Below are 115,343 nucleotides of genomic sequence, written 5' to 3' on the forward strand. Positions count from 1 at the left end.
GCTGCGGCACCTCGAACGACTCGGCGACGCGACCGATCCGCAATCCTCGGTGTCGCGGCAACTCGACTTCTGGCGGGGGACATTCGAAGGCGTCCCCGAACTCCTCGACCTTCCCGTCGACAGGCCCCGCCCCGCGCGACGCACCCACCATGGCCGTACAGTGCCGTTCGAGATTCCCGCTGCACTGGCCTCGGGTGCTGCCGCCCTGGCCCGCGCGCACGACGCGACCGTGTTCATGGTGATGCACGCGGCATTCGCGGTCCTGCTCGAACGCCTCACCGGGGCGACAACATCGGCAGTCGGCACTCCCGTGGCGGGTCGGGGCGCGGCCGAACTCGATGTCATGGTCGGGATGTTCGTCAACACGGTCGTGCTCCGCTCCGACATCGATGCGTCTGCGTCGTTCCACGAACTCCTCGACCGCACCCGCGCCCGAGACCTCGATGCCTTCGACCACGCGGACGTGCCGTTCGACCAGGTCGTGAAGGCCGTCGATCCCGCACGATCGACCTCGCACACCCCGCTGTTCCAGGCACTACTCGAGTTCCGAAATATCTCACCCACACGCGTCGAACTGCCCGGCCTCCTGATCGACACCGTCGACGCGGCTCCGCCGGTTGCCAAATGCGATCTCTACCTCGCAGTGGAGGAACCGCGGGATGGAGGTGCGATGACAGCCGAGTTCGGTTACGCCACCGACATTTTCGACGAGTCGACAGTGCAGCGATTCGCCGCGGCGTTTACGCGAGTCCTGGACGCGGTCGTCACCCGGCCCGGCCGGGAGATCGGCGCGATCGACATCCTGGACTCGGCCGAACGCGCGGAGCTCGTGCCGGTCTCGGGCGGGCCGATGGAGCCCGCGCTCACCCTCCCTCGGTTGCTGGAGCGTGGTGCGACGATCGGGGGCGACTCTGTCGGGGTGGTATGCGGCGACGACCACCTCACCTATCTCGACCTCGACTCGCGTTCGAATCGTCTGGCGCGCAGACTGATCGAACTCGGAGCCGGTCCCGAAACCGTAGTTGCCGTGGCGTTGACACGCTCGGTCGAGTCGGTGATGGCGCTGTGGGCGGTCGCGAAGACCGGTGCTGCCTACGTGGCGGTCGATCCGAAGTACCCGGCCGCGCGGATCGCGCACATGATCGAGGATTCCGACGTGGCCGTCGGAATCACCAGCGGGGGACTGCAGGCAGACCTGCCGCACCGGCGATGGCTGGTCCTCGACGACCCAGCCGAGGCCGCACACATCGCAACTCACCACGACCGCGCGGTGACCGACGCCGACCGCAGTTCACCGCTGCGCCCCGACCACGCGGCCTACATCGTGTACACGTCCGGATCGACCGGAACCCCCAAGGGAGTGGTGGTCACCCACAGCGGTCTGTCGAACTTCGTCGAGGAACAACGCACCAGGTTCGCGCTCGGGTCGCGGTCGCGGGTACTGCACTTCGCGTCACCGAGTTTCGATGCGGCGATCCTCGAGCAGTTGTGGGCCTTCGGGTCGGGTGGCCGTCTCGTGGTGGCGCCGCCCACCGTCTACGGCGGTACCGAGCTCACCGATCTACTTACCCGAGAACGGGTCACGCACGTCGCTTTGACACCGTCGGTGCTCGCGACCGTCACCCCCACCGGACTCGAGGATCTGGGCACGGTCGTCGTCGGGGGAGAAGTGTGCCCGCCCGAACTCGTGGCCCAGTGGGCACCGGGCCGCGACATGATCAACACCTACGGTCCGGCCGAGAACACGATCCAGACCAACGCGGGCTCACCCCTCGTCGTGGATGGTCTCGTCGAACTGGGTGGCCCGATCCGCGGAATCACCGAACTCGTCCTCGACCATCGGCTTCGCCCCGTCCCCACCGGCGTGGTGGGGGAGCTGTACGTGAGCGGCCCCGCCGTGGCGCGCGGTTACCGCAACCGACGCGCAGGAACGGCGTCCCGGTTCGTTGCCGATCCCTCCGGTAAACCGGGGGAGCGGATGTACCGCACAGGCGACCTCGTGCGGTGGCGCCGTTCGGCCGACGGCGCACTCACCCTCGACTATGTCGGCCGCAGTGACCTGCAAGTCAAGGTCCGCGGATTCCGGATCGAACCCGGTGAGATCGAATCGGTGCTGAACGATGCCCCCGGGGTGGCCCGGGCAGTGGTCTCCGTTCGCCGCGACCGACTCGATGGATATGTCGTCGCAGTTCCCGGCGGGCGTCTCGTCGCCGATGACGTTCGCGTCTACGCCCAAGCGCGCCTCGCCCCTCACATGGTGCCCGCGACGCTCACCGTGCTCGACACGCTCCCCGTCACTCCCAACGGCAAACTGGACCGGGCGGCACTGCCGACTCCCGACTCGAACGCGGGTCGCCGCGCGTATCGGGCGCCCCGCGATGCCACGGAGAACATCGTGGTCACCGCTTTCTCAGCCGGCCTCGGCACCCCGCGAGTCGGGATCGACGACGACTATTTCGCCCTCGGCGGCACTTCGCTCGGTGCGACGGCCGTGGTGGCGTCACTGTCGGAGTCGTTCGGCCGCCCCGTGCCGGTGCAGTGGCTCTTCACGCATCCCACCGCGGGTTCCCTGGCACGGCGCGTCGCCGACTCGCAGACGGATGACGACTCGTTCGACGCAGTGCTGCCGTTGCGTGCGAGCGGGGCGGGCGAGCCGCTGTTCTGTGTCCATCCTGCTGTGGGCACCGCCTGGTGCTTCGCGGGACTCGCACGACGCATCGACGACCGGCCCGTGTACGGGCTGCAGTCGCCGCTGCTGACCGATCCGCAGTGCGTCACCGACACGCTCGAGGATCTCGCGGCCGTCCACGTCGAGAGCATCCGATCGGTGCAACCGTACGGTCCGTACCACCTGCTCGGCTACTCGGCAGGCGGACAGATCGCCCACGAGATCGCGGCGCAGCTCACGGCAGGCGGAGATCTCGTTGCGACGCTCACGATGCTCGACACCCACCTTCCGGACGAGGCGTCCCCCGCGCCCACCGCCGAGATCGTCGACTCCGAAGTCGAGGCAGTGGTTCCCGCCGGGACTGTGGACGCGGCCCGGCGCGAGGCCCTGCGTCGTGGGTTCACGCACACGGTGGCCCTCGCAACCGCGCACCGGCCGGCAGTCCGGCTCGTCACCGACGTCGTGTTCTTCGAATCCGCCGACGCCCTTGCCGTTCGGATGCCCGACCCCGTCGCGGTCTGGCAACCGCACATCGACGGGGTCATCGAGACACACCACCTCGACGTCACACACCGGGACATGACCGGTACGCGGGCGCTCGATCAGATCACCCCGGTCCTGGTGGACCACCTCAGGAAAGGCCAGCGATGACCGACCAGACCAGAGTTCTCCGTGGCCGCCGATCCGGCATCGAGCCGGTGAGCGTGTTCGACGACGTTCGGGACGACGAACATCCCCGTACCGGGGAGTTACGTCGCTGGGCAGTCGATTTTCTGTGCAGTCCGCACGACGATCTGGGGCGGAGCGGGCCGGTCTGCCCGTTTGCCGCGCCGTCGATCGGCCGGGGGCTGTTCTACGCGGTCTTCGTCCCGGGTGCCGTCGACGCGCAGCGCATGCGGGATGTCGCCGACGACCTCGCCGAGCTCTTTCCGCACTTCTCGCCTGTCTCCGGACCGGACGCCGCGCTCAGGTCGGTCGTTGCGGTATTTCCCGACGTCACCGACTACGAGGTGATCGAGCTCGTGCAGAACGAGCGAAAGTCGGATTTCGTGCTGGCAGGGTTGATGCTCGGCCAGTTCTACCCGGGTTGCACGGTCTCCGGGCTGCGGAACAGCGCGTTCCGGGCACTCGACGCCCCACTGCCGATGCTCGCCGTCCGGCACATGGTGGGCTCGGACTTTCCGTTCCTGGCCTCGCAGCGTGAATGGATCCTCGCGTATCTGAAGAAGTTCGCCGCGAGCGTGCCGTCGATGGTGCGATCCGATATCGCCGATCGGGTCGTGACGTAGTCGATCTAACGTGGGGCGTATGGCCCGTTCCGAGGATGTGCCCGCCTACACGATCCGCCAGCTGGCGGCGTTCGTTGCCGTCGCCGATTGGGGGACCATCACCGCAGCTGCGGACGCGCTCCGCATGTCGCATTCGGCGGTGTCCGCCGCCGTCAACGATCTCGAACGAGCACTCGACGTCAAGTTGCTCGTACGTCAGCGAGCGCGCGGAGTGCGTCTCACTCCGACCGGGCACGCAGTTCTCGAGCGAGCCAAGATGGTGTTGCATTTCGCCGCGGAACTCGAGAACGACGCCCATTCCGAGGCGGGTTCCGTAGCGGGACCGGTCGCGGTCGGCTGCTATCCGTCACTCGGGCCTACGCTGCTGCCGTCGTTGATCACCGGATTCACCGAGGCTCACCCGAGAGCGCGTGTCGACTTCCGGGAAGACACACAGAACCGGCTGCGGGCGCAGCTCGACTCGCGTGACCTCGACGTGGCCTTCATGTACGACCTCGACCTCGAGCCCGGGCTGGAGTCCGTCGTCCTCGACTCCAGGGAGCCGATGTTGCTGCTGCCCGCCGACCACCCGGCGGCGCTGTCGGGATCTCCGGTGCGGCTGACGGATCTCGCTCACGAACCGATGGTGATGCTCGACGCGCCGCCGAGTTCGGGGCACGCGGTGAGTGTGTGCGCTGAGGCAGGTTTCTCGCCGGTGGTCGCCTACCGGACTCAGAACTACGAGACGTGCCGCGCCTTCGTGGGCCGGGGACTGGGGTGGTCGCTGTTGCTTCAGCGTCCCTCCTTGGACGTGACCTACGAGGGCCTTCCGATCGCGGTGCGGCCGTTCGCGGAGCCCAAGCCGGCGAGCGTCGACGTCGTCCTCACGTGGCGAAAAGATGCGCTGCCCAGTCGTGTGGCGCAAACTTTTGTTCACTTCGTGGTCACTGCCCGTCAGGGAGGCAACCGCCATGAACTGGGAAAATCTCTCTAATGACGGTTTTTCGGGGATAGATCCCCGACTTTATCCGCTTTTCAAATGAATGTGACCGCCCTCATGATGGCTGTACCGCGTCCGAACGCTCGTTAATCGGATCCGTTCCAGTTCACCTCGCCGAAGGGCACCCGTACTCATGACCGTTCTTGACTCGACGCCTCAGACGTCGGCAAAAGCGGCGCGCAAAGCCGCGCTCGGCAGCTTCGTCGGCACCGCCATCGAGTGGTACGACTTCTTCATCTACGGCACCGCAGCGGCGCTCGTGCTCGGACATCAGTTCTTCCCGGGTTCCTCGGACGTCGCAGGCACACTCGCAGCCTTCGCGACGCTCGCCGTCGGCTTCATCGCGCGCCCGATCGGCGGCGTGGTGATGGGACACTTCGGCGACAAGATCGGTCGCAAGTCGATGCTCGTCACGTCGCTACTCCTCATGGGCTTCGCGACAGTCGCCATCGGCCTGCTGCCGAACTACGACGCCATCGGGGTTGCCGCCCCCATCCTTCTCGTGACCCTGCGGTTCATCCAGGGGCTCGGGGTGGGCGGCGAGTGGGGTGGCGCCGTCCTCGTCGCGACAGAGAACGCGCCCGCAGGCAAGCGTGGACTGTACGGTGCGGCACCTCAGCTGGGGGTGCCCGCGGGTGTGCTGATCGCGAACCTCGTCTACCTGCCGCTCACCATGTTCCTGAGCGAAGACGCCTTCAACTCGTGGGGCTGGCGCGTGCCGTTCCTCATGTCGGCCGTCCTCGTCATCGTCGCCATGTGGATCCGTCTCGGGCTCGAGGAGAGCGCAGAGTTCAAAGCGACCAAAGAAGCGCCCGCCGAAGTCGACGAGAAGATGCCGATCCTCGAGGTGCTCACCAAGCACTGGAAGACGGTGCTGCTGGCCGGTGGCACATTCATCGCCACGAACGGCATCGCGTACGCCTACATGGTCTATGTCCTCAAGTACGGAGAAACCGAACTCGGATACAGCAAGACCGCGATGCTGGCACTGCTCATCGCCTCGTGCCCGTTCTGGATGGCAGGCATGGCCTACAGCGCCTGGCGTTCCGACCTCGTCGGCCGCCGCACGATCTACATCAAGGCATCGGCCGCGCTCGTCGTCGCAGCAGCCCTGTTCTTCCCGCTGATGGACACCGCGATCCTGCCGGTGATGTTGCTGTCCATGATCGCACTGGGTTTCACCCTCGGCTGCTGCGCCGGACCCCAGTCAGCGCTGTTCGCGGAACTGTTCCCCGCCAAGATCCGCTACAGCGGTGCGTCCCTCGGCTACCAGGTCGGTGCCATCCTCGGCGGCGGTCTCGCCCCCATGATCGCAACCTCGCTGTTCGCAGCGACCGGTACCTCGATCTCCATCACCGGCTACTTCGTGCTGATCGCCCTGGTCAGCCTCATGAGCATCCTGCTCCTGCGTGTGCCTTCAGCAGGCACGAGCACCGAGCAGTCACAGTCCCCCTCGCAGGAAGGTGTCTGAACCGTGTCGACCTACTACCAGCCTCCCAAGTACCCCGCGTCGACGTTCGAGTCGATGACTCCGTCCGACGAGACGCTCCCCGTCGTCGTCGTGGGTGCCGGACCGGTCGGCATGGCCACCGCTCTGGGGCTCGCGCAGCGCGGCATCCCGGTCACCGTCATCGAGGCCGCCGACCAGGTGTCGTTCGGTAGCCGCGCGATCTGCATCTCCCGTCACAGCCTCGAAGCCGCTGCGCGTCTCGGCTTCGGTGCCGAACTCGACAAGATCGTGCTCCCGTGGGCCGGCGGCCGTAGCTTCTACCGCGACCAGCAGGTCCTGCACTTCCAGATGCCGCAGCGCGACTTCGACGTGCGTCCGCCCATGATCAACGTCTCCCAGTCGGAGTTCGAACAGATCATGGTCGACACCATCGAGCAGAATCCGCTCATCACCCTGTACTGGCAGGCATCGATTGCGGGCATTCTTCGCGGTGATGACGAAGTCACCCTCGAAGTCGACACCGCCGACGGCAAGCGCCACCTGCGCGCCCAGTACGTCGTCGCGGCCGACGGCGGTCGCAGCCGCATGCGTGAACTCGCAGGCCTGCGCCTGCAGGGCACCAGCTACGAAGGCCGCTACGTCATCGCCGACATCCACTGGGAGTCGGCTCTGCCCGCCGAGCGCATGGTGTGGTTCGACCCGCCGAGCAACCCGGGTTCGACGATCATCATGCACAAGCAACCCGGCGACATCTGGCGCATCGACTACCAGCTCGACCCGTCCGAGGACGCCGAGATCGAGACCCAGGAAGACGCCATCCGGGCTCGCATCGCCAAGCACCTCGACTGGCTGCAGAACGACCTGCCGTGGACCCTCGAGTGGAAGGGCTTCTACAGTGCCCGCGCGCTCGCCCTCGACGAGTTCGCCCACGACCGGATCCTGTTCGCCGGGGACGCAGCGCATCTCGTTCCGATCTTCGGTGTGCGTGGCCTGAACTCCGGCATGGAGGACGCCGAGACCCTCGCATGGCAGCTCGCGGCCGTGATCCACGGCAATGCCGACGCCGCTTTGCTTCAGGCGTACTCGTCCGAGCGCCACAACGCGTGGGAGCAGAATGTTGCCAACGCAGGCAAGTCCACCCTCATCATGAGCCCGGGCAGCCACGGATACCGCACCACGCGCGACGCAGTCCTCGCGCTTGCAGTCGGTCGCCCCGAGTTCGGTCACCTGATCAATCCGCGTCAGTCCAGTGCCACCCACGCGCGACTGTCGCCGCTGACGTGGTCGGTGGCTCCGGGGACCGAAGGTGTGCTGCCGGGTGATCCGGTCGAAGACCGCCGAGTGCGCATCGGCGGGGCCGACACCTCACTCAACGTCGCTCGCGGCACCGGTTTCGCGGTGCTCGGCTTCGGGCTCGACGAGGCGGGCAGCGCCGCGCTCGCCGCGGCCACGGCCGAGCTCGCAACAGCGCTGTCGCCCGAGAGCGTCCGCGCACTCGCAGTCGGCAGTGCCGAGGTGGACGGTGTGACCGTACTCGACGCCGCCGACCTCGCCGACGCGCTCGGCGCGAAGGCCGGCGACACTTTCGTGATCCGTCCCGACGGTCTTCTGCTGTGCCGCGTGCCTGTTGCAGGGCTGTCGGGTATCGCAGACGCGTTGCGCTCCGGTGCCGCTCCATCCGGCGACGCGTTGCCTGCCCGTCCGGCCGAGCAGGTCACCGAAGACGAGCAGCGTCGTGAGAACGTGTGGCTGGGGCTGTCGACTGCGCTCGACCAGGTCGACGAGAGCGATCGTGAAGGTTTCCTCACGCGTCTCGCCCTGATGCTCGGTTCGCAGGTCGACCACCGGCAGTTCGAGGAGGCCATTGCGGCTGCCTCGGACACCTCCCCGGTGCGGGTCGAGGAGCTTGTTCAGCAGGCCTGACGCCCGCTGCGATATGGCCGAACGTCACCTTCGTTCAGTTGGATTGGATGAAGGTGACGTTCGGCCGTTCCGGGCTCTTACCGGTCCGCTCGCCGAGCACGCTCGACGAGTCGTTCGAGCCGGACGTCGGGGTGCTGACGAGGACATGTCGAGCACTTCACTCCGTGCGGGCCGTTGTACAGCAGACAACACGACACCCTGTGCACGAAGGTGTGCGGTGAGGACGAGGCATCCGCCACGACGGTCTGAAACCGTGGGTCCGGCAATCGAGGCCCCGGGAGCTGATCCGAGATCCTCTGCACCATGGCGCGCGCGGCGTCCATCGCGTCGTTCGCACGTCCCGTGGCCGAGCCTGCCCACAGGAACCGGGTCGCGAGGGAGTCGACTGCAACAGCCCAGAGTCGCCGCTCGCCTTTACCGCAGCGGCTCGCCATGAATTCGATTCCGGCGCCCAATGACTCGATCAGGGCGGCTTCCGGAGAAGTGGTGAGGACGCGAGTCGACCGCGCGCCCACCAGTCGTCCGTACATCTTCCGATTCGGTGAGAACGTGTCGTCCGATGTCGAGATCCCGCCTACCGCGACGAAGTCGGCGTCGCGGCCGGTCAGGGCCCGGCGGTGCAGGACCACATCCTGCATCGCCGGACTCAGGGCCGTGCCGGTCACGAACAGACTCGCGATCGTCGGGAGAACCAGTGAATTGCTGATCGCACGCCACAGCACCGTCCCCACGATCAACGGATCGTCGACCTGCCAGCGGTCGGCACGCAACTGCATCTCGTCCCCGATCCATTCCGGGTCGAGGACCGCCGACGCAGGGATCTCCTGAGACCCGGCATCCAGCATCAGGGGAGAATGCGCGCTCGCCGGGAGTGCGCTGATCAGCTCGGCCAGTACCGAGTCCGCGTTCACGTGTGGACCTTTCATCGTTCGCCGCCGGTCACTTCAACGCGCTGAGGTCCATGCGCGGCTCGATTCCACTCCGAGGCAGTAGGTTTGCCTCTTCCAATGCGATCCGCAGTTGCTCCGCGGTATCCATCATCAGTGCACCGCTGCGACCCATGTCGGTCGGCAGATTCAGAATGCGTCCCTGTGTCACCGCGTCCAACGAACGGGTTGCGGGATTCTCGGTGAGCAGAGCCAGTTTCGCTTCGAAAGCTCCGCTACCGTCGCCGGTGTCAGTGAGAACGATGAAGTCCGGGTCCGCGGCAGTCACGGACTCCCAGGACACCTTCGGACTCTTCTCGTCGACGTGGTCGAACGCATTACGAGCACCCGTCACGTCGATGATCGAGGTGAAGAGGTGCGGATTACCGGCGCTCGACACCCCTTCGTTCGATACCGAGGTGACGTACATGACGGTCGGAGCACCGTCCGCTCGTGGCGCCGACTCCATCTCCTCGCGGCGCTGCTGCAACTCGTCGATCTTCACGGCGGCGATATCGTCGTGGCCGACGATGCTCCCGATGTTCGACAGATCGGCGTACGCCTCGTCCCACGGCGACAGCGCGTCGAGCGAACCGGGCAGGCAGGTCGGGGTGACGGTGTACGCGGGAATGCCGAAATCGTCGTTCAGGCGTTCGGGCGTGATGTTCTTCTCCACGCTGAAACCCCATCCGTGGCCGGCCATCACCACGTCCGGTTTCTGGGCCTGGATGGTTTCGAGGTTGAAGGATTCTTCCGAGACGACCGGCAAGGCGTCGATACGCGCTGTGCCGTACATACCGCGAAGTTGGTCGAGCCGTGTGTTACGGATACCGCTGATCGCGGTGATCCGGTCGTCGGCCTCGAGGGCAAGCAGATTCAGGAGGATCTGACTGTCGTTGGCGTAGATCGCCTGTGCCGGCGAGGGGAAGGTGATCTGCTCTCCGCAGTTCTCGACGGTGACGTGACCGTCCGACGCAACCTCCTGCTGTTCGTCTGCGCTGCTGCAGCCGGCCAGCGTCATGGCTGCGGTGAGGAGGCCGACGGCCAGCGAGACCGGAGTCCTCGAACGAGGCAGGGTCTTCGAACGGGATGGGACGTACTCAGGCATGGTTCTCCGTGTGTGATCGGATCCGGGGCGAGTCGGTACCGAGCACCAGGTGCTGCCGTCCGGTCGCAGGATCGGTGAGTTGTGTTGCAGGAACGCCGAAGGCACGAGTGATCGTTGCTGGGGACAAGGCCTCGGATGCGTCGCCGTAGGTCGCGAGAGCGCCGTCGTGGAGGACGGCGACCCGATCGAAGTACGCCGCCGCGAGCGCGAGGTCGTGCATTGCGGCCACCACCGTGCAGCCGAGGCCGCGCAGTGTGTCGAGGAGGTGTATCTGATGGCGGATATCGAGATGGTTGGTCGGTTCGTCCAGGATCAGCAGGGACGATTCCTGAGCCAATCCACGAGCCAGCATGGCGCGGCGCCGTTCACCGCCCGAGAGTTGATCGCACCGGCGATCGACTGCGTGTGCCAATTCGACGGTGGTCAGTGCGCGCAGTGTGACCTCCCGATCGGATTCTTCTCCCAGGGACCAGGGTGGCCGATGGGGGATGCGGCCCATGGCGACCATCTCACCGAGCAAGAGGTCCTGAGGGGGTGTTTCCTCCTGACCGACATAGGCAATCGCTCGTGCCCGAGCACGTGGCGGAAGCGAATAGAGATCTCGGCCGTCGAGGGTGACGGTTCCCTCCGCGGGGGCGCGCAGGCCTGCGAGGGTTCGAAGCAATGTCGATTTACCGCTCCCGTTGATTCCCACCAGCGCCACCATGGAGCCGGCGGGGAAGTCGAGATCGATGCCGGACAGAATGTCCGATCCGGCGATCCGGCAGCGAACATTGCGCATCCGAATATGCATCAGTCACCGTCCGAAAAACTGTAGTGGCGGCGCCCCAGCAGGAAGAGGAACACCGGTGCCCCCACGAGACCGGTCATCACACCCAGGGGGAGTTCCTCCGGACTGAGCAGGACCCGAGCAGCGATGTCGATCCAGAGCAGGAACAGTGCGCCACCGAGTGCGGCCACAGGAAGCACCACCCGATGGCGTGCGCCCACCACGATCCTGGCGAGGTGCGGCATGATCAGGCCGACGAATCCGATTCCTCCGGACACCGAGACCAGCACGCCGACAAGAATCGACGACAAAGCGAAGAGTCCCAGTCGGAGCCCCCGCACCGGCACACCGAGTGCTCTGGCCACGTCCGGTCCGCTTGCCAGCGCGTCGAGCCATGAATGGAGTGCGAACAGGATCGCGGCAGACGCAACCACGACGAGCAGGGCAGGGAGAATCTGCACCCACATCGCACCCGCCACGCTTCCGAGGGTCCAGTGCAGGACCGACCGAACGGCATCGCGGTCATCACTGAGGAAGACCAGGAAGCTGGAGACGGACGAGAACGCCGAGGCCATGACCACGCCGGTGAGAATGAGACGGAGTGGGGTCAGGCCCCCCTGTGCAATGGAGATGCCGAAGACCGCGGCTCCGGCGACCATGGCGCCGATCAGGGCGCCCAACGACAATGCCCACACACCGATAGTGGTCAGGACACCGAACATGATGACGAGAGTGGCCCCGACGCCGGCACCGGCGGAGATACCCAGAAGATAGGGATCGGCCAGCGGATTTCGCACCAGGGTCTGCATTGCGGCCCCGGCCATGGCCAGGCCTGCACCGACGATGAGCGCCATCAGGATGCGGGGAGCACGAAGTTCCCAGATGATCGTGTCGTACACCGGGTCGGGGCCGACCCCACCGGTGAAATGTGCTCGCACCACGTCCCATGTGGCGGACAGCGGCACCGGCTCGGACCCGAAGGTCAGCGACATGAATCCGCTGAGGACGACCGCGAGGGCGAGGACGACCAGGAGCGGGATCGCCGGAATTCGTGTGTGCTGCGGTGGCGTGGTGCGCTGAGGTGACTTCGCGACCTCGAGCAACTCAGCACCCCGACGGTGCGGACTCCGTGACCTGTCGTGGGGTCGGTAGGTCGCTTCGTGCGGAGGCGTGAACACGAATGGGGAGGGCGGTGCCATCGGTCTGGGCGCGCATCGATCGTTCTCTCGTATCAGGGGCCCAATCGCGAGGCCCACGTGTGTGATTCGGTGAGCCAGCAGGTCTTCGGACTCAGGGTCGTTCCGACAGGGCGCCTTCCCGGACCGATTCCGGTCCAGTGGCACGTGCCCTGTCGGTCGCCTTCACCGCTGCGCGACAGTTCCGGAGTTGCACCGGATTCCCTTGCATTTCTGATGCACGTACTGCATCAGGGCTGCTTCTGACTCGTGGAGAACGTAACACAGGCGTAACAATGGCCGTGGGTCCGGACCCGCTGTGCGAGATCCGGGGTCCACGGCGTCGATCTACCGGTGACGACCGTCAGCGGAGTGCGTCGAGCGCCTCCGCGATCGGTGTGTCGCCGTTGTTGAACTCGATCATGCGACCGGCGGTCTCGGGACGCTCGAGCACTGCAGCGATCACGGCGGCGACATCGGCGCGCGAGACCTGCCCCTTGTCTCTCGCACCCTGACCCTCGATCTCGATCCGTCCGGTCGGGGGATCCAGGGTGAGGGCGCTCGGCCCGAGAATGGTCCACTCGAGATCGGTGCCGCGCAGGTGTGTATCGGCGGCGGCCTTCGCCTCTGCGTACGGATGGAAACTGTTGTCCTCGGGCACACCGTGGTCGGGTCTCGCCCCGAAGTACGACACCATCACGTACCGCCGCACGCCTGCCTCCTGCGCGGCTGTCATCGATGCGATCGCGGCATCACGGTCCACGGCGTACGTGCGGGCGGGGTTGCCGCCGCCCGCACCCGCCGACCACACCACCGCATCGTGGCCCTGCAGCAGGTCGGACAGCGCCGCGATGTCGAGTTGCTCGACGTCGGCCACCACCGGCGTGCCTCCTGCGGCGCGTACGTCGTCGGCGTGGTCGGGGTTGCGAATGAACGCACTGGTCTCGTGGCCGGAGTCGGCGAGTAACCGCTCGAGGTGCAGCGCGACCTTGCCGTGTCCGCCGAAGAGTGCGATGCGTGCCATGTCGAGTGCTCCTTGTGTCCGGGGATCGGGTGCGTCTCCCAGCATGCCTTCCTTCCGATATCCGCGCGCGAAGAAGGCACGCACACTCGGTCGACGCCTGGGGCCTGCCTCTTCTGTTCGCGCGCGGAGTTGCCGGAGTGGCCGGACACGGCAGGCGATCGCTACCTGGACGGCGTGTGCGCAGACAGTGACCCGGCGGCACTCGACTTCGGCATACGCGGATTGTGTTCGGAGGATGCAGGCTGTTCGGGCGTGGAGCCGAGCAGTACCGACATCATCACCGCATGGATCCGTGGCGCCTGTTGCCGCACGGCGTTGGGACCGAGGAACACACCCAGATCGGGAACGAGGTTGAGCGCTGCGTACAGAAGGAAGCGTGATTCGACGCTCGAGAGTTCGGGGCGTACCTCGTTGAGGAGGGTGGCCCATTGTTCGACGTCGAGTCGCTGGCGCATACGTAGATCTGCCCGCGGTCCGGGAGGCACATTGATCAGCTCCGCAAAGTACACGGACATCAACTCCCGCTGCGAGATGCAGAGCTCGATATACACCGTGGCAAGTGCTTCGAGGCCGTCTCGTGGGCTCGAGGTCCGCTGAAGTGCCGACTCGATCGAGGTCTCGAGCCGGTCGATCGCACGGTAGAAAGCGGCTGCGAGGATATCGGCCTTCGATGGGAAGTATCGGTAGACGCCCGACGCGGGCAGGCCTACGGTCGAGGCGATCTCCTCCACTCCGATTTCCGCGTACCCCTCCCGATGGAAGAGTTCGATCGCCGATTGCAGAAGATCCTCGCGCATGTTGTTCACCGACGACGGGTGGCGCGCAGCGGTGGGTATCGACGAAATGGGTTCTTCCGAAGAGAGATCCGACCGGGACAGTGCCACACATGCATCGACGAGGATGTGCTCGATGCGGCGCGGAGCCAGGGTGAGGCTGTGCGCAGTGATACTGCCGATTGCGCTGAGCATCGCGGCAACGAGCACGAACGTGTCCGTGCTGGAAATATCCGGGCGGATGAGGCTCACACATTCCCCGATCCTGCGGTTGACCTCCCATGCGCGCCGACGGATGGGAGAGCGATCCTCCGGTCGTAGGTACCGGCGTTCCCAGCGGTAGATACCTGCGGTGCGCCGGTTGGCGATCGTGGTGCCGATGATGGCGCAGAGATGCGCGCGGAGCTCGTCCGTAGCCGATTCGGCGTGGCCCGTCGGTGAGCTCTCGAGAGCGGACTCCAGGGCGTCCAGGAGTATGAGAGCAGAGTTGAGGAAGAGTGCGTACTTCCCCGGAAAGTGGCGGTACAGAGCGGATTTGGTGATTCCGACCTCGTCGGCGATGTCTTCGACACTCACGCCGTGGTAGCCACGTTCGCTGAAGGCGATCGCGGCCGCAGTGGCGATCTGGTCTCGCCGGTTCTTCGGCCGCGATCTGCGCTCGGCCTGAGGGGAGGGAGTCTTGCCGACCACGCGCACCTACTTCTGTTGCTCGGGCTGCCCTGGCTGCGATGCGGCGGGCATCTCTCTTCGGGCGAGCATACGCTGCTTGCAGCGGCGAACCATCATGCACATGTGAACCGTTGTTTGCTGTCATATGTGTGCAGAAACGCGAGAAGGGCAGCATAATCCTAGTTCAGGGCGGGGTTGTGGTTCTCGTGTCCGATGGATAACTCTTCGGAATGACCGTTCACAAAACTCTATCGTTTCGAATGCGGCGGTGATACCGTCCCCGGCGAGCACCCTGCGTCGAGGTGCTTTCCGCGATCCGGATCCGTTGTCCCTACTGATTGCTGGAGGCCCGTCCGGTGTTCGACACTGCACGCAGGGTTCTGTCCTACGAGATGTCCGTGGCCGAATTCATCGGTCTGGTCGTTCTGATCGCCATTCCGTACGGATTGGTCGGGGTGATCTGGACTCTCACCCACACCTCGCACCTTGCGGACATGGAAGGTGTCGATCTGGTGATCTCGTTCCTGGGCTCGATCGTGTGCTGGCCTGTTCTGACGTTCTCCGACGTATGCATGACGTGAACGGCGAACTCGCCGCACGCTGAAGGGTATGGCGGCTCGTGTTCTGTACGACTGTTCTCCTGTGGCATCCGATCGCCTCTCGCGATCGTTGTGGCATGTGCGAGTGATGGGCGGCGGGCAATAGTAGAATAGACTGGCACCAAGCATGTTTCGTCGGCCCGTCCCCACGGGGCATGCCGAGACGCAGGGCGTGGAAGGCGCGCTCTATAACCTAGAATGAGTGTTCACTTGAGCCTTGTCGGTCGGAGACTTGTGTGCCACACTTCACTGCAAATCGAAGACTGTTTCCGGTGGTGTTGCCGATGTGCTCGGTTACCGGATGGGGGTGATCCGCGTGTGCGGAGAACGGTTGTGGGGTGCGAAATGAAGGGATTCAGTAGATGACCTACGAGCTGCCGGCATCGCGCGGTCCGGTTCGCGACGTCGCGACCGAGGGTGGTTTCCTGATCGGGTTCGCCGTGCAGTCGCTGGTAGTCCTGATGGTTGCCATCATCCGACGACGACTGTCGCTGCACGAAACCGTCACGCAGACCCTGTTCATCGGACGGGTGTGCACCGGACCGTCTCTGCTGCTGATGATTCCGGTCGGCGTATTCATCGCCGTGTCGGTCGGCGAACTCGCCGGACGGATCGGGGCCGGTGGTTACTCGGGCGCGGTCGTCGCTTTCATCATCGTCGGCCAGGCATCGGCGCTCGTGTGTGCACTCATGCTTGCGGGTGTCGCCGGATCGGCGATCTGCACAGATCTCGGGTCACGCAAGATCCGCGAAGAGATCGACGCGATGGAAGTAATGGGACTCGACGTCCTCGAACGTCTTGTGGCGCCGCGACTCGTCGGTGCCGTCGTAGTGTCTCTCGCGCTGTGTTCGATGGTCACTCTCGGTGGTGTCGCCGCATGCTGGCTGTATCACATCTATGTGCAGCACCTACCCGCCGGAACATTCATGGCGACATTCTCGGAATACGGACGACCAGCTGATTTCGTTATGGCACTGGTGAAATCAGCGGTCTTCGGTTTGCTCTCCGCCCTCGTGGCGACGTTCAAGGGACTGCACACGAAAGGCGGCCCGCGCGGCGTCGCTGACGCGGTGAACGAGGCGGTCGTGATCGCGTTCGCACTCGTGTTCATCGTCAACACCGCGCTGTCTGCCCTGTACACGGTCATCGTTCCAGCTGTCGGTGAGTTCGCATGACACTTGCAACACGTGAACCGATCGCGGGTGCGACACGGGCGGTGGGGCGTGTCGGCGACAACCTCGCGACACTCGGAATGCATGTCTCGTTCTACTTCCGTACCATCGCTTCGATTCCATATGCTCTCAGCAAGTTTCGGAAGCATGTTTTTGCTCAGATCAGTGAGGTGAGCTTCGGAACCCAGTCGTTGCTGTCGGGCGGCGGAACGATCGGCATCGTCTTCGCCATGTCGCTCGCCGCGGCGATGATGCTGGGGGTGGAGACCCAACGCGGTCTCGAGCTCGTCGGGATGACCACGATGTCCGGGATGCTCTCGGCCGTCGCGAACACTCGCGAGCTCGCCCCCGTAGTCGTCGCGATCGCACTGTCGGCGAAGGTCGGTGTCGGTTTCACCGCACAGATCGGCGCCATGCGCATCTCCGACGAGATCGACGCGCTGGATTCCATGGCCATCCGGTCGATTCCGTTCCTCGCCGCGACCCGCGTGCTTGCCGCGATGGTGTGCGTCATCCCGATCTACATGATCGGCCTTCTCGCCAGTTACCTGTCCACCCGCCTCGTCGTGGTGTATTTCAACGGGGCCTCGGCAGGGACCTACGACTACTTCTTCCACCTGGTTCTCACGCCGCAGGATCTCCTGTACTCGGGTATCAAGGCGATGGTGTTCGCTGTGGTCGTCAGCCTCGTGCACTGCGCCTACGGGTACTACGCGTCCGGAGGGCCCGCAGGTGTGGGCGCAGCGGCAGGCCGTGCGCTGCGCACCGCGATCCTGTCGATCGGCGTGCTCGACGTGCTGCTCACGTTCGCGCTGTGGGGTCTGGTTCCCGAAGTTCCCGGAATGGGGGTGTGACATGGATCGGCCCACCTCACGTCAGAGAACGAGATACATTGCCTACGGCGCGCTGAGTCTCTGCCTTGCGATGGGTGTCGCGGCAGGCATGGTGCTCCGCGGCACAGGAACCTTCGAGAGCACCGACGACGTCTTCGTCGAGGTCCCCGCCGCTGCCGGGCTCGTCAACGGGGGAGCGCCCGTGCGGTATCACGGCGTCGAAGTCGGACGGATCGCCTCCGTGGAGGCCGGCTCGACCGAGTCCCAGGTGCGCCTGGCCATCGACTCGGCTGCTGCGAAGCTCGTGCCGTCGGCGGTTCTCGCCCGCGTCGTGCCCCGCACCTTCTTCGGCGACATCTACGTCGAACTCGTCGACCCGGAAGGCGACGCGACCATCACCGCAGGCGGCACGCTCGGGGAGGTCGATACCATCGTCGTCGACTCCGGACCGGAAGCCGTCGCAATGTACGACGTGTTCACGAAGATGGCCGGTGTCCTCGACGACATGCGTCCGGATCAGCTCTCGGTCGCACTGAGTGCGTTGAGCAGCGCGCTCGACGGACACGGTGAAACCATCGGGCGCACGATCGACAGATTTTCCGCCGTCAGCGACACGATGGCTCCTGCTGCCGCCGACTTCCTCGATGCGACACCACAGTTCGTCGAGGTCATGCGGTCGTTGTCGGTCGCCACCCCGGACATCGTCGGAATGGTCGCATCGGCTGCCGAGGTGTCCGGCGCCATCGTCGAGAGCCGCGATCGGCTGGCCGACACCTTCGATGCCGCGACCCTGCTCGCAGCGTCGGTCGACGGATTCACCGGCGAGCGCCGTGATTCGATGATCACGGTCACCAACTCGGTCGGCACGATCCTCGCCACGACGGCAGCCAACCCGAGCGGCCTGTACAGCACGCTGGAGAACGCCGAATTGTTCGGCAACGCCGGAGCGCGGGTTTTCTCGACCGGACGATTCAACATCACCGCCGTACCGTCGTTCGCCGACCCACTGCCGTACACGTCGGCGGATTGCCCGAGTTACGGGTCCATGACCGGACGCGAATGCAACAGTCCCGGCAACAGCACCTACAGTGCGCCCACGCGGATCGTCGGCACTGAATCGACGAAGATCGTCGGCGGCCCAGGCGAAGCCGAGGCATTGAAGCTTCTCGAGGATGCATTGGGTACTGCCGGAGTGGCCCTGCCCGACCCCCTCGGCGAGGTCGCCGAAGCCCTGAATCCCGCGACCTCGTTCATTCTCGGACCGCTCGTCCGTGGCAACGAGGTGCAGATCCCGTGAAACTCACTCGTTCCCAAGTGCTGTCGCTCGCAGGCTACTGTGTGGTCGGTGCGGTCTGCGGAACACTGGTGTTCAACACGCTGGCCGAGCCGGTCCGCGGATCTTCCGATCACTACATTCTCGAGTTCACCGACGTGGAAGGCCTAGGCGTCGGCAATCCTGTCACGCTGTCCGGCGTGCGGGTCGGCCGGGTCGATGCGATCGACGTCGCCGACGCCGACGGCGGCGGTGCGATGGCACGCGTGACCGTCGAGATCGAAGGCGATCAGATACTCACCAGCGGCGTTCGCGCGACAGTGCGCTACGGCGACATGCTCGGCGCCCGGTACGTGGCCATCACGATGCCCGAACCGTACGTCGACGCACCCGCAGTGTCCGACGTGCTCGCCCCTGGCGCGGTGGTTCCGGTTTCGCAGACCACGCCACCGGTCGACCTGACCGCGTTGATGAACGGGTTCCGGCCGCTGTTCGACTCCCTGCCGCCCGACGAGGTCAACGTCCTCGCACGCAACCTCACCGACACGTTCAACGGACGCAGCGACGCCGTCGCGCAGTTCCTCGACCGGGTGGCGGTCCTCACCGGAAGTCTCGGAGATCGCGAAGACATCCTCGGTGAGGTCGTCGTGAACATGACACGGCTGCTCGGAACGCTCGACAACCGCTCCGGTGAGCTGAGCTCGCTCGTCGACGGACTGTCCGTGCTCGGTGATTCCGTCGTCGGTGACGGCGCCCGGCTCGCCGAGTTCCTCGACAGCGGCAGCGCCACAGTCGACGAGCTCGCCGACATCATGGTGCAGTCCGATGGTGCGTTCACCCGATCCCTCGCGAGCCTCGGTGCTGTCACCGACACCTGGATCGCGAACACACCCGAGTTCGAGCGCATGCTGACGAACCTCCCGAACTTCGCGCACCAGATCAACCGCACCGGGCAGTACGGCAGCTTCGTGAGCCTCTACCTGTGCAACTTCACTCTGAAAGCAGGCGACGCAGAAGTGAACATCTTCGGTCCGACCCATTCGCCGGTGTGCCGATGATCCCTCTGACACGACTCATCGACCTCGTCGTCCGCGGTACCCGATCGCTCGGCGGTCACAACGGACGGATCATGCAGAGCATCGCCTTGGTGTTCGTCGTCGTCGTGCTCGGCGCCGGTATCGGCATCGTCGCGATCGGCGTCGCGCACATCGACGACCTCGTGAACGTCCTCGTGGCGAACTCCGAGGAGACGGCCGCGGGGGAGGTGCGCTGAAGCGATGTTCCTCGTCAAACTCATCGACATTTTCGTCGGCGCGCTCGAATTCCTCTTCGGATTCGGTCGAAGGCAGAACACCACGCACATGCCGCTCGTACTCGGCACGATCGGCATCGTCGTGCTCATCGTCGGCCTCACCGCGGCGATCAGCATCCCTCGCTTCTGGTATCAGGCCCGAACCGAGCCTTTCACAGCGGAATTCGCGAACGCAGCAGGGCTTGCTGCCGGTGATCCCGTCTATGTCGCAGGCGTCCCCGCCGGGCGGGTCGAGAACATCGTCCTCACCGGTCGTCACGTCGACGTCGAGTTCAGGCTCGACGACAACCGCACGGTCGGCAACACATCGACTGCGTCGGTCCGGCTCGAAACCGTGCTCGGCAAGCGGTACCTCGATGTCCGGCCCAGCGGTGTCGACGACGGCGGCAACACGATCCCGATCGATCGAACCACCGTCCCCTACTCGCTCGACGAAGTCGGAGCGGGTGCGCAGCGAGTCTCCCAAGAACTCGACCTCGACGCGATGGAACAGATGATGACCACGTTGTCGCAGGTCATGCCGTCCGACAGCGGCGAGATCGAACGAACCCTCACGGGCATCAGTGCCGCGTCGTCAGCGTTCGGACGGCACAGCGGCCAGTTCGATCAACTGCTCGAGATGTCACGTCGGCTATCGGAGATGGCAGTCGCTCAACAGGATTCGGTAGTCGAAACCGCAGTGGACGCACGCACACTCGTGCAGACCATGGCGGTCCGTAAGGAGGCGCTCACCGGGCTCGCGAACAACCTGCGTGCTGTCATCACGACGCTGTCGCAGACGTTCACGGAGAACCGGGAAGAAGCCGATCGTCTCGTCGCCAACCTGACGGCCGTCACCGCCACCTTGCAGCGCAACTCCGAGAACATCGCCTCTCTCATGACACAGTTGCCACCGGCGTTGCGCACCGTCACAGATGCCACCGGCAACGGCACGTGGGCCGACGTCACCACCCCCGCAGCGGTCCTGCCCGACAATCTTCTGTGCGCGATCGGAGTGATGCAGGAATGCCGGTGATACAGGAAATGCCGGGGAGCGAGCAGCCCGGCACGACAAGGCCGTCGGGTAGAAAGAAGATCATCTCGCTCGTGGTGGTTGCGCTTCTGCTGATCGCTGCACCCATCTGGTACATCTTCGGCCGTACCGACCGGGTCACCACGGTGCACGCCGATTTCGAGTACGTCAACGGCATCTACGCCGGCAGCAAGGTTGCAGTGCTCGGTGTCGCCGTCGGAACCGTCACCGGCATCGAACCGCAGGGTACGTCGGTGCGGGTGACGATGACCGTCCCCGAAGAGGTGACACTGCCTGCCGACGTCTCCGCATACGTGATGAGCCCCGCGATCATCAGTGAGCGCTATATCGAACTCGGGCCTGCGTTCTCCGATGGACCGGAACTGCCCGACGGATCGACCATCCCGGTCGAGCGCACCCATTCGCCCATCGACATCGATGGGATGCTCGGCAGTCTCTCGACCCTCGTCGACTTCATGGGACCGGACGGCGGCGACGTCGGCTCGGTGCTCGCGAGCAGCGCCGAGACGTGGGGCGGCCAGGGGGAGGCGTTCAACAATGCCATCCGCGACCTCAGCGCAGCCACCGGAGTCATCGGCGGAACCTCCGAGGGCTTCTCGGTACTCGTCGACAACCTCTCGACGCTCATCGAGGCGATGGATGCGCGTCAGGTATCGCTCGATTCCATGGTCGACGACATGTCCGCTCTCTCCACCGTATGGCAGGATGCGGATCTCGACATCACCGTGCCGCTCGAACAACTGCAGACCGTGTTCGCCGAACTCGACAGTTTCGTGATACAGCACCAGGAGAGCTTCGGAGCGATCTCGACGAACCTCGAAGGACTCGGCTACGCCCTGACCGACAACAAAGCAGGACTCGCGGAGTTCATGGACCTCGTCCCGCTGATGATGCAGAACCTGGAGAACACCGTCGGCCCCGACGGGCGCAGCCGCATCCGGTTGAACGTGTCGACGAACCTGACATCCTTCGAGACCGCCGGTCCGCTGTGTGCGCAACACCCGCTGCCGCTGTGCACGGGCGCCGGGTTCACCAACCCCATCTCATTTCCCATCAGCGCGTCCGATCCGCTCGGGATCGTTACGGCCATCACCGGAGGGAACCCGTGACCCCGACGTCTCTCGTCCCCTCCAAGCAGCGCATGAGTCTCGTCGCGCTCGCTGTGGCTGTCGCAAGCACGGCTGTTGTGTCCGGCTGCGGCTACGGCATCCAGGATCTCCCGGTCGGGCGGTCCGCCGGTGCCGGCGCATTCGACGTGGACGTGCACCTGTCGAGCGCCGACGGCATCGTCCTCGGCGCGGACGTCCGATACGGCCAGCAGATCGTCGGCCGGGTGGCAGCCCTGAACACTGCGACAACCGGCGCGACCCTTCAGGTCTCGCTGCAACGCGAACTCGAGGTACCGAGCAATGTTCTGGTCTCGGTGGAGATTCCGTCGGCTCTCGGCAGCCCGTACCTGAGGCTCGTCACACCTGCTGATGCCGCGACGGACCGATTGTCCGACGGCGATGTGATCACCGTCGACAACACCGATCTGGGTCCGCGTGTGGAGACGATGCTCGCGTCGCTCGGCAATGTTGTCAGCGGCAGCGGAATGGACCAACTTGCGACGGTCGTCGACGAACTGAACATCGCATTCACGGGGCGATCCGATCAGGTGCAGTCGCTCGCCGACACCGCCACCGACCTCATGACCCGCGCGATCGACAAACAGACAGCGTTCGACGAGGCGATGGTCCTGGCCGCCGACGTCACCCGGACCATGGCGGACGAGGAGCAGACGATGGACACCTACCTCGCGAATACCGCGGGCGCGGTGGAGGTGCTCGTCTCACAACGCGATTCGATCTCCGCGCTCCTCGAATCGACGACGCGTCTGGCCGGCAACATGCAGGCACTGACCGATGCCGTACCGCAGGGCACCGCCGGATTCCTGACCGACGCAGAGACGGTTGCGTCCACCCTTGCCGCGTTCAACGACCGGATGGGCGGCACTCTCACCGCCATGAACGCGTTCATGGACACGTTCGGTAAGTCGGTGCGCGGTGACTACCTCGTGTTCGACGGAGCTCTCGAGATCCCGGAGAGTATCGATACGGTTCTGACCGGCGGGACCTTCACCGGTACGCCGCCCGGCCCGTCACCGACGTCGTTGCAGGATCTCCTCGGAGGAGGACACCGATGAAGAAGATCGTCCTCGTCCAGCTCGTCCTGTTCGCGTTGGCTGCGGTCATCGTCGTCCCGTACGGCGTCTACTACATCGTCGGCCCCCGCGGTATCGGCGATCCGATGACCCTGTCCGCCGACGTGGACGATGCGCTCGGTGTGTCGGAAGGCACCGTCGTTACTTACCGCGGTGTACAGGTGGGTGCAGTGTCGGCAGTGAACGTCGAACCGCAGAGCGGGGGTGCCAGGCTCGAGTTCGAACTCGAATCCGGCACCGAGATCCCGGTCGACTCGATCGCGAAGATCACCCAAGGGACGCTCGCAGGCATGCTCAACGTCGATATCTTCCCGCGCGTCGACCGTGGCCCGTATCTCGTGGACGGTGACTCGATCGAGATGCCTGCGGAGGAGCAGCCCGTGCAGATCGCTGAAACCCTCGCGAGCACGGCGTCGCTACTCGATACCTTCGAGCCAGGCACCGTTTCGACGATCGGAACCGAGCTCGGTGCGGCCTTCCAAGGGCTCGGCCCGGATCTGGCACGGCTGATCACTGACGCCGACGATCTGTCGGGTCGGCTCGAAAGCCAGGCTGCCGACCTGACCGAACTGCTCAGTCGCACAGCTGGTCTGACGACCGCCATGGCGGGAAATTCGGATCGATTCGTCGACGGTGTAGCGGCGGCCCGCACAATCGCCGACACCTTGTACAACAACGAGGATCGGATCACCGAAATGATGACGACCACTCCGGATGCCATGCGGCGAGCCGACGGTGTGCTTGCCGCCAACGAGATGTCCTTCGCGGCAGTGCTTTCGAACCTCGTCGACGTGGCACCGGTCATCTCCGAAAGATCAGCGGCGTTACAGACCGGCCTCGTCTCGATTCCCGCAGGACTGGCCGCACTCGAATCCATCGTGCACGGCGATCGAGCGGACTTCGCGCTCATCGCAACTCAGGGTCCGGTGTGTGCCTATGACACCCCTCGCCGACACCTCGGCGACGAATCGCCGGTGACCCCCGACCTCACGCACTACTGCCCGCCGGGTCAGGACCACGGCCAGCGCGGCGCGCAGAACGCGCCGCGACCGAATGATCTCGGCGTGGCGAACCGGACATCTCCCGGCACGCTCATCGGTCCTCCGGTCGTCGCCGATCCGATTCTCATTCCGGCAGGAGAAGAGCTGGCGACCTTCTGGCGGATGCTGCTTCAGGGGATTGGCAGTGGAGGGAACTGACCAGTAGGAACGCCGCCCGGCGCTACCGTACGACAGAACGACCAGGAGGGTCACATGCCCGCGCATTACCTCGACGACACCGTGGAATCCGAACCCGTGCTCACCTCGGCTCGTACCCGAATCAAGATCACCAGCGGTCCGAATCGATGGAGCCGCAAGAAGCACGTCCTGTCCGACGCCATCGACTTCTGGTCATTCGCCGGTGCAGCCGCAAACGTCATCATGCAGCTGGGCTGGCCCGAAGTCGCTTACGGCGTGATGGAGAGCAAAGTGCCGAGCGGCGCCCTCGTGCATCATCCGTGGAAGCGTGCGCGCACCACGACGCAATATCTGGCGGTCGCCATCCTCGGAACCGATGAGGAGCGCATGGCGTTCCGGGAAGCCGTCAACGGAGCCCACCGACAGGTGCGTTCCGACGAGAACAGCCCCGTGAAATACAACGCGTTCAACCGCGAACTCCAGATGTGGGTCGCGGCCTGCCTCTACGTCGGCATCGAAGACAGCTACCAGCTGCTGCACGGAACCTTGGACGAGATCCAGATCGAGGACTTCTATGCGACCGCGTCGAAGCTCGGCACCACACTGCAGGTCACCGAAGAGATGTGGCCGACGACTCGGGCCGACTTCGAGGTGTACTGGAATCGAGGGTGTGAACGCGTGGTTTTCGACGAAGCCTCCAAGAAGTTCATCGATGACCTCGTCGGCCTGAAGATGATCAACCTGCCGATGCGGTTGATGTTCAGGAATCTGTTGAAGTTCCTGACGATCGGAACTCTGCCGCCGTACTTCCGCGACCAGCTCGGCTACGAATGGAGCGAGGCGGACCGTCGTCGATTCGAGCACCTGTTTGTATTCGTCTCGTTCGTCAACCGCTTCATTCCGAAGTTCATCCGGCACGGTGGCAGCCACGCGCTGATGATGGATCTGCGTCGCCGCCTGAAAACCGGCAGGAACATCATCTAGCGCACGATCACCGAAAGTCGAAGTGGTCACAGGGATGAGCGATATCGACAGGAGCGGGTTACTGCACCGCTATCTCGCCGACAAGCGGTTCCTGCTCGCGTTGCCGCGAGCAGTGGGACTGCAGATGCTGCACCCGGCACTCGCGGCGGGCATGGAGCATTCACGCACTCCGCGACGGTTGTGGTTGCACAAGCGACACACAGTTCCGATCTTCATCCGGATGGCCTACGACGACACCGATATGTCGCTGATCATCAAGCGTGGACACGAGCGCATCAAAGGTGTCGACGGTCTGGGTCATCGATATCACAGTCTGAATCCGGACTTGTTCCAGTTCCAGCACGCGACGTACGTCGAGACGCTCGTGACGATGATCGACACGTTCGTGCGGCCGTTGACGGACGAGGACCGAGAGAACGTGTACCGGGATTGTTGCGGGTGGTTCCGCCGATATGGGATCAGTGACACGGGTCTGCCTGGTACGTGGGCCGAGTTCACCGGATGGTTCGACGACACCTGCAGTGCGCAGCTGCGCCGTACCGACGCCGGTGACTTCTTCCATGATCAAGTGGTGCGCCCGAGCGATTGGGTGCAACGACGGGTGCCGACGTGTGTGGTGCGCGCGTTGATGCACCCCATTGCGCAGGAGATGTGGGGTGTGGAGGTCCGTGCGTCCGATCGACGGGCGCTAGTACGTTATGTACTGCGCCGCAAGGCGATTGCTATGTTTTCATCCCCGCCGGATCCGCTGCGGGTCTGACGGGGACGACCCGGGCGGTCAGCGTGCGCGGTCGGAGCTGTAGCCCCACAGCCAATCGGTGTACTTGTAGCTCGACGTGTCGCGGATGCGGAACAGCTCGTTGCGTGCTTCACGGCCCGCGCCGTCGAGATGCCAGAGATCGCCCCACATACGGCCGACGGTGAGGATGCGGTTGCACCGCGGAGCGCGTTCGGCGTTGACGTCGCGCAGAATCTGGGGCCAGTTCTTCGTGTCGCCGCGAAGATCCTCGGCGGCGTAGTCGGCCAGGCACCGGGCGTCCTCGAGGGCCATGACGGCTCCGGAAGCGAGGTACTGCAGCGGCGGGTGGGCGGCGTCGCCGAGCAGGAGCATGCGGCCGTCGACCCAGTTGTCGACCGGGTCGCGGTCGAACATCGGCCACCAGCGGTCGGTCCACAGGTACTTCAGGGCTTCCTGCACCGATTCGTGGCAATGGTCGTAGGCGTGTGCCAACTCTTCCGGGCTGCCCCACTTCTCCTCACCGCGCAGGAACGCGGGGGACTGGAAGACAGCCACCTGGTTGAGCATCTCGCCGCCTCGCAGTGGGTACTGGATGAAGTGGCAGCGCGGACCGATGTAGCCGACGACGTCCTCGATCTCCTCCTCGAGCGGAACCGCGTTCATCGGAAAGGTGCCGCGGAACGCGACGTAGCCGGATCCGACGGGCTTGTCGTCGTGCAGTTTCGGTCGCAGGCGTGAGTGCAGTCCGTCCATGCCGAGCGCGACGTCGCCGACGTGCTCGGAGCCGTCCTCGAGGATGACGCGCACGGTGTCGCCTTCGGTGATGACGTCTTGCACGGCCGAACTGACGCGAAGATCGGCGCCGGCCTTGCGGGCCGCCTCGACGAGCACCGAATGCAGGTCGGAGCGGTGAACAACGAAGTACACGCCACCGTAGTGCTGCTGGTAGTCGTGCCCGAGGTTGACCTTGGTGAGGATCTCGGAGGTGACGGCGTCACGGAAGACCAGGTTCTTGGGCAGTACACCCTTGGAGATCACTTCGTCGTAGACGCCGAGTGATTGGAGGATGCGGCTGCCATGCGGACCGATCTGAAGGCCTGCGCCGACCTCGCCGAATTCTGGTGCGCGCTCGAACAGCGTGACCTGAGCGCCCTTCTGGGCGAGTGCCAGGGCATTGGCGACACCGCCGATGCCGCCGCCGGCGATGAGTACCCGTGCATCCTTCAGATCTGACATGAGGCGAGGCTCCTTAGGTGTTCGAGAGTAGGTCGGGTCAGTGGGCCATGATCGGACCGCGAGGCGCGTCATGACTGGTGGGGAACTTCCTCCAGATGACCGCCAGCAGGAGCGACGAGATCAGTGCGCTGATACCGAACAGGACGAAGTTCGAGTGGGCGCCGAGTCCGGCAGCCAGTAGCCAGCCGCCTACCTGCGGCGCCGCGACCGCGCCGATTCGCCCGACACCGAGCGCCCAGCCGAGAGCGGTGCCGCGGAGATGGTCCGGGTAGTACGACGCCACTGCAGCGATGATGAGTGCCTGGGTGCCGTGTGTGCCGACGCCGGCAAGAACGAAGATCAGGTAGACCACGGCGACAGGCGGGTCGAGCAACAGGGCAAGCAAGGACACGCCGGCGATGGCCGCGGCGATGACGCTGGTCGGCACCGATCCGTATCGCACGCCACCCCAGGCGGTGATGAACGAGCCGGCGACCGCACCCAGATTCAAGGCGAGTGCGAAGGTCAGGGCGCTGCCGAGGTCGGTGCCCTCGCCCTGCATGAGCTTCGGCAGCCAGGTGCCGAGTCCGTACCAGGCGAGGAGGGTGACGATCGTGACGGCAGCGAACATGATGCTGATGAGGCGGAACTGTGGGCCGAGTAGCGCCTTGAATCCGCTGGCTCCGGCCTTCGTGTCGACCTTCATCGTGGTGCTCGGGAGGGTCTTGAGGGCAAGCGGCACAAGCACGACGAGCGGGATGAGAGCGAACAGGAACATCGGTCGCCAACCCCAGTTCGGGATGACGGGAATGCCGACGAGGGCGGCGATACTGCCTCCGATGGGTACGCCCGACATCATCATGGTCGCGACGGCTGCACGCCACTTGTTCGGGACGAGTTCGGCTGCAAGCGCATTGGATGTCGGGACGAGTCCGCCGAGGCCGATTCCTGCGATCAGGCGGAAGATGCCGAAGACGGCAGGACCGGGCGCGACCGCGCACAGTGCGGTGAAGACCGACAGCACGACGACGCATCCGATGACCGCTTGCTTGCGTCCGATCGCGTCGGACAGCCGTCCGGCGAGGACCGCGCCGATCATCATGCCGACGAACGCGAGGCTCCCGAGGGTGCCCGCAGTCGAGGAGCTGATGCCCCACTCGTCCTGCAGGCTCGAAATGACGTTGCCGTAGACGATGAGGTCGTATCCGTCGAAGACGACGAACAGCCAGCACACGATCACGGCGATGACGTTGCCGCGGGGGAGGACTATGCGGCCGTCGCCGGTCGAGGAGACGACGTCGTTGGGCTGGTGCATTTTTCCACCTTGGGAGTGCGTTGCGCCGCCATGCAATAGAGTTCTGCTATGCAGAAAAAGCCGGGCAGGATCGAGCGGCCTACATATGCCTTGGAGTCGGTCGACAATGCGCTTCGCCTACTCCAGATGCTGCGTGATGTGGGTGCTCTGCGATTGAAGGAAGCCGCTGAGGAACTCGGGACGGCACCGTCGACCGCGCATCGACTACTCGCCATGCTGGTATACCGCGGGTTCGCAGTGCAGGACGAGAAGCGGGTCTACCACCCCGGACCGGCGATGGGCGTGGGGCCGGCGCGGCAGGGCTGGACCCGCGAACTCACCGAACTGTCCCGGCCGCACATGGAGGCGCTGGCGTCGCTGGCGGGGGAGACGATCAACCTCGTCATCAGGATCGGGTCGCAGGCGCGGTTCCTGTGGACCGCGGAGACCGAATCGATCCTGCGGGTGGGTGATCGGCAAGGCCAGGTCCTTCCGGCCGAGCTCACAGCGGGTGGACGCATACTCCTGGCCGAGCAGCCACGCGCGGTTCTGGAGCAGTTGTACCTGCGGCCGGCCGACGAGCCCCGGATCGATCAGGGACCTTCGCCGGACGCCACCGATCGGAGGATGGCGGTCGGGGAGTTCGAGGTATTCGTCCACGAGCTCGAGGCTGCGCGGAAAGTGGGGTTCGCGGTGAACGTTGAACACACAGAGGAAGGGGTCGCTGCACTCGGTGTGGCGATCCGCAACGGCAGGGGTAACGCGATTGCGGCGCTCACTGCCGCAGTGCCCGTCACCCGCTACCGGGCGCATCTGCGCGGGCAGCTGGTCAACCAGATGCACGCTGCCGTCCGCGGCGTCCAGGTGGACGTCGCGAGTATCGAACCGACCGACGCAGGGAGTTCTGCACAGAAGAAATCAGTTCCGTTCGACGAGTGACCGGACATACGTTGGACGGCAAGCCGGGCATGTGCTGCACGTTTGACGAGGAGACCGATGACCGCCACCGAACCCATGGACCCCGAACTCACAAAGCTCTACGACGACTTCGCCACCGAGAACCTGAACCCTCTGTGGACGCAGCTCGGCGACCTCATGCCGATGGTGCCGACGTCCAAGGCGGTGCCGTTCGTGTGGAAGTGGTCGACGCTGTACCCGCTCGCGCAGCGCGCAGGTGATCTCGTGCCGGTCGGTCGTGGTGGCGAGCGCCGCGCAATCGCGCTGGCCAACCCCGGCCTCGGTGGCGTCCCGTACGTCACCCCTACCCTGTGGGCGGCGATCCAGTACCTCGGCCCGAAGGAGACGGCTCCCGAACACCGGCACTCCCAGAACGCCTTCCGCTTCGTAGTGGAGGGCGAGGGCGTGTGGACCGTCGTCAACGGCGATCCGGTCGCGATGCGCCGCGGCGACTTCCTGCTCACACCGGGCTGGAACTTCCACGGCCACCACAACGAGACCGACCAGCCGATGGCATGGATCGACGGTTTGGACATCCCGTTCGTTCATTACACGGATACCGGGTTCTTCGAATTCGGTTCGGACGGGGTGACCGACGAGGGCACCCCGGATATTTCCCGGTCCGAGCGCCTCTGGGTGCATCCGGGGCTGCGTCCCCTCGTGGGCCTGGACAAGAAGACCAGCTCACCGATCGCGTGCTACCGATGGGTCCATACCGACCGCGCGCTGAACGAGCAGCTCGCGCTCGAGGATGAGGGCTACGCCGCGACGCCGGAGCCGGGACACGCAGCGATTCGCTATACCAACCCCACCACCGGCGGCGACGTCATGCCGACGATCCGAGCCGAGTTCCATCGTCTCCGGGCCGGAGCACACACCCGTCAGCGTCGCGATGTCGGCTCGGTCGTGTTCCAGGTCTTCGAAGGACAGGGCCGTTTCCATCTCGGCGATACCGACCACGACGTTGCCAAGGGCGACATGATCGTGGTGCCGTCCTGGACGGAATGGTCTCTCGAGACCGACGACGGCGTCGACCTGTTCGCGTTCTCGGACGCACCTATCGTGGAACGACTTCATTTCAACCGAACCATCATCTCCGAAGGAGCCTGAAAACTCATGCGACTCGCCACTCTCCGCCTGGATGGCACGACCGCAGCAGTGAGGGTCGACAGCGACTCCGCCGCAACCGTGATCGACGGCTACGCCGATCTGTCCGCGCTGCTCGACAACGCTGACTGGAAGTCCGTCGCCGAGCAGGCTTCGGGCAAGGTCGTCGATCTCGCGAACGCCGACTACGCCCCCGTGGTGCCGAAGCCCGGCAAGATCGTGTGTGTCGGCTTGAACTACGCGACGCACATCAAGGAGATGGGCCGCGATCTGCCCGAGTTCCCGACTCTGTTCTCGAAGTTCAAGGAAGCCCTCACCGGCCCGTACGACGACGTGATCGTGCCCGATTATGCGGGTGCGCAGCTCGACTGGGAAGCGGAGCTGGCCGTCGTCATCGGCAAGCAGGCCTACCAGGTCGGTGAGGGCGACGCTGCCGGGTACATCGCCGGCTACTCGGTGATCAACGACTACACGATGCGCGACTACCAGTACCGCACGCTGCAGTGGGACCAGGGCAAGACGTTCGAGAAGACCAGCGGCTTCGGCCCGTTCCTCGACACCGACTATCAGCTCGGAACCAAGATCGAGACCAAGCTCGAGGGCGAGGTAATGCAGTCGTCGAACACCCACGACCTGGTGTTCACCCCAGCCAAACTCGTCGACTACATTTCGCACATCGTCACGCTGCAGCCCGGAGATGTCATCATCACGGGCACCACCGGCGGCGTCGGCCACGCCCGCAAGCCCGCGCGCTACGTGCAGAACGGCGAAACCGTCGAGGTCACGATCGAAGGCCTCGGCACCGTCAAGAACAAGACGATCATCAAGTAGGAGAACCCGGACGTGGGATTCAACGATCTCGAACTCTCCGAGCGGCTGTTGATCGCCCGACGAGGTACGTCGTACCTGTCGCAGCGGCTCGCGGATCTGACCGACGACGAACTCGACGGCCCCACCCTGCTCGAAGGGTGGACACGCCGGCACCTCGTGGCGCACATCGGCTACAACGCCGCAGCTCTGTGCCGGCTCATGGATTGGGCTGCAACAGGCATCGAGACGCCGATGTACTCGTCGACGGAACAGCGGGGGCAGGAGATCGACGAAGGGGCCACGCTGAGTCCCGCAGCACTTCGTAACTTGTTCTCGCACACGGTCGCACGGCTGGACGAGAAGTGGCGTCACCTACCGGATTCTGCGTGGCAGGCGCAGGTGCGCACCGCGCAAGGGCGGCTCGTGCCTGCGGAGGAAACCGCGTGGATGCGCACCCGCGAGGTATGGATCCACGCCGTCGACCTCGACAACGGTGGTCGTTTCGGTGACTTCCCCCCGATCGTCCTCGAGTCTCTGCTCGACGACATCGTCGGGATGTGGCGCAAGAAGGATCTCGGCACGGGTATCGCGATCGAGGTCGTGGGCAGCACCCCTGTCGTGGTGAAGGAGGGAGCCGAGATCACGCACGAGGTGCAGGGTTCCCTTCCGTCCGTGGTGCGCTGGGCTGCCGGCCGCGGTGCGATAGGAGTTACAGGGGGCGAATTGACGCCTCCCCGCTGGCTGTGACGACGCAGAACGACGACGAGAGGCCCTCCATCGAAGGGCCTCTCGTCGTGTTCGGATGCTAGCGCGGATCCCGCTCGCAGCCGATGCCGTCGTTGTCACGGTCCAGGCGCGGTGCGTAACCCGGATCATCGCGGTAGACGGGAGCCGCCCCGGCGTTCCACGCCTCGGTGCAGTTCTTGAATCCGCCACTCGGAGCCGAACGCGGTGCGGGCGCCGGTGCCGACTGCTGCGGTGCCGGCTGCGGGGGAGCGGGCGGGGTTTGTGGCTCCGGGGGAGCAGGAGGAGCCAGCGGTGCCGGAGGTGCGAACGGGTTCCATGATCCGCTGGGGATCAGGTCGGCTACGCCGGTGGGGAGTAGATCGACCAGGGTGAACGCATTCGCGGTCGCTGGAGCAGCGACCGTCAGCGCCAGGCAGCTCAGTGCTGCGGCAGTAAGACGCCGGATCTTCATTGGTTGTGCCTTTCGAAATCACTCGGGGCCATCCATGGATGTGGCCTCGAATGGGTATCGTCCCGTCCGCAAGAAACGTTGCGAACGGGACGATCGGCACAAAATGGATCTTCTAGTTGAATGCCAGTTCGACGTCGGATGGCGACGGTTTCCCCTGAGTGGGGTCGATCGCCGCGTGCTCTTCCGCTGAACGGAACGGAGCGACCACCTTCGGGTCGATGCGCATCACGGTGTATCCGGCAACAGCACCGGCACCGAACCCGGGTGCGAAGATGCGCACCGGCTTGTCGATGACGCCGTCGCGGACGGCGTCGTGGATCGCGAGCGGGATGCTCGCCGACGACGCGTTACCGACCTGCTCGATGTTGAAGTACAGACGATCCGCCGACAATCCCGCGTTCGCAGCAAGCTCGATGATCATCGTCTTGTTCGCCTGGTGCGGCACGATCAGGTCGATATTGTCGAGGAGCGACCCCTTCTCACCGGCCGGTGCGGGCAGTTCGTTGATCTCGTCGAGCATCTGCGCCAGGTAGCGGCCGGCGAGCGACTTGACCTCGGGACCGTAGACGGTGATGAAGTTGTCGAAGTCCGGGTTGGGCCAGATGATCGAATTGACTTCGCTCGTCGGTCCACTCGCATAGCTGTTGAAGTACTCGATATCGCCCTCGGCGCCTTCGTCGGCGGGCGACACGACGATCGCCGCGGCACCGTCACCGAAGATCATGCGCGACGGGCGCACGTTGCCGATCTTGTCGGAGAACTTCTCGACGCACACCACCAGTACGGGCCGCTTGACCTGCTGCAGGATGCGGGTTGCCTCGGCAAGACCGTAAGGCATGCCCGCGCAGGCCGCGATGAGATCGAACGACGCGTGGGTCTGTGCGATGCCGAGCTCGCCCGAGATCCACGTCGCGAGCGACGGAATCAACCGTCCGCTCGTGCAGGTGCACACGATCACCGCGCCGATATCCTCCGGACCTACGCTCGCGTGCTCGACGGCTTGCTTGGCTGCCGACAGAGCGAGGTCTTCGAACGTGCCGGAGGTATAGCGGCGCTGCTCGATTCCGGTCTTCTGTGCGATGGAACCGGCCGTCATCGGCGACCAGTTGTAGGCGGTGTTGCGGATCAGGTCGTCGTTCGTGCAGACGATGTCTCCGTGCGCGACCGCGAGGGAGTCGATGCGAGGACGGATGGTGAACTCCGCGTTCACGTCCACTGCCGGATAGGGCTTCGACGGGGCGATGGGAGCGGGGCTCGTGTAGCTCACGCCCTTGCGGGTCTTGCCGGATGTCGCTCGGGTGATGAAGCGCTGGACTTCACGATCACGGGGCGTGAAGACCACAACGTAGTCGTCGTCTCTCAGATCCTTGACCTTCACGACCTCGAGTTCGTTGCGGTTGTATGGGTGCTGGTTGTGCAGCACCATCGACCACCGGCCGAGGGCCTCGAGTTCGGCGACATCTTCGCTGCTGTCGAGGATCTCGTCGTACGTGTAGATCGGGTAGTTCGGATCGTGGTTGCCGATCCGGAGCGTCATGTTGTCCGGGTCGGCGAGAAGCTGTTCGACCGTCGGCTTGACGGTGGGCAGTGATCCGGCAATGTGCCGCCGCGAGCCGAAGACGTTGAACAGGCGAGCGAAGATCAGGTCCTCGGCCGATTCGTTCCACGCAGCTGGCAGTTCGCGGTAGGCGGACTGGACGGCAGCCATACGCTCTGCGGCATCGGGCCACGGTGTGAGCGTGGGCATGTAGATGCCGTCGCGGTTGCGCGGGACATCGGACCAGCGCGTCGGTTTCTTGTCGAACATGGTGAGCGCGAACCGATTCGCCCAGAATCCGCTCAGTGCCATGTCTCGCATGAGTTCGAACTTGGTTTTGTAGACGCCTTGAGCGCTGCGCGAGAGGATTTCGGAGACCGAGGGGGCCTTCGTGTCGAAATCACGACGGATCACCGAGTCGAGGTGTTCGATACTGGTGAATGCCGAGAAGTCGAGATCGGGAAAGAAATTGGATGGGAAGACGATCTTGCCATGCCGGTTGAGCTCGAAAGACTGCATCTGAAATGAGACCGTTCAGTGGTATGTGGGCTGGATGTGGAGCGAGCGGTCACATGTCGAGTCCGCCGTTGACACCCCACACCTGACCGGTGATGTAGGAGGAGTCATCGGCGGCGAGGAAATGGACGACGCGGGCGACCTCGTGGGGATTCGCGAGACGCTTCACCGGGATGCTGTCGGTGATACGACCGAGGACCTTCTCCGGGATGGATTCGACCATTTCGGTGGCGACGAAGCCCGGGGTGACAGTGTTGACGGTGACGCCGATGCTGTCGGGGGTCAGTAGGCCCGCTTTGCCCAGGTGGAAGGTGGCTTCCTTGGCGAGTGTCTTGGTGAGGCCGAAGAGGCCGGCCTTGGAGGCTGCATAGTTGGCCTGGCCGATGTTGCCCGTTTCACCGATGACCGAAGAGACGTTGACGATACGGCCGGTGCCGCGCTCGAGCATGTGGCGAAGCGCGGCCTGGGCCAGGTAGAACGCACCGGAGAGGTTGACGGAGATGACCTTGTCCCAGTCCTCGTCTTCCATCTTGAGCACCGTGCGATCGATCGTGATGCCGGCATTGTTGATCAGGATGTCGAGACGGCCGTGCTCGGCAATGACCTCGTCGATCGTCCGACGGCAATCGTCGGCGCTGGCGACATCGCCCTTGTGCACGGAGTGCGTCACGTCGTCGCGAGCATTGGTCTTCATCTCCGCGAGGAACTGGTCGGCCTGCGAGGTGTTGCGTCCGTATCCCGCTGCGACTGTCGCTCCCTGAGCGGCGAGGCTACGGCTGATAGCGGCACCGATGCCCCGGGTTCCACCGGTGACGAACGCGACGCGTCCGCGGAGCTTGTTGCCCTGGACGAGTTTCGTGGTGGGTTCGGCGGTGCTGGTCATTGTCGTCTCCTCTGACTGGCGGCGGTCGCGTCAGGCACGGCGACGTGCCCTTCGGGGCTGCGTATGCCCGATGGTCTTGTGGTGGTGCGCGATTGCGAGATTCCCCTGCTTCGCGTTGCGTTTCGAGCGCCCCTGCTCGTTAACTCCCTGCGCATTCAATGATGCAGCACTTCCCGGGGATTGTCATGTGGAATGTATCGCTGCCGTTCGGTGCGCCTGATCGTCATATGTACCGGAATCAATTGGGGTGCAACGTATTATGCTTGAAAGCTGGTACTTACTCCGGAGTACGAACAGACTGTTTGTCCGTAGCCCTTCCGTTCGGTGCTGATGCGAGCGGATTCGGAAAATACTGTGGCGCACAGTCTTACTCCGTAGTCAGGTCCGATCGGGAATAAATCGAGACGATCTTGATCGTGTTGGCCTCTGTGGTGAAATGCATTGGCATAAAACGAAATAGAGGTCCAATCAGTGTGGTGCGCCAGAATGGCATGCAGTGCACAATTTGATTGCACTCAGTGTCAGGGAACCGATTTCAGCACTCGTGATGAAAGGGCCTCGAATAGGGCGGAGCTCCACTGTCGCCCCGGTGTGATGTTGGGCACAGGCAGGTTTACGGTGTGGCGAAGAACTATATCTTGCTGCCGTCCCGGGTAGGCCGACTGAGATGATGTCCGCGTGACGCAGACTCAGATGATTCGTACAGGCCGAACAGAACTCGAAGTGCTGGTGAACGGCGCGGGTCCGGCAGTGGTCTTGTTGCCTTCCCTCGGCCGGGACTCCTATGAATTCGATCCGATCGCGCAAGACCTGTCGGACGCAGGGTATTGCGCCGTGCGTCCTCAGCCTCGGGGCGTCGGCGCGAGTGGCGGACCTCTGGACGACTTGGATCTGCACGACCTCGCCCGTGATGTGGCGGATGTGCTCACGATGCTCGACACGGGGCCCGCGGTCCTTGCCGGGCACGCGTTCGGCCACTACGTAGCACGGGTGCTGGCAGTGGATCGCCCTGAACTGGTCAGAGGAGTCGCCGTGCTGGCTGCAGGCGCACGCCGGTTCCCCGCGTCGCTGACCGAGCGAGTGGCGAAGTGTTCCGACTCGGCGTTGCCCGACGCCGAACGCCTCGTCCACCTGGGTGAGGTGTTCTTCGCGGAGGGACACGACCCGTCGGTGTGGCTCGATGGCTGGTGGCCCGACGCGATCGTTGCCCAGCGTGCCGCCATGGCGGCGACCGAGAAGGAAACGTGGTGGCCGATAGCCTCGTCCCCGTTGCTGGACGTGCAGGCGGAAGGCGATGTGTTCCGCCCGGCCGGGACCCGTTCGGAGCTGATCGACGAGTTCGGTGCAGACCTGGTTGCAACCGTCCTCATCCCCGGCAGCGGTCACGCGCTGATCCCCGAGGTCCCGCACGAAGTCGCACGCGCTCTCATCGAATGGATCCGCACCCTCGACTGAGATGAAGAAATCGTCATCTTCGCCTCATGGACGTCTCATCGTGGGTCTCCAGAGTAAGGGTGCACCGAACGGAACACCCCTTGCGAAGGAGAAGACCATGGCCCTGAGCCGCACCTGGTGGGCAGCCGCAGCACTGACGACCGCGGCCGCAGCCGGAACAGCCGGTTTCGTGCTTTCGAACTCGAACGAGGCCGCGCCTTCCGCATCGACCTCGACCTACACGATCTCGACCGTCGCCGATCCCTCCTCGACCGGACCGGCCCCGTCGACGACATCGAGCACCGCGATCGCGACTGTGCACGGAACAACAGGCTCCGCAGACCTGGCGAGCGCTCTACCGCCCGGAATCCCGTTCATCGATACCAGCACCTGTCACGCGTGGTTCGACGATTGGGACGACACGGTCCCCGATTACGTCGAGGACTTCTACGACGAGTGGGACGACCGGTGCGACGACCTCGCCGACGACGATCACGACGACCGGGATGACGATCACGACGACCGGGACGACGACTGGGACGACTAGGAACTACGACGAAGCCCCGCACCTGAAATCCGGTGCGGGGCTTCGAACGTTCTACGGGTGGTTACGCGAGGGTCCGCGCAATACCCCGCTCCAGCGCCGCGATGATCTGCGGACGCAACTCGGCGGCAGGCACGATCGCATCCACCGAGCCGACACGCTGGGCGCGCTGGATATTGTGGATCGCTTCGAACTCTGCGGCGACCTCACCGAGCTTCTCGGAGCGGACGGATGTCCGCAGCGACGCGAGTTCGACTCCGAGGCGTGCCTTCTCGCCGTCCTCTGCCGCCGCCATCTGGGCTTCGAGCTCGACGATGCGCGAGTCGTTCGCCGTGCGCTTGTTCACGTCGCGGGTGAACACCACGGCCGCGGCGGGAGCACCACCGAGTACCGAAGCGAACGAGCCCTCGACCGCGAGCACTTCCATGTTCTCGTTGAGTGCTCCGGAGAACACGACGAACGCGCCGCCGTGGTAGCGGGAGACGACGACGAACACGATGGGGCCGTCGAAGTTGACGATCGCCCGTCCGATCTCGGCGCCGTTCTCGAGCTGCACATTGCGCAGCGACTCCGGCGAGCCGTCGAAGCCCGACAGATTCGCGAGCACCACGAGCGGACGGTTACCGCTCGCTGCGTTGATCGCGCGCGCAGTCTTCTTCGACGACTTCGGGAACAGTGTGCCCGAGGTCCACTGGTCCGGACCATCCGTCGGGAACCAGCCCTTACGGGCGATTGCCCGTGACTCGATGCCGATGACGGAGACCGCATGGCCGCCGAGGTGGGCATCGAACACGACCGAGGTGTCGGCGTCCGCCATATCGGCCCAGCGCTCGAGTACGGCGTGGTCCTGGTCGACGACGGCACGCATCACCGTGCGGATGTCGAACGGCTTCTTCCGATCCGGGTTGGTCTCCGACGAGAAGATGTCGCCGACGGTGGTGAAGTCGCTCGACGGGTGGACGTGCGGGTATACGCGCACGTCGCGGTCGACCGGATCGGTCGACTCCGCCTTACGGGGAAACCGCTCGCCCGGCGCGATGTACGCGTGAGCGTAGTGCCCGAAGAGCACCTCGATCGCGGCGGAAAGGTTCGGGGCCCAGTACTGCGCCTGGCCGTTGGGGCCCATGACGCGGTCGTAGCCACCGATACCGAAGTTGTCCTCGGCAGACACGCCACCGGAGTAGTCCAGCGACTGCTTACCGGTGAGCACCATCGCACTGTCGGGTGTCATCACGAGGATGCCCTTGGTGTGCATGAGCATGGTCGCCTCGGCGTTCCAGTACGGCTGCGCACCGACGTTGATGCCCGTGACCACAACGTTGATCTCGCCGCCGTCCTGCGTGAACGTGATGATGCGGCGCAGTGCCCGCGAGACCCAGTCCATATTCTCGGTACCGGAGTCCATGGAAATCGTCGCACCGGACGACAGCGCGAACCACTCGACGGGGGCACCGAGCTTCTCGGCGAGGTCGACGGCGGCGACCACGCGTGAGCATTCTGCCTCCGCGACGGTACCGAGCGCCTTGGTCGGGTCGCCGAACATCGCGACACGAGTCATACCCTCCGGGTACAGCTCGGTTGCGGTGGTCACGACACCGACGATCAGTCCTGCCTTGTTGCGACCGTACGGGCGATCCACCGCAACGAACCGGCCGGACTCGTCGAAGTCGTACTCGACGAAGCTGCCGCCCTTACCGGTGAGCAGCGGAATCAGTTCGTACGGGTACACGGTGTTGCGGGCGCGGGAGCGTTGCACCTTCTGGGTGTACTCGTCGAGGGGCTTGAGCGGCTCCTTCGGCGGATCGGTGAGGCCCACGACCACACCGGCACCCGAGCGGTACGAGAATCGCAGCGCCACCTCACGCGCGGGCTGCTCCGGGTTCTCGCGCAGCCAACCGATGACGGTGATCTCCTCGAGTCCGGCACCGACGGTGAGCGGGGCGGCGTTCTGCGCGGTCCGGCGCAGTTCGTCGAATGTCAGGTCCACGACGGGCCAGACGAACAGCACGACACGATTGGCGTCGAGACGACGACCACCGCGGGCGGCCTGCGCGCGCCGCATGCCGTCGAGCGAACTCGCGAGTGCCCGCTCGAATGCGGGCAGGCCCGCGATCGCGCCGGACTCGTCGCGCTGCGGTGTCAGATCCCGCACCTCGGCAAGGGCGATGAACCGCTCGTCGGACGGGTTGTCCTGCGAAACAATGTGATACAGGTACGTATCCGGGTTCGCGGGGAGTCTCTTGCCGTCGAAGTTCTTCAGGCGCCACAGGTCGAGGCGCTGACCGGTGAGCGGATGGATGTCGCGGATGTTGGTCTCCTCCGCGTAACCCGTCTCGTAGGGCCTGAACGTGAAGACGTGCTCCTCGGCATTGTCGGTGTGGCACACCGTGACCGTCACACGACGCGCGGTCGCGACGACCGGCCTTGCGGCCAGCACGGCGTGCAGTGCCTGTGCCTGCGCATCGGCATCGCTTGGAGCGTCGTGCCATGCCAGGTAGAGATCGATGACGAGGTTCTCGGTGCTCGGCAGTGGCTTCGCGGCCGCCTCGACGGAATCGAGCAGCGCGGCGAGATCGGAATGCTCGGCCTCGGCCGAGATCAGGTACAGCCGGGTACCGCGCAGGTCGAAGTTGCCGGTGACGAACTGGCGTCCGTCGCGAACATTCGACTCCACGTCTTCGAGGGTGCGGATCTTGTACGCGCGCCGCGTGATCACCTCGAGCAGCGGGCCGGGAACCGACTCGGGGCGCGAAATCTGTTGCGCGAGCAGATCGATGAGGGGCTCCGGCGTTGCCACCAGTGCCTCGATCCGCTCCGCGTAGTCGGCAGAGTTCTCGTGCTCGGAGAGATACGCGAGCGAACCGCGCACCCCGTCGTACACCTGCTCGCGAGCCTTGCGGATCACAGGCTCTTCGAAGAAGCGGTAGCGCAAGTTGCGGGCGGTGTCACCGATGACGGGGAAGCGGACCTGAGTGGCAACGATGAGACGGTCGAGAACTTCGTTGAGTTCGCTCGACACACCGGACTCACCGGTGCCGTGCTCGAGCCAGCGGTCGAGGAGCGCCGATACCACAGGGATCTGCGCTTCGATGCGTTCTTGCGCGCAGAACAGCCGGTAGACGGCCTCTTCGAGTTCGGGGGTGCGCTCGAGTTCGGTGACGTCGTAGTGACGCAGTGCCCGCGAAAGACGTCCGCGGAAGCTTTCCGGCAACCCGCCGACCTCGACATCGAGCGACTGCAGGTACCCGTGGAAGAACTCGCGAGGACTGTGGACCTTGTCGTCGCTGTTCTCCTCGTCCTGCGTCGGACGGTTGCGCGACAGTTCGCAGACGTCGGCGAAGGTGGTGAGCAGTGCGAGTTCGGCACGCACCAGGTCGCACGACGCGGCCTTCGCAGTGAGCTGCTCATACTCGCCGAGCAGTGTTGCGGTGCGCTCGGCCGATACGTCGTAGCCGGTGATCAGAGCTTCGAGTCGATCGAGGCGAGCGTGGGCGTCGGCCACGGCGTCGTCGGTCAACGCGGGCGCGGCGGTGGGGAACTCCACCCGCTCGGCCACCGCGGTCGTGGCCTCCTCGGCAATCTGATCGACGCGCAGCAGCGGAGCGCCGGCATCGACCTGGCCGTTGACGACCGCGAGGATCTCGCGGACCTTACCCGCAAACGGTGCACGGACCGCGGTCTCCATCTTCATGGATTCGAGGACAACGAGGGTCTGACCGGCCTCGACCTCGTCGCCCACGGCAACGGGCACAGCGACCACGACGGCCGGAGCGGGCGTGCGCACGACACCGGCTTCGTCCTGACTGATCTGGTGGCTGATGCCGTCGACCTCGACGAGGAAGTGTGCGGGCCCCGCGATCGAGACGACGTTGTGGCGCTTTCCGTCGAGTGTGAGGCGTGTTTCGTACTCGCCGAGTCGCTCGATGTCGACCTCGAGTTCGGAGTCGCCAGCACCGATCCGGTACCGGTGCGGACCGATCTGCCCGACGAGCAGCTCGTAGCCTTGTCCCTGGTAGCTCAGTTCGATCTTGCGGGTTCCGGTCTGGCCGGCGCGGGGGCGGCCACCGCGTGCCGAAGCGAGGAAGCCGGCGCGGGCGCGGGCCTCGTCGGCGTCGTACACGTCGACTGCGGTCGCGAGAAGCGCGATGTCGGCGACCTTCGTCGGCCCGGTGGCGGTGCCTGCGCCGGTGCGGTCGAGCCAGCCGGTATCGGCACTGGCCTCGATGACCTCTTCGCGGCCCAGCAGGTCGAGGAGGAACGATTTGGTGGTGGTCCCGCCGTCGAGGACGACGGTGGTCTCGCGGAGCGCCGTACGGAGACGGGCGAGGGCTTCGTCGCGGTCGCGGCCCCACGCGATGATCTTGGCGACCATCGAGTCGTAGTCGGGCGGGATCACGTCGCCCTGGGCGATTCCGGTGTCGACTCGCAGACCTGAACCGAGCGGGAACTTGAGCAGTTGCACGGTGCCGGGCGCGGGAGCGAAGCCGTTGTCGGCGTCCTCGGCGTTCAGGCGGGCCTCGACCGCGTGGCCGAACTCGGGCGGGCAGTCGCCGGGGAGCTTCTCGCCGGAGGCGACCAAGATCTGCAGCTTGACCAGGTCGATTCCGGTGGTCGCCTCGGTGATCGGGTGCTCGACCTGCAGACGGGTGTTGACCTCGAGGAAGGTGAAGATCTTCAGGTCGGGCTGGTACAGGTACTCGACTGTGCCGGCGCCGCTGTAGGCCGCGGCGCGGACCAGGTCGGCCGAGACCTTCCGCAGCTCGTCGGCCTGCTCCTTGGTGAGCAACGGGGAGGCGGACTCCTCGATGACTTTCTGGTTCTTGCGCTGGATCGAGCAGTCGCGCACGCCGGGCGCCCAGACGTTGCCGTGGTTGTCGGCGATGACTTGGACCTCGACGTGGCGGGCATCGGTGACGAGACGCTCGATGAACACGACCGGGTCACCGAACGAGCGCTCGGCTTCACCCTGGGTGCGCTCGAGAGCGAGTTCGAGTTCGTCCTCGGAGTAGACCTTGCGGATGCCGCGTCCGCCGCCACCGGAACGGGCCTTGATGATCAGCGGGTAGCCGATGGCCTGGGCGTGACGGCGCGCATCGGCGCGGTTCTCGACGGGGCCGCCCGACCACGGAGCGACGGGAACGCCGACCTTCTCTGCGAGCAGTTTTGCCTCGACCTTGTCGCCGAGCAGACGCATCGCGTCGGAAGACGGGCCGATGAAAGTGATGTTCAGCCGGGCGCACACGTCGGCGAAGGTGGGGTCCTCGGCGACGAAGCCCCAGCCGACCCACACTGCGTCGGCCTTCGCTTCGGTCAGCGCGCGCTCGAGCTCGACGTAGTCGAGGTAGGGCGTTGCGGCCGTCGTGGACGGCCGGAGGGTGACACCTTCGTCGGCTTGACGGACGAACATGGCGCGCCGCTCGGCCTCGGTGTGCAGCGCGATCGTTGTGATGTCGTAGTTGTGCTCGGAGTTCAGCTCCCGGACTGCCCGGATGAGGCGGACGGCCGCCTCACCCCGATTGACCACTGCGATCCGTTTGAACATACTCGTTGCCACCGTTCTCCATGGTTGTGCGCATACCGCGCTCGTCGAAGCTCAACCCCGTTCGAGGAAGCGGTGTCGACCGAATGCTCGTCCCGCGTCACGGGTTGATAACGCGGCTGGTGAACATGTATCGGTCGGCTCCTCGTGGTTGGCGTGGGCATGCGTGTCGGTCCCGGCCCCGTGGTCCCTGCCCCAGGGCGCCGTTGGGCGGTTCGGACGGATCGTGCGTGAAGCCCGCGGTTGTCGCTGTGACAACGCCCCCTGCTTCGGGTGATCCGTCCGGATAACAGCATGGAGGAAACATGAGGGTTTGTCACGTTTTGATGTTCGGTGACCGGGAGCGGTTGCCTGCGCTCACGGTACCGATGGGAGGCGTTGCGGGGCACGGGTTCCCGGGGTAGGCGAGGCGTCCCGGTGCCGTCCGAAAGGGGGTGTCGCGAGCTGTACCGTGGGGTAACACCGGCGGGTAACTTCGAAGCGGGTCGAAATGCCGGCCAGCGAGGATGGGAAATAGCCTTGTGGGACAACGTATTTCGGATACGTGGGGTGTCCGGCGCGGCTCCGGGGGAGGGAAAGTACCCGCCTTTCGGAGATTTCTCGTGTGACATCGATCACCGCAGATCATCGGGGTCATCTGTCGGCCGCCGCGGACACATGCGCTGCCCCTCCGAGTCCCGCGGAGACCCTGGGTCGAGTCTGGGGATACCGCTGTGCCGGACGGCGTCGGTGAATTCTGGAACAGTGGAGGTCGACGATCTCCGAGGAGGGGCACCATGACCGAGCCCGACCACTCGAACATTCCCGGGGAGTTCGAGTCCCAGCCTGAACGCCGCGAGCGCATCGCCGCCCAGGTTCGACGGTGGTGCGAACAGTGCCGCATCGAAGGCCATCACGACCCCTTGTCCGACGACGCCGCTGTCGCGATCGCATCCGGTTACCTCGATGAGTCCGCAAGGTCGGTCCTCGCCGTTCGTCGGAGTCTCGCGCGCCGGATTCCGGACATCGGTGGGTTCGGAGAGCTTCGCCTCCTCACCGAAGAGCGGGAGAGGGCCGCCGCTCGTGCTGCAGTGCAGCGTCCCGGTCTGTCCAGGATGGTGTTCGAGTATCGCGCGAGTGAGATCGACAAGCGTATCCGCGCCGCGCGGCAGTCCATCGTGCATTCGTCGGCTCACTACGCGCAGGGGGTGCGCGCCGTGCGTCGTGAACGTCGCGACGGTATTCATCTCGAGCTCGACCAGCGTGAGGCGTTGTTCCGGGCGTTGCAGCGCACGCCGGCCCCGATCCCGGCGACCGGGGTGGATCGGGCCCGCGACGCGGTGCTCACTGTCGCAAGCGACCGGGTGAGCCGGTGGTCCGAGCGCACGATCGCGGCGGATGCAGGGCGTCGCGCGGCCGAGGTGCTCGCCAGGCAGATGCCCGACGAGGCCGATCGCTTCGTCGACCGCTACGACACCCTTCTGTTTCTCGCGGGGGCACTGTACGACCGGATCGAGTCGTCGCCGGCGTGGCATTCGGAACACCTCGCCGTGCAGCGATCACAGCTGAACCTCACCGACGAGCTCACCCAGATCGCCACCGATGTAATCGCACTGCGGGGCCTGCTCACCGAATTGGACGACGCGATCAGTGCTGCGCCCGCAGCGCGGTCGGGCCTCGAGTCGCGGATCGCGGCGCTGGACACCGTCTGGGAACAGCTTCTCGACCGAGTTGCGGCGCTCGCTCGGATCGGGGATCTCCTCGGGTTCGCCGACGGTCGAATGGCCATGGTCGAAGTTGCGCAGCGAGCAGCAAGCCTCGACGACCGGATCGACGACCTCATCGGACGCTCCGGGGCACGCGAACTCTCGACCGACAATACGAACTTCGTCGGCGATCAATTCGGAGGTGCCGCAGAGTCGATCGGTGTGCTGCAATCCGCGCTCCTCGGCGACATTGCGGAGCTGACGGCAAAGGATTGACGCGAGGGCTTGTGAATGACCACAACGTCGAATTACGTGTCGTATATAGGTCGGATCCGCCTTCGATAATAGTGAGCTGCACCACTGATCAACTGCTTGTTTCGGTGTTAGCGTCCGTCGCGTTCCGATGGGGGGACAAAAGTGACGCGAGGGGCAAAAGTGACATTTCTCAGGGGTTGGAAATCGGTCGCACTCGGCGGTGTGGCAGCGGCGATGTTGGTCGGTTGCGGCTCCGGAGGCACCGTGACCGTGGTCGATGATCCGAAAATGGAGTCGGAGTTCGACTCGGTTCTCACCTCGGGACAGCAGCGGAGCCTCGGTGAGGTGGTGGAGGCGGGTGGGCTCGACAGCGACTCGTGGGACCGGATGTACTACTTCAGTGCGCCACTGCTGATGAGTGAGATCAATCGCGCGCTCGGCACCGAGGGCGTGGTGTGGGAAGAACTCCCCGGCGACGAAGCCAAGGGGATTATCGTGTTCACCTCGGGTGGTGAGGTCGTAAGCGCCGTGATCGACCACAAGCCGGCGGTATCGCTGTCGGGATATGCGACTGCAGACTCGATGGTGGGCCGCGACCAGGCGATTGCGGATTACGAGCGCGTCGCGGTGGAGTCGCAGGGGCACTGAGCGGACTCCGCGTCGCCTTTGTCCGCCTTCCGGTGTAGTTTGCTGCAGCGACGTGTAGCAATTCGTTCCGGAGGAGTGCGCTGGTGGCGCGGGTTATTGCGACAATCAACCTGAAGGGCGGCGTCGGCAAGACCACGACGACGGCCGCACTGGGTGAGTTCATGGCGGCCGAGTTCGGGCAGAAGGTTCTGCTCGTGGATCTCGATCCACAGACCAACCTCACGACGATGATGGTCGGGGAGGAGAGGTGGCGGGAACTCAACGAACTCGGCCGTACCCTTGCCGCGCTCTTCCGGCGTGCGGTGGAGCCGGAGGCCGACGCATTCGATCTCGAGAAGTCGCTTCAGAAAGATGTGTCGTCCGTGAAAGCGGTACGCGGCGTCGACCTGCTCTCGTCCTCACTGGACCTCATGGAGATCCAGGAAGGCCTGAGCTTTCAGCAATACGCCGATCCCCGATCCCATCGGCCCATCGAGGTCCTGCGCGACGCACTCGACCCGATCGCCGACGATTACGACTACATCCTCGTCGACTGCCCGCCCAACCTCGGGATGCTCACCCTCAACGGACTCCGCGTCGCTGACGGCTACATCGTCCCCACGATTCCGGACATCCTGTCCACGTACGGGATCCCGCAGTTGCAGAAGCGGGTGGCGAGATTCTCGGACCGTACCGGTCATTCGATCCGTGAGCTGGGCCTGGTCATCACCAAGTACCGCAGCGCATCGAGCCTGCATCGCACCATCATCGAGCAGCTTCAACGCGACGACACGATCGCCAGCGTCGTTCCCGCATGGATTCCCGAAGCGAACCAGATCGCCGCGTCCGCGGAGTTCGTTCCCTACGGCACCCTCAAGCGCAAATACGGTGGTGCAGGACAGTTCGATGCCCTACGCATGCTCACCGAGACGATACTGATGAATGCGCAGGTGTACTTGTGAGCCCACGTGGTCGCGAAGGCGACCGTGGTGCGCGTGACGACGTGTCCGACGCCCGGTTGCGGGTTCAGATCGGTGAGGCGAGCGCCGCGCTGCTGCGCCTCAACGGTGCCGCGCCGACCGCGGCGGAATCCCTCGTCGCCCTCGTTCGGGTGATCGCAGACGAAGCCGCACGTAACCAACGATTCGCCGACGCCATCGCAGGTGTGCTCAGGCCTGTCACCGCAGAAGTGGCCGCGGCTCCGGCGCGTAGGCAAGCCCCGGTCCGGAAAGCCTCGGCCGGACGAGCCAAGCGTGCGCCCGGTCTGTTCGACCCTTTCGAAGCGTTCCGTGATGGGGGAGAAGCGGGCCTGCGCGACCGGCTCGCTCCGCTCGATGCCGACCGGTTGAAGGACATCATCGCCGAGCACGCGATGGACTACGACAAGCTCGCGATGCGGTGGCGTACTCCGTCCAAGCTGCAAGAACGGATCGTCGACCGCGTCAAGGCGTTGTCGACCAAAGGTGATGCCTTTCGGTGACCGGTATGGGGGCTTTCCGACATCCGGTACGTAACCGTATGGTTGGTCCATGGAAGAGTCAGCCGACAGGGGCGTCCGGGCGTTCGTCGCCGATGTCGTTCAGCGAGGCGGAAGTGCCACACAGCTGAAGGGCTCTCGTGCGGTGCGGGTGAAGGGGGTGGACGGGCGCAGCTGCGTCGTCCGGGTGCGGTCGACCAGCAGGGGGCAGTGGATGGCACGCAGGCAGGACGGCACACCGGGGAGCGACCCCACGGGTTCGTCGTACTGGGTGTTCGTCGACCTCGCGACAGACTCTCCGCAGTTCTACATGGTCGAATCCGACGAGGTGGAATCCGGGATCGCGGCCGACGTCGAACTGTGGCTCGCCGAGCGTCCCGGCCGAGTTCCCACCGGCAGTCACCCCATCCCGATGAGCAGCGTCGCGCACGGGCACGACCGATGGGATCTGCTCAATCTCAACCGGGTTCGCGATTCTCAACATCGTAAAGAGGTGTTGCGGCCGCGAGCCAAGCCCGCGAAGACCACCAAGCCCGTGGCGGAACCCGAGTTCGTCGACCCCAGAACCGCGATCGTGTCGGACTTCGGCGGATATCGGATCCACGCGCGTTTCGACTCGGACAACAGCAACGTCGAGATCACCCGCGGCCCCATGGAAGGCCGCCGATTCGGGCACCCGACCACAGCTGCGAACGCAGTCACGAAGTTCGTCAGCGACGACGACGCCGAATATGACGGCTGGACCTTCTGGCGTCTCGACGATCAGTCGGGTGCGTCCCTCGGAAATTATCTGTCGCGCAGCGGGTAGCGCACTCAGTTCCTGTTCTGCGTGCCCCACTCGATGGCAGGGCAGGTGTCCATGACCATCGCGACACCGGCGTCGGTCGTCCGCGCGAAGGCGTCCTCGTCGATCACCCCGAGCTGGAACCACACCCCTTTCGCGCCGATCGAGACGGCCTGATCGGCGAATTCGCCCGCGGCGTCGGACCTGCGGAACACATCGACGACGTCGATGGGGAACGGTACGTCGGCGAGGGTCGGGTAACCCTGCTCGCCGAAGACCTTCGGAGCGGTCGGGTGGATGGGCACAACGCGCTTCCCGCGCTCGCGCAGAAGCTTCGCGATGCGATACGCGGTCCGGTTGGGGTCGCCCGACAGGCCGACCACTGCCCACGTCGCGCAGTCGTCGAGCATGAGCGAGACGGAGTCAGGATTCTGCCATGTGGTGCTCATATGCTCCACCGTACGTACGGGCGGCGGAGTAGGCGTCACACTCCGCAGAATGCGGCGGTGTGCTGCGGGGGCACCGTGTCGAGCAGCGCTTGCGCGGGCGCACCCAGGGTCGGGTCGCCTGCGAGCCACGCGACGGCGGGGCAGTCCGCGAGTGGAGTTCCGTGTTCGGCGGGGGAGGCTTCGCCCTCGGTGAACGCGCCGAGGACGTTCTCCGTCAACTGGTGGGCCGACCCGTATACCGAGGCGGCGACGGAGAAATCGGGTCCGAAGGACGCGGACGCGTGGAATGCGCGGTCGTCGCTCCAGCCCCACTTGGTGCCGATCACTCCTGCGAGCAGCGCGGTACCGAAGTTCTGTGGGTAGCCGTCGGCTGCAGTCTCATGGGCAGAGGCCATCGCGGCGAGGACGGGCGAGCCGGGATCGGTGCGCTTCTTCGTCTCGAGGTAGGTCACCATGTCGTGTGTGGAGGTCGTTCCGAATCCCCAGTAGCCGGGCACGTGGGTATCGGCGAGACCGAACTCGGCGACCGTTGTGGAGATCGACTGGGGATACTTCGCGTACAGGCGGTCTGCGATGGCATCGTCCGACGCGCGGATCATTTCGACGGCGTCCGTCTGGTCGTCCGGATCTCCTTGTCGGACAACGTATTCGGCAATGTACAACTTGACAATGGAGGCCCCGGCGCGGGATTCGTGCTCGTTCGTAGTTCCTGCGCGTGCACCCGACGGGGTGTGTGCGAAAGAGATCGCCGTCGAACTCGGAGCGACGATGGCCCCGTTGCCGTCGACGATCGGTGCGGGCGCCGCCGCTGCGGTTGCCGCTGGTGCCAGGATGATCGCGGTGGTTGCGAGGAGGACACTCACCGAGGTTCGCATGGGAAATGATGCTACCGGGTGCCGACGGTGGGGTTCGGATCCGAATGAGCGAAACCGTCGACTTGTCGCAGTCGCGTTGGAAGCCTTTGCGCAGACATTCGACTACGACCCAGGAGCCCCACATGACCCTCAGTGAACTCGAACGCCGGACAGCCACACCGGACGACATCTATCGCGCAGGCGGCATCGTGGTCACCAAGCTCGGAGAGCACATCGGCGCCCGGATCGATGGCGTGAAACTATCCGGCGCCCTGTCGCCGGAGACGGTCGAGGCCATCCGGTACGCACTGGCCGCGAACAAAACGATCGTCTTCCAGGAGCAGCAACATCTCGACGACGAGTCCCAGTGGGCATTCGCGGGACTCCTCGGCACACAGACGCAGTCGCACCCTACAGTCCATTCGAAGGGGACACGCCTGCTCCCCATCGAAGGCGCCGCGAACAGTTGGCATACCGACGTCAGCTTCGTCGATCGCATTCCGAAGGCCTCGATCCTGAGGGCTGTCACCATCCCGCCGTATGGAGGCGCAACGACGTGGGCGTCGACGACTGCCGCCTACGAACAGCTTCCCGATGCGCTCAGGTCGTTGGTCGACAATCTGTGGGCACTGCACACGAACCTGTACGACTATGCGGAGAAATTCGACGCCGGAAGTTCGACGCTTGTCGATGAGCGCAACCAGTATCAGGAGGAGTTCCGGCGCAACACCTACGAGACGATCCATCCCGTCGTCCGTGTCCACCCGCAGACGGGGGAACGCTCGTTGCTCCTCGGACACTTCGTCAAGGAGTTCGTGGGGTTGAAGTCATCCGAGACGGCCGCGCTCCTGCAGCTCTTGCAAGCACGAGTTACGAAGCTCGAGAACACCTTCCGCTGGGCCTGGTCTCCGGGTGATGTCGCGATCTGGGACAACCGTGCCACTCAGCACTACGGCATCGCCGACTTCGGCGGTCACACCCGTCGCCTGCACCGCATCACGCTCGCGGGTGACTTGCCGGTGGGGGTCGACGGAACCGAAAGTCGCGTCGTGCAGGGGGACGCGTCGGAATACTCGGTGGTCGAGACGCCGTCGCGCCTCCCGGGATTCGAGCACGCCTGACGTCGGTGCCCGAGATGATGGTTGGTGTATCGAAATGTCGACCACCGACCATCATTCCGACCCCAGTTCCGGCAGCGAGGTCTACGCTCGTGGCTACCGGCCTGTCCCGGAGAGTCAGGCGTGCCGAGGGCGGGTACCGGGGGAATGCCGCACGTCGGCGCCGCGGTCGTCTTGGAGGTTCGTCCATGAATCCGGTGGTGGTGGAGGCTCGAGCAGTAAGGCCGTATCCCGAGCGCCGCGCCCGTAAGGGGGCAGTACTCTACAACCTGATCACGACGACCGACCCGAAAACGCTCGGGATCATGTACATCGTCACCGCTTTCGCTTTTTTCCTTGCGGGTGGGCTCATGGCGATGCTGATGCGCACCGAACTCGCCGTGCCGGGACTGCAATTCCTGTCGAACGAGCAGTACAACCAGTTGTTCACCATGCACGGCGGCATCATGCTGCTGCTCTATGCGACACCCATCGTGTTCGGCTTCGCCAACTACATCCTCCCGCTGCAGATCGGCGCACCCGACGTCGCGTTCCCACGACTGAACGCGTTCAGCTACTGGCTGTTCCTCTTCGGGGCGTTGGTCGTCCTGTTCAGTCTGATCACCCCCGGTGGCGGTCCTGATTTCGGTTGGACCTCCTACATGCCGCTCGCCAACGCGATCCACGCACCGGGGGTGGGTGCCAATCTGTGGTTCGCCGGCCTCGCGGTCACCGGCCTCGGCACGATTCTCGGTGGCGTCAACATGATCACCACCGTGGTGTGCATGCGGGCACCGGGTATGACCATGTTCCGGATGCCGATCTTCACGTGGAACATCTTCATCACGATGATCCTGATCCTGCTGGTGTTTCCCCTGCTGACCGCGGCGTTCATGGGAGGACTGGCCGACCGGCTCCTCGGTGCCCACATCTACGATCCCGCGACCGGTGGTGTGCTGCTCTATCAGCACCTGTTCTGGTTCTTCGGGCATCCCGAGGTGTATGTCGTGGCGTTGCCGTTCTTCGGGATCGTCACCGAGGTCTTCCCGGTCTTCAGCCGCAAACCTGTCTTCGGATACTCGGGGCTGGTCTACGCGACCATCGCGATCGCCGCTCTGTCGGTCGCGGTGTGGGCGCACCACATGTATGCGACCGGGGCGGTGTTGCTGCCGTACTTCTCGTTCATGACCTTCCTCATCGCGGTGCCGACCGGGGTGAAGTTCTTCAACTGGATCGGCACGTTGTGGAAAGGGCAGATCACGTTCGAGACGCCGATGCTGTTCGCCCTCGGCTTTCTCATCACGTTCCTGTTCGGTGGTCTGACCGGTATCATTCTGGCCTCTCCGCCCCTGGACTTCCACGTGCACGACACCTACTTCGTGGTAGCGCACTTCCACTACGTGCTGTTCGGCACGATCGTCTTCGCGACGTACTCCGGCATCTACTTCTGGTTCCCGAAGATGACAGGACGCATGCTGGACGAACGCCTCGGCAAGTGGCATTTCTGGTTGACATTCATCGGCTTTCACACCACCTTCCTCGTGCAGCACTGGCTCGGTAACGAGGGCATGCCCCGCCGGTACGCCGACTACCTGCCCTCCGACGGCTTCACGACGCTCAACACGGTCTCCACAATCGGCGCATTCGTCCTCGGTGCGTCCACGCTGCCGTTCGTGTGGAACGTGTTCAAGAGCTACCGCTACGGGCAGGTCGTCACCGTCGACGACCCGTGGGGTTACGGCAATTCACTCGAATGGGCCACCACGTGCCCGCCGCCGCGCCACAACTTCACGGAACTGCCGCGTATCCGGTCGGAACGCCCGGCGTTCGAGCTGCACTACCCGCACATGTCGGATCGCATGCGGGCGGAGTCCCATGTCGGTCCGGGTTCGCAGAAACACAACGTGACGGTGCTCGAGGGCGCCGATCGCACACCGCCCGACACCTCGTCCAACCGGCAGTGAGCTATTCCCGGAGACTCCACGTGCCGAACGAGTCGGCAGCGACACCGATCATGAGCGCCCACGCCTGATCCACCACGTCCTCGGGGCGCTGCCCGAGCACGGTCAGCGCCGCGATCGCCAGAGTTTCGGGAAGCTGAGCGTCGATCGCCGTGTCCATCTGCCGGTCGGCGCGGATGTCGATGACCGACTCCACGAGCCGGAACGGTAGCTCGGCGCGTGGATCGCAGGCAACGTCAGCTCCTCCGCCCAGCACCTCGACGGCGAGGTCGCGATAGCGACGTGCAAGTCGTAGACGGCTCTGCCGGAAGGTCTCGAACGCTTCGCTGCGGACCTCCGGAAGCATGTACAGCGCGCCGAGATTCCACCGTCCAGCGCACAGCTGCGCGGCGTCGAACCATGCGAGTGCGCACAACAGCACTGCGGCCGGCGTGGAGTCGTCGAGGCTCTCGTCGAACTCGACGGTCGGAGCAATCGTGGCATCGAGGAGCGTGGCGAGGATGTCGTTCTTCGTCGCGAAATGGTTGTAGAGCGAGGCCTGTCTCATTCCGACGGCATCGGCGATCTGTCGCGTCGTGGTGGTTGCGAAACCTCGCGTACTGAACAACTCTGCGGCGGCGTCGAGGATCTCTGCGCGGGCGGTGGTGCCCGGGCGCCGAGGGCTTGTCAGCCGGGGACGGCCTGGTCCTGCTCTGGTCACCTCACCACCTTGGCACACCGAGTTGTGTTGCTACCCAATCGCATCGATGTGTGAGCGTTACGTCATCAGTTGGAAACATCGGCCACACACTCGTTACGCCGGGGACATCCTCCGAAGACGCGCGCTCTGAAAACTGTCACTCGACAGTTACCCCGTCCGCCACGAATCGGAGCACCATGACCGAGACACTCGCGACAGCCACGACCCACGCCGCCAGAGAACACGCACGCGCCCAGGCCGGAACCGTCACCGACGGCATGCCGATCGTGCCGGCGTCGGCGTGGCCCACACCGCCCAACGGCCGGTGTGTGTCGATGACCTGGGCCGAGACCGTGCCGGGCGGCCGCTACACCAGTAAGGTCCTCGCTCGCGGCACCCGCTTGCGTCTGCGCGACCTCGACGGCGCCGCGTGCGCACACCTTCTCCTGTTCCGGGCCGATGCGACACACGAGCGGCTCAACGTCGCCGACACCGTCAAGGTTCCGTGGCAGGCCTACCTCGGCGTCGGGCACCCTCTCCTCTCGGATCAGGGACGTGTACTCGCGACTGTTGTCGCCGACACCTCGCACCACCACGACGCTATGTGCGGCACGAGCCACGCGGCAGGAAACACCGCGCGATACGGCGCCGGTGCGCTGCATTCGCCGTCCCCTGCGGGACGCGAACTTTTCAAAGTCGCCGCAGCCAAGCACGACCTGCAGCCCCGAGATCTTCCACCGTCGCTGTCGTTCTTCCACGGCATCCGTGTCGAGGACGACGGTGGGCTCACCAGCACCGGAACCGCCGGCGCCGGTGCGTATGTCGACCTGCTCGTCCACCTCCCGGTTGTCGTGCTCATCGCCAACACCGCACACCCGCTCGACCCGAACCCCGAGTTCGTCACGACCCCACTCGAAGTGACCGCATGGCGCGCCGCCGGCGAACTCGACTCGATCGACACCACCGAACCCGAGTACCACCGCGCGGTGCTCAACACCGAAGACGCCTGGGCTGCGGCTCATTCCGAAATGGAGAACTGACCCATGACCACCACCGACGATACTGCTGCGCTCATCCCCGGAAGCGTTGTGCTCGACGAGACCGTCGCGCTCCGTGGCCCATGGTCGACGGTTGTTGCCGCAGGTGACGTGCTGACCATCGTCGATCTCCTCGGCAACCAGGCCGTCGACACCCTCATCTACGACGCTCACGACACCGCCTCGCGGTACAGCGCCGCCGCAACCGTTGCGGGGCAGGGCAACCTGTTCCTCACCACCGGATCGGTACTCCGTGACGCCGAGGGCGAACCGCTCATGACTCTCGTCGGCGACGAGGTCGGCAACCACGACACCGTCGGCGGTGCCTGCTCGCAGGAATCCAACACACTCCGCTACGGGCACCACACCAAGCATCAGCACGCGTGTGTCGAGAACTTCCTGATCGAAGGCGCCGAGTGGGGCCTCGGCAAGCGAGATCTGGTCTCCAACATCAACTTCTTCATGAATGTTCCGGTGGAAGCAGATGGCACGCTCGGCATCGTCGACGGCCTGTCCGCCCCCGGCAAGCGTCTCGCCATCAGGGCCGACCGCGACGTGCTGGTGCTCGTCTCCAACTGCCCGCAGATCAACAACCCGTGCAACGGTTTCGATCCCACACCCGTCCGGATGATCGTCACGCGACCACAGGGGGTGTGAGCCATGACCACGAAGATCACTGTCGAACGACCCGGAATGCTCACCACCGTCCAGGACTACCCGGGTCGCGCCGGCTACTGGCAGATTGGTGTGCCGCCCTCCGGACCGATGGACGACCTGTCGTTCCGCCTCGGCAACACCGCTCTCGGAAACGACGAGGGCACATCCGGCCTCGAATCCGCAATGGCCGGTCCGGCCCTGCGCTTCACCGAGGACACCGTGGTGTGCGTGACAGGCGCTCCGGTCACGGTGCGCATCGACGGTGAGATCGTGCCACAGTGGCGGCCCGTCACGGTTCCGGCGGGCGGATTGCTCGACGTCGGAACGATCGAGGGGCCGGGCCTGCGTGTCTACGTACTCGTGGCCGGCGGCCTCGATGTCCCCGAGTTCCTCGGCAGCACAGCTACCTTCACCCTCGGGACCTTCGGTGGTCACGAGGGTCGCGCACTCCGCGACGGAGACGTGCTGGTCGTCGGTGACATCCCGTCGGCCCAGAGCGCCGCAGTGCCCTCCGAGCACATCCCGGCCCTCGCGACGCGCTGGCGGATCGCTGTCACCGAGGGCCCGCACGGCGCACCCGAGTTCTTCACCCGCGCCGACATCGACACCCTCTACGCCACCGACTATGAGGTGCACTTCAACTCCGACCGCACCGGCGTCCGGCTCGTCGGCCCGGTACCGGAATGGGCCCGCACCGACGGCGGTGAGGCCGGATTGCACCCCTCGAACATCCACGACAACGCCTACTCCGTCGGTGCACTGGATTTCACCGGTGACACCCCGATCCTCCTCGGACCCGACGGCCCGAGCCTCGGCGGCTTCGTGTGCCCGGTGACCGTGGCGTCCGCCGACCGTTGGAAGCTCGGTCAGCTCGCCCCCGGCAACACGATCCGGTTCGTGCCGGTGCGGGCGGAGCGCGTCGCATCGCGCCGCGCACTCGGAACCGCGCGTCGCGCAGGGTTGTCGCTGGTCACCTCCAGTGGCGGAGATGGCGACGACGGCGTGCTCGCCCGCCGCGACGGCCACACCGCCGTCACCTACCGGCGCAGCGGCGACGACAACGTGCTCGTCGAATACGGCGACATGGCCCTCGACCTGGGGTTGCGCGCCCGCATCCATGCGCTGCACCAGCGGCTCGACGCCGACCGCCCCCGCGGCCTGCTCGAACTCACCCCGGGCATCCGATCGCTGCAGGTCAAGGTCGACCCTGATGTGCTGCCCGTGAAGGCCTTGCTCCGGCACCTCGCGGACGTCGAGGACACCCTCGGCGACAGCGATGAACTCGAGGTACCCAGCAGGCACGTGCGGCTGCCGCTCTCGTGGGACGATCCTGCGACGCGCGAAGCCATCCAGCGCTACATGCACGGGGTGCGTTCCGATGCGCCGTGGTGCCCGTGGAACATCGAGTTCATCCGCCGCATGAACGGCCTCGATGGTGTTGCCGACGTGTTCGACACCGTCTTCGCCGCCGAGTACATGGTGCTCGGGCTCGGCGACGTCTACCTCGGTGCGCCGGTCGCGACCCCGCTCGACCCGCGGCACCGACTTGTCACCACGAAGTACAACCCCGCACGCACCTGGACTCCGGAAAATGCGGTCGGGATCGGTGGTGCATATCTGTGCATCTACGGAATGGAAGGCCCGGGCGGCTACCAATTCGTCGGACGCACCACACAGGTGTGGAACCACCGGCATCCACAACATGCCGGTCCGTTCGAGGACGGCACACCGTGGCTTCTGCGCTTCTTCGACCGGATCTCTTGGTACCCCGTCGATCCCGAGGAGCTGCTCGACCTGCGCGCCGACCTCGCCGCGGGTCGCGGTGGGGGAGTGGAGATCACCGACGGCACTTTCTCTCTCGCCGAACACCGGAAGTTCCTGGTGGACAACACCGAGTCGATCGACGCCTTCCAGCGCATCCAGTCCGTGGCGTTCGCGCAGGAGCGTGCACGGTGGAAGGAAGGCGGCGCGTGACCGTCGCTACGTCGCTGCTGGGAACCCGTTTCGAGCGCACCCTCCTGAGGAGACCGGAGCATTCCGACGATACGACGACTCGTGTCACCTGGCTACAAGGACGCGCACTGTACTGCGATCTTCGACAGCCCGCTGCGCTACCGAAGATCGAGGCACCCGCGCTTCGCGCCCTGGGTATCGAAGACCTCCTCGTGCTGGCCGAGCAGGACGGATTCGCCGGCCCACTGTTCGACAACGGCGACCACGTCGAATGGGGCCGCACGGTCGCGCTGCACCCGGCAGGAGCGACACCGGACGCCGGTGCTCTGAATGCGCTCGATCACGTCACCCTCGTCGAGCAAGGCATGTTCGAGGACTACATCGAACACTGGCGGATCGTGGCCACCTCACAGGACATCGACGAGTACCTGCTCGAGGACCTCGACACCGGTGCACCCGGAGTCCTCGTGCGCGTGGGCGGTGACTTCGCATTCGCCCGGGGCCGTACCCATGTGCTCGACGGTCCCTTGCTCGAACAGATCCGCGGCGCCGCCGGCCTGCGCGCGGCACAAGACCTCTTCGACTGTGAGATCGCGCTCGGAGTTGTGCGCGGCGAGCAGTGGATCATCACCGCCTCCAGTCTCCCGTATCGGTCAGGTGCACAACTCGATCCGGTGTTCGGCGACCTGATCGTCACTTGCGACCACGACGTCGACGGGAATCCGGTCGTACGGAACTGGCAGCGACTCGACCCCGACTCCAGGAGAATCACGTGACCTTCACCAGTATCCCGGTCATCGACGTCACCGCTCTCATCGTCGGCGCGGACGGACGCGAGGCCGTGGTCGACGAACTCGGCCGAGCAGCACGCGAGGTGGGCTTCGCTCAGATCATCGGTCACGGAATCGATCGCACCCTGATCGACGAACTGAAGGACGCAGCCGAGCGCTTCTTCGCGGAATCGGACGGCACGAAAATGTCCGTGTACATCGGTAATTCCACCAACCACCGCGGATATGTCCCGGCAGGGGAGGAAGTGTTCGCGGGAGCCACCCCCGACCACAAAGAGGCCTACGACCTTTCGATCGATCTCCCGGCCGACGACCCGGACTATCTCGCGGGCAATCCGTTGCTCGGACCCAATCAGTGGCCCGCGCTCGACAACTTCGCCGGCCCCGTCACCGCCTACTACAACGCGATCTTCGGTCTCGGCCGAGTCGTCCTGCGCGCCTTCGCCGAAACCTTGGGTGAGCCGCCGGATCTCTTCGATCGATATGTCACCACCCCGCCCGCACAGCTGCGGATGATCCACTATCCGCACGACCCGAGCGCCGACGACCGGCCGGGTATCGGTGCCCACACCGACTACGAGGTGTTCACGCTCCTGCTGCCCACGGCGCCGGGGCTCCAGGTCGTCAACGCCGAGGGCACCTGGATCGACGTTCCGTACCGCGACGACGCGTTCGTGCTGAACATCGGTGATCTACTGGAGATTTGGACCAACGGAATCTTTACAGCGACGTCACATCGGGTGCGTAAGGTAGCCGAAGAGCGGTACTCGTTTCCGCTTTTCTTCAATATCGACTACGACACGTGGGTCGAACCCCTGGATCGATTCGTCGGTGAAGACGGTCCGCGGTACGACGGTGTGCGAGCGGGCGAGCACTTGTTCGCACAGACCGCCCAGAGTTTCGTCTATCTCCGTCGCCGTCTCGCCGATGGCGAGATCGCTCTTCCCGGCAATGCACGCCCTCTCTACTCGCTCGGACGCGAAGCCCAACGCAGCGCTCCTGCCGTCTGACCCTCTCGATGGAGCTGTCATGATCATCACCGGTGTTGCCGTGTGCCTCGTAGTTCTGCTCGGGGCCGGATTCTATTCCACTCGTAAAGTTCGCGGAGATACCGGGAACTTCCTCCTGGCCGGCCGCTCACTCGGCGCGCCCGTCATCGCGGTCCTGCTGATGTCGCAGGTCATCGACTCCAACGCAACCCTCGGCAGTGCAGACCTGTCCGCCGCATTCGGATTCTGGGCCGGTGCCGCGATGCCCCTTGGTATTGCAGTGAGCGTGCTCCTCGTGGGCCTGTTCTTCGCGAAGAAGCTACGCGCCACCGGGGTGGTGACCCTTCCCGAATACTTCGGTCAGCGGTTCGGGCGCAGCACCGAGATCACCGCGTCGGTCCTGACGGTCGTGAGCTTCGGGATCCTGCTCGCGGGCAACCTGGTCGCGCTGGGCTACCTGCTCGAATACTTCCTGGGCCTGAACTACACGATCGCAGTGCTGGTGATCATCCCATTCGTGCTCGCCTACACCATGGCAGGCGGAATGTTCGCCAGCGTCTACACCGGCATGGTGCAGTTCGGCGTCATGGTCGTGGGAATCATCTCGCTCCTGGTATGGGTCGTGGCCGGACCCGGGTTCTCCAGCCCCGAGGGGCTCGGTATCGGAAATCTGGGTCAGCTCACCGATCCCGGGCAGGGCGCGGCGATCAACTGGGCGACGATCGTCGCGCTCGGCCTCGGCAACCTCGTCGCGATCGATCTGATGCAGCGCGTGTTCTCCGCCAAGTCGCCGCATGCCGCACAGCGCGCCTGCTTCTCCGCAGCGACAGGAATCCTGCTGCTGTGCGTGCCGCTGTCGTTCGTCGCACTCGCCGCGGTCTCCATCGTGGGGGACAGTGCAGCCGATGCCCCGATCCTGTACGTGCTACTCGGCGAGTACACGCCGAAGTGGCTGTCGATCCTCGTCCTGTCGGGTCTGGTCACCGCTTCGCTGACCACGATCAGCGGAATCCTGCTGTCCACCGCAACTGTGCTGGTGCGCAACATTTTCCGGGTAGGTGGCGAGCACGCTGCACTGTCGTCGGACGTCATGAAGGCGACTCGCTGGGCGATGCTCCCGATGGCGGCGCTCGGGGCGATCGTGGCACTGCGAGTCCCGCAGACCGGCATTCTGCTCACTCTCACGTTCGACCTGCTGCTCGCGTCGCTGGTGGTGCCGTTCATCCTCGGCCTGTTCTGGGCGCGCGGTGACGGAGTGGCCGTCGCTGCGGCTGCGATCGTCGGTATCGGGGTGCGCGTCGGTTTCTTCGTCCTCACGCCCAGCATTTACGGCGTCGACAACACCTTGCTGTACATCCCCAACGACCTGGTGTCCGTGGACGTCGACGGGTGGACGACGTTTCTCGCAGCGATCATGTCACTCGTGGTGTACGTCAGTGTTGCGATGGTGCGCCGACCGATGCCACAACCGGCTCCGGACGCCACCGTTCCTGTGACCGACTCGGTGAAGGTCCCGCTGTCGGTCTAGGCCGCAGACGACTCGTGCGCGGTTCCGGTAGTAAGGATCACCGGAACCGCGCACGGATGCCTGGAGTGTCAGGCGCTGGCGGCCTCGCGCTCGGCGACGAGGTTGAGCGCGATGTCGACGATCATGTCTTCCTGACCACCGACCAGCTTGCGCTTGCCTGCCTCGAGGAGCAGGGTGCGCACATCGATGTCGTAGCGTGCCGACGCCGCCTCCGCATGACGCAGGAAGCTCGAGTACACACCGGCGTAGCCGAGGGTGAGGGTTTCACGGTCGACGCGCACCGGGCGGTCCTGCAGCGGGCGGACGATGTCGTCGGCTGCGTCCTGCAGCTTGAACACATCGCAGCCGTGCTTCCACTCGTACAGGTCTGCGACCGCGATGAACGCCTCGATCGGGCAGTTGCCCGCACCGGCGCCGTGCCCGGCGAGCGAGGCGTCCACGCGGTAGACGCCCTCCTCCACGGCGATGACACTGTTCGCCACCGACAGTGACAGATTCTCGTGTGCGTGGATACCGATCTCGGTGCCGTCGTTCAGGATCTCGCGGTAGGCGCGGACGCGGTCGCGCACACCACCGAGGGTGAGGCGTCCGCCGGAATCGGTGACGTAGACGCAGTGGGCGCCATACGATTCCATCATCTTGGCCTGCTTGGCGAGCTCCTCGGCCGGGGCCATATGGCTCATCATCAGGAAGCCCGAGACATCCATGCCGATTTCGCGGGCGGTCGCGATGTGCTGCGCGGAGACGTCGGCTTCGGTGCAGTGCGTCGCGATGCGCACCGAGCGCACACCGAGATCCCAGGCGCGCTGCAGATCGTGGACGGTACCGACACCGGGCAGCAGCAGTGTGGTCAGGCGGGCGTTCTGCAGCACCTCGGCTGCGGCCTCGATCCACTCCCAGTCGGTGTTCGAGCCGGGGCCGTAGTTCACGGAACCGCCGGCGAGGCCGTCGCCGTGGGCGACCTCGATAGCGTCGACGCCCGCGTCCTCCAGTGCGGAAACGATGCGCTTGACGTCGGCGGGGGTGATCCGGTGACGCACCGCGTGCATGCCGTCGCGGAGGGTGACGTCCTGAACGAAGACGGTGGTGTTGCTCATCAGGCGTTGTCCTTCTTCTGTGCGATCCGCTCAGCGATCTGGAGTCCGGCGGAGGTCATGATGTCGAGGTTGCCTGCGTAGGCGGGCAGGTAATGGGCAGCGCCCTCCACCTCGAGGAAGATCGAGACCTGGTGGGTCGGGCGGTTGCCGTCGACGAGCAGTGTTTCGACCGGCTGATCCTCGGGGATCTCGGTGATCTGCACCTGCTGCTTGAGGCGGTAGCCCGGCACATACGCCGCGACGTCGCCGACCATCTTCTCGATCGACTGACGGATCTCGTCGTGGGTGGCCGGATCCGGCGCATCCACGAGGCAGAACACCGTGTCGCGCATGATCAGGGGCGGCTCGGCCGGGTTCAGGATGATGATGGCCTTGCCGCGACGAGCGCCACCGACCGTCTCGATCGCCGACGACGTGGTCTCGGTGAACTCGTCGATGTTCGCGCGAGTGCCGGGACCGGCCGACTTCGACGCGATCGATGCCACGATCTCGGCGTACGCGACGGGCACGACGCGGGACACGGCGGCAACCATCGGGATGGTGGCCTGGCCGCCGCACGTCACCATGTTCACGTTCTGCGCATCGAGGTGCTCGTCGCCGTTGACGGCGGGAACCACGAACGGTCCGATTGCGGCGGGGGTGAGATCGATCAGTCGCTTGCCCAGCGGAGCGAGACGCTCGTTGTTCGCGACGTGCGCCTTCGCGGAGGTCGCGTCGAACACGATCTCGATCTCGTCGAAGTTCGGCAGGTTCACGAGGCCTTCGACGCCTTCTGCGGTGGTGGGCACCTTCAGGCGCGCTGCCCGGGCGAGGCCGTCCGACTCGGGGTCGATACCGACCATGGCACCCATCTCGAGAACCTCGGAGGTGCGCAGAACCTTGATCATGAGATCGGTGCCGATATTGCCCGATCCGATGATCGCAACCTTGGTCTTGCTCATGCTTGCTTTCCTTCCACGAAACGGGCTGTCACGGTGCCCAGGCCGGACACGGTGACGGAGACGGTGCTGCCTGCGGAGACGGACGCCATCGGGCCGAGAGCGCCCGAGAGGATGACCTGGCCGGCCTTCAGCGGCTGGCCGAGTTCGCGGGCGGTCTGTGCGAGCCAGACGACGGCTTGGATCGGGTCGCCGAGGCAGGCGGCGCCGTTGCCGGTGGAGACCACGGTGCCGTCGATTTCCATCGACATGGTGACCTCGACGGGTTCGACCTCGTCGAGGGTGCGGCGCTCGGTGCCGAGGACGTACACGCCGGAGGAGGCGTTGTCGGCGACGGTGTCGCCGAACTTGATGTCCCAGTTGGCGATCCGGCTGTCGCAAATTTCGAGAGCGGCGACAGCGTACTCGATGGCGTCGCGCACCTGGGCGGTGTCGAGCGGGCCGTCGATCAGGTCGGCGCCGAGCACGAACCCGACCTCCCCCTCGACCTTCGGCTGGATGAGCAGGTCCATCGGGATGTCGGCACCGTTGTCGAACGCCATGCTGTCGAACAGGACCCCGAGGTCGGGCTGGCCGACGCCGAGCTGTTCCTGCACGGCCTTGGACGTCAGGCCGATCTTGCGGCCCACGACGACGGCGCCGGCCTGCGTGCGGCCGTCGTTGAAGCGCTGCTGTACCGCGTAGGCCGCGACGAGATCGCTCTCGCCGATCAGGTCGCGGATCGGGGCGGTCGGGGCGCCGCTCGCGGCAGCGGACACGAGGCGGTCTGCTGCGGCGGCGATATCCGCGTCGCTGACCGCGGTGGTGTTCGTGGGGTTGCTCATGACCTCTACTGTCCTGCGTCGAGGCCTCGGGCAACAATGGTTCGTCTCACTGAGCGATACGCTGTTTCTCGTGACGCCGAATCTGGACACCGTGCTCGGCAAGGCGGTGACGATCCTTCGTGCCTTCCGCCCCGACGACAATGTGCTCGCGCTGGCCGAGATCGTCCGGCGCACTCACCTCCACAAGGCGACCGTGCACCGCCTCGCCGGGGAACTGGTCGCGAACCGATTGCTCGATCGGGTCGACGGCGGATATCGCCTCAGCGGGGGATTGTTCGAACTGGGGATGCGGGCCTCCGTCGAGCGCAGCCTGCTCGAGATGGCGATGCCGTTCCTGCAGGATCTCTACGAACGCACTCACGAAACTGTGCATCTGGGGGTGCGCGACGGACTCGACGTCGTCTACGTGGTGAAGCTGGGCGGCCACCGCCAGGCGAAGTCGCCGTCACGGACCGGTGGTCGAAATCCGTGGTACTGCACCGCAATCGGCAAAGCGCTGCTGGCGCACGCGGACGCCGAACTCGTCCACGAGGCACTGGCGATGCCCAAGGTCCGGCGCACACCGCACACGATCGTCGCCCCAGGCATTCTGCGCATGCAACTCGAACGGGTCGTCGAAACCGGTGTCGCATTCGAGCGGGAGGAATCGGCGCTGGGCATCACGTGTGTGGCGGCGCCGGTGTTCGGGATCGACGACGAAGTCGTTGCGGCGATCAGTGTCACCGGCCCGACCGGCCGATTCACTCCGGAGGCTCACGTCGCCGCTGTGCGCGCAGCGGCCGAAGGGCTCCGTAGCACCGTCGGACGTCGCGAACGCTTGCGCTGAACCGAGCCTGCATACCTTGCGGAGCTATGTACCTAGATCTGCTAGGGTCATGTGCGACGCCTAGAAGTGCTAGGTATAGGAGGGTCATGTTCATCGACAAGGACCTCGTGGCCGCATCGGCCACGCCCTTGGTTCTCGGGATTCTCGCCGAGGGCGAGTCGTACGGCTACGCGATCATCAAACGTGTCAACGAACTGTCGGACGGTCGCATGCAATGGACCGACGGAATGCTGTATCCGCTGCTGCATCGGCTCGAGCGCGCCGGCTGCGTCTCGGCGTCCTGGTCCACTGGCGAGAACGGGCGTCGACGGAAGCATTACACGATCACCGACACAGGCAGGAAGATGCTCGCCGAGCGCGCCGCCCAGTGGTCGGTCGTCGCCGATGCCCTGCACCGTGTGTGGGAATCCGCCGTGCTGCCACCGGCTGCCCAGGGGTGGGCGTGATGGACATCGACGCACAGCTCGAATCTCAGATCGCGCAGTGGCGAGGGTATGTCTCGGGGCATCGGGTGATCTCACCGGCCGATATCGACGAACTGGAAGAGCACCTGCGCGAACAGGTTTCGGATCTGTCCACCGCGGGACTCACGTCGAGTGAAGCATTCCTCGTCGCGGTGGGGCGGATGGGCAGCGTCGACGACATCTCCCGCGAATTCGCGCGAGAACACTCCGACCGACTGTGGAAGCAACTCGTCCTGGTCTCCGCCGATCCCCTCGGTGGTGTCAGGCGCAGGCCCCGTGAACTCGGTGCGGTTCTCGCTCTCGCCGTTGCCGCAGGGCTGGTCGTCAAGGCGGGCGCCGAATGGCTACCCGAACAGGTCCTCGTGCGCAGCCTGAGCATTCTGGTGCTGCCGTTCCTCGTTGCGTACTTCGCGTGGAAGCGAAGCATGACCCTTCCGGGCATCGCGGCCCTCGCAGTTCCGTTCGTGGCAGCTGCCCTCGTGCTCAATGTCTACCCCTTCGGCGATGGGGGAGACACCGAGATCATCGCGGCGATCCACGTCCCGATCGTGTTGTGGCTCGTGGTCGGTGCTGCATACGTCGGTGGTGATTGGCGCTCGGACCGCCGACGCATGGACTTCGTACGCTTCACCGGCGAATGGATCGTCTACATGGTGCTGCTCGCGCTCGGTGGGGGAGCGCTCATGGGTCTCACGGCGGGAACGTTCGCGGCGCTGAACGTCGACATCGAATGGTTCTTCGAAGCATGGGTCCTCCCGTTCGCGCCGGTGGGAGCGATGGTGGTGGCAGCGTGGCTCGTCGAGGCGAAGCAAGCGGTGATCGAGAACATCGCGCCCGTGCTCACCCGGGTCTTCACGCCGCTGACGATCCTCATGCTGCTCGCGTTGTTCGCAGCATTCGTCGTCGCGTTCGTCTCGTCTCGGAGCGTTCTCGACGTCGACCGGGACCTGCTCATCCTCATGGACCTGATCCTGGTTCTCGTTCTGGGACTACTGCTGTATGCCATCTCCGCTCGCGATCCCCACGCGGCGCCCGATGTGTTCGACGTGGCTCAGATGGTCCTCGTGGTGGCAGCGCTGGCCGTCAACGTCCTGATGCTCGTCGCCATGCTCACGCGCATCGTGGAGTTCGGTTTCACGGCGAACAAGATCACTGCGCTCGGGTTGAATCTGGTCCTGCTGGTCAACCTGTGTGGCGCCGCGTGGCTCGGTATCCGGTTCGTCCGTGGGCGGTGCGGATTCGGCCCCGTCGAACGATGGCAGATGCAATATCTGCCCGTATACGGAGCCTGGGCCGCGCTGGTGGTCGTCGCGGTTCCACCGATGTTCGACTTCGCATGACCCGGAGCGCATAGGCCGGGACGGTCGCACTACAACGCTCGATCGAGTGCCCGCATCCGGACCCGGGCCACGGCACGTTCGAACCGTCGCGCAACCACCTCGAAGGTCTCCAGCTCCTCCGCATCCCAGCGGACAACCTCGAGACCCAGGTCGCGCAGCCCGTCCTCCCAGAGCCTTTCCTCGATGAGGTCTTGTGGCTCGGTGAACTTCTCGTTGCCGTCGAACTCTCCGACAACCCCCAGGTCTTCCCAGTAGAAATCGACGCGAACACGTCGTCCGTCGAAAGTGACGAGTTCGCGTCGGAGGTCGGGGGCGGGCAGGCCGTACTCGTGTATCCGGATCCTCGACAGCGACTCGCCGATGCTCTCGCTACGGCCGTCCAGGAACTGCAATACCGACGACGCCGACACCAGCCCGTAGCGACAGCGCGATGCCTCGAGCACGCGGGGTATCTGCGTTGCTGCGCTCGGGTCGAAACGTAATGCCGCATCTCCGACGACGATGGCCTGGTCGCGGGGGAGAGTACGGGCGAGGTCGACGACGGTGCGCGCCACCGACGTCACCGGAACCCCGAGAACGTGTGTGATCTCGCCGTCGTCCCAGTTCGTGGTGTGTGCGTGCAAGCCCGACGTCACCCGCCCGCTGCGGTGGGGAGGGCGCGAGACGTGGACGCGACGTAGCGGAACGTCCCAGACGTCGATGCCGTGGAGTGCCGCGGCCGAGATATGGCTGATGGCCTCGCCGGTGACCAGGCCGGAAGCGACATGGCGTGCATGCACGCGGTGGCGTCCCACCGGCCCGATCGCATCGAAGTCCTTGCGCCACAGATACAGTCCGTGAGCGATGGTGACAAGCTCGCCCGACCGCAACGCCTTACCGATATGGTGTTCGGACATACCCGACGCGGCGAGTGTTTTCCTGGTGAGTCCCCGTGGTTCGTACATGAGCGGATACTCCCGCTCGACGAGCCGTGTGTGGCGGTGAAAGTCGCGATACTGCCGAATCTGTGGATGAAATGCGCCCCTGTGGACAACCTCAGAACAGGCGCGGGGTCGCGTGTGAGCCGTCACGCACCTCGGTCATACGGGCATCCCAGCGTTCGACGAGCCACATCTCCACCAGCTCCGGCCTGGTCTGGATCTTCTCGGCCCACCCGCGCAGGAGTCCCACGTAGCGGAGGTACCGGCGCAACGTGAAATCGGCGACCGACGGATCCTCCAGCCAGCCCTCGTGCACGAGAGTCGAGACACCGTGCTGATCGAGCAGCTGCGCGGGACCGGTGTCGGTGTGGACGCCGACGGCCCACAGATACGTCGCGAACAACGGAACTCCCACGCCGGGAGTATCGGGCCATCCCAACCAGGTGAGTCGGGCATTGTCGGGCAGTTTCTTCGTCTTCGCGCAGTAGTCGAGGACGCCCTTGATCTTGGCGAGCGGGTCGCGTCCGGACGGGGCATGGGCGTCGAAGACGTTCGGGAGTCGGCGCGCCGAGCGCCGGCGCGGGTGCGCGCTGCGCCAGGCCGCGCACAGGAACAACAGCCCCAGACCGTCGTGATCGCTCTGGACGAGCTCACTGCCCAGACGCAGATCGTTGCGGGGGACGACGGCCTTGCCGCTGGTGACGACGCGCCCGTCGAGATTGCGTCCACGCAGCCGAATGTCGTGTCCGGCGTCCCTGAGATGGTCGTTCCACCACTTCAGATCGACAGTCACGCCGTCGTCGAGTACCTGCAGGTCGTACATGCGAAGGCGGCACCAGTCGGCACAGGCTGTCGGGGGCTCGAACCCTTCGTCGTACGCATGCATACAGATGAGCCTGCCATGAGAATGTCGTTGTCCTCGGTGATGACACGCGAGGCGTGATCGACCCGATGCCACTCGGTCAGAGCGCCCGCGTCGAGCAGGTTCCAGAGGCCCGCAACGCAAAGGTGAGGCTCGCAACGCCAATGGTGAACCACCAGCGGTGCGAGCGTCACCTCAGCGTTGCGTCCCCGGGGTGTTGTCCAAGGCCGCAAGGTCGTAGTCGACGACGACGGGCGCGTGGTCGCTGATCCGGCGATCGGGAGCCGGATCGCGATCGGTCGCCGCCGACACCGCCGAACGCGCCAGCGCGGGAGTGGCGAGGTGGTAATCGATACGCCATCCCACATCGTTCGCAAACGACCGGCCGAGCCACGACCACCACGAATACGGGCCGTCGACGTCCGGATGATGCCTGCGCACCACGTCGACGAGGGTGCGCGGCGAGAGGATCGAATCGAACCACTCGCGTTCCTCTGGGAGAAAGCCCTCGGCCTGATTGCTGCGCCGCCAGTTCCGGACGTCGTACCGGGTGTGCGCGATGTTGAGGTCGCCCATCAACAGCAACTCGCGACCCGCGGCGAGGGCTGTGCGCCGTGATCTGGTGAGCTGACGGGCGAAGGCGTCGAGGAAGCGCATCTTGCGGTCGTAGCGTGCACCACCGTCCGGTGCCTCCCGCATCCGTCCGGGTTTCTGCAGGTGGGCGGGCAGGCCACCTTTCGGCAGATACAGCGACGCCACCGTGATCGGCGCGTCCGCGAGGTCGACTTCGACATACCGTCCTTCGACAGCGAATTCGCGCAGGCCCCGGGCAAGGGGTGTGGGTTCGGCGGCCACCGTCTCGATGTGGTCGTCGCCCGGATGGCGCAACAGCGCCGTGCCGCTCCACGTGCGCACCGCGGTGGGCTCCTTGCGGGTCAGGACGGCGACGCCGTTGCGTCCCGGCAGCGTCCCCTCTTCGTAGGTGACGTGGTGATCACCGAACACGCCGTCCGGAATCGCCGATGCGGGGGCACGAACCTCCTGCAACGCGACCACGTCGGGTTCCCGTTCGCGGAGCCAATCCTCGAATCCGCGGCGCTGGGCCGCACGAATTCCGTTGATGTTGAATGTTGCGATGCGCATGGTCATTTCGACCGTCCGTTCACGGCATCCAGCTGCTGCTGGATCTCCTCGACGCCGATCCCGAAGTTCCCGAAGCTCAGCACTCTCCCGAGCGGCATCGACGCCGCCATCTCGAGGACCGCCGGGTCGAGGGCAGGAGCCTGGCCGTCGGATGCGGCAAAGATCTTCGAAAGAACTTCTGCTGCCTCAGGGTTGGAGAGAATCTCGCCTATCGACGACTCCAGGGTCAACGGGACGGAAACGTCGTCGCCGTCGACGCCGACGGTGCACGTGGCTCGGATGTCGCGACTCGAAGCACCGACGTCGACGCGGTAGGTGCCACCTTCGACCACCCACTGATCGACGCGGGTATCCCAGTACGCGAGGTCTGTGCGGCGAACTGCTACCTCGACCTTTCGTGATTCTCCGGCATCGAGGCGCACCTTCGCGAATCCCTTCAACTCACGGGGCGCGCGGGCTACGGCGGAGTCGGGCAACCCGATGTACACCTGTACCACGTCGGAACCCGGCCGTTCACCGGTGTTGGTGACGGTCACCGCCACGGCCAGGTCGTCACCGACGGTCACAGATGCGCCTGAGTACTCGAATGTCGTATACGACAGGCCGTGTCCGAAGGGAAACGACACGTCGGTTTCTCTGGCATCGAAACCGCGGTATCCGACGAACAGGCCTTCGCCGTAGCGGACATGTCCGTGCTCGCCCGGAAAATCGGTGTACGACGGTGTGTCCTCCAGGCGCACAGGGATGCTCTCTGCGAGCCGGCCCGCAGGATCGGCCAGTCCGTACAGCACGTCGGCGACCGCACCTCCACCTGCTTGCCCGAGGAGCCAGCCCTCGATCAGCGCAGGCACACGATCGGCGAAACCGGACACACGCACGACCCCGCCGTTCGACAGCACGACCACGGTGGCCGGATTCGCCGCGACCACCGCGTCGAGCAACTCCAACTGAGAGCCGGGCAGTTCCATATCCGCACGATCGAAGCCTTCGGACTCGAGCGCAGCGGGTACCCCGAGGAAGACCACCGCGACCTCGGCGGACCGTGCCGCGCCGACGGCCGCGGCACACAGCTCCTCGGTGATGGTGCCGTCTTCGAGGTAGCCCGGAGCGAATGCGACATCCCCCGCGGCCAAGGTCCGGATCTCGTCGAGGGCGTTGTCGAGACGCGTCGGGTTGATCCGTGACGACCCGGCACCCTGATACCGCGGGGTGCGGGCCAGCTCACCGATCACGGCAACCCTCGCCTCGCTGGCAAGCGGCAGGACCTCGTCGTTCTTCAACAGCACCACGCACTCCGCGGCGACCCGGCGGGCAAGCGCGTGGTGTTCATCGGCATCGAATACGGCGTCGGGGTCGATCGCCGCCTTGCCGACGAGATCGGTCACCCGCCCCGCGGCGATATCGACCACGGACTCGTCGAGTTTTCCCGCCCGCACCGCGTCGACGATTTCCTGATCGGTCCGTCCACCCGTGGACGGCATCTCCAGGTCGAGGCCTGCCTCCAGCGCTGCGACGCGGTCGGACACAGCACCCCAGTCGCTGACGACCACTCCGTCGTACCCCCACTCGCTTCTCAGGACGTCGGTGAGCAGCCAACGATTCTGCGACGCGTACACGCCGTTGATCCGGTTGTACGAGCACATCAGCGTCCACGGCCGAGCGTCCTCGACCACTCGCTGGAACCCGCGCAGGTAGATCTCCCGTAGCGGACGCGGGTCGATGTCCGCGGAGACCCGCATCCGGTCGGTTTCCTGGTTGTTGGCGGCGAAATGCTTCAGGGACGCGCCGACGCCCTGTGACTGGACCCCGCGGACGAGCGCAGCCCCGAGGACACCCGACACCAACGGATCCTCGGAGAGATACTCGAAATTGCGTCCACACAGCGGCGACCGCTTGATGTTGATTCCGGGGCCGAGCAGCACACTCACCTGCGACGCACGGGCCTCGACACCGAGCGCGGCACCGACCCGTTCGAGCAGTTCGGGGTCGAACGAGCATCCCATCGCAACGGCAGGCGGAAAGCAGGTGGCGGGCACCGAGTCGGCGAGACCGAGGTGATCGCCACCCTCGACCTGTTTGCGGATACCGTGGGGGCCATCGGTCAGCATTATCGATGGAATACCCACCCGCGAAACGGGTTTCGTGAACCAGAAGTTCAACCCGCTGGTCAGGCCTGCTTTCTCCTCGAGCGTCAACTCGGACAGTGTGCGGGCGAGATCTGTCATGCTGCTCCTCCGAAATCGGCGTCGGCAGCAGACTATCGCTCCGAGCGGTCTACTCGGGGACTACCGCGATCGCGTCGATCTCGACCAGCGCACCCGGCCGGGCGTGCCCGGCGGTGGTCACGACGGTGATGGCCGTGCGGCGATCGCCCCAGACCGACCGCGACGCCGCGTACCCGACCTGTGCATCGACCCCGTCGACCATGTAGATGTTGAGTTTGACGACGAGATCCGGGCTCGACCCGGCAGCCGCCAGCACAGCGAAAACGTTCTTCATGGCCCGCACGGTTTGCGCTTCGATGCCCTCGAGCATGGCGCCGGAGCTGTCGGTGCCGAGCTGACCGCCGACGTAGACCATCTTGCCTGCGGGCGCGATCACCCCCTGGGCGAATGCGGGACTGTAGGCGAGCTCGTCGGGATCGATGAGGGTGATCATGATTCTCCCCGGGTGTGTGCGTACAGGTCACGCAGAAGCGAGACCTCGGACAGGTGGTGGATCAGTTCACGGTGTATGTGCAGCACGAGGTCGGCCATTGCAAGCTCGGGGTAGGGCTCTTTGTCGCCGACCGCAGTGATCAGCTCTGTGTGGCTCAGGCCCCGGACACCCTCGACCCACACGTCGAGCTGGGTTTCGAGCTGGTCGAGCGCTTCTCGTGCGGTGCCCGCATACTCCCAGGATTCGTACGACGCCGGAGACGCGCCGAAGTGCGCTGCGTTGCGCGCGGCCAGTACGCCGACGATCACGTGCCCGAGCCGCCACGCGATCGTCGTGAACGGCGCGGGCTCCGGCTGTGGGAAAGCGAATTCGATGGTGAAATCGCCTGTGCCGGCCTGCATGGGGGCGGTCGACGTACCGCGTGGCCGTACACTCCACGGGTTCGGCACGGGTGAGAAGAAGTACTCGTCGTCGGTCATGCCTTGGAGTCGGCTCCGGATCTGATTGTTCCAGTGCCATTCCCACTGCTCCAGCAGCGAGTGGTTCAAGTCGAATTCTGTGGACATGGACCTACTGTGGCACCACAAGAGGACAGGATCTGTCCGCTGTGTGCGGCATGCTGAAACTTGTGGACGACACGACGGAACGAGTCCTGACCCTGCTCGGCCTCCTGCAGCAGCGGCAGGTCTGGTCAGGCCCCGAACTCGCCGAGCGGCTCGGCGTCACACCCCGCACCGTCCGGCGCGACGTCGAGCGGCTGCGCAACCTCGGATATCCGGTGCGTGCCGGTAGGGGCCTCGGTGGCGGCTACCAACTCGGATCCGGCCAGGATCTGCCGCCGTTGCTGTTCGACGACGAAGAAGCCATCGTCACCGCGGTCGCTCTGCTCGCCGGCGCGGGAGGCGCGCTCGCGAGCGGCGGCGACGCGGCGCTCCGGGCCCTGACCAAGCTCGACCAGGTGCTTCCCGCGCGGTTACGACACGAGGTGCGCGCCTTGTCGGGTTCGGTGGAGTCATTCGGTGGAGGCCGCGACCCCGTCGACTCCGAGGTGCTCATGATGCTCGCGCGCGCATGCCGGGATGAGGTGGAGATCGGATTCGAGTATCGCTCGGCTTCGCGACGGATCGAGCCCTACCGCCTCGTCGCCTCGGATCGCCGCTGGTACCTGCTGGCGTACGACCTCGCGCGCGACGACTGGCGCAGTTTCCGCGTCGACCGGATGTCTGCGGTGACGGCACGGACGTGGCGATTCCGTCCGCGACCGGCACCCGATGCTGCAGCGTACGTGCAAGAGGGAGTCGCGAGCAGGGCATATCGGAAGCAGGCGCGCTTTCTCATCCGTGCACCCGCCGATGTCGTACGCAGGCAGATCTCGTCGTCGGCTGCGATGGTGAAGCCCCGCGACCATCATTCATGCGAAGTGGTCAGTGGGGCAGATGATCTCGACATCGTCCTGTGGTACGTGCTCATGCTGGGGCACGAGTTCGACGTCCTCGAGCCTCCGGAACTCGCAGCCCGCTGCGTCGAGCTGGGAGAAAGGCTCATCGGTGTGGGAGCCTCAGGCGCAGGCCCGGACGGAAGGCTCTCGGAGCGGTGAGCGGGTTGCTGCTCTGTTCCGTGTCAGAGATTTCTGGGCTCATGGCCGGATGGGCCGGTGGGGTGATGGAATGCGGCCTGCATGACACCGACGGAGCTGAGTCCGACCAGGAGAACGAGCAGCAACAGGGCGACGTTGAGAGTCATCGGATCGTCCTTTCGTAGCGCAGACCGCGTGCTGTCAGTTGTGATGCACATCACCGGTAGTGAGTTCTTTCTACAGCACCACGTTGGTCTGTGCGACTCGGATGGCTGCGGTGCCGGCATTGTTCACCAGCACGCCGAGCCCACCGAGCTGTCGTGCGAGGGTGTCGATTGCCTCGGCGGCGTCCGGTGTCGCCAGGTCCTGGCGAGCGACGAAGCAACGTTGTCCGCGTTGCTCGACTGCAGCCCGGGTGTCGTCGGCGCCTTCTGAATCGGTATGGAATGTGATGCCCACGTCGTATCCGTCGGAGGCGAGCAGTTCGGCGGCGGCCTTGCCCATACCGGAGTCTGCGCCCGTGACGATGGCGAGTCTGTCGTGTGCTGGAAGGGTCATGTTCCGGGTGTACCCCATGGCGGGAGCGGCACACCGGAAACCTGCGGTTGCCAATGCCGTCCTACGCTCACGTTGCTGCGTGTGCGCGCCGCCTGCCGATATCGGCGTGTGGAACGGACGTCGACGTGAGTGCTTCTGTCCGACAGGTGTGTTCATCGCGTAGCGAGTAGGACCTGATCTCGACGGGGCGCTCCGGGTCGCCCGGGCAAGCGGCACCATACATGGTCGCGGTATGGCACCGAGCCCTCCTCCCCGGCGTCTGTCGAAGACGACCACGTGGGTAAGATCAACGCGAGTATTGCGGTGGAGAACCCTGCCCCCTTCGCGGCAGGTGAGGTGTGCCTGCGCGCACCCTCGAGAAAGAGCCCGCCGATGCCCAACAACCCCTCGCTTGACGATCTCGATGTGATCGCCAGAGTCGACGCCGTTGCGGGGGCGCTGGACCAGTTGCGAGGGCGTTTCGGCGCAGGACAACCCAGCACCATTGCGTTTCTCGAGCAGTTGTGCGGGTGGACTGTCGACACCATCCCGGGTGCCCACATGGCCGGCATCACACTCGTCGATCCGGATGGAACGGCGACCACCCCTGCCTACACCGACCCGCGGGTGGCGGAGATCGGCGTCGACCAATATCGGACCGGACAGGGGCCCTGCCTCGAGGCTGCCTCCGCCCACACGGTAGTCCGGGTTCTACTCGATGAGTTTCCCGATCGCTGGCCCGGCTTCACCGCGGCACTCCGTCGTCTCGGCGTGCACAGCTATCTCTGCGCCCCCCTTCGTCTGGCCGGCGACCACGTCGGATCTCTCAACCTCTACAGCGTTGACGGCGACGGTTTCAGCGACCTCGACGCGGCGCTGCTCAAGATCTATACCACAGTCGGGGAAACCATCATCGATCTGTCCCGTGACCTGGACCAGGCCCGTCGCGACGTTGCCGGACTCCGGACGGCCATGGAAAGCCGTGCCGTCATCGAACAGGCCAAAGGTGCCCTGATGTTCTCGCGAGGGATCGACGAGGACGCGGCTTTCCAGACCCTGGTCGAGGCGTCCCAACGCGAAAACGTCAAACTCGCTGCGGTTGCCCAGCGGGTGGTGGCCCTGCTGGGGAAGAAATCCTGAAACTGTTCCCCGACAACGCATTCGGATTCGAGTGTGCAGTCTGCGACAACGAAGCATCACGAAAGTCCCCGGACGGAGGGGGTGCCGGACCCCGCATCCGCGGCTCGGTCTACCCGGTCGGCAAGTGCCTACACGGAGCTGTCCTCGACTTCCGGAATTCCGAGTGTGCGGGTCCACGGGCTCCCTTCGAAGACTCGCACGAAGTCTTCGGCGAACTCCGCCAGATCTTTGTGGCCCAGGGTGATCCCAAGTGTCGATTCGTTGGCGAGCGTTGCCCCGAGGCTCGAGATCATCACCGACATCAATGTCGGGGGCAGTGCGTCGAGGTCGACACCCCGGCTGCGGAGGATCACGGTCAGGGCGGCGACCTGACTCTCGCGGTACCGCTCCGCGTACGACGACATTTCGGCGCGGATCTCTTTGCGATGATTCGCCAGGGCCATGAATTCCATCAGTAGGGCGGCCCCGCGTGGCTCGGTGGCCACCTCCCACAGTGCGCGTAGGGGTGTCTCGGAGGTGAGCGCTTTGCGTTGCCTCTCGAGATTCGCCTCGGCACCCCTGCGGAGGACGGCGACGAACAGCTCGTCCATGGTGGGGAAGTAGTAGTACACGAGGGCAGGATTGACGCCTGCTTTTGCTGCGACGCGCCTCGAGGTCGCGGCAGCGTAACCCTCTTCGAGCATGATGTCGCCGGTGGCTTCGATCAAGAGGTCGCGCGTCTCGTTGCTGCCCTCGCGGCGACGCTTGCGGGGAGCGCTCATGTCGTATCCCCGGCGCGTCCGAACCTTGACGCACTGATCATTCCGGTGCTATCCATGTGACGCAGCTTATCATTAGGCGATCGCTCAACAAGCTGCCGGATGCGGTGCCCTGATCGACCCTGCTCTCTCGTCGGCGCACCGATCTCGATGCATGAACGTGCCCGTAGATCTCGACGTAACCCTCAGTAGCGCTGGCCTATTCGTACCGACACGTACTCAGTGTGCTCTCCCGGCCTCGTATGCGCATCGCTCTCCCCATTCGAACCACGAAGGAGTAGATGAATGTCCTCTGTTGAACAAGAAGTCCCCGAAGGTGCAGTGATCGACCAGCAACTGCTGATCGGCGGCGAACTGCTCGACGCCGCTAGCGCGTACCCGTCCGTCAACCCGGCGACCGGCGAAGTGTTCGGATACGCGCCCGATGCCTCCCTCGAAGACGCTGACGCGGCCATCGCCGCAGCTCGCCGCGCGTTCGAAACCACTGCCTGGGCCACCGACGTCGCGCTGCGGCAGAGGTGCCTCGACCAGCTCCACCGAGCATTGCTCGACCACCTCGAGGAACTGCGAGAACTGACGATCACGGAGGTCGGCGCCACCGTCGCGCTCACGAAGGAAGCGCAGCTCGAGGGACCGCTCGACATCGTCCGCTACTACGCCGATCTGCTGAAGACCTACGACTTCAGTGAAGAACTCGGCTCTGTCGAATACCTCGGCCAACAGCATCGTCGTTGGGTGGAGAAGGAGGCCGCAGGGGTTGTCTCGGCCATCGTCGCCTACAACTTCCCCAATCAGCTGGCCCTCGCCAAGCTGGCTCCGGCCTTGGCCGCGGGCTGCACGGTGGTGCTCAAGGCAGCGCCGGAAGCTCCGCTGGTCACCCTGTTCATCGCAGAGCTGATCGCCCGGCACACCGACATTCCGGCAGGCGTCGTCAACGTCCTGTCGTCGACCGACGTTGCCGTGGGTGAGTTGATGACGACCCATCCCGACGTCGATGTCGTCACCTTCACCGGTTCCAGCGTGGTCGGGCGCAAGATCATGAAGGCAGCGGGCGACACGTTGAAGCGAGTGTTCCTCGAGCTCGGTGGCAAGTCGGCGGCGATCGTGCTCGACGACGCCGACTACGCAAAGATTGCGCCGTTCGCAGCATTCGGTATCACGATGCATGCAGGTCAGGCGTGTGCCCTCAACTCACGGCTCCTGGTGCCGCGGAAAGACCACGACAGCATCGTCGAGGCTGTCGCGGCCATGATGGCGCGGGTTCGCTACGGAGATCCTCGCGAGAAGAAGACCTATATGGGTCCGCTGATCAGCGAGAAGCAGCGCGACAAGGTGCACGGCATGGTCGAGCGGGCCGTTGCTGCCGGTGCCACGCTCGTGACAGGTGGCGAGAAGGTCGATCCGGGCTTCTTCTACGCACCGACGCTGCTGGCCGGTGTGGATCCCGACAGTGAGATCGCTCAAGAGGAGGTTTTCGGCCCGGTCCTCGCGGTGATTCCGTACGACGACGAGGACGACGCCGTACGTATCGCCAACAACTCTGCGTACGGATTGTCGGGTGCGGTGTTCAGCGGCGATGAGCAGCGGGCGTTGAACGTCGCGCGCAGGATCCGCACGGGCACGCTGGGTATCAACGGTGGCAACTACTTTCAGCCGGACGTCCCGTTCGGTGGCTACAAGCAGTCCGGTATCGGTCGAGAAATGGGTGAGGCCGGCCTGGCGGAGTTCCTCGAGCTCAAGTCGCTGGCCACGGTCCTCCCCTGAGTTGATCGATCGCCTAATTAAGAGTCATGGGATGCTGAGGCAATGGAGGATTTTTCGAGTATTTGCAGGTAAAACCAGTATCGATACTCGCATTCCTCGGCATCCCTTGACCTTGATCGAAATCGAGTGTTAAACATATGACTAATACGTGAACTGCCCGAGGGTCGATCGATCGCCACAGCCCCGGCGAATCCCCGACGATCCCGGGAAGCTGAAATATTGCTGTGCACCAACGCTATTCATCTGCACTCACACTTGAACGGAGATGCGAAGTGACACGGGCACGACGCTCCGAGCTGGCAACGCCGGCAAGCAACGAATCGATGTGCGCGGCCGCGGCCCGCTCCGACGCCGACCTGGTCTTCCTCGACCTCGAGGACGCCTGTGCGCCGTCGATGAAAGAGTCCGCGCGCGGCATCGCGGTGAAGGCATTCACCGAACTGGAGTGGGGTCGCACCACCCGCGCGGTCCGGATCAACGGCCTGGACACACCCTGGTGCCACGACGACCTGATCGAGGTCGTCACCGGTGCCCGCGACACGCTCGACGTGATCATCGTGCCCAAAGCCCGCACCGCACAAGATGTGTGGTGGGTCGACGTCATGCTCACCCAGCTCGAGTCGAAGCTCGGTCTCGCGAAGCCGATCGGCCTCGAGGTACTGATCGAAGAAGCAGAAGGCCTGCTCAACGCCCAGGAGATCGCGAAGGCAAGCCCCCGGGTCGAGGCAATCATCTTCGGCGTGGGCGATCTCTCGGCCTCACTGCACGCCCGCGTGGGCGGCAACTTCCGGCCCGAGGCGGGGACCTACCCCGGAGATTTCTGGCATTACGCACGGGCACAGGTCCTCGCCGCAGCCCGCGCAGCGGGTGTCGACGCGATCGATTCCCCCTACCCCGACTATGCCGACGCGGACGGGTATCGCACCGACGCCCAGCACGCCGCGATGCTCGGATTCGACGGCAAATGGGCGATCCATCCCAGCCAGGTGCCGATCGCCAACGAGGTCTTCACACCCACACCTGAGGAGATCGCGCACGCCCGAGACCTGGTCGACGGCTACCGCGCGGCCCAGACCGGTGGCGTCGGCGCTATCGGCCAGGGCGGCCAGCTCGTCGACGCCGGGCACCTTCGTCTCGCTGAGAATGTCCTGGCAAAAGCAGAACTCGCACTCGCCGACAGCGGGGCCGCCTGATGACGGGGCGTCTCGACGGCAAGGTTGCCATCATCACCGGCGCCGGCTCCGGCATCGGACGAGCCAGCGCCAATCTGTTCGCGCGCGAAGGTGCCAAGGTGGTGTGCGCCGACATCAGCGGTCAGGAGAAGGAGACCGCCGACGAGATCGGCAATGCCGCGGTCGCGGTGCGGGTCGACGTCGTACAGTCCTCGGACGTCGAGAACATGGTGGCCACCGCGCTCGATACCTTCGGTCGCCTCGACGTTCTGTTCAACAATGCCGGCCTCAGTGGCCCTCGCGGACCCATCGCCGAACTCGACGAGGACGCATTCGACATGGTCGTCGCCATCAACCTCAAGGGCGCCTTCCTCGGTATGAAGTACGCGATCCCAGCCATGATCGAGACGGGCGGCGGTTCGGTGATCAGCACGGCGTCGGCGTCGGCGCTGGTCGGCTGGAAGGACATCGCAGCGTATTCCGCGGCGAAAGGGGGCCTCGTCCAGCTCACGAAGTCGGCGGCCCTCGACTACGCAACCAGCGGTGTCCGCGTCAACGCGATCTGCCCGGGAATGACCTGGACCGGACTTGCCGGTGCCGCTGCCGACGGACACGTTTCCCCGCCCACCGGAGAAGGCAAGGTGCCACCCCAGCCCATGAAGCGGTGGGGAGTTCCCCTGGAATTGGCCAACGCTGCATTGTTCCTCGCCAGCGACGAATCGTCGTTCGTCACCGGGACCGCGATCCCGGTGGACGGCGGCTACGTCGCACGCTGACCTGCCCGACTCGAATGATGAACGGACAGCAATGACACGACCATTTCGCTTCGCCGTCCAGGCGACGAGCGCCACCACCGCCACCGAATGGCGCGACACCGCCCGCCGTATCGAGGATCTCGGCTACTCCACGCTCTTCCTGTCCGACCACTACCTGGGGGCAGGCCCCGCACAGCAGAAGTCGGGTTGGCCACCGCAGTATCTCGCACCGATCGCGGCGATGTCCGTTGCGGCGGCCGTCACCACCACTCTGCGCGTGGGATGCCGGGTGTTCTGCACCGACTATCACGTGCCCGGTGTGCTCATCAAGGAAGCTGCGACACTCGACATGCTCTCCGACGGACGATTCGAATTCGGAATCGGCTGCGGCTGGAGCGAAGCCGAGTACGACGCCATGGGTATCCCGTTTGCACCTGCCCCCGAACGCGTGTCCAAACTCGAAGAGGTCGTCGCGCTGTACAAGGCGCACTGCACGGGTGAGCCACTCGATCTGGACGGCGGCCACGTCACCGCCCGCGACTACGCGGGTCTGCCCCTGCCGGTGCAGAAGCCGCATCCCCCCATCATCATCGGTGGAAGCCGCAAGCGGGTGCTGTCGCTCGCCGGACGCGAAGCCGACATCGCCAGCATCAGCACCGTGTCGTTCGAGCAGGTCAACGCGCAGGGACGCACCGCGCAGCAGGAGGCGATCAAGCGGCTGCAGTTCGTGCGCGACGCGGCGGGCGATCGCTTCCCGGACCTCGACATCGAAAGCTCCCCGTTCTTCGTCAAGATCACCGACGACCCGCACACGGCGCTGTCCAAGATCGCGTCGCGTCTGCGGATCAGTGCAGATGGGCTCGCAGACCACCCGAACGTGCTGGTCGGCAATGTCGACGAAGTCGCCGACCAGCTGCTGAAACGTCGTGAGACCTTCGGCGCCAACTACATCTCCGTCCAGCAGAACAATTTCGAGGGGTTCGCGCCCGTCGCGCAACGACTCGCCGGGCTCTAGAAGTAAGGAACGATATGACCAAGAGATCACGCTTCAGTGAATACAAGGATCGGTACGCGAACTACAAGTTCGAGCTCACCGAAGACGGCATTCTGTTCATGCAATGCCACACCAACGGCGGGTCGCTCGTGTGGGACTGGAAATCGCACGACGACATGGCAGATGCCTTCGCCGACGTCGCGGGCGACCGCGAGATCAAGTGCCTGATCCATACCGGCACCGGCGAGAACTACAACGCCGACTGGGGCTACATGCCCGACGGCTCACCTATCGACACACCGATCTACCAGGCGATGCCCGGCGACCGGGGATTGTGGAAGCTCGATGAGAAGGCCTGGTACAACCGAAATCTCATGTTCAACGTCCTCGACGTGGACGTCCCGATGATCAGTGCTGTCAATGGACCGTGCAACATCCACTCCGAAGTGCCCCTGATGGGAGACATCGTCCTGGCCTCGGATACCGCCTGGTTCCAGGACGTCTCGCACTTCCCGCGCGGACAGGTCCCGGGCGACGGCCAGCACGTGATCTGGAACTTCCTGGCCGGTCACAATCGCGGCCGCTACCTGCTGCTCACCGGCAAGAAGCTGTCGGCGGAAGAAGCCAAGGAATGGGGTGTGGTCGCCGAGGTCCTGCCGAAGGACAAGCTACTCGACCGCGCCTGGGATCTGGCCCACGAACTCGTCCGGAAGCCACCGCTGACCCTCCGTTACACCCGCCAGCTCTTCACCCACCAGCTCAAGCGCGCCTTCCTCGATCAGATGAACCAGGGCATCGGCTACGAGACCTACGCTCAGCGCGCGTTCTTCCCGGTCGGCGGCTACATGCAGCCGCTGGATCGTGCCTGGGACGACAAGCCCTGGACGAACCGGGACGACAGCGCCGACGGTCCCGCGGAGAACTGAGACATGCACGCGCTCGAAGGACTCAAGGTCCTCGATCTGGGCACCTTCATCGCCGGCCCGTTCTGCGCGACGGTGCTCGGCGAGTTCGGGGCGGAGATCATCAAGATCGAGCGCCCCGGCGTGGGCGACCACCTGCGCCGATTCGGCACCGAGACCGACTGCGGGGACACCCTCGTGTGGCTCAGCGAAGCCCGCAACAAACGGTCGGTGACACTGGACCTGACAGACCCCCGGGGGCAACAGATTCTGCGGGAGTTGATCGCCGAGGCCGATATCGTCATCGAGAACTTCCGACCCGGCGTGATGGAGCGCTTCGGGTTCGGATTCGACGAGATCCACGCTCTCAACCCGCGCACCATCATGCTGCGGGTGTCTGCATACGGTCAGAGCGGCCCCAACCGCGATCTGCCCGGCTTTGCTCGGGTGGCCCACGCCTTCTCCGGCCTGGCATTGCTCGCAGGCGAACCGGACGGGCCACCCGTCACGCCGGGATCGACGTCCCTCGCCGACTACATGACCGGCCTGTACGGAGTGATAGGGGTGCTCACTGCGTTGCAGGCGCGCGAACGCACAGGGCGCGGGCAGGTCGTCGACCTGGCGCTGTACGAAACCATCTTTCGTGCTCTCGACGAGCTGGCCCCGGCGTTCCAGCAGTTCGGATTCGTGCGCGAGCGGATGGGCGCCGACACCGTCAACGTCACGCCGCACAGCCACTATGAAGCCTCCGACGGCGGGTGGGTCGCGATCGCCTGCTCTCACGACGACATGTTCGCCAGGCTTGCAAAGGCCATGGGCGATCCCGATCTGGCAAGTCCCGACCGCTTCGGCACGAAAGCTTCGCGCCTGGCGGCACGCGACGAAGTGAACGCCCTGGTCTCGGAGTGGGTCCGGTCGCTCACCCGTGATGAGGTGATCGAACGATGCGTCGCTGCGGATGTGCCTGCGGGACCGTTGTACTCGATCGCCGACATCGTCGAAGACCCGCAGTATCGACACCGGGGCACCATCGCGACAACCGAGTCGCGAATCGGTCCGCTCGCCGTCCCCAACGTCATTCCGCTCCTATCCGACACTCCAGGTGAGATCCGCTGGCTGGGAAAGGAACTCGGTGCGGATACGGACTCCGTTCTGCACGATCTTCTGGCTCGAACCTCGGACGACATCGCGGCACTGCGCGCAGATGGCGTCATCTGACTCACTCAACCTGTAAGAAGAAAGGCGCCACACCATGGCAATCCAAGAGAAGTTGGCCACCGGGCAGGGGAAGTTCACCCCGAGATATCCGGAACTGGGAACAGGGCCTGTCAGCTACGACGACGCTGTCTCCGAAGAGTTCTTCCTCGCCGAGCGCGAAGCGGTGTTCAAGCGGTCGTGGCTCAAGGTCGGGCGCGTCGACCAGTTGCCGCGCGTGGGCAGCTATTTCACCCGTGAACTCGTCGGTCTCGGTTCGATCGTTGTCGTCAAGCAGGCCGACGGCACCGTCAAGGCGTTGCACAACGTGTGTGCCCACCGCGGCAACAAAGTGGTCTGGCAGGAGCATCCCGCCGAGGAGACCAAGGGCTCCTGCAAGGCATTCACCTGCAAGTATCACGGCTGGCGCTACGGACTCGACGGCAAGGTCGACCACGTCACCAACGAGGAACAGTTCTTCGACCTCGACAAGGGCAGCCTCGGCATGCCGGAGCTGCACTGCGACACGTGGGCCGGCTTCATCTTCGTCAACTTCGACGAGCACGCTCAGCCGTTGCGTTCGTTCATCGGGGAGAAATTCACCGCGGTCGAGAGTTACCCGTTCGAGAAGATGACGGAGCACTACGGCTACAAGACCAGGGTCAAGGGCAACTGGAAGCTCTCGATCGACACCATCCTCGAGTGGTACCACCCGCCGTACGTGCACGGCCGGTTCATCGATCGTGACGTGTCGAAGGCCGAGAAGCTGGTGCCGCCGCCGGACTCCTACTACTACGACCTGTTCACCTCACACATGCTCAATTCGGTGCCCGGACCGCCGCAGCTGCCGCCGCGCAAGCCCGGTGAACTCGGCCCTGCCCAGCGCAATCAGCGTTGGATCTACAAGTTGCTGCGCGCCGGCCTGTTCGGGCCCGACGACGTGCAGGACATCGGCCCGTTGCCCGACGTGCTCAACCCGGGCAACATCAAGTCCTGGGGTAACGACGCCTACTGGCTGTTCCCGAACTTCTCGGTGCAGATCTGGGCCCGCAACTTCTACATCACCTACCAGTACTGGCCCGAAGCGGTCGACGAGCACAGCTACGAGCTCGACATCTACTTCCCGCCGCCGCGCAATGCTGCCGAGCGTCTCGCACAGGAGATGACCGCGCAGACGACAATCGAGTTCGCGATGCAGGACTCGAACACCGTCGAAGCGACACATTCGGCCCTGGCGACGGGGGCCAACCGGGAGTTCCACCTGTCGGATCAGGAACTGATGATCCGCAACTTCCACAAGGTGGTCCGGGACACGGTCACCACCCACCAGAACCTCAGCTCCAAGTAAGGACGGATCCCATGACGACTTCGACTCTGCCGGAAGCATTCCGGGACCTCGAACCCTTTGTCGACGAGTGGGCGCTGGCTACCCGCGCGGAGCGCTACGACACCCGTATGGCCCGGACGATCGATCAACTCGACGCCTTCTACGACGCGATCGCGCCGCGGGCAGAAGAGGCGATCGACTACCTCAACGGGTTCGACCTCGAGGATCTGCCCGAGGCCGAGACCACACTGTTGCACCTGATGTATTCGCTGGTCATGGTCTCGTACCCGGTCAACGTTTTCCGTCAGCCGAAGATCCCCGATTCCGGTGCTGCGTTCTTCGACACCGTCGTCGAACCCGAGGTCTGACGCCATGGCCTACACCGTCACCGATATCGGACCCACAACGGGTGTCGAGATCAGCGGCTTGTCCGGAGCCCAACTCGTGGATCAAGGTGTCGCCGACGTCGCCTTGGATGCACTGAACCGACGCGGTGTAGTGGTGTTCCGTGAGGCGAATCTGAGTGATGACGACCTCGTCGCGTTCAGCCGGCTGCTCGGGAAGGTGGCGGAGCTCCCGATGGGCGGCGACTCGGAGCATCCGGAGATCCAGAAGGTCACCCGCGACGCGTCGAAGAGCAAACTCGCCGCCTACCGGGAAGGCACGTTCTTCTGGCACATCGACGGCACCACCGCCGAGATTCCTGACAAAGCGACGGTTCTGATGGCACGGCAGGTGTCCGACGACGACACCGGCGACACCGAATTCGCAAACACCTACGCCGCATACGAGGAACTGCCGAGCGACGACAAGGCGAAGCTCGAGGGTGTGCGCGTCGTGCACAGCTTCGCGGCATCTCAGCTGCTCGTGTACCCCGATCCCGATCCGAAGGAACGCGCGGCGTGGGACCGCAATCCCTCGCGCGAGCATCCGCTGGTCTGGACTCGAGGGTCCGGGAAGAAATCAATGGTGCTCGGGTCCACCGCCGAGCGGGTCGTCGGCAGATCGGAGGACGAAAGCAAAGAGCTGTTGACGCGGCTATTGGAGTGGTCGACGCAGGATCGCTTCACTCTCCGGCACAAGTGGCGGGTGGGCGACGTCGTCATCTGGGACAACACGGGCATGCTGCATCGCGCGTGCCCGTACGGCGAGCAGTCGGCGCGGCTGATGCTCCGTACATCACTTGTCGGTGAGGAGGTTGTGCAATGACCACCGAGGTTGCACTCGTGACGGGCGGTGGCTCGGGAATCGGCCGAGCCATCTCCCACCGGCTCGCCGCGGATGGCTTTTCGGTGGCTGTCCTCGATCTGAATGCCGCATCTGCAAAGACGGTTGTGGAGGAGATCCTCGAGAAGGGCCACACTGCAGCAGCGTTCGGTGATGTAGATGTGTCGGTTCGCTCGCAGGTGAATGCTGCGGTCGAGGCTGTTCGGGAGACGTTCGGCCCACCGTCCGTTCTCGTCAACAACGCGGGCATCACCGGCTTCAAGAAGTTCGGCCACATCACCGACGAGGTGTGGGAACGCACCCTCGCGATCAACCTGTCCGGCCCGTTCTACGCGTGCCAGGCCGTGGTGCCCGACATGGCGAAGGCGGGGTGGGGGAGGATCGTCAACATCTCGTCCTCCAGCGCCCAGGGCGGCCAGCAGTTCATGACGCATTATGTGGCGTCGAAGGCCGGGCTCGTCGGGTTCACGAAGTCGCTGGCTTTGGAACTCGGCCCGGAGGGCATCACCGTCAACACCATCCCACCGGGATTCGTGGACACCCCGATGCTGCGGGGCTCTGAACGTGACGGCCTGCTCGGCGGCAGCGTCGACGAACACGCCGACCGGACCCCGGTCCGGCGGCCCGGCAAGCCCGAAGACATCGCCGCAGCGTGCTCGTTCCTCTGCTCGGAGGAGGCGGGATACATCACCGGTCAGATCATCGGCGTGAACGGTGGTCGCAACACCTGACCTTCCGCACAACTACCAGCACAACATGATTCCCGCGAGGGTGTCGGTTTCCCACAGCAGCAATTGCTGCTGTGGGAAACCGGCGTTGCGCGGGAAGGGCGGGCCGGTTACGTGTCGACGTCGATCGCCTGAAGCTGCCGTACCCAGTCGAACTCGGCTTCGAGGAAAGCTTCGCCGCCGGAAGCGAATGCGTCGCGGAGTTGGGTGAGAGCGTCGATGAACTGCTCGACGCGCTCGCGGGCGGACTCGGGTGTGCCTGCGCCTTTGCGTGCGAAGCCGGCGGCGAGTTGTTTGGCGGACTCGAAGTCGCCGAAGCCCTCGGCGAGCTGGAGTTTGTCGGCAGTCTTCAACGCTCGGGTGAGTTCGGCGAGTGTGGTGTTGCAAATTGCCACGATCTCATCGATGACGTGCGGGTCGAGTCTTATGAAGTCCGACATGCCTACCTCCGTGGCCGAGTTCAAGTCAGTTGTTGATGAACGGCTCGACCGAGGACACAAAGTCTTCAAACCCGGCACACCACTCGCTTTGCGCGGAGGGCCCGGGATGGTCCTTGTAGTGAAGCCTGCTGAATATGACAATGCCGAAGTCGGTTTCAAGTACGTAGCGACAAGTGTCTGAAGTGTTTGGATCGACTTCGAGTAGAGAAGGTCTGTTGTTGATCGCGGTGGGAGTCGCTGCAGCGCCGTTCTTCTGAAGTTCTTCGTCGAGAGTGACGTTTCCGGACAGTACGTTGAGCCCATAGCCGCGTCTGATACCTGGGACGAGGTCGGTCTTGGTATACGTGCATCCCAGGAACGTGTACGTCCCCATCGGCATGTCCGCAAACTCTTTGCGCGCCGCGTCGTAGCCGGCTGCCGTCATCACGTCGTCGGGCAGGTCGAGGCAGGGGTCGAAGGTGACGTCGGGACGACCCGAGTCGTCGACGATGCGTGGTGTGCGCGTTGTTGTTGTCGCGGCCACGGTGGGGTCGTCGTCGACCTCTGTTGCCGGCGCTGGTCCGCAGGCCGATACACCCGCGATCACCGCAGCACCCAGCACTGCACGTCCCCACCCGCCCACGCGACCCCCCGATCCGCTGATAAATCGGGTCGACGCTAGCACAGCGCGGTCCACCACGACTCTCGCGACGGTCCCAGCTGTCCGCGACGGCTGGCGCGTACGCGGACCACTGGGAGGGGCAGCGCCCCTGGTCAGCGGGTGAGGCGTCTTCCGGTGGCGGCGGTTCTCACCGGCCGCTCAGGATGCGAGTGTGAGGAACTGCAGCGGGTGGCTTTCCTCGAAGCGGTCGGACACACTGCCGGCAAGACCGCCTTCGAGGGCTGTGTCACCGAGTAGATCCAGCTTGCGAGCTGGTGCGCCTTCGCCGAAGTTCAGATCGTCGAGGTCGACCCACACGATGTTGGGTCGGGTGGTCGACTCGAACACGTACCGCTTGTTGGTCAGATCGGCAACGATTTGCCATATCGTCTGCGAGGCATACGGTTTGCCAGGAGCTGGAGTTCGGAAGGGTTGCGCGGTGTTGCGGATGACGCTGAACATTCCGGCGACGGCATCGACAGGGTTCCCCGGCTCCGGCAGGCGACCGACGTAATGTGCAGCGCGGGCGAACCTGTCTGATGCAGAGTCGGTGCCGGGGATCGGCTTGTCGCCCCCGAAGCCCTCGATCTGCTTCAGTAGCTCGATCTGTTTGTCGTAGGTGGGGGAGTTGGTCATGACGACGTGGTCGCGGCTGTGCCAGACGATGGCCTTGCCGTCGAGGTATTCGATGACCGCAGAGTCTCCGGTTGCGTCGTCCAGCGCCAAGTGCACGGCAGGGACCTCACCGGTGGCGGGATCACCCAGGGGCACTACTTGCACGCCCGTGCGATCGATCCACGCCACGGCTTCGTCGACGGTCGCGAAGTTGTCGAGGAAGTACTGCATCCAGACGGCCATGCTGAGCGCGGGTTTGCTCTTGTCGTATGTGCCGTAGGTGGATTCGGTGAGCCACAGGATGTGTCCTGCCAATCCTGCCTCATTCATTCCGTCGACGGTCATCATGTCGTAGGCTCCTGCCACGACACTGCCGTACTTCGCGGTCCAGGTCAGGTTTCCACCGACCCCGTCGCTGCGTTCGATGCCCCGCGGCAACGACCACAGATTCGTTCCGGTATCGCGGTGATAGTCCATATTGCGGCCGACGAGCACGCTACCTGAGGGTTCGTTCCAGACGACTCGAGTGCACATTTATCAGCCTTTCCAGGGCAGGTCGATTTCCGCAACTGCTGCATATCGACGAGGTCCGGCGCGTTATTTCGTCGATGGCATTTCCGTATGTGATAGGGAAACGGTTGGCTTGGGACTTTCGTCCCATATCGGTTGGAAATTCCTCCTCGAACGTCTTCCAAATGTCTATCACTCTTTGTCGGCGGATAGATCCTCTCGGTGGCGGAGGGGGGTTAAAACGATGGGTGAAATTCTGCGTCTCACGGGACTCGGATGACGTCGTCAGCGCGACATCGGTTGACGACGGCGCGGGTGTGTCAGCGGTTCAGGTGGACGTCGAGGGGTCGGGAAGTGAGAAGCATCATCGGGTGTGCAGTTGTTGTCGGCTGTACTCGACATTCGCGACAACAACTGCGCACTCGACCATCTTTGTCACCGACCGGTTGTCGACGGTGAGCGACTGCCATTCCGGCGTGTGGCTGTGGAAGACCCTGGTTATCGGCAGTGCTGGCAGCGGTGTTACACACCTCGATTCGGTTCGGACCTGCATACCGACATGTCGGTGACGTGCGGTAAGAATGTCGGGGTTGTCCTGGTCGGCGGTACAGCGGGAGGTTGGCGTGATCGATACACGCGTGCACACGAGCGGGCCAAGGGCACTGCCCGGAGGCCACCGCTGGGTGGTGGTCGACGTCGAGACTTCAGGGCTGCGTCCGAATGCGCACCGCGTGCTCAGTGTCGCTGCGTTGGTGTTGCGTGAAGACGGCTCCGTCGAACGCGAATTCTCCACGCTCGTCAATGCCGACTGCGATCCAGGGCCCGTGCATATCCACAACCTCACACGCGATCGCCTCGCCGACGCACCCCGATTCACGGATATCGCCGGCGAGCTTGCCGACATCCTCGACGGCGGAACCCTCGTTGCACACAACGCGTCATTCGACTACGGGTTCCTCGACGCCGAGTTCCGGCGTGCAGGCAGGCCCATCCCCGCCCAGCAGAGGCTCTGCACTCTGGCGTTGTCGCGGCGCCTGGAACTCGATGTACCCAACTACCAGCTGTCCACCCTCGCCCAGCACTGGCAGGTTCAGCAGCTGAGAGCGCACGACGCGTACGACGACGCACGCGTGCTCTCCGAGGTGTTCGTGCGCAGTGCCACCATGGCAGAAAGCCTGCAGCTGCCCTTGCCCGTGGTGAACTGCCTCAGCCGGAAGTCCGTGTACCCAGACTCGGTGCAGCGGGTGCCGTGCCAGTGGAAGAATCCCGGCCGTCTCACCGAGGCGGGGCTGGTACAGGGCATGAAGGTCGTGATCAGTGGTGCCACCACTACGCCGCGACCGACCTTGGCCCGGCGCATGACGGACGCCGGACTCGACGTACTCAACAGCGCAAGTCGCCAGACCAGCGTTGTCGTCTGCAACGACCCAGGTGTGCAGACTGCCAAGGTGCGCAAAGCCATGGCCGAGGGCATCCCCGTGATCACCGAACAGCAGCTCGAAGCACTCCTGGTGCGGGTGGCTCCGGGGGAGTCCAAAGCGGCAACAGTGATCGATGTCGTTCCGCAGCAGGAAACCCGGGTGACGGCAGCATCTACGCCGGAGCCGCAGAACTGGGCGCTCCAAGGAATGAAGCCCAAGTTGTGGTCGGGGCGTCGTGTCCTCCTGCTGGGCGGCACGCACCTCGAAGCGGTCATGATGCGCTCGCGCATAGCGCAGCTCGGTGCCCGGCCTTCCCTCAACTTCACGGCCGCAGTCACCGACGCCCTGCTTCTGGAAGGCGCCGATGCCGACAAGCGATTGTCGCGCGTCAGAGGCCGTCGACTACCGGTGCTGACCCCGGACGACGTGAATGCCGCGATAGAGAAGGGTGTTGTCCCCGCGCACATGCGCACCGAATCCCGCCTGAGCGCGCCGGTGCTCTCGCAGGGGGAAGTGATCGATCTACCCGCAAAGACCACGCGGTGGTCGGTCAATGTTGCGTGGAAGGCCGAAGCGACCGGAGACGAGTTCGACGTCGATGTCGTCGCATTCCTACTCGACGGTAATGAAAGAGTCGACACCGACGTCGATTTCGTCTTCTACAACAACCCTGCATACGACGATGGTGTTGTCGAGCTGACCATGGACGGCAGCAGTGAGCAGTCCGTCCGCGTCGACCTGGCATCCATTCCGGCTGAGTGCGAGCGCATCGCGATTGCGGCGGCGATCGACGGGGACCGCACGTTCGGCGACCTCGGCGCGATTTCCATCAGCGTGGACAGCGAATCGGGCACCGCCGCCACCGCGGTCCTCGACGCAGGTACAACCGAGCGCACGATGGTGCTGGCCGAGATCTACCGGCGGTCCGGAAAATGGCGGTTGAGGGCTGTGGGGCAGGGATACGACGACGATCTTGCAGCGCTCGCGGTGCGATACGGGGTGGAAGTGGAAGGGAGTGACTGACCGGTCCGGCTGTGGTGCGCATTCGCGCTGACTACTATTGGTTGTCATGGATCCCACCGAAACCGCACCTGGGAAGGTCTCGATCGGGCGCACTTGGAAGCACACACTCTCGGCCTGCCCGGTTCCGTCCGAGAATCGGCGCACGTCATGCTGGTGTCGTCCATTGTGACCCACAATCCGCTTGCGGTTGATGCTCGACGGGGTTCGGATCGGCGAGGGGACGGAGTGACGTGACCACCGTTGCCGAGCGCCCCAGATTCGGTCAACTCACCTACACGTTCTTCGGTCGCCCCGGCAACGCCGGCGGCGATGATTGGCAGATCAAGCAGACGACCGGCGATGTCGATGCGGAAGAAGAGGAACGGTTACTCGCGGGCGTCGTGACGCAGTTCGAATCGGTCCGGCCGTTTCCCCGATTCGTCACAGCCGAGGAAGTGGAGAATCGTCCCCGCCGGCTGGTGTACGCACCCGGGCCAGCAAACTCAGGCCTGTACTGGCACACGGTTCAGGCCGGTATGGACGCTTCCGGTCGGACCGAGAACGTTTTCGCTCACACACTTCTCGACCGGCGCACCGATGAGGCAGGAACCCTGCGGCCGATCGAACGATGGTACTCGGCCGAGTGGCTCACGCCGTACGGGCCCAGCGACGTCGCTGCCGCAATCCTCTCGTCCCCGGAACCCAGTCCCAGTGGTGTCGCGTCACGTGCCGCAGCGGTGGACTTTCTCCTCGACCCGGATACGTCGCGCATCGGTATCTTCAGCGTCCTGCTCGACGCGGTTGCGCAGGCCTTCCGCGGCGGGTCACCCGTTGTCCTCGGCTGCGCGGATTCGGACAGTGCAGCGGGATGGATCGCCGCAGTTTCCCACTTCATGTCGCCGGGAACGAGCAGGCGCTTCGGATGGTCGACCTTCGACAGGTTGCACACAGTAGACGACACCGTTGCGCGCGGCGCGCATCTGGTGGCGGTACCCCTCGAAGATCTTCCGGGTGACACACCGGGGTGCGTGGTGTTCGGTGAGAACGAATCGCCGATCCTCGGCGCACTCGATGGAGAACCACATTGCGTCGACAACGGCGACATGGTGCCGGTAACTCCCTGGTCACGGTTGGCGCAGATCGTCCTCGTCGACGAATCGGTTGCCGCCCGTACGCTCGAGCATCAGGACGAGATCGCGAGGAAAGCGGGCGACGAGCACCTGTCCCCGATGTGGCCGTTGGCGATGGCGGTGGTGGCGGACAGCGACCTGCACGACTCGTTGGCCGAGGCGACGACCGTCCTGCTGGAACAAAGCCCCGACACGGTGATGGAGTCGGAGTTCGCGTCGTTGATCGTGGACGTGGTGGACAGCAGTTTCGGGGATACGGCATCGCAGGCTGCCCGCGTCTTCAGTGCGTGGCACGCAGCCGGCCGGTTGGCGCCCGTGGTGTGCACCCTTGCAGCTCGAGTATTCGCGTTCCGGGTGTTCTACGATCGCGCGTGGTTCCGGAACGCGGACCCAGCACATCGTGCACTACTCGAATACTGCGATCGGACACCTGAACTGGTGACGGAAGCCGATCGTCTTCTCCGCTCGCTGCGCAGCCGGCTGTATACGGCTTACGAGATCGAAGAGGTGGCGGTCTCGGCGCTCCAGGCGATCGATGCGATCGTCCGTGCCGATCTCATGAGCGATCTCGGCGACGAGCTCGTCCGCGAGATCCTCGAACTGGCGGTGGTCCCGGTGCTGTGTGACGACGCTCGGGGTCCGCAGCTCGTCGCGGAGGTAGGCCCGGTCGGACGATCGACGTGCATGGACTATCTGCAGCCAGCCGTGATCGGCCACTTCGACTTCGTCGGCCGCCCGCTCGGATCCCGGCTCGAACCGTCCGTCTTGGCCTTCATCGCCAGCAACGTGGCCGACGTGCCGACCTTCGACGACTTCGCTTCAGACCCGTCCTTGGTGAACACCACGCTGAGCGTGATCATCGCCGAAGGTGTCTTCGCCCTCGCCGAGCGGGGAGAAGGTGCGCGGGTCCGAAGTGGGCTGGCAGTCGTCGCTCTGTGGCGCGCCTTCTACGAACTCAGCGAAGGCTCGGGCGTGATTCCTGGGTTGGATGATGTCGTCGCCGCACAGCGATGGACTGCAGCGCAGTGGCGTCGGATGGTCCAAGCATATCCGAGTGTGGTTGCGCCGCGTTTCCTCCAGGATGCGGTGGTGTGCGAACCCTGGTGTGCCGACGTCGAATTGCTTGCCCGGCATATCCTGAACCTGCTGGATCACGCCGTTGTCGCTCCCTGGCAGGAAGATCCACATCACGACGCACTTGCCGGGGCATGGGCGTTGATTCGGTTGAGGAACAGTTGGGACGGGATCACCGAGCAGGAACTGGATGCGGATCTCGGCCGATACGGTCTGCCGACGATCACCGACTATGCCCGACACTACGAAGCAGATCTGCCGGATGACGTGCTAGCGGGTCTGGCGGTGTGCATCGTGGCTGCGAAAGCGCGTTGCGCAGTGCTCCCCACACTTCCGGCGAGGCATGTTGCGGCGCTGGCCGATGCGGTCGAAGTCAACGCGAGATTCGTCGTCGACTCGATCGTCGAACTCGCGCAGTCCGGTGCGCTGGACGAGAGTTGGCTGATCGCATACGCGGTGTTGAGTTCGCCGCACTCTCCTGACGTGGTGCTGGTGTCGGAAAGTGTCGGTGTGCTAGCTCATTTCGTAGTCGGCGACGGTGCTGATCGGCGCGGGATTCTCGACGAGGTCGCCGCGGAGATCCTGCCGGAGCCATGGAATCTCGGGCCGCGAGACCTCCGCGGGGTTCAGGCGGCGGTGAGTGCCGAACTCATGGAGTTTCGCGACCGCACCGTCGACCTGGCCCGTGAAGCATATGCGGCATTTGTCGAGGGGTGGTACGAGCGGCGGGTGGCGGACGCGGCGCGGGCGACACCCAGGCTGCGAGGACCGTTCTGAGATCCTTTGCTGTCGTGCGTCCACCACACGACCTGACTCAACGGCGCATGACGGGGCGGAACGTATCGGGATTCGCTGCCGCCCAGTCGCCTGCCCAGTTTTGCGGAGGGTCGGCCAGGAGTTCGCCGGGCGCCAACCACTCGTAGAGATCGGCGTACGACCGGATCTCCGTGGGACCCAGCTTCTTGTGGAGCATATGCGGTGTCAATCCACTGGGATCGGATACACCCAGCGAGGCCATGATCTGCACGGCCTGGCGTACGGTGGCGTCCTGATAGCGATACGCGCGCACACTCTTGTCTTCGACGTCGAGGGCGCGAGCACGTTTGGGATCCTGCGTCGTGACCCCGACCGGGCAGGTATTGGTATGGCACCGCTGGGCCTGGATGCAGCCCACCGCCATCATCATTGCGCGGGCGGCGTTGGTGTAGTCGGCTCCCTGGATGAGGCGTTTGACGATGTCGTTTCCGAGCGCGACCTTACCGCTGGCGCCGATTTTGACCTTATCGCGCAGACCGGTTCCGACGAGCGCATTGTGGACGGTGATCAACCCGCTGGTCAACGGAAGCCCGACGTGATCCTCGTATTCCAAAGGTGCTGCCGCGGTGCCGCCTTCGGCTCCGTCGACGATGATGAAATCGGGCGCGGTGCCTTGATCGAGCATCGCCTTGCACAGCGCGAGGACCTCCACCCGCGACCCGACGCACAGTTTGAACCCGATCGGCTTCCCGCCGGACAGCTCACGCATCGTCGAGATGAACTGAATCAGTTCTCGGGGAGTATGGAACGCGGAATGCGCCGCGGGGCTGACGCATTTCTCGTGAGCAGGCACGCCGCGATACCGGGCGATCTCTTCGCTCACCTTCGCGGCAGGCAGGACACCCCCGACCCCCGGTTTGGCGCCCTGGCTGAGCTTGAGTGAGATGGCCTTGACCTGGTGGTGGGCTGCCTGATCGGCGAACTGGTCGGGATCGAACCGGCCCTCCTTCGTCCGGGTGCCGAAGTATCCCGATCCGACCTCCCACACCAGATCGCCGCCACCGTCGAGGTGGTACGGGGTGAGCCCGCCTTCGCCGGTGTCGTGAGCGAACCCGCCCATGGCCGCTCCCTTGTTGAGCGCCCGCAGCGCATTACCGGAGAGAGCACCGAAGCTCATCGACGACACATTGAGCAACGACATCGAGTACGGCTGTGAGCACTCGGGCCCACCGATCATCACCCGTGGCGGCTCGTCCGGCTCGGGGACGGGAGCGGTGGAATGGACCAGATACTCGTAGCCGACTTCCTCGATGTCGCGTTCGGTGCCGAAGGACAGTTCACCGTGGATGCCCTTGGCACGTTCGTAGATGATGGTGCGCACGTCGCGGTCGTACGGCCGCCCGTCGAAATTGCGCTCGATGAAGTACTGCTGCAATTCCGGACGCAGGCTTTCCAGCAGATACCGGAGGTGGCCGAGGATGGGGTAGTTACGTAGCACCGAGTGTCGGCGTTGCACCAGGTCGTAGACGCCGACGAGGAGCAGGCAGGCAAGCAGGACCAGTACCAGAATCCATGCCCACCCTCCGACAACCGCGGCGAGACCGGTGACGATGACCGCCGCGGCGAGTGCCCCCACCGACAAGAACCGAAGCATCGGTACCTCCTCTGCCCGTGTGCGTCCTCTTCAGCCTGCTTACACGGACCGCCGCGGTCTTCGCAGGCGGTTGGGGGAAGGTCGTATCAGTGGTCGGTGGTGTTGCCACGGACCTGGGTGGCCAGAATCTGAGCCGCATGCAGCGGCCTCGCCCCGGGTTCGAGGTCACGAATCTGTGTGCGGCAGCTGAATCCGTCGGCCAGCACAACGGTGTCGTCGGCTTTCTCCCGGAGGGCGGGCAGCAGTTTGTCTTCAGCGCACGCGACGGAGACGTCGTAGTGCCCGCGCTCGAACCCGAAGTTCCCGGCCAGCCCGCAACAGCCTGCGTCGAGGACGTTCGCATCCACCCCCGTCTTGTCGAGTACTTCGTGGTCGGCCTTGTACTTCAGGACGGCGTGGTGGTGGCAGTGCGGCTGAACGACGGCGTTCACGGTGCCCTCGTGCGGGGGATGCCAGTCGGATGCCTCCTTCTGCAGTAGCTCTCCGAGGGTGTAGGTCTGGCCGGCGAGGCGGTGTGCATCTTCGTTGCCGTGCATGAGCTCGGGAAGATCCGCGCGGAAGACCGCAGCGCAGCTCGGTTCGAGGACCACGATCGGGGTGCCTGCACGCAGAGCGGGTTGCAGGGCGTGCAGGGTGCGGCGCAGTACGCACCGGGCGACGTTCAGCTGACCGGTGGAGATCCAGGTGAGCCCGCAGCACAGCGTGCCGTCCGGGACTTGCACGGTGAATCCGGCGGCTTCGAGGACGGCGACGGCGTCGCACGCGATGCCGGGTTCGAAGTTGTTGGTGAAGGTGTCGGGCCAGAGCAGCACGGTGCCGCGATGCGCGGCCTGCTGCCGGCGGGGAGGTTGCCGACGCCACCCATCGGTGAATCGTTGCTCGGCGAAGCGCGGGAAAGGCCGCCGCCGGTCGACGCCCCCGGCCGTCTTGATCATGCCCGACAGACCGGGAATGTGGGTGAGGGCATTGATCACGGTGGGGGCGGTGGAAGCCATACGTGCCCAGAGCGGGAGCCAGCCCATCGAGTAATGCGACGGCGGCCGGAGCCGGTGACGGTAGTGGTGCGAGAGGAATTCGGCCTTGTACGTGGCCATGTCGACGTTCACCGGGCAATCGGATCGGCACCCCTTGCAGGCCAGGCACAGATCGAGGGCGTCGCGCACAGCGGTGGATTTCCAGCCGTCGGTGATGACATCGCCATCGAGCATCTCGAACAGCAGGCGAGCGCGGCCACGGGTCGAATGTTCCTCCTCACCGGTGGCGCGGTAGGACGGGCACATCACGCCCGATTCGTGGCCGCGGCATTTGCCGACCCCGACGCAGCGGGCCGCAGCCCGGCTGAACCGATGGTCGTCGTCGGCATAGGCGAAGTGGACGGCCGGCTCGATCGGAAGATAGTGGGTTCCCTGGCGCAGATTCTCGTCCAGGCGGTACGGATGGACGATCTTCCCCGGATTCATCCGATCCGCCGGGTCGAAGATCGCCTTGAGTGACCCGAACGCGGTAATGATCTTCTCGCCGAACATGATCGGCAACAACTCGGCCTTGGACTGTCCGTCGCCGTGCTCACCGGACAGCGACCCGCCGTACGACACGACCAGACGAGCGGCTTCCTGCGCGAATGAGCGATAGCGGGCGATCCCCTCGGCGGTGCGTAGGTCGAAGGGGATGCGGGTGTGGACGCAGCCGTGTCCGAAGTGCCCGTACAGCGACGCTGTCCCGTAGTCGTACTTGTCCAGCAACCTGCGGAAGTCCCGTAGATAGTCGCCGAGACGAGACGGGGGGACGGCGGCGTCTTCCCAACCCTCATGGGTTTCGGGTTCGTTGGGCGGATAGGCGGTTGCTCCGAGACCGGCCTCCCGGGCGGCCCACACCTGCTTCTCGTGATCGGGGTCATCGAGGATCCGCGCGTGCGGTGTCACCGCGTGGAGGTCGTCGATCATCGCGGCTGCTTTACGGTCGGCCTCGTCTTCGGTGTCGCCGTTGAACTGCACCATCAGCCATGCGGTGCCGTCGGGTAGTTCCTTCAGTGCTGCGGCGGCAAGATGCTGACTGTGTTCGAGCTGCACCAGCCGGTGGTCGATGCCTTCCAATGCGGCAGGTTTGTGTTCCAACGCCTGGGGGACGGCGTCGGCGGCAGCACAGATGTCGTCGAACCCGAGCAGGGCCAACGACTTTGCCGCCGGGACGCGCACCAGCGACACTTCCGCACGCAGCACTGTCACCAGTGTGCTTTCCGAACCGACGAGCAGCCGGGCGATGTTGAAGTCGTTCTCGGGCAGTAGTTGGTCGAGGTTGTACCCGGACACTCGCCGCGGAATGTTCGGGTAGTGGTCGCGGATCTCGTCGGCATAGTCGTCCCGCAATTGCCGCAGTGCCCGGTAGATGTCGGCGCGCCACCCGCCCGCGGCGATGATCTGCTCGAACTCTTCGTCGGTGGTGTCCTGCACCCACATGCGGTGTCCGTCGTAGGTGAGCACTTCGAGCCGGCGGACGCAGTCGGCCATCTTTCCGTAGGCCTGTGCGGTGGAGCCGCACGAGTTGTTGCCGATCATCCCGCCGATCGTGCAGCTGACGTGTGTCGACGGTTTCGGTCCCACCATCCAGCCCGTCGATTCGAGCTGATCGTTGAGCTGATCGAGGGCGATGCCCGGCTGCACGATCACCGTGCCCGCGTCGGCATCGAGGCTTTCGACCCGGGTGCAGTACTTGCTCCAGTCCAGTACCACCGCCGCGTTGCAGCATTGCCCGGCAAGGCTGGTGCCGCCGCCGCGGGAGAGGACGGGCACATCGTTCTCGTGGCACACGGTCACCGCCTCGATCGCTGCCTCCGGGGTTCTGGGTACGACGACACCGATAGGGATCTGGCGGTAGTTGGAGGCGTCGGTGGAGTAGGCGGCGCGTGAACCGGCGTCGAACCGGACTTCTCCGTCGACACGGTCGCGCAGCGAGTGGGCGAGCGTCTCGAACAACATTGCAGGGCGAGGTCCTGCTGTGGGCGACTCGGTCACGACGTTTCCTCCTGAAGTGCTCACTGCACGCGAAAGCGTTCGACGTCGGCGTGGCGGAAGGTCAAGCCGTGGCCGGGTGCGTCGGGGTCGGGGCGGACGGATCCGCCGGTGGCGTCGAGGGTGCCGTCGAAGCACATCCCTTCGATCCGGACGTGGTCGTGGAACCATTCCAGGTGACGCACGTTGGCGGTCGCTGCCGCGACATGGGCGTGCAAATGCGGTGCGCAGTGCCCGGACACCTGCAGATTGTGTGCGGCAGCGACGGCGACCACCTGAGTGAAGGCGGTGATACCGCCGCAGCGGGAGACGTCGGCTTGAAGGCAGTCGACTGCGCCTGCCGCGCACATGCGCTCGAAATAGTTCAGGGCATAACCGTATTCGCCGGCAGTGACGTCCGGACGCACGGCGTCACGGACCTGCCGCAGGCCGTCGAGGTCGTCGGACGAGACAGGTTCTTCGAACCATCGGACGTCGAATGATGCTGCCCGCTCGATGATCCGGATGGCCTGCTTGCGTTGATAGGCGCCGTTGGCGTCGACGTAGAGTTCGGTGTGGTCACCGATCACCGTGCGAGTCTGCTCCATCCGGGCGAGATCCCGATGCTCGTCGGCACCGAAGGACTCTCCGATTTTGATCTTCACCCGCGGAATCGACTGCTCGTGCACCCAGTGTTCGAGTTGTGCGGTGAGCTGATCGGCGTCGTAGGTGGTGAATCCGCCCGAGCCGTAGACCGGCACCTGCTCGTGCACGGCGCCGAGGAGTCGGTGCAGCGGCAGGTCGAGGATGCGTGCTTTCAGATCCCACAACGCCACGTCGACCGCGGAGATCGCGCACGCAGCGATGCCCGGCCGTCCGGCGTTGCGGACCGCCTTGCCCATGCGATCGTAGGTGCCGGCGATATCCAGCGCGCTGCGTCCACGTACCCGGTCGGCGAGGACGGACTCGACGACAGCGGCGGAGGCCGCAGGCGCGTAGGTCCAGCCGGTACCCACCCGGTCGGCTGCGCGGATCTGAACGAGGACGAGGATCGTCGAATCCCAATCGAGGGTGCCGTCGGCCTCGGGCAGATCGGTGGGGATGGTGTAGGCGGCGGTGGATACCTCCCGTATCGGTGCGTCGAGCATCCGGTCAGCCGTTTCTGTGCGGCAGGAACTCCTGTGCCTTGGTCTTGATACCCGCCATGGTGAATCCCCAGCTGTCCTCGTCACCGGAGAGAACCGCCGTAGCGACGGACTTGAACTGCTCCCAGGTCGCGTGCGGCGGGATGGGCGGCATGTTCGGATCGGTGTGAACATCGAGGACGGTCGGACGATCGGCAGACAACGCCTTGTCCCACGCGCCGGCAAGCTGACCTGGATCGGTGATGGTCTCGGCGTGCAGTCCGAGGCTCGCGGCGAATCCTGCATAGTCGACATCCGGAAGCATTTGGGATTCCACGAATTTCGGAGCCCCCGACATCGCCCGCATCTCCCAGGTCACTTGGTTGAGATCGTTGTTGTGCAGAATTGCGATGATCAGCCGCGGGTCGTCCCACTCCTGCCAGTACCGTTTGACCGTGATCAGCTCGGCGAGCCCGTTCATCTGCATGGCCCCGTCTCCGGCGAACACGATCACCGGACGCGAAGGATGAGCGAATTTCGCGCCGATCCCGTACGGCACACCCGGTCCCATCGTGGCCAACGTTCCCGAGAGGGAACCGCGCATGCCCGGCCGGAACTTCAGTTGACGGGCATACCAATTGGCGGCCGACCCGGAGTCGGCGGTGACGATGACGTTCTCGGGCAACCGGGGTGAGAGCTCAGCGAACAAACGCAGTGGGTTGACGGGGTCGGCGGCGACTTCCGCCTCCTTCGCCATCGTCTCCCACCACCGCGACACGTTCGATTCGATCTCCTCCTGCCACGCACGGTCCGTCTTGCGTTCCAACAACGGAATCAACGCTCGAAGCGCGCTTTTCGCGTCGGCGACCAGGTTGACCTCATTGGGGTAGCGCATGCCGATGAACCGGCCGTCGATGTCGATCTGCACGCCACGGGCCTGGTCGTACTCGGGCAGGAACTGCGTGTACGGGAACGACGAGCCGATCGTGAGGAGAGTGTCGCAGCCCATCATCAGCTCGTAGCTCGGCCGCGTGCCGAGCAGGCCGATCGAACCGGTGACCCAGGGCAATTCGTCCGAGAGCACGTCCTTGCCGAGAAGTGCCTTCGCGGCACCCGCCCCGAGGAGATCCGCGACCTGAGCGATCTCCTCGTCGGCGCCGCGCGCTCCCTGCCCCACCAGCAGGGCCACCTTCTTCCCGGCATTGAGGACCTGGGCGGCCCGTGCGACCGCGGCATCGTCGGGTGTGGTGGTCGGCCAGTCGATACCGATGCTCGACGGCACCATCTTGAACTCGTGGGTGGGGGCGGCGTACTCCAGTTCCTGGACATCGGCGGGGATGATCAGCGCGGTCGGCGCCCGCTGGCTCAGTGCCACTCGAATCGCCCGGTCGAGAACGTTCGGCAGTTGCTCGGGCACGGTCACCATCTGCACGTAGTCGCTGGCCACGTCCTTGTAGAGGCTGAGCAGATCGACTTCTTGCTGGTAGGAGCCGCCCATCGCGGTGCGGTTCGTCTGCCCCACGATCGCGACGACCGGGACGTGGTCGAGTTTGGCGTCGTAGAGGCCGTTGAGGAGATGGATCGCGCCGGGGCCGGAGGTAGCGATGCACACTCCGACGCGGCCGGTGAACTTCGCGTAGCCCACTGCCTCGAACGCGCTCATCTCCTCGTGCCGTGACTGGATGAACCGCGGTTGATTGTCGGCTCGGCCCCAGGCGGCCATGATTCCGTTGATGCCATCTCCTGCGTAGCCGAAGACGTGTTCGACTTCCCAGGCGCGTAACCGTTCCAGCAGGTAGTCGGCAACGTTCTGACTGGCCATCGGATTGTGTCCTTCCCTCGGCTCACGGGCATTGTCCGATCACCGGACGATGCCATCGACGTGACGGAGCAGGGTGCGTGTTCGACGCGCAGCAGAGGCGAGACGTCTTTCTTCCATCATTACGCGCAAACGTTGCGGTAGCGCAAGGTCCCCGCGGCGTCGATTCGGTGACTGTCCGTCTTTGCCCGAATGCCCATCCCGACGCCGTTCAACCGTGAATTCTCATTTCGAATCTCGATGTTTGAACCATCTTCGTGCGGGAACACTGCCCACCACCCATGTAGTTGCGACCCCGCAATCATTGCGAATACGGGCATAAGATGACCACCTCGTCCGAGGGAGGCAAAATTCATGGCGTCCCACGAGTCCGGCCTCGGCGCCTCCTGGCCACCACACGTGCTTCGCGAGTACGCCCTGATCGCAGACGGGGAGCGGGGCGCCCTGATCGGCCCGCGCGGAGACTTCGCGTGGATGTGCGCACCGCGGTGGGATTCGGGCGCGGTGTTCAGCTCATTGCTCGGCGGCCCCGGCGGATATCTCGTGTGCCCCGCGACCACGCGCTTCACCTGGGGCGGACACTACGAGGAAGGGACGCTGATCTGGCGCAGCCGGTGGGTCACCACCACCGGCATCATCGAGTGCCGTGAAGCACTCGCGTTTCCGGGCGACCCGCACACGGCAGTGGTGCTACGTCGGATCCTGGCGGTGGACGGCGAGGCGCGGGTTCAGGTCTCGTTGTCTGCCGACGCAGACTTCGGTGCCCACCCGATGCATCAGGTCGCGCACCGCGAAGACGTCAGGATGCTGCGCACCGGACCGCTCCACCTGCGGTGGACCGGCGGCCGCGGCGCTCATCTCCGGAACGGGCAACTGGAGACGGCTCTCGAGCTCCGGGAGGGCGAGCACCATGACCTCGTCCTCGAACTCAGCGACCGGCCGCTACCCGAACACCTCCCGGGCCCGGACCGACTGTGGCGGCAGACCGAACACGAATGGCACCGACGTGTTCCGCACATGGACGGGACGCTCGCCGACCGCGACGCCCGGCACGCCTGCGCGGTCCTGACGGGGATGACCAGCAGCTCGGGCGGGATGGTTGCCGCCGCGACCACCGCTCTGCCCGAACGCGCCGAACAGGGCCGCAACTACGACTACCGCTACTGCTGGATCCGCGACCAGTGCTACGCCGGTCACGCGGCTGCCGCAGCGGGCGCCGACTCGCTTCTGGACGCCTCCGTCGCCTTCATCGCCGAACGCCTACTCGACGACGGTCCGCAACTGAAACCCGCCTATACCATCGGTGGCGGGCGAGTGCCCGACGAATCCACCCTCGACCTTCCCGGATATCCCGGCGCAGACGCGCGCCTGGGGAACTGGGTCAACAAGCAATTCCAACTCGACTCGTTCGGCGAAGCTCTGCTTCTCTTCGCCGCCGCCGACCGCGTCGACCACCTCGGCAGTGAGCACTGGAAGGCCGTCGAGATCGCGACCGAAACCATCGAACAACGCTGGAACGAACCCGACGCCGGCATCTGGGAGCTCGACAACGCGGAGTGGGCGCATTCGCGTTTGACCTGCGCCGCCGGTCTGCGCGCCATCAGTGCGGCCGCTCCGGCCGCGCACTCTGTTCGCTGGGATGCCCTCGCCGACGCTCTCGTCGCCGACACCGATGCCCGGTCGCTGCACCCGAGCGGGCGCTGGCAGCGCGCTCCCGGCGACGACCGCGTGGACGCAGCGCTGCTTCTACCTGCGATCCGCGGTGGTGTTGCAGCCGACGACCCCCGCACCCGGCTCACGTTGGATGCCGTGCGCGCCGATCTCGGCCGCGAAGGATACGTATACCGGTTCCAGCATCAGGGCAAGCCCCTCGCCGACGCCGAGGGCGCGTTCCTGCTGTGCGGTTTCGTCATGGCGCTGGCCGAACATCAGCAGGGCCACCATGTCGCGGCAGCGCGCTGGTTCGAACGCAACCGCGCCGCGTGCGGTTCGCCGGCCCTGTTCACCGAAGAGTTCGACATCGTCGAACGGCAGTTGCGCGGCAATCTACCGCAAGCGTTCGTTCATGCACTCTTGCTCGAATCGGCCCACCGCCTCGCCATAGCGTGATCGCTCACGTTCTACGCCAAAGCAACTCACAGTCCCAACTTCGCTCGTGACAAGGAGGCCGAGATGAATGCACCGCATTCGGAACAGGTTGTCGTGGTCACCGGCGCGTCGGGCGGGATCGGCCGCGCCGTCGCCCGCGCTTACGGCGCTCGCCGGGCCAAGGTGGCGCTGCTCGCCCGCGGGGAAGCGGGGCTCGCGGGCGCGGTCCACGACGTCGAGGCTGTTGGAGGCCGTGCTCTCGCGATCCCCACCGACGTTGCCGACCCCGACCAGGTGGAGGTCGCTGCCGCAGAAGCCGAGCAGACGCTGGGACCCATCGACATCTGGGTGAACGTGGCTTTCACCTCAGTCTTCGCTCCCGTCAGCGAGATAAGCCCCGCCGAGTTCCGGCGCGTAACCGAGGTGAGCTACCTCGGCTACGTCTACGCCACCCTGTCGGCACTGCGGCGGATGAAATCCCGCAATCGCGGTGTGATCGTGCAGGTCGGCTCGGCGCTGGCCTATCGCGGTATCCCGCTGCAGAGCGCGTACTGCGGTTCCAAACACGCCATTCAGGGGTTCAACGAAGCACTACGCTGCGAACTGCTGCACGAGCGCAGCGGTGTCCGGGTGACGATGGTGCAGATGCCCGCGGTCAACACCCCGCAGTTCTCCTGGGTGCGGTCGCGGTTGCCGCACCACGCACAGCCTGTGCCGCCGATCTTCCAACCCGAGGTCGCGGCGCGCGCAGTTCTCTACGCCGCTGATCATCCGCGTCGCCGCGAGTACTGGGTGGGTGCCAGTACTGCGGGCACCCTCGCTGCCAATGCGATTGCGCCCGGTGTGTTGGACAGGTATCTCGCTCGCACGGGGTACGCCTCTCAGCAGACCGACACCCCACGCGATCCTGATCAGCCGGAGAATCTCTTCACGCCTGCCGACGGTGCGGGCGGCCGCGACTTCGGTGCGCACGGCATCTTCGATGATCGATCTCGTGACCGCAGCGCACAACTGTGGGCGTCGCAGCATCACGGCGCCCTCGGTGTCGCGGCGAGTCTGGCCGCTGCGGCAGGCGCCGTCGCCGTGTTCGCCGGACGAAACCGGCGGTGATCCTGCACCCGAACAGAGGAGACGCGAGATCAGCGGTTCGGTGGCCACAGCAGAGTGAGCACGTCTCCGTCGAGCGGCTCACCCGCAGCGGCTGCGAAGCGGCGTAGCGCGACGGTGAGGGAGTCGCGGTCTTCGGGGGTCATCCGCTCCAGAACCGCTGAGATCGAGTCGCGTCGATGCGCGCTGACCTTCTCGACCAATGCTTTTCCCTCAGCGGTCAATGTCAGGTTCAGGTTGCGCCGATCCTCCGGTGCATCTCGCCTATCCATCAAGCCTGCCTTGATGAGCCGGTCGACCGCGCGACTGGCATTTGACGGATTGACTTCCAGCGCCTGCGCGACCGCCGCCAGATTCAGCGGTCCCCAAGTGTCGACCATCACCAGAATCCGCAAGTGCGGCACCGACACCACGTCTTCCACCTCGGCCACCGATGCCGCCGCGATCCCCACCAGCGCACGCGACGCCCACAGCACCGCATCCACCTGCGCCGGGAAATCTTTTCCTCGGCCGGATCGTGGACGCTGCGTGGCGTTCATATCCCGCATCTTTCCGCAGTCGATTGCGGTCTCGCAACCATTGCGTCCGTGGGAGAAATGAGTCGGTCACTACTTCTGTGGCGGTAGGGCTCCACCGGCGGGGGCAGCACCGAACGCCTCGCGTCCGGTGCGTGCGCGAAACGGCTCGAGCACAGTGCGTTGGCGCTCGGCGCGGGCGATCAGCTCGTCGAAGTCGATCTCCGGCAGACGGGAATCGAGTTCTGCGAGATCACGCAATGTGGTCCACAGCTGTTTCTTGCCCTCGATACCCATCACCAGGAACTCGAGCTCCACGAACCGGCTCAGCGGCGAATAGCCGCGAAGCCGACCGTTGAGTTTCAACCGTCCCACGCGCTCGCCGACAATCACCAGGCCGCTCTTGACCGGATTCTCCCGAGCGCCCACACGCCTCATCACCGTACGGAAAGTGTCGACATCCTCGGCAATTGCTGTCGAGACGTCGGCCAGCGACTCGCCGAGATCGGTGCCACGGTTACTGCGCTGCGCCCGCCTGGCGAGCTCTCGCCAAGTCAGACCCAGGGCAAGTTGATCATTGAGATAGATACGAAGGAACTTGTTCACCATGATGAAATACCCTCTCGAACCTGCTGCAACCCGAGTGGTCAATCGGTGACGAGGGCCTGTGCCGAGATTTCCTTGAGCTTGGCGTTGGCCCAATGCAGTTGCCGCAGTGTCTGTGGATGACAGCGCTTCGCGGTAGAGAGCAGTTCGCGGTCGGCCATGGCCTGCGCGGTCTGAGCCAGGATTTCCCAGTCCAGAGAGACACCGGCCGCCATGCGGTGGACCTCGCGTAGGTCTCGCAGAAGCAACAGCGACGGAGCATGATGCCGCCCCATGAGTTCGCTTCCTTTCTGCCGCAGAGTGGCAACTATCCGGTGATCATGCTTGCCGTCGGCGTCGAGGTCGAGACCGTAATCCTTCCCGACCCGAGCAAGCTCATCGACGTGCTGCGCAGACCAGCGGGCGATGTCGCGGGCGACGTAGAAGATCTCGTGGTCCACCTTGTGGCGATCCGAGATCTGCATCAGCTGGTCGGCGAGATCGCTTTCGGAGCGATGCAATTCCCGGATAGCCAGCCCGACCTTGTTCATGATGTGCCTTCCCGCGCGTCGACGAACGTCTCCGACGACGCTGCGTCCGCGCCACCGCTGGTGGCCGGAACCCCGACGGTCGTCGGCTTCGATGCGGTGGTGGTGGGGGCTGAGGACGCCGAGCCGTCTCCACTGCGGATCCGTTCGACCTTGGCGGCGCCGGTCTTGAACAACGGTTGCTTCGAGGCGGGATCCCAGTCGGTGACGGTCAATTCGTTCGCCGCCCTACCGCCGGAATCCGGAGGCTCGTGCCCGGACGGGGTGTCCCAATAGCCGTAGTGGAAGGGGAGGAACAACACCCCGGGACGAATGTTGCAGACTCGCAGCTTCGCTTCGACGTGCCCGCGGGCGGTGGTGACACGCAGCAGGTCTCCTTCGGACCAGCCGTGCCTGCCCGCATCCGAATCCGACATCTCCACCCACACTTCCGGAGCGGCATTCTGCAACTGGGGCGCCCGCCCGGTCTTGGTGCGCGTGTGGAAGTGATAGAGAGTGCGTCCGGTGGTGAGGAAATACGGGAAGTCGTCAGAGACGGGCTCGTGTGACGGCAGATACTCGCCGGCCTTGATGATCGCCTTCCCGAACGGATTCATCGCCTTGTACTCGGTCGGCTCGAGCGGCGCACCCGTCACCATGTCGCGGCCATAACTCTCGCAGTATTCGGGCGAACTCCAGAACGCGCCGTCGGCGTAGAGGCGTTCGGTGCCGTCGGGATGCTCGTCGTTGCACGGCCACTGGATACCGCTGCCGCCGCGCAGCCTGTCGTAGGTGATACCGGTGTAGTCGCAGGGACGTCCGGCAGAGCACTGCTTCCACCCCTCGAAGGCGCCTTCGGGTGTGGACCATTTGATCAGCGGTTCACCGTCCTTGTCGCGGAGATCCAGCCGGCGGGCGTAGTCGAGGAAGATCTCCAGATCCGGGCGGGCCTGCCCCGGCGGCTCCACCGCCTTCTCCGACAGATGCACGGTGCGATCGGTGTTGGTGAACGTGCCGGTCTTCTCCCCCCAGGTGGCGGCAGGGAGCACCACGTCGGCGAGTTGGGCCGTCTCGGACATGAAGATGTCCTGCACCACCAGAAACAACCGATTCTGGGTGAGCAGGCTCCGGATTCGGGTCAGCTCCGGGAGTGAGACGGCCGGGTTGGTGCCGTTGACGTAGAGGAAGCGGATGGAGCCGTCCTCGACGTAGCGCATCATCTGCATCAGATGGGTCGGCGCTGTGTAGTGCGGTATCCGCATCGGATCGATGTTCCACACCCGTGCCAGTTCTTCCACGTGCGCATCGTTGGACCAGTTCCGGAACGCGGGCAGATCCCCGTCGGCACCGCACTCACGGGTGTTCTCGGCGGTGGGCTGCCCGTTCATCTGCAACACGCCGCACCCCGGCTTCCCCAGCATTCCGCGCAGCAGGTGAATGTTGTTGACCTGAACCGACGCCGCAGTTGCCTGATGCGACTGGTAGAAACCCTGCAATACCGTCGACATCAACCGCTCGGACGTGCCGATCAGGCGCGCAGCGGCGCGAAGATCCTCGACCGGCACATCGCACACCTGCGCGGCTTCTTCGACCGGATAGTTCTCGAGCTGTTTCTTCAGCTCATCGAAGCCGACGGTGTGCTGGTCGAGGTAGTCGCGGTCGATCCAGTCGTTGCGGACGATCTCGTGCAGCAGACCGTTCATCAACATGACGTTGGTGCCCGGGCGTGGCGCCAGATGTACTGTCGCGGCACGCGCGACCGGAGTTTCCCGCGGGTCGACGCAGATGATCGCAGGCGGATTCGGTCCGGCCAGCCGATCGAGGATGCGCATCCAGAGCACCGTCTGGGTTTCGGCCATGTTGTGCCCATATAGGGCGATGACATCCGCGTGGTCGATATCGGTGTAGGAACCGGGCTGGCCGTCGCACCCGAACGACTCCTTCAGCGCAGCCGCGGCAGTCGCAGTGCACAGGCGGGTGTTGCCATCCATGTGGTTGGTGCCGATGCCGCCGTGCCCGATCAGCGCGAGCGTGTAGTACTCCTCGAGAAACAACTGTCCCGTCGTGTAGAAACCGACCGAGCTCGGCCCACGTTCGGCGAGCAACTCTTTCGTACGGCCGGCGACGGCCTCCATCGCCGTGTCCCAGTCGGTTTCCACCAGCTCGCCATTGCGCCGGATCAACGGGGCCGTCAGTCGGTCGGGCGAGTGGTTCGCCTGCCATCCGTAGAGATCCTTCGGGTCGACGCGGCCGTGGTTGACGCGATCCACAGCGCGGCCGCGCACTCCGACGATGCGGCCGTCCTTGACGGCGAGATCCAGCCCGTCGCCGTTCGAATGCAGGATCGTCGCGGTCTGGGCCCACGTATCGACCTCGTCTTCGCTCACTCCCTCTGCGAGGTGCATATCGACGCGGGTGGGCCAGCGCTCGCCGGGACCGTACGGGGTACGGGTACCCCAGGGTTGCCCGATTCTGTCCGTTGCCATGACCACGCGGTACCCGAAGGGTAGGGGTCCAAACAGGCGTCGCGGTGAGCGATCCGCGGGGCGCCTGCTGTCGCGAAGCGGGGGTGGGCATGAACATGTCGGGGAGAGTTCTTAAGGTTGGTCGTGCCCGCGCCGCCGACGGGCGGAAGTGGTGTCCGCAGAGTGAGGGGAGTGGGTGTGGAGTCGAGGGACAACGATCCTGAACTGAGGGATCGAGTACAACGCCTGCTCACCTTCCTGTCCGAGCTCGTCAAAGCGCGCAGCACTCCCGTCCGAGTGCTCGGCAAACACCGCGCCGTGATGTCCCTCGAGGAAGGCAACCTCGACATCGGACTGAGTGCCGCTGCCGCAGCAGGCGACGTCGTCCTCCGCGCACGACGTGTTCAGCTCGAAGACCCGCCGCAACCTCCCGCGTCGGTCGCGAGGTATGTGCAGGGAGCCATCGACGACTCCGCCGTCGAACCCACTCTCGACCCGACCGCCACCGACGCCGTCGAACGTTTCGACAGCTGGCTCACCGAATGGCGAGTGTGGGCGGCCGTCGACCGTGAGCGTCGCCCCGCCTCGCACCTCTACACCTTCCTCCAGCGCGCGATGCTTGACCTCGAATCTCAACCCGAATCGCTCGAGCTCGTCCTCGCGTCGGGGCTGCTGCATCTGTCGGCCGAGGTCGCGGGGGAGCAGGTGCGCACGCACCTGATCACGCAGTCCACCTTCGTCGAACGTCACTCGGCAACCGGCGACCTGCTGGTGCGGTTGAATCCCGACCTCGGCCCGTCGCTCGAAGACACTCAGCTCCTCACCGGGCTGGAGGTGTTCGACCCGTCCGGCACCCGCGACCTCCACGAATCCCTTGCAACCCAGGTTGCGTCGCCCGTGGATCCCGCGGCTCGCGGTTTTCTCAAAGGCTGGGCCGACCGCGCGCTCGTCGTGCCCGTCGACGTCGTAGACCATGCCGAGGACGCTTCGTCGCCCGACATATTTCTCACACCGTCACCCTCGCTGGTGCTGCGCAAGCACGGCGCCTCAGCGCTCATCGAGTACTACAACCGTATGGCCGAGGCCGTCGCCGATGAGTCGAAGCCGGTGCCGCTCGGTCTGGCGCAACTCGTCGAGGCGATCGAACCGGAAGAGCGTGTGGCCTGGCTCGACCACATCGGCAGGCCACCGGCGCTGTTCACCGGCGACCCGATGTTCCCGCTGCCCGCGAACGAAGAGCAGCGCGACATCGTCGATCGCCTCACCGGCGACAGTGGCGTCGTGGTCGAAGGGCCGCCGGGTACCGGCAAGACCCACACCATCGCCAATATCGTCTCCGCGCTGCTCGCTCGCGGCCAGCGGGTGCTGGTCACCAGTGAGAAGGCCCAGGCGCTGCGCGTGCTCCGCGACAAGCTTCCGCCCGAACTGCAGGAGCTGTGCGTATCGGTGACCGACCCGGTGCAGGGCGGTTCTGCGGAGCTCACCCGCAGCGTCAGTGAGATCGCCACGCGCAAAGCGCAATTCAACGCGCGGCGTGCACAAGAACGCATCGATGAACTGACGGCGCAACGCGATGAGGCGCTGAGCCGCCGGGCGATGTTGATGGAACAGGTGCGGCAGGTCAGAGCGGAGGAGACGGTCGTGCAACCCGCCGTCGCCGCCGGCTACGAGGGCACAGCCGCGTCGATCGTCCGTCGGGTCCGCGCGCAGGAATCGAAATACGAGTGGCTGCCCGCGCCTCTTCTCGCCGACGCTCCACCGCTGACCGTCGAGGAGGTCGTCACCCTTCACGGACTTCACCAGCGGTCGAGTGTCGAGCGTGCACGGCGCAGGCACCAGCTCTTCCCCGACCTGGCCCTCCCCACCCAGAGGGAGGTGCAGTACGCGTGCGCTGCAGTCGCGCAAGCGCCGAAGGACATCGGGAGCAATTCACTGCAGGAGGTGCTGCGAATACTCGAGGGTGCGCCCCTCGACGCACTCGCTCGCATCCGAGACCTGTGCGAACAACTACAGGGCGCCCTGGAAGACGCAGATCGGCTCGATGCGCGAATTCAACGCGTGACCGACGACGTCCTGTCCGGGAAGGCACAGCACCTGTGGGGAAAGACCGCTGAACTCGCAGAGCTCGTGCAGTCCGCGCAGGCCGCCGACCGCGCCGTCGGCGCCAGCTCGGTCGAGACGCCGGTGACAGGACCGCTCGCGCTGGAGGCGTATGACGCGCTGGCCCGCAAGCTCGAAGCCGGTGACACATGGCGTAGCGGCTTCACGCGCTTCCGCAGGAGCGACGAGCAATCCGCCGTCGAGGCGCTCGGTGAGGTCGCCACCGTCGACGGTGTCGCGGCCACCACCGCACACACGGCACGCATCGTTGCGGAACACTTGCGCGCGCTCGAAGCGATTCGGGTGGCGGGGATCGTCCTCCGCGATCTCGGTATCGATGTTGCGCTCGACGAGTCGCGCAGCCGCGCTGTCGGCACCTTGGCGTTCATCGACCGCGACCGCGGCATCGTCGACAACCTCGTCTCCCGCGTCGGGGCCGTCGAAACGGAAATGCGCCAGATCCACCCCGGTGCGCCGCGGATCACGAGTATCGAACAAGCCCGGTCGGTTGCGGAGTCTGCGCGAGTGATCGCTGCAGCAGGCACTGCGGAAGCAAGCAAGACCTGGCTCGAATCCATCGGCATGGACGTGCGGGGCAAGACCGCAGGGGGAGCCTCACCAGAAGGACGCGCACTGGCACGGGCCTTCCACGACGCAGACTTCGAAGGCATCAATGCGGCGTTGGACGCATGGGATCGCGCAGTCGGTGAACAGCGCGAAGAGCTCGAGCTCGTCTCGCTGCATGCGAAGCTGACCACCGCCGCACCGGCGCTCGCGCAGGCCATCGCTGAGAATCCGTTGAGTCTGGGCTGGCCTGTCCGTCTCGCGGACATCGAGGATGCGTGGGCGTGGCGTCGTGCAGATCAGTGGGCAAAAAAGTTCCACGAGCACAGCGACGACGGGCAATTCGAACGCGACCTCGACGCAGCCGAGCAAGACATCGCGCGTGCGACGACGCAGCTCCTCGCGGTGAAGGCGTGGAGCGCGTGTCTCGATCGCACCACCGCCGAGCAGGTCCAGGCCCTCCACTCGTACCGCGACCATGTCGCGAGCATCGGTAAGGGCACCGGCAGATACGCCGAGCGCTACCGGGCTGCGGCGAGAGAAGCCATGCAGGTCGCGCAAGGTGCGGTGCCCGCATGGGTGATGCCGTTGCAGCAGGTGTTGTCTTCGGTTCCGCCCGAACAGAATTCGTTCGACGTCGTCATCGTCGACGAAGCGAGCCAGGCCGACATCAGCAGCCTGTTCTTGCTGTGGCTGGCTCCGCGTGTGATCGTCGTCGGCGACGACAAACAGTGCGCGCCCAGCGGGGTGTCGCTGGGTGCGCTCGACGGGGTGTTCAGTCGTCTCGATTCGTACCTGCCCGACATCCCGAAGTATCTGCGCGACAGTTTCACTCCGCGATCGAGCATGTTTTCGTTGCTGCGGTCGCGGTTCGGGAGCATCGTCCGATTGCGGGAGCATTTCCGGTCGATGCCGGAGATCATCGCGTGGTCGAGCGAACAGTTCTACGCGGACGACCCGTTGGTTCCGTTGCGGCAGTACGGGGCCGACAGACTGCCGCCGCTGTGCACCACTCTCGTTGAGAATGGTGCTGTCGCAGGGCAGAATTCGTCGTTGACGAACCGCGCCGAAGCCTACGCGCTCGTCGACACACTCGTGCAATGCCTCAACGACCAGGCCTACGACGGGAAGACCTTCGGCGTGGTGGTGCTGCAGGGGCAGTCACAGGTCGACGTCATCCAGAACGAACTGCTGGAGCGGCTCACCCCGGAGCAGTGGGAGCAGCGCAGGCTCCGCGTGGGCACACCGCCGGATTTCCAGGGCGACGAACGGCACGTGATGTTCCTGTCGATGGTCGTCGCGCCCGAGCAGAACATTGCGGCGATGACCAGGACGGAATACCAGCGACGGTTCAATGTTGCTGCGTCGCGGGCGCAGGATCAATTGTGGTTGTTCCATTCGCGCACGGCCGACACACTGCGGCCGACGGACCTGCGACACTCCCTGCTCACATACATGCAGTCGGTGTCGCCGGCACCTGCCGAGCCGATGCCGACGGGCGTGACTCGAAGCGAGCGGCACGAGGCGTTCGGCAGTCTCTTCGAGCAGGGCGTGTTCCTCGACATCGTCTCGCGCGGGTACCACGTGAATCCGAGAGTCGACGTGAACGGTTATTTCATCGACCTCGTGGTGACAGGTGCAGGAGGCAAGCTGGCGGTCGCGTGCGATGGCGATCAGTGGCACACGAGTCCGGACCGGCAGCGCGCCGATATCGAACGCGAACGCGAACTACAGCGGAGCGGGTGGAGATTCTGGCGGGTGCGGGAATCGGAGTACTACCTCGACTCCGTGGCGGCGATGGCGGAACTGTGGGACGAGCTCCAGCTGCGCGGCATTACGCCCAACAGCGAGGATGCCGGAGCTGCGGTCGCTGAGGGTTAGGTTTCTGCGGAGTTGGTGGACGACGAGCCGCTGACGGTCGATGGTATTGCTTATGTGGAAGAGCCGGCGGACGCCGCGTCGGTTGAGTCAGTGCCCGAGGTGGTATCGGTGCCGACTCCTGAATCTGCGATCACCGTGGCGATTCCGGTGGTCAAGGTGCCGGCTGTTGAGCCTGCTGAATCCGCCGACTCGCCCGTGGCTATATCGGAGCCGCGCCTCGAAAACGTGATCATTGAGGCGCTCGGTTCTGAGCCTGCTCCGGATGATGAGGACTCGCCCGAGGAGGAGTCCGAACGCAGCCGTCGCCGACTCTACGAGCCGTAGATCGACGAGTTACGGGCACTCGGTCTGAAAGTGTCTGTAAATCAGCAGGATTCGTTGACAGCAAAGCGATTGCGCGTCTGATTCAACAGCCGCCACTCCGCGGACTCGTCTTCCATTGCCACTCCGCGATGAGTGTTCCTTGACGAGGTTTCTCGTAGGGAGGATTCTGGACGTCAATGTCACGAAGGAGCTGGTAATGATTCCGACACTCGCTGGCGTTCACCACCTGAAGTTGCCCGTCTCGGATCTTTCGCGAACGGTCGAGTGGTATCGGACGCGGCTTGGCTACGAGGTGGCGGTCGAGTTCCATGAGGAGGATCGACTCGTCGGAGTTGGGATGCGGCATCCGGTGGGCGGACCGATGATGGCGTTTCGTCTTGATCCAGAGAAAGCAGCGGCAGCAGCGGGATTCGACTACTTCTCAATTGGGGTGCCCGACCGCGAGGCACTCGAAGCGCTGGCAGAACATCTCGATCAACTCGGTGACCAACACGGTGGGGTGCATTTCGCCTCCATCGGCTGGATACTTCCTCTCCTCCACGATCCTGATGGGCATGAAGTGCGGTTCTACACGGTCGAATCCCACACCGAAACCCCGGAGTCGGAAGTGCGCACGATTGTGAACCCTGTGGAGTCGGCGGTCGAGGAAGAAAAACGCCGTAGCTCTCGCTGACCAGTTCTGCGGACCTCGACGAACCGGGATGCCCAGGTTCGACTCGAACAGGATCTTGTCGCCACGTTGTGGCTGTGCGCTGACCGCGTCGCGCGATAAGAACTAGCGGGCCTCGGTTGTCCAGTTACACGATTTCCGGTGGCGGGCAAGAGCATCTGGATCCGGGGGGTGCATCGGATTCTTGGGTAGTTCGAGCGAGGCTCCATCGTATCTGCCATACTCGCTGGCTTTCAGCCAGGGCGCCACCTTGACGGTCAGTTCGTCACTGACAGTCCACATCTGGAGGTCGAACAGTGTGTGGAGGTCAGCGCGCAGAAGGAGGCCGTTGGTGACGTGATTGCTGTGATCGCCGAAGTATCGGTCGATATGCGCTGCTTCGAGAACAAAGTAGACAGAAGATCCAGTAACCGCGCAGCGGTTTCTGTAGGCGGCGAAGAGCGCTTTGCGGAACTTCTTCTGGCCTCGGCGCACGGTGATTTCTCGATGCGCGCGTGTACGTAAGTCTTCACCCTTCTCGTAGTTTGTGGGGGCATTGTGTTCCCCTTCCTCGAAGTTGGAGAGGTCGTCGAATGCAGAGTCGCTTTGAACGGAGAACAACGATCGAAGCTGGGCCTCGGCCTCGGAATCGGCGATCTCATTGGCAGGCGCCTGCGCTGCGTAATTTCGCCCGTGTCGTTGTTGGATCTCTTTCCAGGTCGTTGGCTTGACGAGGCTCTCACTGATCGTTTCGAACTCGAATCGACGAGTATATTCACCGTCATGTGCATCGACCCAGTGGGCAAGTGCTGAGGTCGGGTCCAACGCGTAGAGACTTGTCGTTGAGCGTACTCGTGAAAGCAATCCCGTCTTGGCGAGCCAGAAGTAGATTTCGTCTCCTGGCTCGATACGGCTGAAGAATCCGGGATGTCGCACATCCCAGAATCCGTCATCTCTCGCAAGATCCCAATGCTGTGGAGTTGCCTGACCGATTTTGACGATCCAACTGGTCAATTCCCATGCGCCTGTTCAGGGTTCGCATCGGGTAGGGGCATGTCCTGGATCGGAAGCCCGTCGGGCCGTGCTCGAAGCTTGTTTGTGGTAGTGGCTTACTCGGCGATCAGTTCACGCAATGCCTCCCGCGTCTCTGCGTCTGTGGAGTAGATGACCGTGCCGATCATTCCGCGGGTCAGTAGCACTTTGTAGACGTTGCGGACCAGCCGGTCGAAGCGGACATCGCCGATCTTCTTGGTGTTCCTGAAGTCTGGGTCGCGATTGGCACTACGCACCGTCACGAAACCGCCATCTCGCCACAGCAGATCGGGTCCGATGATCACACCGTTCCAGTCGTATTCGAATCCCTGCGCGGTGTATACGCAGCCGACTTGGCCGAACCCTCCGTCCTCGGTTGCCCACAGTGCTGTCGGAGGTGCATCACCGGTGCGGCGATCACTCTTGCTGTTCCATGGTCGTGCCCACCCGTCAATCTGAACGTCCGGGACGAGACGACCATCCTTGTCGGGATTGCTCCACGGCCAGCAGTACCCAGCGGTCATGCGGGCCGAGTATCCGCGTTCACGCTGCTGGTCGAGCAGGAACTCGAGTTCCTCAGGAGAATCTGCGACGCGGACAGTGAACTGCGGGTCGCCGGCCCATCGCACGGGGCCGCCCTCAACAAGCCCGAGGAGACGTTTGGTCCACATCACGTACTCCTCGCTACCTCCACAGCGGAACTGCTCCCCGAGGTGCACGTGATGGGTTTCCAGGCCAAGTGTCGCGGCGTACCGCTCGATCTGTTCGAGCGATCCCAGTTCGCCTGGTCGCACTACCTGATGTTCATCGAGCAAGAAGACCGGGACTCGTGCAGCTGCGATGAGTTCGTCGATCTGCGGCCGTTCCGTCCGGAGTTCGGCGCGGGTGTACCGATCGACGGATGTTTCACGGATGCGGTGTGCCTCGTCGAGGATGAGCACGTCGAGACCGTTCCGTTCGGCCGACATGAACTGATTGAAGCACTTGAACATCTTCTGCACGCGCGGTGCCCGCGCACCAGCGACCTTGCGCAGGGTCTGCGTGAAGGAACGTGAGCCTGTCGCATGCAGCACGGTGCGTCCGCGGCGAGCCAGTTCGCCGAGTAGCGACAGTGCGATCACACTCTTACCGCTACCCGGACCACCAGTGATGATGCCGACACGTTTCCGATCCGCCGCGCGCGACGTCTCGACTTCGTGCAGAACCAGGTCGACCGCCAATTGCTGATCGCCGAGCAGGTGGAATTGCGGCC

98 protein-coding genes and 1 riboswitch (2 of these 99 only partly in view) are annotated in these 115,343 nt (G+C 64.8%); of the genes, 58 read left to right on the forward strand and 40 right to left on the reverse strand.

Annotated features, from left to right (window positions below; genetic code table 11):
• The 5 genes from ACSYG9_RS18035 to ACSYG9_RS18055 form a co-directional block, all read left to right on the forward strand.
• Positions 1 to 3,319 carry the end of an amino acid adenylation domain-containing protein gene (locus ACSYG9_RS18035; protein WP_454839382.1) on the forward strand. Its footprint begins 3,602 nt before the window's first position, so only the last 3,319 of its 6,921 coding nucleotides appear in the window; the start codon falls outside the window, past its left edge; the stop codon is at positions 3,317 to 3,319.
• Positions 3,316 to 3,957 carry a DUF6875 domain-containing protein gene (locus ACSYG9_RS18040; protein ID WP_440123826.1) on the forward strand — a complete coding sequence of 214 codons (642 nt, stop codon included), beginning with the start codon at positions 3,316 to 3,318 and terminating at the stop codon, positions 3,955 to 3,957. The genes ACSYG9_RS18035 and ACSYG9_RS18040 overlap by 4 nt, the downstream gene beginning before the upstream one ends.
• A 19-nt stretch (positions 3,958 to 3,976) precedes the next feature.
• On the forward strand, positions 3,977 to 4,930 hold the full coding sequence (locus tag ACSYG9_RS18045; protein ID WP_440123827.1) for a LysR substrate-binding domain-containing protein: 954 nt from the start codon (positions 3,977 to 3,979) through the stop codon (positions 4,928 to 4,930).
• A 139-nt stretch (positions 4,931 to 5,069) separates the two neighbouring features.
• Positions 5,070 to 6,407, forward strand: a complete 1,338-nt coding sequence (locus ACSYG9_RS18050; protein WP_440123828.1) for an MFS transporter — start codon at positions 5,070 to 5,072, stop codon at positions 6,405 to 6,407.
• A 3-nt stretch (positions 6,408 to 6,410) separates the two neighbouring features.
• On the forward strand, positions 6,411 to 8,309 hold the full coding sequence (locus tag ACSYG9_RS18055) for an FAD-dependent oxidoreductase (protein WP_454839385.1): 1,899 nt from the start codon (positions 6,411 to 6,413) through the stop codon (positions 8,307 to 8,309).
• Positions 8,310 to 8,386: 77 nt separating this feature from the next.
• Here the strand turns inward: ACSYG9_RS18055 and ACSYG9_RS18060 are convergent, their stop codons facing one another.
• The 6 genes from ACSYG9_RS18060 to ACSYG9_RS18085 form a co-directional block, all read right to left on the reverse strand.
• The gene (locus ACSYG9_RS18060) at positions 8,387 to 9,220 is read right to left on the reverse strand and encodes a (2Fe-2S)-binding protein (protein ID WP_454839387.1); all 834 of its coding nucleotides are present in this window, start codon (positions 9,218 to 9,220) and stop codon (positions 8,387 to 8,389) included.
• Positions 9,221 to 9,248: 28 nt separating this feature from the next.
• Entirely contained in the window at positions 9,249 to 10,343 is a 1,095-nt protein-coding gene (locus ACSYG9_RS18065; protein ID WP_440123831.1) for an ABC transporter substrate-binding protein, read from the reverse strand.
• Entirely contained in the window at positions 10,336 to 11,124 is a 789-nt protein-coding gene (locus ACSYG9_RS18070) for an ATP-binding cassette domain-containing protein (RefSeq protein ID WP_440123832.1), read from the reverse strand. Before ACSYG9_RS18070 ends, ACSYG9_RS18065 begins: the two co-directional genes overlap by 8 nt.
• Positions 11,125 to 11,135: 11 nt before the next feature.
• The gene (locus ACSYG9_RS18075; protein WP_454839390.1) at positions 11,136 to 12,215 is read right to left on the reverse strand and encodes a FecCD family ABC transporter permease; all 1,080 of its coding nucleotides are present in this window, start codon (positions 12,213 to 12,215) and stop codon (positions 11,136 to 11,138) included.
• A 155-nt stretch (positions 12,216 to 12,370) separates the two neighbouring features.
• A riboswitch (cobalamin riboswitch) is annotated at positions 12,371 to 12,553 on the reverse strand.
• Positions 12,554 to 12,651: 98 nt separating this feature from the next.
• Positions 12,652 to 13,311 (reverse strand): SDR family oxidoreductase, encoded by a 660-nt coding sequence (locus tag ACSYG9_RS18080; RefSeq protein ID WP_440123834.1) that lies wholly within the window; start codon positions 13,309 to 13,311, stop codon positions 12,652 to 12,654.
• Positions 13,312 to 13,472: 161 nt separating this feature from the next.
• Positions 13,473 to 14,774, reverse strand: a complete 1,302-nt coding sequence (locus ACSYG9_RS18085) for a TetR family transcriptional regulator (RefSeq protein WP_440123835.1) — start codon at positions 14,772 to 14,774, stop codon at positions 13,473 to 13,475.
• 335 nt (positions 14,775 to 15,109) lie between these two features.
• On the opposite strand from ACSYG9_RS18085, the gene ACSYG9_RS18090 reads away from it, so the two are divergent.
• The 12 genes from ACSYG9_RS18090 to ACSYG9_RS18145 all read left to right on the forward strand — a co-directional run bounded on the left by ACSYG9_RS18090 (position 15,110) and on the right by ACSYG9_RS18145 (position 26,100).
• Positions 15,110 to 15,334: a hypothetical protein gene (locus tag ACSYG9_RS18090; protein WP_454839392.1), complete on the forward strand. Its 225-nt coding sequence runs from the start codon at positions 15,110 to 15,112 to the stop codon at positions 15,332 to 15,334.
• Between the two features lie 380 nt (positions 15,335 to 15,714).
• Complete coding sequence (locus tag ACSYG9_RS18095; RefSeq protein WP_169687537.1) at positions 15,715 to 16,527, forward strand: MlaE family ABC transporter permease; 813 nt, start codon at positions 15,715 to 15,717, stop codon at positions 16,525 to 16,527.
• Positions 16,524 to 17,378, forward strand: coding sequence for an ABC transporter permease (locus tag ACSYG9_RS18100; protein WP_440123836.1), 855 nt, complete (start codon positions 16,524 to 16,526; stop codon positions 17,376 to 17,378). The genes ACSYG9_RS18095 and ACSYG9_RS18100 overlap by 4 nt, the downstream gene beginning before the upstream one ends.
• A 1-nt stretch (position 17,379) precedes the next feature.
• On the forward strand, positions 17,380 to 18,654 hold the full coding sequence (locus ACSYG9_RS18105; RefSeq protein ID WP_454839395.1) for an MCE family protein: 1,275 nt from the start codon (positions 17,380 to 17,382) through the stop codon (positions 18,652 to 18,654).
• On the forward strand, positions 18,651 to 19,688 hold the full coding sequence (locus tag ACSYG9_RS18110) for an MCE family protein (protein ID WP_440123838.1): 1,038 nt from the start codon (positions 18,651 to 18,653) through the stop codon (positions 19,686 to 19,688). Before ACSYG9_RS18105 ends, ACSYG9_RS18110 begins: the two co-directional genes overlap by 4 nt.
• Positions 19,685 to 19,903: a hypothetical protein gene (locus tag ACSYG9_RS18115; RefSeq protein WP_440123839.1), complete on the forward strand. Its 219-nt coding sequence runs from the start codon at positions 19,685 to 19,687 to the stop codon at positions 19,901 to 19,903. Before ACSYG9_RS18110 ends, ACSYG9_RS18115 begins: the two co-directional genes overlap by 4 nt.
• A gap of 4 nt (positions 19,904 to 19,907) precedes the next feature.
• Positions 19,908 to 20,957: an MCE family protein gene (locus tag ACSYG9_RS18120; RefSeq protein WP_440123840.1), complete on the forward strand. Its 1,050-nt coding sequence runs from the start codon at positions 19,908 to 19,910 to the stop codon at positions 20,955 to 20,957.
• Positions 20,948 to 22,084, forward strand: a complete 1,137-nt coding sequence (locus ACSYG9_RS18125) for an MCE family protein (protein ID WP_440123841.1) — start codon at positions 20,948 to 20,950, stop codon at positions 22,082 to 22,084. Before ACSYG9_RS18120 ends, ACSYG9_RS18125 begins: the two co-directional genes overlap by 10 nt.
• Positions 22,081 to 23,160 (forward strand): MCE family protein, encoded by a 1,080-nt coding sequence (locus tag ACSYG9_RS18130; RefSeq protein ID WP_440123842.1) that lies wholly within the window; start codon positions 22,081 to 22,083, stop codon positions 23,158 to 23,160. Before ACSYG9_RS18125 ends, ACSYG9_RS18130 begins: the two co-directional genes overlap by 4 nt.
• Positions 23,157 to 24,377: an MCE family protein gene (locus tag ACSYG9_RS18135; protein ID WP_440123843.1), complete on the forward strand. Its 1,221-nt coding sequence runs from the start codon at positions 23,157 to 23,159 to the stop codon at positions 24,375 to 24,377. The genes ACSYG9_RS18130 and ACSYG9_RS18135 overlap by 4 nt, the downstream gene beginning before the upstream one ends.
• A 54-nt stretch (positions 24,378 to 24,431) precedes the next feature.
• Positions 24,432 to 25,340 carry an oxygenase MpaB family protein gene (locus ACSYG9_RS18140; protein WP_454839397.1) on the forward strand — a complete coding sequence of 303 codons (909 nt, stop codon included), beginning with the start codon at positions 24,432 to 24,434 and terminating at the stop codon, positions 25,338 to 25,340.
• 34 nt (positions 25,341 to 25,374) lie between these two features.
• Positions 25,375 to 26,100, forward strand: a complete 726-nt coding sequence (locus ACSYG9_RS18145; RefSeq protein ID WP_440123845.1) for an oxygenase MpaB family protein — start codon at positions 25,375 to 25,377, stop codon at positions 26,098 to 26,100.
• A gap of 18 nt (positions 26,101 to 26,118) precedes the next feature.
• Here the strand turns inward: ACSYG9_RS18145 and ACSYG9_RS18150 are convergent, their stop codons facing one another.
• A complete protein-coding gene (locus ACSYG9_RS18150) occupies positions 26,119 to 27,315 on the reverse strand; it encodes an FAD-dependent monooxygenase (RefSeq protein ID WP_440123846.1) in 1,197 nt (398 codons plus the stop codon).
• Between the two features lie 37 nt (positions 27,316 to 27,352).
• Positions 27,353 to 28,609, reverse strand: a complete 1,257-nt coding sequence (locus tag ACSYG9_RS18155) for an MFS transporter (RefSeq protein ID WP_440123847.1) — start codon at positions 28,607 to 28,609, stop codon at positions 27,353 to 27,355.
• 48 nt (positions 28,610 to 28,657) lie between these two features.
• Between ACSYG9_RS18155 and ACSYG9_RS18160 the strand changes: the two genes are divergently transcribed.
• From ACSYG9_RS18160 to ACSYG9_RS18175, 4 genes are read left to right on the forward strand one after another with little or no spacing between them, the layout of a single operon-like run.
• The gene (locus tag ACSYG9_RS18160; RefSeq protein ID WP_440123848.1) at positions 28,658 to 29,527 is read left to right on the forward strand and encodes an IclR family transcriptional regulator domain-containing protein; all 870 of its coding nucleotides are present in this window, start codon (positions 28,658 to 28,660) and stop codon (positions 29,525 to 29,527) included.
• 57 nt (positions 29,528 to 29,584) lie between these two features.
• Positions 29,585 to 30,655: a cupin domain-containing protein gene (locus ACSYG9_RS18165; protein ID WP_440123849.1), complete on the forward strand. Its 1,071-nt coding sequence runs from the start codon at positions 29,585 to 29,587 to the stop codon at positions 30,653 to 30,655.
• A 6-nt stretch (positions 30,656 to 30,661) separates the two neighbouring features.
• Positions 30,662 to 31,483, forward strand: a complete 822-nt coding sequence (locus ACSYG9_RS18170) for a fumarylacetoacetate hydrolase family protein (RefSeq protein ID WP_440123850.1) — start codon at positions 30,662 to 30,664, stop codon at positions 31,481 to 31,483.
• 12 nt (positions 31,484 to 31,495) lie between these two features.
• Positions 31,496 to 32,209: a maleylpyruvate isomerase family mycothiol-dependent enzyme gene (locus ACSYG9_RS18175; RefSeq protein WP_440123851.1), complete on the forward strand. Its 714-nt coding sequence runs from the start codon at positions 31,496 to 31,498 to the stop codon at positions 32,207 to 32,209.
• A 58-nt stretch (positions 32,210 to 32,267) separates the two neighbouring features.
• On the opposite strand, the gene ACSYG9_RS18180 is transcribed toward ACSYG9_RS18175, so the two are convergent.
• The 3 genes from ACSYG9_RS18180 to ACSYG9_RS18190 all read right to left on the reverse strand — a co-directional run bounded on the left by ACSYG9_RS18180 (position 32,268) and on the right by ACSYG9_RS18190 (position 35,596).
• Complete coding sequence (locus ACSYG9_RS18180) at positions 32,268 to 32,660, reverse strand: excalibur calcium-binding domain-containing protein (protein ID WP_454839399.1); 393 nt, start codon at positions 32,658 to 32,660, stop codon at positions 32,268 to 32,270.
• Between the two features lie 112 nt (positions 32,661 to 32,772).
• On the reverse strand, positions 32,773 to 34,716 hold the full coding sequence (locus ACSYG9_RS18185; RefSeq protein ID WP_454839400.1) for a ketoacyl-ACP synthase III: 1,944 nt from the start codon (positions 34,714 to 34,716) through the stop codon (positions 32,773 to 32,775).
• Positions 34,717 to 34,765: 49 nt separating this feature from the next.
• Entirely contained in the window at positions 34,766 to 35,596 is an 831-nt protein-coding gene (locus ACSYG9_RS18190; RefSeq protein WP_440123854.1) for a beta-ketoacyl-ACP reductase, read from the reverse strand.
• A 693-nt stretch (positions 35,597 to 36,289) separates the two neighbouring features.
• Between ACSYG9_RS18190 and ACSYG9_RS18195 the strand changes: the two genes are divergently transcribed.
• Together ACSYG9_RS18195 and ACSYG9_RS18200 are read left to right on the forward strand one after the other, a co-directional pair.
• On the forward strand, positions 36,290 to 37,051 hold the full coding sequence (locus tag ACSYG9_RS18195) for an alpha/beta fold hydrolase (protein ID WP_440127706.1): 762 nt from the start codon (positions 36,290 to 36,292) through the stop codon (positions 37,049 to 37,051).
• A gap of 97 nt (positions 37,052 to 37,148) precedes the next feature.
• Positions 37,149 to 37,577 (forward strand): hypothetical protein, encoded by a 429-nt coding sequence (locus tag ACSYG9_RS18200; RefSeq protein WP_440123855.1) that lies wholly within the window; start codon positions 37,149 to 37,151, stop codon positions 37,575 to 37,577.
• Between the two features lie 61 nt (positions 37,578 to 37,638).
• Here ACSYG9_RS18200 and ACSYG9_RS18205 read toward each other — a convergent pair whose 3' ends face one another.
• Positions 37,639 to 43,116: an ATP-binding protein gene (locus ACSYG9_RS18205; RefSeq protein ID WP_440127707.1), complete on the reverse strand. Its 5,478-nt coding sequence runs from the start codon at positions 43,114 to 43,116 to the stop codon at positions 37,639 to 37,641.
• 773 nt (positions 43,117 to 43,889) lie between these two features.
• Here ACSYG9_RS18205 and ACSYG9_RS18210 point away from each other — a divergent pair.
• The 5 genes from ACSYG9_RS18210 to ACSYG9_RS18230 all read left to right on the forward strand — a co-directional run bounded on the left by ACSYG9_RS18210 (position 43,890) and on the right by ACSYG9_RS18230 (position 47,965).
• Positions 43,890 to 45,074, forward strand: coding sequence for a hypothetical protein (locus ACSYG9_RS18210; protein WP_454839401.1), 1,185 nt, complete (start codon positions 43,890 to 43,892; stop codon positions 45,072 to 45,074).
• 159 nt (positions 45,075 to 45,233) lie between these two features.
• Positions 45,234 to 45,701: a hypothetical protein gene (locus ACSYG9_RS18215; protein ID WP_440123857.1), complete on the forward strand. Its 468-nt coding sequence runs from the start codon at positions 45,234 to 45,236 to the stop codon at positions 45,699 to 45,701.
• An 83-nt stretch (positions 45,702 to 45,784) separates the two neighbouring features.
• Entirely contained in the window at positions 45,785 to 46,642 is an 858-nt protein-coding gene (locus ACSYG9_RS18220) for an AAA family ATPase (protein ID WP_440123858.1), read from the forward strand.
• The gene (locus ACSYG9_RS18225) at positions 46,639 to 47,160 is read left to right on the forward strand and encodes a hypothetical protein (protein ID WP_440123859.1); all 522 of its coding nucleotides are present in this window, start codon (positions 46,639 to 46,641) and stop codon (positions 47,158 to 47,160) included. The genes ACSYG9_RS18220 and ACSYG9_RS18225 overlap by 4 nt, the downstream gene beginning before the upstream one ends.
• Positions 47,161 to 47,209: 49 nt before the next feature.
• Complete coding sequence (locus ACSYG9_RS18230) at positions 47,210 to 47,965, forward strand: hypothetical protein (protein ID WP_440123860.1); 756 nt, start codon at positions 47,210 to 47,212, stop codon at positions 47,963 to 47,965.
• Positions 47,966 to 47,970: 5 nt separating this feature from the next.
• On the opposite strand, the gene ACSYG9_RS18235 is transcribed toward ACSYG9_RS18230, so the two are convergent.
• Together ACSYG9_RS18235 and ACSYG9_RS18240 are read right to left on the reverse strand one after the other, a co-directional pair.
• The gene (locus ACSYG9_RS18235) at positions 47,971 to 48,390 is read right to left on the reverse strand and encodes a CoA-binding protein (RefSeq protein ID WP_440123861.1); all 420 of its coding nucleotides are present in this window, start codon (positions 48,388 to 48,390) and stop codon (positions 47,971 to 47,973) included.
• Between the two features lie 35 nt (positions 48,391 to 48,425).
• Positions 48,426 to 49,265: a hypothetical protein gene (locus ACSYG9_RS18240; RefSeq protein ID WP_454839403.1), complete on the reverse strand. Its 840-nt coding sequence runs from the start codon at positions 49,263 to 49,265 to the stop codon at positions 48,426 to 48,428.
• A gap of 122 nt (positions 49,266 to 49,387) precedes the next feature.
• Between ACSYG9_RS18240 and ACSYG9_RS18245 the strand changes: the two genes are divergently transcribed.
• Entirely contained in the window at positions 49,388 to 50,365 is a 978-nt protein-coding gene (locus ACSYG9_RS18245; RefSeq protein WP_454839404.1) for a TauD/TfdA dioxygenase family protein, read from the forward strand.
• Between the two features lie 185 nt (positions 50,366 to 50,550).
• The gene (gene ctaD / locus ACSYG9_RS18250) at positions 50,551 to 52,305 is read left to right on the forward strand and encodes an aa3-type cytochrome oxidase subunit I (RefSeq protein ID WP_454839405.1); all 1,755 of its coding nucleotides are present in this window, start codon (positions 50,551 to 50,553) and stop codon (positions 52,303 to 52,305) included.
• A gap of 1 nt (position 52,306) precedes the next feature.
• Here the strand turns inward: ctaD and ACSYG9_RS18255 are convergent, their stop codons facing one another.
• On the reverse strand, positions 52,307 to 53,002 hold the full coding sequence (locus ACSYG9_RS18255) for a TetR/AcrR family transcriptional regulator (protein ID WP_454839406.1): 696 nt from the start codon (positions 53,000 to 53,002) through the stop codon (positions 52,307 to 52,309).
• Between the two features lie 176 nt (positions 53,003 to 53,178).
• Between ACSYG9_RS18255 and ACSYG9_RS18260 the strand changes: the two genes are divergently transcribed.
• The 6 genes from ACSYG9_RS18260 to ACSYG9_RS18285 are packed head-to-tail and all read left to right on the forward strand — an operon-like array spanning position 53,179 to position 59,936.
• Positions 53,179 to 54,021: an urea amidolyase associated protein UAAP1 gene (locus tag ACSYG9_RS18260; protein ID WP_454839407.1), complete on the forward strand. Its 843-nt coding sequence runs from the start codon at positions 53,179 to 53,181 to the stop codon at positions 54,019 to 54,021.
• A gap of 3 nt (positions 54,022 to 54,024) precedes the next feature.
• Positions 54,025 to 54,675 (forward strand): urea amidolyase associated protein UAAP2, encoded by a 651-nt coding sequence (locus ACSYG9_RS18265; RefSeq protein ID WP_440123867.1) that lies wholly within the window; start codon positions 54,025 to 54,027, stop codon positions 54,673 to 54,675.
• Positions 54,676 to 54,678: 3 nt separating this feature from the next.
• On the forward strand, positions 54,679 to 56,649 hold the full coding sequence (locus ACSYG9_RS18270; RefSeq protein WP_454839409.1) for a 5-oxoprolinase/urea amidolyase family protein: 1,971 nt from the start codon (positions 54,679 to 54,681) through the stop codon (positions 56,647 to 56,649).
• The gene (locus tag ACSYG9_RS18275; protein WP_454839411.1) at positions 56,646 to 57,404 is read left to right on the forward strand and encodes a hypothetical protein; all 759 of its coding nucleotides are present in this window, start codon (positions 56,646 to 56,648) and stop codon (positions 57,402 to 57,404) included. The genes ACSYG9_RS18270 and ACSYG9_RS18275 overlap by 4 nt, the downstream gene beginning before the upstream one ends.
• Positions 57,401 to 58,429: an isopenicillin N synthase family dioxygenase gene (locus ACSYG9_RS18280; RefSeq protein ID WP_454839413.1), complete on the forward strand. Its 1,029-nt coding sequence runs from the start codon at positions 57,401 to 57,403 to the stop codon at positions 58,427 to 58,429. Before ACSYG9_RS18275 ends, ACSYG9_RS18280 begins: the two co-directional genes overlap by 4 nt.
• A gap of 19 nt (positions 58,430 to 58,448) precedes the next feature.
• The gene (locus tag ACSYG9_RS18285; RefSeq protein ID WP_454839415.1) at positions 58,449 to 59,936 is read left to right on the forward strand and encodes a sodium:solute symporter family protein; all 1,488 of its coding nucleotides are present in this window, start codon (positions 58,449 to 58,451) and stop codon (positions 59,934 to 59,936) included.
• 68 nt (positions 59,937 to 60,004) lie between these two features.
• Here ACSYG9_RS18285 and dmpG read toward each other — a convergent pair whose 3' ends face one another.
• The 3 genes from dmpG to ACSYG9_RS18300 are packed head-to-tail and all read right to left on the reverse strand — an operon-like array spanning position 60,005 to position 62,795.
• A complete protein-coding gene (gene dmpG, locus ACSYG9_RS18290; RefSeq protein WP_440123872.1) occupies positions 60,005 to 61,033 on the reverse strand; it encodes a 4-hydroxy-2-oxovalerate aldolase in 1,029 nt (342 codons plus the stop codon).
• Positions 61,033 to 61,974, reverse strand: a complete 942-nt coding sequence (locus tag ACSYG9_RS18295) for an acetaldehyde dehydrogenase (acetylating) (protein WP_169687505.1) — start codon at positions 61,972 to 61,974, stop codon at positions 61,033 to 61,035. The genes dmpG and ACSYG9_RS18295 overlap by 1 nt, the downstream gene beginning before the upstream one ends.
• Positions 61,971 to 62,795, reverse strand: a complete 825-nt coding sequence (locus ACSYG9_RS18300; RefSeq protein WP_440123873.1) for a fumarylacetoacetate hydrolase family protein — start codon at positions 62,793 to 62,795, stop codon at positions 61,971 to 61,973. The genes ACSYG9_RS18295 and ACSYG9_RS18300 overlap by 4 nt, the downstream gene beginning before the upstream one ends.
• Here ACSYG9_RS18300 and ACSYG9_RS18305 point away from each other — a divergent pair.
• The 3 genes from ACSYG9_RS18305 to ACSYG9_RS18315 all read left to right on the forward strand — a co-directional run bounded on the left by ACSYG9_RS18305 (position 62,794) and on the right by ACSYG9_RS18315 (position 65,425).
• On the forward strand, positions 62,794 to 63,621 hold the full coding sequence (locus tag ACSYG9_RS18305) for an IclR family transcriptional regulator domain-containing protein (RefSeq protein ID WP_440123874.1): 828 nt from the start codon (positions 62,794 to 62,796) through the stop codon (positions 63,619 to 63,621). The genes ACSYG9_RS18300 and ACSYG9_RS18305 overlap by 2 nt on opposite strands.
• Positions 63,622 to 63,707: 86 nt before the next feature.
• A complete protein-coding gene (locus ACSYG9_RS18310; protein WP_440123875.1) occupies positions 63,708 to 64,067 on the forward strand; it encodes a helix-turn-helix transcriptional regulator in 360 nt (119 codons plus the stop codon).
• Positions 64,067 to 65,425 carry a permease prefix domain 1-containing protein gene (locus ACSYG9_RS18315; protein WP_454839416.1) on the forward strand — a complete coding sequence of 453 codons (1,359 nt, stop codon included), beginning with the start codon at positions 64,067 to 64,069 and terminating at the stop codon, positions 65,423 to 65,425. The genes ACSYG9_RS18310 and ACSYG9_RS18315 overlap by 1 nt, the downstream gene beginning before the upstream one ends.
• 29 nt (positions 65,426 to 65,454) lie before the next feature.
• On the opposite strand, the gene ACSYG9_RS18320 is transcribed toward ACSYG9_RS18315, so the two are convergent.
• From ACSYG9_RS18320 to ACSYG9_RS18345, 6 genes are all read right to left on the reverse strand, one after another.
• Positions 65,455 to 66,369 carry a hypothetical protein gene (locus tag ACSYG9_RS18320; protein WP_440123877.1) on the reverse strand — a complete coding sequence of 305 codons (915 nt, stop codon included), beginning with the start codon at positions 66,367 to 66,369 and terminating at the stop codon, positions 65,455 to 65,457.
• Between the two features lie 91 nt (positions 66,370 to 66,460).
• Complete coding sequence (locus tag ACSYG9_RS18325) at positions 66,461 to 67,231, reverse strand: 8-oxoguanine DNA glycosylase OGG fold protein (RefSeq protein ID WP_454839417.1); 771 nt, start codon at positions 67,229 to 67,231, stop codon at positions 66,461 to 66,463.
• Positions 67,232 to 67,402: 171 nt separating this feature from the next.
• Positions 67,403 to 68,350 (reverse strand): exodeoxyribonuclease III, encoded by a 948-nt coding sequence (locus ACSYG9_RS18330; RefSeq protein ID WP_454842994.1) that lies wholly within the window; start codon positions 68,348 to 68,350, stop codon positions 67,403 to 67,405.
• Positions 68,351 to 68,352: 2 nt separating this feature from the next.
• A complete protein-coding gene (locus tag ACSYG9_RS18335; RefSeq protein WP_454839418.1) occupies positions 68,353 to 70,575 on the reverse strand; it encodes a glycoside hydrolase family 3 C-terminal domain-containing protein in 2,223 nt (740 codons plus the stop codon).
• A 49-nt stretch (positions 70,576 to 70,624) separates the two neighbouring features.
• The gene (locus ACSYG9_RS18340; protein ID WP_440123880.1) at positions 70,625 to 71,008 is read right to left on the reverse strand and encodes a RidA family protein; all 384 of its coding nucleotides are present in this window, start codon (positions 71,006 to 71,008) and stop codon (positions 70,625 to 70,627) included.
• Positions 71,005 to 71,574, reverse strand: a complete 570-nt coding sequence (locus ACSYG9_RS18345; protein ID WP_440123881.1) for a DinB family protein — start codon at positions 71,572 to 71,574, stop codon at positions 71,005 to 71,007. Before ACSYG9_RS18345 ends, ACSYG9_RS18340 begins: the two co-directional genes overlap by 4 nt.
• A gap of 62 nt (positions 71,575 to 71,636) precedes the next feature.
• On the opposite strand from ACSYG9_RS18345, the gene ACSYG9_RS18350 reads away from it, so the two are divergent.
• Positions 71,637 to 72,605, forward strand: a complete 969-nt coding sequence (locus ACSYG9_RS18350) for a WYL domain-containing protein (RefSeq protein ID WP_440123882.1) — start codon at positions 71,637 to 71,639, stop codon at positions 72,603 to 72,605.
• A gap of 23 nt (positions 72,606 to 72,628) precedes the next feature.
• Here ACSYG9_RS18350 and ACSYG9_RS18355 read toward each other — a convergent pair whose 3' ends face one another.
• On the reverse strand, positions 72,629 to 72,751 hold the full coding sequence (locus tag ACSYG9_RS18355) for a hypothetical protein (RefSeq protein WP_440123883.1): 123 nt from the start codon (positions 72,749 to 72,751) through the stop codon (positions 72,629 to 72,631).
• A gap of 70 nt (positions 72,752 to 72,821) precedes the next feature.
• Positions 72,822 to 73,142 (reverse strand): SDR family NAD(P)-dependent oxidoreductase, encoded by a 321-nt coding sequence (locus ACSYG9_RS18360; RefSeq protein WP_440123884.1) that lies wholly within the window; start codon positions 73,140 to 73,142, stop codon positions 72,822 to 72,824.
• A gap of 276 nt (positions 73,143 to 73,418) precedes the next feature.
• Between ACSYG9_RS18360 and ACSYG9_RS18365 the strand changes: the two genes are divergently transcribed.
• On the forward strand, positions 73,419 to 74,261 hold the full coding sequence (locus tag ACSYG9_RS18365) for an ANTAR domain-containing protein (protein WP_454839419.1): 843 nt from the start codon (positions 73,419 to 73,421) through the stop codon (positions 74,259 to 74,261).
• Between the two features lie 128 nt (positions 74,262 to 74,389).
• On the opposite strand, the gene ACSYG9_RS18370 is transcribed toward ACSYG9_RS18365, so the two are convergent.
• Positions 74,390 to 75,022: a TetR family transcriptional regulator gene (locus tag ACSYG9_RS18370; RefSeq protein WP_440123886.1), complete on the reverse strand. Its 633-nt coding sequence runs from the start codon at positions 75,020 to 75,022 to the stop codon at positions 74,390 to 74,392.
• Positions 75,023 to 75,304: 282 nt separating this feature from the next.
• Between ACSYG9_RS18370 and ACSYG9_RS18375 the strand changes: the two genes are divergently transcribed.
• The 10 genes from ACSYG9_RS18375 (at position 75,305) to ACSYG9_RS18420 (ending at position 85,085) form a co-directional block, all read left to right on the forward strand.
• Positions 75,305 to 76,783 (forward strand): aldehyde dehydrogenase family protein, encoded by a 1,479-nt coding sequence (locus ACSYG9_RS18375; protein ID WP_440123887.1) that lies wholly within the window; start codon positions 75,305 to 75,307, stop codon positions 76,781 to 76,783.
• Between the two features lie 323 nt (positions 76,784 to 77,106).
• The gene (locus ACSYG9_RS18380) at positions 77,107 to 77,976 is read left to right on the forward strand and encodes an HpcH/HpaI aldolase/citrate lyase family protein (protein ID WP_454842995.1); all 870 of its coding nucleotides are present in this window, start codon (positions 77,107 to 77,109) and stop codon (positions 77,974 to 77,976) included.
• Entirely contained in the window at positions 77,976 to 78,731 is a 756-nt protein-coding gene (locus ACSYG9_RS18385; RefSeq protein ID WP_440123889.1) for a glucose 1-dehydrogenase, read from the forward strand. Before ACSYG9_RS18380 ends, ACSYG9_RS18385 begins: the two co-directional genes overlap by 1 nt.
• Before the next feature lie 31 nt (positions 78,732 to 78,762).
• The gene (locus tag ACSYG9_RS18390; RefSeq protein WP_440123890.1) at positions 78,763 to 79,725 is read left to right on the forward strand and encodes a TIGR03621 family F420-dependent LLM class oxidoreductase; all 963 of its coding nucleotides are present in this window, start codon (positions 78,763 to 78,765) and stop codon (positions 79,723 to 79,725) included.
• Between the two features lie 14 nt (positions 79,726 to 79,739).
• Positions 79,740 to 80,630: an enoyl-CoA hydratase-related protein gene (locus ACSYG9_RS18395; protein ID WP_440123891.1), complete on the forward strand. Its 891-nt coding sequence runs from the start codon at positions 79,740 to 79,742 to the stop codon at positions 80,628 to 80,630.
• Positions 80,631 to 80,633: 3 nt separating this feature from the next.
• Entirely contained in the window at positions 80,634 to 81,824 is a 1,191-nt protein-coding gene (locus ACSYG9_RS18400) for a CoA transferase (RefSeq protein WP_440123892.1), read from the forward strand.
• A 34-nt stretch (positions 81,825 to 81,858) separates the two neighbouring features.
• Positions 81,859 to 83,148: an aromatic ring-hydroxylating oxygenase subunit alpha gene (locus ACSYG9_RS18405; protein ID WP_454839421.1), complete on the forward strand. Its 1,290-nt coding sequence runs from the start codon at positions 81,859 to 81,861 to the stop codon at positions 83,146 to 83,148.
• Between the two features lie 11 nt (positions 83,149 to 83,159).
• A complete protein-coding gene (locus ACSYG9_RS18410; protein WP_440123894.1) occupies positions 83,160 to 83,495 on the forward strand; it encodes a hypothetical protein in 336 nt (111 codons plus the stop codon).
• 4 nt (positions 83,496 to 83,499) lie between these two features.
• Positions 83,500 to 84,336: a TauD/TfdA dioxygenase family protein gene (locus ACSYG9_RS18415; RefSeq protein WP_454839422.1), complete on the forward strand. Its 837-nt coding sequence runs from the start codon at positions 83,500 to 83,502 to the stop codon at positions 84,334 to 84,336.
• On the forward strand, positions 84,333 to 85,085 hold the full coding sequence (locus tag ACSYG9_RS18420) for an SDR family NAD(P)-dependent oxidoreductase (protein WP_454839424.1): 753 nt from the start codon (positions 84,333 to 84,335) through the stop codon (positions 85,083 to 85,085). Before ACSYG9_RS18415 ends, ACSYG9_RS18420 begins: the two co-directional genes overlap by 4 nt.
• 107 nt (positions 85,086 to 85,192) lie before the next feature.
• Here the strand turns inward: ACSYG9_RS18420 and ACSYG9_RS18425 are convergent, their stop codons facing one another.
• From ACSYG9_RS18425 to ACSYG9_RS18435, 3 genes are all read right to left on the reverse strand, one after another.
• Positions 85,193 to 85,522, reverse strand: coding sequence for a hypothetical protein (locus ACSYG9_RS18425; RefSeq protein ID WP_454839426.1), 330 nt, complete (start codon positions 85,520 to 85,522; stop codon positions 85,193 to 85,195).
• Between the two features lie 25 nt (positions 85,523 to 85,547).
• Complete coding sequence (locus ACSYG9_RS18430; RefSeq protein WP_454839427.1) at positions 85,548 to 86,123, reverse strand: DUF3558 domain-containing protein; 576 nt, start codon at positions 86,121 to 86,123, stop codon at positions 85,548 to 85,550.
• Between the two features lie 198 nt (positions 86,124 to 86,321).
• Positions 86,322 to 87,311 (reverse strand): linear amide C-N hydrolase, encoded by a 990-nt coding sequence (locus tag ACSYG9_RS18435; RefSeq protein ID WP_454839428.1) that lies wholly within the window; start codon positions 87,309 to 87,311, stop codon positions 86,322 to 86,324.
• A gap of 599 nt (positions 87,312 to 87,910) precedes the next feature.
• Between ACSYG9_RS18435 and ACSYG9_RS18440 the strand changes: the two genes are divergently transcribed.
• Both ACSYG9_RS18440 and ACSYG9_RS18445 read left to right on the forward strand, forming a co-directional pair.
• Positions 87,911 to 89,731, forward strand: coding sequence for a TerD family protein (locus ACSYG9_RS18440; RefSeq protein WP_454839429.1), 1,821 nt, complete (start codon positions 87,911 to 87,913; stop codon positions 89,729 to 89,731).
• 230 nt (positions 89,732 to 89,961) lie between these two features.
• The gene (locus ACSYG9_RS18445; RefSeq protein ID WP_454839430.1) at positions 89,962 to 92,691 is read left to right on the forward strand and encodes a GAP1-N2 domain-containing protein; all 2,730 of its coding nucleotides are present in this window, start codon (positions 89,962 to 89,964) and stop codon (positions 92,689 to 92,691) included.
• Between the two features lie 37 nt (positions 92,692 to 92,728).
• Here ACSYG9_RS18445 and ACSYG9_RS18450 read toward each other — a convergent pair whose 3' ends face one another.
• The 4 genes from ACSYG9_RS18450 to ACSYG9_RS18465 form a co-directional block, all read right to left on the reverse strand.
• A complete protein-coding gene (locus ACSYG9_RS18450) occupies positions 92,729 to 94,324 on the reverse strand; it encodes an FMN-binding glutamate synthase family protein (protein WP_454839431.1) in 1,596 nt (531 codons plus the stop codon).
• An 86-nt stretch (positions 94,325 to 94,410) separates the two neighbouring features.
• Entirely contained in the window at positions 94,411 to 97,299 is a 2,889-nt protein-coding gene (locus ACSYG9_RS18455) for an FAD-binding and (Fe-S)-binding domain-containing protein (protein ID WP_454842996.1), read from the reverse strand.
• 56 nt (positions 97,300 to 97,355) lie between these two features.
• Positions 97,356 to 98,459, reverse strand: coding sequence for an enolase C-terminal domain-like protein (locus ACSYG9_RS18460; RefSeq protein WP_454839432.1), 1,104 nt, complete (start codon positions 98,457 to 98,459; stop codon positions 97,356 to 97,358).
• 4 nt (positions 98,460 to 98,463) lie between these two features.
• Positions 98,464 to 100,257 (reverse strand): thiamine pyrophosphate-requiring protein, encoded by a 1,794-nt coding sequence (locus tag ACSYG9_RS18465; RefSeq protein ID WP_454839434.1) that lies wholly within the window; start codon positions 100,255 to 100,257, stop codon positions 98,464 to 98,466.
• A 351-nt stretch (positions 100,258 to 100,608) separates the two neighbouring features.
• On the opposite strand from ACSYG9_RS18465, the gene ACSYG9_RS18470 reads away from it, so the two are divergent.
• Together ACSYG9_RS18470 and ACSYG9_RS18475 are read left to right on the forward strand one after the other, a co-directional pair.
• On the forward strand, positions 100,609 to 102,363 hold the full coding sequence (locus ACSYG9_RS18470) for a glycoside hydrolase family 15 protein (protein WP_454839436.1): 1,755 nt from the start codon (positions 100,609 to 100,611) through the stop codon (positions 102,361 to 102,363).
• Positions 102,364 to 102,426: 63 nt separating this feature from the next.
• A complete protein-coding gene (locus tag ACSYG9_RS18475) occupies positions 102,427 to 103,452 on the forward strand; it encodes an SDR family oxidoreductase (protein WP_454839437.1) in 1,026 nt (341 codons plus the stop codon).
• Positions 103,453 to 103,481: 29 nt separating this feature from the next.
• Here the strand turns inward: ACSYG9_RS18475 and ACSYG9_RS18480 are convergent, their stop codons facing one another.
• The 4 genes from ACSYG9_RS18480 to ACSYG9_RS18495 all read right to left on the reverse strand — a co-directional run bounded on the left by ACSYG9_RS18480 (position 103,482) and on the right by ACSYG9_RS18495 (position 107,562).
• Positions 103,482 to 103,988 (reverse strand): MarR family winged helix-turn-helix transcriptional regulator, encoded by a 507-nt coding sequence (locus ACSYG9_RS18480; RefSeq protein ID WP_454839438.1) that lies wholly within the window; start codon positions 103,986 to 103,988, stop codon positions 103,482 to 103,484.
• 69 nt (positions 103,989 to 104,057) lie between these two features.
• Positions 104,058 to 104,573 carry a hypothetical protein gene (locus ACSYG9_RS18485; protein ID WP_454839439.1) on the reverse strand — a complete coding sequence of 172 codons (516 nt, stop codon included), beginning with the start codon at positions 104,571 to 104,573 and terminating at the stop codon, positions 104,058 to 104,060.
• Positions 104,574 to 104,611: 38 nt separating this feature from the next.
• Entirely contained in the window at positions 104,612 to 105,100 is a 489-nt protein-coding gene (locus ACSYG9_RS18490) for a hypothetical protein (protein ID WP_454839441.1), read from the reverse strand.
• Complete coding sequence (locus ACSYG9_RS18495; RefSeq protein WP_454839442.1) at positions 105,097 to 107,562, reverse strand: molybdopterin oxidoreductase family protein; 2,466 nt, start codon at positions 107,560 to 107,562, stop codon at positions 105,097 to 105,099. The genes ACSYG9_RS18490 and ACSYG9_RS18495 overlap by 4 nt, the downstream gene beginning before the upstream one ends.
• Positions 107,563 to 107,733: 171 nt before the next feature.
• On the opposite strand from ACSYG9_RS18495, the gene ACSYG9_RS18500 reads away from it, so the two are divergent.
• From ACSYG9_RS18500 to ACSYG9_RS18510, 3 genes are all read left to right on the forward strand, one after another.
• A complete protein-coding gene (locus tag ACSYG9_RS18500; protein WP_454839444.1) occupies positions 107,734 to 112,086 on the forward strand; it encodes an AAA domain-containing protein in 4,353 nt (1,450 codons plus the stop codon).
• A gap of 15 nt (positions 112,087 to 112,101) precedes the next feature.
• Positions 112,102 to 112,410, forward strand: coding sequence for a hypothetical protein (locus ACSYG9_RS18505; protein WP_454839445.1), 309 nt, complete (start codon positions 112,102 to 112,104; stop codon positions 112,408 to 112,410).
• A gap of 196 nt (positions 112,411 to 112,606) precedes the next feature.
• Positions 112,607 to 113,083: a VOC family protein gene (locus tag ACSYG9_RS18510; RefSeq protein WP_454839446.1), complete on the forward strand. Its 477-nt coding sequence runs from the start codon at positions 112,607 to 112,609 to the stop codon at positions 113,081 to 113,083.
• A 102-nt stretch (positions 113,084 to 113,185) separates the two neighbouring features.
• Here the strand turns inward: ACSYG9_RS18510 and ACSYG9_RS18515 are convergent, their stop codons facing one another.
• Positions 113,186 to 114,073: an HNH endonuclease gene (locus tag ACSYG9_RS18515; RefSeq protein ID WP_454839448.1), complete on the reverse strand. Its 888-nt coding sequence runs from the start codon at positions 114,071 to 114,073 to the stop codon at positions 113,186 to 113,188.
• A gap of 95 nt (positions 114,074 to 114,168) precedes the next feature.
• Positions 114,169 to 115,343 carry the 3' portion of a DNA/RNA helicase domain-containing protein gene (locus tag ACSYG9_RS18520; RefSeq protein WP_454839450.1) on the reverse strand. 697 nt of this gene lie beyond the right edge of the window, so only the last 1,175 of its 1,872 coding nucleotides appear in the window; its start codon lies beyond the right edge, outside the window — the gene reads right to left on this strand; the stop codon is at positions 114,169 to 114,171.

It is taken from the genome of Rhodococcus sp. SJ-2 (assembly GCF_053750035.1).

Bases quoted from the DNA above. Each gene is read 5' to 3' on its own strand.
- ACSYG9_RS18210 (WP_454839401.1), top strand. From the start codon at position 43,890: ATGACCGAGCCCGACCACTCGAACATTCCCGGGGAGTTCGAGTCCCAG.
- ACSYG9_RS18185 (WP_454839400.1), bottom strand. From the start codon at position 34,716: ATGCAGTCTTTCGAGCTCAACCGGCATGGCAAGATCGTCTTCCCATCC.
- ACSYG9_RS18360 (WP_440123884.1), bottom strand. From the start codon at position 73,142: ATGACCCTTCCAGCACACGACAGACTCGCCATCGTCACGGGCGCAGAC.
- ACSYG9_RS18245 (WP_454839404.1), top strand. From the start codon at position 49,388: ATGACCCTCAGTGAACTCGAACGCCGGACAGCCACACCGGACGACATC.
- ACSYG9_RS18370 (WP_440123886.1), bottom strand. From the start codon at position 75,022: ATGAGCGCTCCCCGCAAGCGTCGCCGCGAGGGCAGCAACGAGACGCGC.
- ACSYG9_RS18305 (WP_440123874.1), top strand. From the start codon at position 62,794: ATGACCTCTACTGTCCTGCGTCGAGGCCTCGGGCAACAATGGTTCGTC.
- ACSYG9_RS18105 (WP_454839395.1), top strand. From the start codon at position 17,380: ATGGATCGGCCCACCTCACGTCAGAGAACGAGATACATTGCCTACGGC.
- ACSYG9_RS18400 (WP_440123892.1), top strand. From the start codon at position 80,634: ATGCACGCGCTCGAAGGACTCAAGGTCCTCGATCTGGGCACCTTCATC.
- ACSYG9_RS18390 (WP_440123890.1), top strand. From the start codon at position 78,763: ATGACACGACCATTTCGCTTCGCCGTCCAGGCGACGAGCGCCACCACC.
- ACSYG9_RS18485 (WP_454839439.1), bottom strand. From the start codon at position 104,573: ATGGTGAACAAGTTCCTTCGTATCTATCTCAATGATCAACTTGCCCTG.
- ACSYG9_RS18230 (WP_440123860.1), top strand. From the start codon at position 47,210: ATGGAAGAGTCAGCCGACAGGGGCGTCCGGGCGTTCGTCGCCGATGTC.
- ACSYG9_RS18300 (WP_440123873.1), bottom strand. From the start codon at position 62,795: ATGAGCAACCCCACGAACACCACCGCGGTCAGCGACGCGGATATCGCC.
- ACSYG9_RS18415 (WP_454839422.1), top strand. From the start codon at position 83,500: ATGGCCTACACCGTCACCGATATCGGACCCACAACGGGTGTCGAGATC.
- ACSYG9_RS18495 (WP_454839442.1), bottom strand. From the start codon at position 107,562: ATGGCAACGGACAGAATCGGGCAACCCTGGGGTACCCGTACCCCGTAC.
- ACSYG9_RS18385 (WP_440123889.1), top strand. From the start codon at position 77,976: ATGACGGGGCGTCTCGACGGCAAGGTTGCCATCATCACCGGCGCCGGC.
- ACSYG9_RS18420 (WP_454839424.1), top strand. From the start codon at position 84,333: ATGACCACCGAGGTTGCACTCGTGACGGGCGGTGGCTCGGGAATCGGC.
- ACSYG9_RS18045 (WP_440123827.1), top strand. From the start codon at position 3,977: ATGGCCCGTTCCGAGGATGTGCCCGCCTACACGATCCGCCAGCTGGCG.
- ACSYG9_RS18340 (WP_440123880.1), bottom strand. From the start codon at position 71,008: ATGATCACCCTCATCGATCCCGACGAGCTCGCCTACAGTCCCGCATTC.
- ACSYG9_RS18065 (WP_440123831.1), bottom strand. From the start codon at position 10,343: ATGCCTGAGTACGTCCCATCCCGTTCGAAGACCCTGCCTCGTTCGAGG.
- ACSYG9_RS18260 (WP_454839407.1), top strand. From the start codon at position 53,179: ATGACCGAGACACTCGCGACAGCCACGACCCACGCCGCCAGAGAACAC.
- ACSYG9_RS18170 (WP_440123850.1), top strand. From the start codon at position 30,662: ATGCGACTCGCCACTCTCCGCCTGGATGGCACGACCGCAGCAGTGAGG.
- dmpG (WP_440123872.1), bottom strand. From the start codon at position 61,033: ATGAGCAACACCACCGTCTTCGTTCAGGACGTCACCCTCCGCGACGGC.
- ACSYG9_RS18155 (WP_440123847.1), bottom strand. From the start codon at position 28,609: ATGCACCAGCCCAACGACGTCGTCTCCTCGACCGGCGACGGCCGCATA.
- ACSYG9_RS18395 (WP_440123891.1), top strand. From the start codon at position 79,740: ATGACCAAGAGATCACGCTTCAGTGAATACAAGGATCGGTACGCGAAC.
- ACSYG9_RS18375 (WP_440123887.1), top strand. From the start codon at position 75,305: ATGTCCTCTGTTGAACAAGAAGTCCCCGAAGGTGCAGTGATCGACCAG.
- ACSYG9_RS18265 (WP_440123867.1), top strand. From the start codon at position 54,025: ATGACCACCACCGACGATACTGCTGCGCTCATCCCCGGAAGCGTTGTG.
- ACSYG9_RS18240 (WP_454839403.1), bottom strand. From the start codon at position 49,265: ATGCGAACCTCGGTGAGTGTCCTCCTCGCAACCACCGCGATCATCCTG.
- ACSYG9_RS18450 (WP_454839431.1), bottom strand. From the start codon at position 94,324: ATGCTTCGGTTCTTGTCGGTGGGGGCACTCGCCGCGGCGGTCATCGTC.
- ACSYG9_RS18115 (WP_440123839.1), top strand. From the start codon at position 19,685: ATGATCCCTCTGACACGACTCATCGACCTCGTCGTCCGCGGTACCCGA.
- ACSYG9_RS18320 (WP_440123877.1), bottom strand. From the start codon at position 66,369: ATGTACGAACCACGGGGACTCACCAGGAAAACACTCGCCGCGTCGGGT.
- ACSYG9_RS18465 (WP_454839434.1), bottom strand. From the start codon at position 100,257: ATGGCCAGTCAGAACGTTGCCGACTACCTGCTGGAACGGTTACGCGCC.
- ACSYG9_RS18295 (WP_169687505.1), bottom strand. From the start codon at position 61,974: ATGAGCAAGACCAAGGTTGCGATCATCGGATCGGGCAATATCGGCACC.
- ACSYG9_RS18125 (WP_440123841.1), top strand. From the start codon at position 20,948: ATGCCGGTGATACAGGAAATGCCGGGGAGCGAGCAGCCCGGCACGACA.
- ACSYG9_RS18435 (WP_454839428.1), bottom strand. From the start codon at position 87,311: ATGTGCACTCGAGTCGTCTGGAACGAACCCTCAGGTAGCGTGCTCGTC.
- ACSYG9_RS18475 (WP_454839437.1), top strand. From the start codon at position 102,427: ATGAATGCACCGCATTCGGAACAGGTTGTCGTGGTCACCGGCGCGTCG.
- ACSYG9_RS18310 (WP_440123875.1), top strand. From the start codon at position 63,708: ATGTTCATCGACAAGGACCTCGTGGCCGCATCGGCCACGCCCTTGGTT.
- ACSYG9_RS18095 (WP_169687537.1), top strand. From the start codon at position 15,715: ATGACCTACGAGCTGCCGGCATCGCGCGGTCCGGTTCGCGACGTCGCG.
- ACSYG9_RS18285 (WP_454839415.1), top strand. From the start codon at position 58,449: ATGATCATCACCGGTGTTGCCGTGTGCCTCGTAGTTCTGCTCGGGGCC.
- ACSYG9_RS18335 (WP_454839418.1), bottom strand. From the start codon at position 70,575: ATGACAGATCTCGCCCGCACACTGTCCGAGTTGACGCTCGAGGAGAAA.
- ACSYG9_RS18205 (WP_440127707.1), bottom strand. From the start codon at position 43,116: ATGTTCAAACGGATCGCAGTGGTCAATCGGGGTGAGGCGGCCGTCCGC.
- ACSYG9_RS18380 (WP_454842995.1), top strand. From the start codon at position 77,107: ATGTGCGCGGCCGCGGCCCGCTCCGACGCCGACCTGGTCTTCCTCGAC.
- ACSYG9_RS18070 (WP_440123832.1), bottom strand. From the start codon at position 11,124: ATGCGCAATGTTCGCTGCCGGATCGCCGGATCGGACATTCTGTCCGGC.
- ACSYG9_RS18050 (WP_440123828.1), top strand. From the start codon at position 5,070: ATGACCGTTCTTGACTCGACGCCTCAGACGTCGGCAAAAGCGGCGCGC.
- ACSYG9_RS18080 (WP_440123834.1), bottom strand. From the start codon at position 13,311: ATGGCACGCATCGCACTCTTCGGCGGACACGGCAAGGTCGCGCTGCAC.
- ACSYG9_RS18180 (WP_454839399.1), bottom strand. From the start codon at position 32,660: ATGAAGATCCGGCGTCTTACTGCCGCAGCACTGAGCTGCCTGGCGCTG.
- ACSYG9_RS18410 (WP_440123894.1), top strand. From the start codon at position 83,160: ATGACGACTTCGACTCTGCCGGAAGCATTCCGGGACCTCGAACCCTTT.
- ACSYG9_RS18455 (WP_454842996.1), bottom strand. From the start codon at position 97,299: ATGTTGTTCGAGACGCTCGCCCACTCGCTGCGCGACCGTGTCGACGGA.
- ACSYG9_RS18460 (WP_454839432.1), bottom strand. From the start codon at position 98,459: ATGCTCGACGCACCGATACGGGAGGTATCCACCGCCGCCTACACCATC.
- ACSYG9_RS18135 (WP_440123843.1), top strand. From the start codon at position 23,157: ATGAAGAAGATCGTCCTCGTCCAGCTCGTCCTGTTCGCGTTGGCTGCG.
- ACSYG9_RS18510 (WP_454839446.1), top strand. From the start codon at position 112,607: ATGATTCCGACACTCGCTGGCGTTCACCACCTGAAGTTGCCCGTCTCG.
- ACSYG9_RS18200 (WP_440123855.1), top strand. From the start codon at position 37,149: ATGGCCCTGAGCCGCACCTGGTGGGCAGCCGCAGCACTGACGACCGCG.
- ACSYG9_RS18120 (WP_440123840.1), top strand. From the start codon at position 19,908: ATGTTCCTCGTCAAACTCATCGACATTTTCGTCGGCGCGCTCGAATTC.
- ACSYG9_RS18040 (WP_440123826.1), top strand. From the start codon at position 3,316: ATGACCGACCAGACCAGAGTTCTCCGTGGCCGCCGATCCGGCATCGAG.
- ACSYG9_RS18140 (WP_454839397.1), top strand. From the start codon at position 24,432: ATGCCCGCGCATTACCTCGACGACACCGTGGAATCCGAACCCGTGCTC.
- ACSYG9_RS18150 (WP_440123846.1), bottom strand. From the start codon at position 27,315: ATGTCAGATCTGAAGGATGCACGGGTACTCATCGCCGGCGGCGGCATC.
- ACSYG9_RS18100 (WP_440123836.1), top strand. From the start codon at position 16,524: ATGACACTTGCAACACGTGAACCGATCGCGGGTGCGACACGGGCGGTG.
- ACSYG9_RS18330 (WP_454842994.1), bottom strand. From the start codon at position 68,350: ATGCGCATCGCAACATTCAACATCAACGGAATTCGTGCGGCCCAGCGC.
- ACSYG9_RS18325 (WP_454839417.1), bottom strand. From the start codon at position 67,231: ATGCATGCGTACGACGAAGGGTTCGAGCCCCCGACAGCCTGTGCCGAC.
- ACSYG9_RS18405 (WP_454839421.1), top strand. From the start codon at position 81,859: ATGGCAATCCAAGAGAAGTTGGCCACCGGGCAGGGGAAGTTCACCCCG.
- ACSYG9_RS18315 (WP_454839416.1), top strand. From the start codon at position 64,067: ATGGACATCGACGCACAGCTCGAATCTCAGATCGCGCAGTGGCGAGGG.
- ACSYG9_RS18345 (WP_440123881.1), bottom strand. From the start codon at position 71,574: ATGTCCACAGAATTCGACTTGAACCACTCGCTGCTGGAGCAGTGGGAA.
- ACSYG9_RS18480 (WP_454839438.1), bottom strand. From the start codon at position 103,988: ATGAACGCCACGCAGCGTCCACGATCCGGCCGAGGAAAAGATTTCCCG.
- ACSYG9_RS18235 (WP_440123861.1), bottom strand. From the start codon at position 48,390: ATGAGCACCACATGGCAGAATCCTGACTCCGTCTCGCTCATGCTCGAC.
- ACSYG9_RS18355 (WP_440123883.1), bottom strand. From the start codon at position 72,751: ATGACTCTCAACGTCGCCCTGTTGCTGCTCGTTCTCCTGGTCGGACTC.
- ACSYG9_RS18470 (WP_454839436.1), top strand. From the start codon at position 100,609: ATGGCGTCCCACGAGTCCGGCCTCGGCGCCTCCTGGCCACCACACGTG.
- ACSYG9_RS18160 (WP_440123848.1), top strand. From the start codon at position 28,658: ATGCAGAAAAAGCCGGGCAGGATCGAGCGGCCTACATATGCCTTGGAG.
- ctaD (WP_454839405.1), top strand. From the start codon at position 50,551: ATGAATCCGGTGGTGGTGGAGGCTCGAGCAGTAAGGCCGTATCCCGAG.
- ACSYG9_RS18145 (WP_440123845.1), top strand. From the start codon at position 25,375: ATGAGCGATATCGACAGGAGCGGGTTACTGCACCGCTATCTCGCCGAC.
- ACSYG9_RS18270 (WP_454839409.1), top strand. From the start codon at position 54,679: ATGACCACGAAGATCACTGTCGAACGACCCGGAATGCTCACCACCGTC.
- ACSYG9_RS18165 (WP_440123849.1), top strand. From the start codon at position 29,585: ATGACCGCCACCGAACCCATGGACCCCGAACTCACAAAGCTCTACGAC.
- ACSYG9_RS18195 (WP_440127706.1), top strand. From the start codon at position 36,290: ATGATTCGTACAGGCCGAACAGAACTCGAAGTGCTGGTGAACGGCGCG.
- ACSYG9_RS18490 (WP_454839441.1), bottom strand. From the start codon at position 105,100: ATGAACAAGGTCGGGCTGGCTATCCGGGAATTGCATCGCTCCGAAAGC.
- ACSYG9_RS18190 (WP_440123854.1), bottom strand. From the start codon at position 35,596: ATGACCAGCACCGCCGAACCCACCACGAAACTCGTCCAGGGCAACAAG.
- ACSYG9_RS18425 (WP_454839426.1), bottom strand. From the start codon at position 85,522: ATGTCGGACTTCATAAGACTCGACCCGCACGTCATCGATGAGATCGTG.